Genomic DNA, 114,430 nt, shown 5'->3' with positions numbered 1-114,430 from the left:
TGTAGGTGACGGTGCCGGTGGCGGGCTCGTCGCCGTCGTGCGGCCAGTCGTAGAAGCCGAGGAAGCCGCCGCCGGAGCCGTCAACGCCGTCGAGCGCTGCGGGGACGTCGAGGCGTCCCGTGCCGACCTCGTACGCCGGGGCGTCGATGTCTGCCGCGGAGGAGACCAGGGCGGCCTTGAGCTGCTCGCCCGTGAGCTCCGGGTGCGCGCCCTTGAGGATCGCCGCCGCGCCCGCGACGTGCGGGGTGGCCATCGAGGTGCCGCTCATCGAGACGTACGAGCCCGTGCCGCCCGACTGCTGGGAGCGGGCAGCGGCGATGTCGACGCCGGGCGCGGTGAGGTCGGGCTTGATCGCGTGGTCGCCCACGCGCGGGCCGTAGCTGGAGAAGTCGGCGCGCACGTCGCCGTCGTCCACCGCGCCGACCGTCAGGGCGGCGTCCGCGGTGCCGGGGCTGCCGAGCGAGCCCTCGGCGTAGCTGTTGCCGGCCGCGACGACGAACAGGGCGCCCGTCTCCTCGCTCAGCGCGTTGAGCGCCTGCGCCATGGGGTCGGTGCCGTCGTTGAGGCTGGAGTCGCCGAGGCTCATGGAGACGACGTCCGCGTTGGCGGCGCCCCACTCCATGCCCGCGATGATCCACGAGTCCTGGCCGTAGCCGCTGTTGTCGAGCACCTTGCCGACCAGCAGGTCGGCGCCCGGGGCCACACCCTTGTACAGGCCGTCGCTCGCCGCGCCGGAGCCGAGCACCGTGGACGCGACGTGCGTGCCGTGGCCTTGCACGTCGGTGGTGGCCTCCTCGCCGGGGACGAACGACTGCGTCTCGGTGATCGCGTCGGCCACGTCGGGGTGCGTTGCGTCGATGCCCGTGTCGAGCACCGCCACGGTGGCGCCGGTGCCGTCGAAGCCGGCCGCCCACGCCTCGGGCGCGCCGATCTGCGCGGTGCTGTGGTCCAGGGTGGTCTCGGCCTTGCCGTCGAGCCAGATCTTCTCGATGCCACCGCCGAAGGTCCCGGCGGCCGCGGTGCTACGCGCCGACGGCCGGTCGCCCTGGGCAGCGACGGCCGACCAGAAGGCCGTCGCCTTCGTCTTGCTCGCGGCCACGGCGTCGGCGTCGATGCTCGGCAGGTCGAGCGTGCGCTCGGTGCCGGGGAGCTCGGCGGCCCGGGCCCGGGTGGAGGCCCGCTCCAGGATCAGCGGCGTCGCGTCCGTCGTCTCGTCGTCGTACTGCATCTCCAGGAGCGCGGTCACGTCGAACAGCCGACGGTCGAGCGTGCCCGCTGCCAGGTACGGCAGCGCGGCGTCGGGGAGCACGTAGTAGTGGTCGCCGACCTGTTGAGTCCGCACGGCGCCGCCGTCGGCCGGCTCGACGCCGATGGTCAGCGCGCCGCCGTCGGTGGTGCCGACGTCGACGACGTCGCCGGTCACCAGCGTGACGGTGGTCCGCCCGTCGGCCAGGGCTGGCGTGTGCGGCGCGGCGCCGGCAGTGGTGCCGCCGGAGTCGGCCCCGGCGCCGTCGGGCGCGGGGTTGCTGCCTGGGGTCGCGTGCGCGGTGGTGGCCATCGCGGCCACCAGGGCGGTCGCGGCGACCGCGGCGGCCGTCCTGGTGGCGGCAGGCAGGGCGCGCCGGGTTCTGGATCTCATGGATCTGGACACTCCCAGCGGGTGCGACACGTCACAAGAGCCGGGTGGTGGCGGCTTTACGGCATGGCGCGACTCCGCCAGAGTAGGGCGGCCATCACCCTGACGGAGGAGTGCCATGCTCGGCGACGTGCTCGGACTGACCCCTGACGAAGCCCTCGCGTACAGCGAGCTCGTCGCCATGCCCTCCGCGAGCGTCGCGGACATGGCGACGGCGCTCAGCACCTTCGGGACCTCCCTGGGCGATGCGCACCGGCTGCTGCGCCGGCTCGAGGAGCACGGCCTGGCCTCCCGGATCACGGGGGACGAGCGGCGGTTCGCCGCCGCGCCGCCCGCGATTGCGCTCGGTGCGCTGCTCGCCCGGCGGCAGGACGAGGTGCGGCACGCCGAGCTCGAGCTCAACCGGCTCGAGGAGGTCTACCGGGTGTCCGCCGCGGGGCGCGGACCCACCGACGTGGTCGACGTCATCAGGGGCGATGACGCGGTCCGGCACCGGTTCGAGCAGCTCCAGCTCGGGGCGCGCGAGAGTGTCGACGCGTTCGTCCGCCCGCCGGTGATCGTGACGTCCAGCCAGGAGAACTCCGCCGAGGACAAGGCCGTCGCGCGCGGGGTGCAGTACCGCGTCGTCGTCGAGCGCAGCATGCTCGAGAGCCAGGACGTCACGGTCGACGAGGCTGTCGAGGCGACGGAGGCGGGGGAGGAGGTTCGGTTCGCCGACGGCGTGCCGCTCAAGCTGATGGTCGTCGACCGGCAGCTCGCCCTCATGCCGCTGACCTCGTCCGGCGACGTCGTCGGTGCGCTGCTGGTCCGCGAGAGCACGCTGCTCGACGCCCTCCTCGCGCTCTTCGAGAACGTGTGGGACCGGGCGACCCCCATGCTGATGGGCACGTCCGGCCTGGCGGGCGACGTCGCGCAGCAGGTGGACGACGAGGACGCGCGCGTCCTCGGGCTGATGCTCGCCGGCCTCACCGACCAGGCCGTGGCCAAGCAGCTCGGGACGTCGCTGCGCACCGTGCAGCGCCGGGTACGGGCGCTGATGGACCTCGCCGGCGTGGAGACCCGCGTGCAGCTCGGGTGGCACGCCGCGACGAGCGGCTGGGTGCGGCCGGGAGCGGCGGGGCCACCTGCGGCCGACGACGTGGAGCGGGACGTTGCGGCGTCGGCACCGATGACGTGATCCAAGTGCGCCGCCACTACCCCCGTACGTACCGCGCCGTCGCGTCGTGGTCGTGCGTCGGGACGATGGTGACGCGACGGTCCAGGGCCGCGAGGCGTCGGATCGTCCGCATCGCGCCCGCCCGGTCGTTGTCGGTGAGCCGGCCAGGGAACGACGCGGTGGGCCGCACCTTCTCGACCTGCAGCAGGTGCCAGACGGCGTCGCCCGCCATGAGGACCCAGTCGCCCGCGCCGACGTGGAGGAGCACGCCGACGCTGCCCGGGGTGTGGCCCGCCATGTCGACAAGCACCACGGAGCCGTCGCCGAACAGGTCGTGGCTCCGCTCGAAGGTGAGGACCGGCGGGCCTGCCAAGTCGTAGAAGGTGACAGCCCGGTTCTCCAGCGGTCGGCGGACCACACCCTGCGGCGCGCGCGGCCCGCTCATCGCCCAGTCCCACTCGGCGTGGCTCGTCCGGATCGGGACGAGCGGCAGGTCGACCAGGCCCGCGACGTGGTCCCAGTGCAGGTGGGTCGGCAGGGCGAAGTCGATCTCATCCTCAGGGATGCCCAGGGAGCCGAGCGAGCGGGTCACGCTGATCACGTCCGACGGCGGTGTCACGACGGCACGCATCGGCTGCGGCAGCTGGGGCAGCACCCGGCCCCGGATGTCGTCGCAGATCGCCGGATCGATCAGGAACGTTGCGCTCGGGTGGCGCACGAGGAATGTAGTCATCGCGTTCAGCACCGTAGTCGGCTCCCGCAGGCCTCGGACGATCGCCATGGTCGGCACGGACCGGGTGACCTGGGCAAAGGCGGTGAGAGTCACTGCGGCGGTCGGCGTCGGCAGCCCGGCGTCCGGCAGCGTGGACTCGAAGGCCGCATCAGGCCGGTCGGATCGGAGGGGATCCAGGAGCAGCGCGGTGACGGCGCCGACCGACCGGGCCAGCACGCGCAGCTGCGGCGTGCGGGAGGACAGGTCAGGAGCGTCGGCGTTCCGGGTTGTACGAGGCATGTGTGCGAGGCTATTTCTTCAGGTCGACCTGAAGGCAAGACCCGGACAAGACCCGAAGACCAAGAAGGGCACGTACATGACCGGTCTACGCATCGGTGAGGCCGCGGCGATCGTCGGCGTCGACACTCACGTGCTGCGGCACTGGGAGGACGTGAGTGTGCTGGTCCCGGCGCGTTCGGGCACCGGGCAGCGGATCTATGACGAGAACGCCATCAACCGGGCACTCGTGATCCGGCGTTGCCAGCGCGCAGGTCTCTCGCTCGCGCAGATCCGAGCGCTGGGTCCCGAAGAGGGCGAGTCGAGGCGCGCCCTTGTCGAGGACCATCGATCCCGCATCGCGGAAGTCGTTCAGCAGCTCCAGGCGACCGACCGGTTCCTGGGACATCTGCTCTCCTGCAGCCACAGCGTGATCAGCGAGTGCCCGGAGTGCTCTGGATTCGCGGCTGCCGCAGGCCCGCTCCCTGGGCCCGGCGGCGTCCTCTCGCGGTGACCAGGTGCGCTCGTCGGCCGCAGGGTGCACCACGGCGTTGCCGCTGCCGACCTGGCGGGCCGGGCGACGTCAGGCCGCCAGCCGGAAGATCGGGAAGTCGCGGCCCTCGGCCGTCTTCTCGTAGGCGGCGAAGCCGCTGGAGAGCTCCTTGAAGCGGGCCCACAGGGCGTCACGCTCGTCCCCGGTGACCTCCTCGACCTTGGCCCGCAGGGTCTCGACGGGCTCACCCGGGACCTCGATGTCGACCTGCTCGGTGCGGCGGAGGCCGTAGACCCAGGCGGGGTTCTTGGGGGAGCCTCCGGCCGAGGCGACGATGTACCAGGCGCCGTCGTCGTGGATTGCGGCGAGCGGCGCGATGCGGATGGTGCCGTCCTTCTTCGGCACGTGCACGAGCACGAGCCCCTTGCCGAACCGGATCGGCTCGTTGACCTCGCCGCCGTTGGCGCGGAAGGTGTCGACGATCTGCTGGTTGAAGTCCATGCCGGGGCAACGTCGCAGGTGACACGCAACATTCCGGGCGCCGCTGCCCAGCCGACTTTCGTTGCCCTTTTAGCCCACCCTCTCCAGAGTGGCACCTGGCACACGCTCGTGGGCCAGTGGTTGCGCCCCTGGTCGGGGCGCTTGCACCCCGGAGGCAAGAATGCACAGTCGCATGCCAACCAGACGCGCGCCGATCGCTCTCGCAGCGGTCGGCGCGCTGCTCCTGACGACGGTGAGCGTGGCGCCGGCGCTCGCGAGCACGCCGACGCCGACCGGGACACAGCCCGCCGCGAAGGTCTCCGCCGACGTCCCCGAGCGCGCCGCGGACAAGATCACGCCCGCCGTGCAGACCCGGCTCGACGCCAAGGAGTCCGCCGACTTCTGGATCCGGTTCGCCGACACGCCGGACCTGGCGCCGGCCAAGGGCATCACCGACTGGGGCGAGCGCGGCCAGTACGTCTACGACGCGCTGACCAGCACGGCCAAGGAGTCCCAGGCCGGCGTCGTCGCCGACCTCGAGGCCGCGGGTGTGGAGTACGAGTCCTACTGGATCAGCAACGCGATCCTCGTCGAGGACGGCACGGCCGAGCTCGCGAAGGAGGTCGCCGCCAGCCGCGAGGTGAGGCAGGTCCACGAGCGGTTCGCCGCCCAGCCCATCGAGCCGGTCGAGCGCAAGGCCCCGACCAAGAACGCGCCGCTCGCCACCGAGTGGGGCCTGGACGCCATCGGCGCCCCGGACGTATGGGACATGGGGTACACGGGCGACGGCATCACCGTGGCCAACATCGACTCAGGCGTCGACGTCGAGCACCCGGCCCTCCTGGAGCACTACCGCGGCTACCTGGGCGAAGAGGGGCTCAGCAACGACTACAACTGGTTCGACGCGAGCGGCTCCTGCGAGGGCGCACCCTGCGACATCGATGCCCACGGCACGCACGTCATGGGCACCATGGTGGGCGACGACGGCGCGGGCAACCAGGTCGGCGTCGCACCGGGCGCCGACTGGATCGCGGCCAACGGCTGCGCCACCTGCTCCGACGCGGACCTGCTCGCCTCCGGCCAGTGGATCCTCGCGCCGACGCGGGCCGACGGGTCGGACCCCGACCCGGCCCAGCGCCCGCACATCGTGAACAACTCGTGGGGCCAGCAGGCGCCCGGCGCCATCGACGACTTCATGTCCGAGGAGATCGCGGCCTGGGAGGCCGCTGGCATCTTCGGCGCGTGGGCGGCGGGCAACGCCGGCGAGGCGGGCTGCCAGTCGACGTCGTCCCCCGGGGCCAACGTCGCCACCTACGCGGCCGGCGCGTTCGGGGAGTCCGGCGACATCGCCGACTTCTCCTCGCGCGGCCCGGGCGCCGACGGCGTGACCAAGCCGAACCTGGCCGCTCCTGGCGACAACGTGCGCTCGTCGATCCCCGGCGGCGACTACGCCGCGTTCAGTGGTACGTCCATGGCGTCCCCGCACCTCGCGGGCGCGGTGGCGCTCCTGTGGAGCGCGGCCCCGGCCCTGGTCGGTGACATCGAGGGCACCCAGGCGCTGCTGGACCAGACCTCGGTCGACGTGGCCGACGACTCATGCGGCGGCACCCCCGCCGACAACAACGTCTGGGGCGAGGGCAAGCTCGACGTGGCGGCGCTGGTCAGCAACGCGCCGATCGACGGCTTCGGCTTCGTCTCGGGCACCGTCACCGGGCCCGACGGCGAGCCGGTCGGCGGCGTGCGCATCACCGCAGGTGACCGCTCCGACACCACCGACGCGGAGGGCGCCTACCGCTTCGGCCTGGAGGAGGGCTCGCACGAGCTGACCGCCTCCGCCTTCGGGTACCTGGACGCGACCACGCAGGCCGACGTCGTCGAGGGCGAGACCACCACGGCGGACTTCGCCCTGGAGGCCGCGCCGACCACCACCGTGAGCGGCACCGTCACCGACGGTTCCGGGCACGGCTGGCCGCTCGACGCCGAGGTCACCGTGCAGGGTGCGCCGAGCAGCGTCGTCGCCTGGACAAACCCGTTCACGGGTGAGTACTCGATCGAGCTGCCGCAGTCGACCACGCACCAGCTCGTGGTGCAGCCGTCCGTGACCGGCTACGCGACGTTCACGGTGGACGTCGAGGTGGGCACGGAGCCGGCCACCGCCGACGCCGCGCCGCCGGTGCTCGGGGTGTGCACCGCACCCGGCTACGCCCTGACCGGGGCGGGCATCGGGGTCGAGGAGTTCGAGTCCGGCGACGTGTCCGAGGGCTGGACCGTCGAGGACCTGGCGGGCACCGAGCAGGTCTGGACGTTCGACGACCAGTTCGGCGCCGGCAACCAGACCGGCGGCGAGGGGCTCTTCGCCGAGGTGAACAGCGACGCCTACGGCCCGGACGGGACGCAGGACACGACGCTCACCTCACCGGCCTTCGACCTGAGCGACGTCGGGGCACCGCTCCTGACGTTCGACCAGGCCTACGTCGCGCTGGGCGACTTCGCCGACGTGGACGTCAGCCTCGACGGCGGCGCGACCTGGGCGACCGCGCTGCACCAGACCTCCGACGCCGAGGGGCGCATGTCCGTATCCCTCACGGGCGCCGGCGGCCAGTCCGACGTGCGGGTCCGGTTCCACTACGGTGACGCCGCGTGGGCCATGTGGTGGCAGGTCGACAACGTCTCCATCGGCGAGTGCCTGCCGGTCGACGGCGGCCTCGTGGCCGGGTTCGTCAAGGACCGCAACACCGGTGGCGGCGTCAACGGCGCCACCGTGACCGCCGGCGAGCAGAGCACGAAGACGCTCGACCCGGAGAACCCCGCGGTGGGCCGCGGGTACTACTCGCTGTTCTCACCGAAGGTGGGTACGCAGCGGATCGGTTATGCGGCCAAGGACTACAAGGCCACGAAGGTATCGGTGACGGTCGTCGCCGACGCCGTCGTCCGGAAGGGCGTGAAGCTCGCGGCCCCGCTCCTGACGGTCTCGCCGGAGACGATCTCCCGCGAGGTCGGCATGGGCGGCACCAAGTCCGGCACGTTCACCGTGAAGAACGAGGGCACGGCGCCGGCGAACGTCGAGGTGGCCCCGGCATCGTCCGACTTCGAGATCCTCGGGTCGGCGGCCAACGCCGGCGTCATCAAGGGCGCCACCGGTGACGTGACCGAGGTGAGCACGGCGCCGTCGGGCAAGGCCACGACCGGGAAGAGCACCGCCGCCAAGGGCGACGACCGCCTGGCCCGGAACGGGAAGCCCGGGGAGACGGTGACGCCGTCGGCTCCGCCGTCGCTCCTCGCGGAGGGGACCACCATCACCCACTCCTCGTCGCAGGACATCACCGCTGGCAACTCCGTGGCCTGCGGGGGCGGCCCGACGAGCTGGCTGCGGACGTTCACGCTGGAGGACTTCGACATCAGTGGCGAGTTCGCCGTCACGAATGTGTCCTTCGGCGTGGAGATCGTCCAGGCGGCCACCGACGCGACGATCAACCTGTACGAGCTCGACGGGGACTTCCTCTACGAGAACATGACCCTGCTCGGCTCGTCCGACGTGGCCCTGGAACCGCAGGAGCTCACGATGGTCGACGTGCCGGTCACGGGCACCGCGTCCGCGGGCAGCACGCTCGTGGTCGAGGTGATCGGAGAACCCGGGTTCTACATCGGGTCGAACGCCGAGCCGGAGACCGCGCCGTCGTACATCGCGTCCGAGGACTGCAGCACCCCCGAGCCCACCACCGTGGCGGACCTCGGCTTCCCGGACATGCACACGGTGCTCAACGTGACCGGCGAGACCACTGTCGACGTGCCGTGGCTCGACGTCCAGCCGCCGGCGTTCACGCTGGCACCCGGCGCGTCCGCGAAGGTGGCCGTCGACATGGACAGCAGCCGCGTGGACCAGCCGGGCACCTACACCTCGGCGGTCGTCGCCAACGGCAGCACGCCGTACGACGAGCCGAAGGTACAGGTGTCGCTGAAGGTGACCCCGCCCGCCAGCTGGGGCAAGATCGCCGGCACGGTGACGGGCGCCACCTGTGACGACGAGACGGTCCCGCTCGAGGGCGCGTTCGTCGTCATCGACGGGTCGGAGTACGACGTCACGCTCGTGACCGGGCCCGACGGCGGGTACGCCCGCTGGATGGGCGTGTCCAACAACCGGCTGAGCCTGCTCAGCTCGGCGACGGGATACCCGCCGGAGTCGAAGAACGCGCGCATCATCAAGGGCCAGACGGTGGTGCACAACTTCGAGCTGAACGAGTACTGCGGCTAGACCCCCCGGAACGGGGCAGGGGACCGGGCCGACGCACGAGCGTCGGTCCGGTCCCCGAGGTCCGTCACGCCTCGCAGTCGCCGGTCGTCCACGGCCAGTTGGCCACCGGGGTGTCGTGGGTCAGGGCGCAGATGATGGTCTCGCCCCGCTCCTCGCCGTACCGGGCCCTGATCTCGTCGCGCATAGCGGCCCACTGGCGCCGGGTGTCGGCGATCGCCCAGGTCACAGCGCGCTGCTGGTTGTCAAGGATCTGCCCTCGGGCGGAGGTCCCGTCCAGGGTGACCTGGCCGGTGACCGGGTCGATCTCGGCGGTGTCCTTGTTGAGCGTCTCGTCGTGCTTGATGCGGCCCTCGCACTCGTCGGACGGGAAGCACCCGGTGGCTAGCTGCTCCGGGACGTCGGACGGCGGTGAGAGCGGCAGCCGGAAGCTCATCAGCGGGAACACCTCGCTGCGGTACATGCCGGGCGGGTTCTCCAGGTCGGTCGCGTCGTTCCCGTTGTTGCGGTCGACCCAGTTGGAATGGGAGTAGAAGTCCTGGACGCCGTGCAGCGTGCGGCCGAACAGGTCCACGAACCGGCACTTGGCGCGCGCCCCCTCGCCGGGCGGGGCGGTGTCGGTGCACGCCGACTGCGTCTCCCAGTTGGACAGCTCGCCGTCGTCGTCGAAGACCTGCCCGGCGTTGTCGGCGGCGCCGTGGAAACGGTTGCGCAGGTGCTGCAGGCAGGCGACCAGCTGGTCGGAGGCCTCCGCACGGGTGCGGGGGTACGGGGCCCCCTCGTTGTCCTCGGGCCGGATGTAGTCCGCGTTGTCGCAGTGTGCGGCGGGGTTGTCGGCCTCGTAGCCGCCGAGCCACGCCGGCAGGTCCGGTGCGTTGACCCCGCCCCAGTAGCTGCGGTAGCCCGCCAGGACGTCCATCGAGTCCTCCTCGAAGCACACACCGTCGGACGGCTGGTCCTCCGGGCAGGCCAGCGCGGCCCGCGTGATCTTCTCGTGCTCCCCGTGCGCCTGCGAGAACCAGTAGGGCGTGCTGAACGCCTCTGCCCGGGGCGCCTGGGCGACCTGGGCGACCTGGGTGCCGACGGCGAGTCCCAGGACCGCGGCCAGCGCCGCCAGTACCGCCAGCCCCCGGCGGTTCGAATGTCTTGATGCCATAGTGCTTTCCCCTCTCGTGCGGTGAGGGCGCGCAGCTGACGAGTTCGATGCGGCGGCACCCTCGTTGGTGACGTGCCGTGCTGAACTTGCGTCTCCAGGCTCACCGTCTCGGAAGGGCAGGGTCAAAGGAGTTCGGCCCTGGCCGAAACCCAGGCCAGAGAGACGGCCTCTGACCTGGGCTTTCGCGATGAGGAATCAGAGCGCGGCGCCGAACTGGAACGCCGTGCAGACGACCCCTCCGGCCAATCGTCGAGTGCTGGGTACTCGCCCTGTTGAGGGGCTGGACCGGGCGAACACCCGGCACTCGACGGGCTCGGGCGGTGTCAGTAGCGGCTAGTCAGGACCCGGTTGGCCTCGCGTTGCGTGTCGGTCGTGTTGTTCACCAGGCCGCGGGAGCCGTTGAGCTTGGCCTCGATGTGCTCGCCGACCGTGATCGGGCCGTAGAGCTCCGTCTCGCCCTCGGCGACGCACCCCGGGAGCGTGGTGATCACGGCGTCGACGTTGCCGTCGAAGAAGAACGCGGCGGACCGGCGCCGCTTGATCCGGCCGTCGATCACCGGCGGCTTCACGCGGTGCAGCGTCGACTTCCAGCGCTCGTTCGTCCACCGCGCGGTCAGGTCGCCGAGGTTCACGAGCAGGGCGCCGGGCAGGGGCGAGACGTCGTTCCAGCCGCCGTCGGCGTCGAGCACCTGGAGGCCCTTCACGTCGTCGGCCCACAGCAGCGTCACGATACCGAAGTCCGTGTGCTCGCCCATGCCGATGAGGTCGCCGTCGAGCTCGACGCGCTCGCCCTCGGGGAGGGCGTAGTTGTTCATGCGCAGGACGTCGAGCGAGTGGTCGGTGTAGGGGTCGAAGTACCCGGCGGGCAGGCCGAGCGCGTCGGCGAAGATCCGCATCATGACCTGGGCGACGGACGTGGCGTGCGACATCCACAGCTCGACGTCGGCCTGGAAGGTGTCGCTCTCGGCGGGCCAGATGTTCTCGGAGTACATGTCGGGGTCGACGTCGGCGTGCGGGTAGTCGGCGGCGGACGCGCCCAGGTTGAAGGCCTCGAAGAAGTCGTTCATGCGCTCGGCCTTCTCGACGCCGAGGCTGAGGCTGAGCCGCTCGGACCGGGGCGGGCTGTAGCCACGGTTGACGCCGGCGGGCGCCCGGTACTGCTTCTTCACCTCCAGCGGCAGCTCGAAGAAGCGGTCGCTCGCGCGGCCGAGGCGCGCCCAGGCCTCCAAGGGGATGCCGTGCCCGAGGACCTGCATGAAGCCGACGGTGCGCGCCGCCTCGTCGACCTGGCGGGCGACGGCGGCCCGGTCGGCGTCGGTGCCGCCCGCGATGTAGGGGGCGATGTCGATCGCCGGAACGTGGAATGCAGCTGACATGCCGGTCTCCTTCGGTGTTCGGGATACCTTCGGTCCTGTTCCGCGGGCCGTGGGCGGCGCCGAGGTGATAGGTATTGGTTATCAGCATGGACCAGGATCGAGCCGGAGGGGTTAAGGCCGTGTTACAGGATCCGGAGGCGGCATCCGACGTCCGCGTGGTCGTGGGCCGGGCCATCCGGCGGGCGCGCGAGGCGGCGGGGCTCTCGATGCGGGCCCTCGCGCGCGCGAGCGAGATGAGCCAGCCGTTCCTCAGCCAGGTGGAGAAGGGCGAGACGAGCCCGTCGCTGTCGAGCCTCTACCGGCTCGCCCACGCGCTCGGGCTGCCGCCGAGCCAGCTCATGCCGCCGGTGAGCGCGCCGCGCGGCGTGTCGGTGCTGCGCAGGGGCGAGGGCCGCGAGCTGCCGGTCTCCGACACCCCGGGGACGGCGCGCGGGCGCCTCCTGTCCGGCGGCGCCGGCCACACGCTGGAGGTGGTCGAGTACCGCGTCGAGCCCGACGCCGACCTCGGCGGCTGGTTCGAGTCCGACGGCGAGCTGACGGTCTACGTGATCGACGGCGAGGTCGAGGTCACGCTGGAGCACGAGGGCTCCTGGCGGCTCGGGGCGGGCGACGCGATCAGCCACCCGGCGGACATCCGGCACCGCTGGGCAGTGGTCGGCGACGTCGCGGCCCGGATCCTGCTCTCGGTCGCGCACGCGCACCCGGCCGCGGCGCGCCAGTAGGCCCGACGACGGCGCGCGCGTCGGCGCAGGGGGCTACCTACTCGCGGGCGCTCCGCAGGCGGTGCCGCCCCAGCGGGATCACCAGCGGCGTGCCGCTGCGCGGGTCGGCGATCACGTCGCACCGCAGGCTGAAGACCTCCTCGACGGTCGCGGCGGTCACCACCTCGCCGGGCGCCCCTTCGGTGACGATGCGGCCGTCCTTCATCGCGATGAGGTGGTCGGCATAGCGGCAGGCGAGGCTCAGCTCGTGCAGCACCATGACTATCGTCTTGCCGCGGTCGCGGTTGAGGTCCACGAGCAGATCGAGCACCTCGATCTGATAGTTGACGTCGAGGAACGTGGTCGGCTCGTCGAGCAGGAGGATGTCGGTGTCCTGCGCGAGCGCCATGGCGATCCACACCCGCTGGCGCTGGCCACCGGAGAGGTCGGCAACCCGACGGGACACGAGGTCGGCCGTTCCCGTGGCCTCCAGCGCCTCGTCGACGGCGGCGTCGTCGGCGGGGGTCCAGCTGCGGAACCAGCCCTGGTGGGGATACCGGCCACGGCCGACGAGATCACCGACGGTGATCGACGACGGCGCGACCGGCGACTGCGGCAGCAGGCCGAGGAGCCGGGCGAGGTCACCTGACCGCATGCCGTGCACCGGGACGCCGTCGAGCAGCACCTGGCCGGCCCGTGGCGCGAGCAGCCGGCTGAGGCCACGTAGCAGTGTCGACTTGCCCGAGGCGTTGGCGCCGATGATCGCTGTGATCGCGCCGGCGGGTATGTCCGTGGACAGCCCGCTCACGATGTCGGCGCCGTCGTAGCCGAGCGTGAGCCCGGCGACCTCGAGTGAATGCTCGCTCACGCGCCCACTCCCTGTCTGTCGGTTCGGATGAGCAGCCAGGCGATGTACGGGGCGCCTACGAGTCCCGTGACGATGCCCGTGGAGATGGGGTAGGGCAGCACGTGCTGCGCGACGAGGTCGGCGGCCTGCACGATGATCGAGCCGACGAGGGCCGAGGCCAGCACCCGGTCGCCGGCCGGGCCGAGGAGGCGGCCGGCGATCGGCCCGGCCATGAGCGCGACGAACGCGATCGGCCCGGCGGCCGCCGTCGCGAGGGCGACGAGCACGACGGCGCACCCGAGCTGCACTGCGGTCTCCGCCTGGGGGCGCAGGCCGAGCCCCCGTGCCCCCTCGGCCCCGAGCTCCAGCACGCCGAGCCGCCGCGAGAGCGCCATCAGCACGGGGATGACGACCGCGCAGCCGGCGGCCAGCCCGGCGATCTCACCGCCGCCGGCCATGCCCACCGAGCCAACGAGCCAGGTCATGGCGGCCCGGGCGTCGGAGATCTCGGCGCGGGAGACGAGGTATCCGGTCACCGACTCCAGCAGCACGGCCACCCCCACGCCGACGAGGACGAACCGGTAGTCCGCGATGCCGCCGCGCCAGGCGAGCAGGTAGACGGCCGCCGCTGTGGCGAGGGCCCCGGCGAGGCCCGCGACCGACAGCCCGAGGCCGCCCGCGCCGAAGAGCACGAGCCCTGCGACGGTGGCAGTGCTCGCTCCTGCCGAGATCCCGATGATGTCGGGGGCCGCGAGCGGGTTGCGCAGGACGCGCTGGAAGACGCTGCCCGCCGCCCCGAGCGCAAGCCCGACGAGCACCGCCGTGGCCGCACGCGGCAGCCGCAGCTCCCGCACGACGAAGTCGTCGGCCGGGTCCGAGGACAGGCCGAGCACGGACCGCAGGACCTCGCCCGGCCCGAGCACGTAGCTGCCGAGCATCATCGACACGACGAAAGCGCAAACGGCGCCGACCGCCAGTGCGGCGGTGACGGCAAGGGCCCGGCGCGTGCGGGCGCGGCGTTCGAGTCGGAACACCTACAGCTCCACACCGCGCCGCAGGCGCACGATGGTGATGAAGACCGGCGCTCCGACGACGCCGAGCACGACGCCGACCTGCAGCTCACCCGGCGCCGACACGAGCCGCCCCACGATGTCGCAGAGCAGCAGCACGAGGGGCCCGAGCACGAAGCTGTAGGCGAGGATCCACCGGTAGTCCGGCCCGGTGACGAGGCGGACGAGATGCGGCACCATGAGCCCGAGGAACGCGATGGGCCCGCACGCCGCGGTCGCGGCCCCGCACAGCACGGCCACGACGACGAACGTGATGGTGCGGTTGCGGCGTACGTGCTGCCCGAGCGAGATCGCGAGAGCATCACCGAGGGCCAGCAGGTTCAGCGGACGAGCCAGGAACATCGCCGCGACCAGCCCGACCAGGACGTAGGGCCCGACCTGCAGGACGACGGGCCAGTACCGCCCGGCGAGCGCCCCGACCTGCCACACGCGCAGCTCCTCGAGCGCGTCGGCGTCGGCGAGCACGATCGCCGAGGTGACCGACGAGCACACCGCGGTGACCACCACACCCGCGAGGGCCAGCTTGACCGGCGTGGCTCCCTCTCGGCCGAAGGACGCTGTCGTGTACACGGCCGCGATCGCCGCTCCCGCCCCGAGGAACGCGAGCCAGACGCTCGCGCCGGTCGCCTGCCTGCCGAGAACGAGGATGCCGGTGACGACGGCGACGGCAGCCCCCGCGTTGATGCCCATGATCCCGGGGTCGGCGAGCGGGTTGCGGGCGACGCCCTGCAGGAGGGTGCCGCTCACGGCGAGGGCGGCTCCGGCGAGCAGCCCGAGCACCGTGCGCGGCACCCGCATGTCGAGGATGACCGTCAGGTCGGTCTGCGCCAGCGCCGCGAGGTTGATGGTGCGCGAGCCGAGCAGGATCGACGCGGCGCACACGGCGAGCAGCGCGAGGGCGGACAGGATCAGCCCGCCTGCGATGCGTGTGTTGCTGCGCCTGGGGCGGGTGGCGACTGCCGCCATCAGTCCGTGAGGTTCTCGTCAGCCCCGTTGACGAACTTTGTGAGGTCGCGCAGCTGCTCGGCGTAGTCGGGGTAGGTGTGCAGCCAGTAGGCCGGCCAGGTCGTGTACGCGCCGGCCGCGTGGGCGGCGATGTCCTTGGCGATCGGCTGGGCGGCGAGCGTCTCCTCGTTGGCCGGGTAGCTGCGGTCGTCGAAGAGCAGCACGTCCGGCTGGTACGTGTCCGCGTTCTCGAAGCTGAGGCTCTCCCAGTAGGGGAACTCGGGGTCGGGCGTCGTCGGGTCGATCACGTCAAGGCCCCATGACTGCAGGTCGAGCAGCTCGGGTGCGTACTCGGGCACGGCCACCGCGTACGTGTCCTCATACGGGCTGATCGCCAGTGCCGTCAGGTCGGGCTTCGCGGCGACCGCGGTCTTGAACTCCTCGAGCGCTGCGTCGAAGTCGGCCCGCTGCGCTTCGATCACCGAGGTGTCCGCCCCGAGCGACTCGGCCAGCTCGGCGTAGCCCTCGATCAGCTCGACTATCGAGTCGCCCTGCGCCGCGCCGACGACGGGCGCGAGCTCCCCGATCTTCTTGCTCGACTCCTCGACCCCGCCTTCGAGGCCCGAGTACGCGTCCTCGGCCGGCCACCAGTCACCGACGATGAGGTCGGGTGCGAGCGCTGCCGCCTTCTCGACGTCGATCTTGCCCCACTCCTCGCCGATGACCTCGACGCCCTCGAAGTCGGCTCCCTGGAGGCCGACGTCGCTCTCGATGTCGCCGTCCGCGTAGATCCCGACCGGGACGATCCCGAACTCCATGAGCACCTTCGCCGCGTAGGCGTGCGCGATGATGCGAGTGGGTACCTCGTCCGCGGTGTACGTCTTGCCGTCGCCCGAGGTGTAGCTCCAGGCCCCACCCTCGGGTGCCGCCTCCTCGGGCGCGGTGCTCGCGCACCCGGCCAGCAGCGCCACACCGGCGGCGAGCGCGATGGGGACAAGACGAAGTGCGCGCACGGCAAGGCCTCCTGAGGAATCGGGATAAAGCAAGCCTTACCTTACCTTGGCGACATGGTCGGATCTGCCACCCTTTGCGACGGCCCCGGTCCGCCTCGCGGCGCCGGACGGTAACTCCCGCGGGACCGCGTCAGACCCGGTCCCACGGAACGGAGGCGAGGCGGTCGACGACGCCGGCGAGCAGGGCCCCGGCGTCGGGCAGCGTGACGTCGTCGATCGAGGCGACGGCGACGACGCCGATCGAGTTGACCAGGAACGCGCCGGCGAACGCCGTGACGTCGGCGAGCGGGACGGGCCGCTGGGCCGACGGCGTGGTGGCCTCGACCAGCTGCATGGCGATGCCGTGCAGCTGGGGTGCGTCCGGCCAAAGGACGTCGCCGTCGGCCTCCAGGAACCCGATGTTCGCGATCGACGACTCGGCGACCGCGCCGTCGGGTGCGGTGAGCAGGGCGTCGTCGTACCCATCCAGCCGGACCCGCCGCGCCCACTCGGCCTGCGCGAAGCCGCCCAGGTGTTTGACGTGGGCGAACGGGCGCAGGTAGGGGACCGACCGCAGCCGCTGCGGCGTGGCGGGCGGGAAGTGCGGCTCGTCGACCGTCACCACTACGTGCTCGGCATGGCGGAGCACCACCCGCACCGAGGCGTCGGCCGTCCCGTCCAGGGCGTGCCGCACGAGGTCGCGGACCCGCTCTCCGGCCAGCGGCTGCCCGAACAGCTCGCGGTGCGCGGCGTCGAGCCGGGTGAGGTGGTTCTCCAGCCCCTGCACCCCGCCGTCGCGCACCTGCATAGCCGTGAAGTGGCCGTAGGTGCTGAACAGGTCGGCTGGCGCCGCGGGGCGGCCGTCGGTCTCGATACGCACCCTGATGACCCTAGTGAGTCGCCCGCGGCGCTGCCGCGCCGAGCGGGCGGGCGTCGAACGTAGGCCTGGTCGCGTCATGTGCGCCGAGAGAGCGACCAGGCCTACGTTCGACGCCGCCGGGGCCAGGCATCACGCCGCGATCGTGGCGTGGGTCGTGGCCCAGGTGAGGGCGTGGTCCGCGATCTCTTCCCAGCCGGGCTGGGAGACGAGGCGGTGGGTGCGGCCGTCGTACTCCTTGTACTCGACCACGGCGGGGCTGCCTGACGCGGTGTACTTCTTCACGATCGCCTTGCCGATGGCCGGCGGGACGACGTGGTCGATGCCGCCGGTGATCACCAGGAGCGGGGCGCGGTCGGCGCGGGCGTAGTCGACGTGGGTGACGCCGCCCTTCTCGTTCGGGACCGAGGCCACGCCCTCGAAGAAGACCCGGTTGTAGGACGGGACGGCGAACTGCTCCCAGAGGGCGTCGGAGGCGGCGCGGGGGAGGTCGTTGCCGAAGGTGAAGTGGAAGTGGGCCTTCGAGATGGGCTTGGCGCCGTTGCGGCCGAACGGGTTGGACAGGATCGGGAAGCCGGTGCGGAGGGTGGAGGCGGGGAGCGTGGTGATGCCGGCGGTCTGGCCGGGGGCGACCGCCACGTAGGCGGCGCCGAGGCCGCGGTCGGCGAGCATCTGGGTGAGGACGCCGCCGAAGGAGTGGCCCATGATGATCGGCTTGACGGGCAGGGTGCGGATGATGCGCTCGTAGTGGTCGGCGATCTGCTTGAGGCCGATGCCCTTGAGCGGCTCGGGGTTGGAGCGGACGTCCTGGACGCTGCGGTCGTCGATGCCGGGCCAGCCCGGGACGATCACCTCGTGGCCCGCGGCGCGGAAGCGCTCGGCCCAGGTCTCCCAGCTCGCGGGCGTCATCCAGAGGCCGTGGATGAGGACGATCGGCAGCTTGCCGGTGCCGGCGGCGGGGGTACCGGTCGTGGCGTCGGGGGTGGCGTTCATAGCGGGCTCCTTGGTTTCGGTGGACCGGGTCCCGGTCCGTCGTCAGGAAGAACGATCGTTCTTTCTCTGTTGTTCCCGAAGGTACGCCCCGCACCCGGCGGGCGTCAACATCAAAGAGAAAGATCGTTCTATGCTGAGTGACATGGCACCCAGGACAACCGCCTCCCGCGCTCCGCGAAAGACGGCCGACGGGGGCTCGGAGGCGCGCGAGCGGCTGCTGCGGACCGCGTCCGAGCTGTTCTACGCCGAGGGCATCCACGTGGTCGGCGTCGATCGCATCGTCGCCGCGGCCGGGGTCACGCGCGCCACCTTCTACCGGCACTTCCCGAGCAAGGAAGACCTGGTCGAGGCCTACCTCGGGGTGGAGGACGCGAACCTCCGCGGCATGTTCGACGCGGCGCAGGTGGCCACCGACGACCCGGTCGAGCTCGCAGGGCTCCTGATCGACGGCATCGCCGAGGACGTCGCCCGCCACCACACCCGTGGCTGCCCCTTCATCAACGCCGCCGCGGAGTACCCCGACGCCGACAGCGGGGTGCGACGCGCCGTCGGCAAGCACCGTGCCTGGTTCCGTGGCTCGCTCGAGCGCGTGGTGAGCGCGCTGGGCTCGGACGACCCGGTGACCCGGGCCGGGCAGCTGGTCCTGCTCCGCGACGCGGCCCTCGTGGGCGGCTACCTCGACGGCTGGGACAACGTCCGCGTGGCCTTCGTCGGCGCGGCCCGCCAGGCCGCGGGCCTCGACCCGGCCCATTGAGGCCGACGCCGGACGCAGGCCCGGGGCCTACCGCGCGTCAGCCGCGGCGACCCGGCGGCGCAGGGCCTGGGCCAGGGGCGCCTCCCATGCGTCGGACCGTTCCGCCGGATCGGGACCGTCGTGCGGCAGCCGCGCCATCGTCTGCTTGGTGATGCGGACGGCGTCCCGGTCGCGCCGGGCGATGCGCCGCGCCTGGCGCTTGGCCTCGGCCCAGACGTTCTCGGTCGGGACGACGGCGTGCACCAGCCCGCTCTCCAGCGCCTGCTCGGCGCTCACGGCGTCGCCGAGCAGCAGCATCGCGCGGGTCCGCCCGGCGCCGATCTCGGTGGTCAGCCGGTCCAGCATCTCGCTCGGGCCCACCGGGATGCTGACGATCGTCTCGGGCGCGCGGAAGCGTGCGTCCTGTGCGGCCACGCGCAGGTCGCTCGCGACCGCCAGCCCGAGCCCGGCCCCGGAGACGCTGCCGTGCAGCGCCGCGACCGTTACCGCCGGGCAGGTGCGCCAGGCGTGCAGCACCTCGTCGCTGAGCTCGACGAGGTTCCGGTAGCCGTCGGGGTCGTCGGTGGCGAGCCGGCCGAGCTCGTCCAGGTCGCCGCCCACGCAGAAGTGGCGCCCCTCGGCGCGCAGCACGACGGCGTCGACGTCGTCGGGCAGCGTCGTCAGCACGCTGCCGAGGGCCGTCAGCGTCGCCCGGTCGAGCCGGTTGTCGCCGTCGGGCCGCGTGAGGGTCACCACCAGTACCGCGTCCTCGCGGTTGACCAGCACGGGTTCGACGGCTGGCGCCGTCACCGCACCGGCGCCGACCGCTGCCGCGCTGAGCGCAGCGGCTCTGACGGCAGCCGCACCGGTGGCCGCCGTCGCGGCACGACGCGGGCGCCGCCGCACCGGCACCGACCGCGTCCCGCGGAAGGCGAGGGTCTCGTCGTAGCCCACCGGCCCGGCGAGCTCGAGGTCGAGCCGCTGCAGCACCTCGGGGAACAGCGTCGTCGCCTCCAGCCGGGCCAGCGGCGCGCCGAGGCAGTAGTGCATGCCCACGCCGAACGCGAGGTTGCGGCGTGGCGGGCGCGAGAGGTCCAGGTCGTGCGGCGAGTCGTAGGTCTCCGGGTCGCGGTTGGCCGCGGCGACCACCACGTGCACCACCTGTCCGGCCGCCACCGGGACGCCGCCCGGCAGCTCCGTGTCCTCCGCCGCGTACCGGGTCATGAGCTGTACGGGCGACACGACGCGGACCAGCTCCTCGATGCCCCCGTGCACCGCCTCGGGGTGGTCGAGCAGCCACCTGGCCTGGTCGGGTCGGCGGATGAGCTGGACCAGGCCCTCGGAGAGCAGGGACGTCGTCGTCTCGAGGCCCGCCTCGATCATGACGTTGAGCTGGGATCCGGCCACCGCGCGCACCGCCGGGTCGGACTCGGTGTCGAGCCAGCGCCCCAGCGGCGAGTCCTCCCCGAGCCGTGGCCGGGGCTCGGTCACGAGCTGCTCCCAGTACGCGTTCCACAGCTTGCCGGCGCGGTCGGCCTGCGCCATCCGCGCCTTGCTCGGCGCCAGGTCGTGCACGTTCGAGAGCATGCGGCTCATCTCGCACAGCAGCGGGATGTCGTCGCGCGGCAGCCCGAGCACGGTGCAGAGCACCGCCATCGGCAGCCGGTCGCCGACCAGGGCCCCGAAGTCCGCCTCGCCGTCGGTGCGCAGCACCGCCTCGAACTCGTCGATGTAGTCGTGGACGGTCCGGACGATCTGCGGCGTGAGGTCGGTTATCGACTGCGGCGAGACGAACGAGCCGAGGCTGCGGCGCAGCCCGGCGTGCCCGGGCGGGTTGGTGCCGAGCGCGGAGTCGTGCAGGAACTTCAGTCCCGGGTGCCGTACCCACGTCGGCTGGCGCTCGGTGCGCCAGGGGGCGTCCACCGTGCGCCAGCCGGATCCGCTGAGCACCTCGTGGGTCGCGCCGTGCGAGGTGACCATCCAGGCTCCCCACGGCATGCGTACCGCGGGGCCCATGGCCCGCAGCTCGTCATAGACGGCGTGAGGGTCGGCGCGCCCCTCGGGTGTGGCCAGCCGCTTGATCAGCGAGCGCACGTGTCGTCGGGACGTGTCCGGGCCTTCGGCGTCGGTCGTCATATCAGGCGTGACGGTGCGATCGGGCACAACGAATACTCCCCCTGGGCCGGGACGTGGTCTCGTCGTCCGAGAACGTCATTGAACATACGGTACATACCGGTCAGAAGAAAGAGCCATTGCAGGTCATTGTGTTGCCGTCGCGTAAATCTATGCCCATGGGACGGGCATGCGTGTGCCCCCGCATCCCAGCGACGCCGTCTCAGAGGGCCGGCCGAAGGTGGCGGTTGCGCGCAAGGAAGCACGGGCCGGGGCCCGTGCTCGGAGTTGGTCCGCTCAGCCTAAACCGCCTGCGGGACGTGCATCCGCAGGTGTGAGATGCCCCTCTATTGGCACGTGCAAGACTGGTGCGCATGACGACCAGCGTGGACGACTCGCCGGCAACGCCGCCGGTGCGGCGGAAGGACCGGGACCCACAGCGCCGTCCGACGATGAAGGACGTCGCCGACCATCTCGGGGTGTCCCGCCAGCTTGTCTCGCTGGTGATGCGGGGCGTACCCGGTCCGAGCGCCGAGTCACGGGACCGGATCCTTGCCGCCGCCAACGAGCTCGGGTATCGCCCGAACGCGTCGGCGCGCCTGCTGCGCCAGAACCGCACGCACCTGATCGGGATGATGTTCCAGATCCACCACCCGTTCCAGGCGCGGGTCGTGGAGCGGCTCTTCGTGCGGGCGGCGGAGCGCGGCTTCGGCCTGGCGCTCGGGCCGATGACCGACGAGCGCTCCACGGACGTCGTCGTCGCCGAGCTGATGGAGGAGCGGGTGGAGGCGCTCGTCGCCTTCAACCCGGACCCCGGTTCGGCGGCGCTCGCCGAGGCGCGGCGACTCGTCCCGGTGGCCTGGCTCGGCGAGTGGGTCCAGGAGCCAGAGGTGGACAACGTGCACGTCGACGAGGTCGAGGGGCTGCGCCTCGCGATCGAGCACCTCACGGCGCTGGGGCACCGGGACATCGTCTACGTCGGCGGCCTGGACGGCGGGGTGGGGCGGGATCGCGCCGACGCGTACCGCGCCGCGATGACGGGGTCCGGCCTGGCCGACCGGATCGAGGTGCTGCCGAGCGGGTTCTCCGAGGAGGACGGCGCCGCGGCCGCGCGGAAGATCGTCGCGCGCGACCGGCGCCCGACGGCGGTGGTGTGCTGCGGCGACCAGTGCGCGGTGGGAGTGCTGGCGGTGTTCGCCCGCTCGGGCGTGCGCGTGCCGGACGAGATCTCCGTGGTCGGGTTCGACGACAGCTACCTGGCGTCCCTGTCGTACCACCGGCTGACGTCGGTCCACCAGGACGTCGAGGCGACGGTCGAGGCGACGCTGGAGGCCGTGCTCGACCGGGTCGAGGGTGCGGACGGGCCGCGCCGCTCGGTCGCGACGGCGACGACCCTGGTGGTCCGCGACTCCACGGGCCCGGCACGAACCGGGTAGAGGTCCGCTCCCGCGGCCACCACCCGGCCCGTACGCCGTCTGCCTAGCGGACCCCGCGGATGGGGATGACGACGGCCGCCCCGACCAGGGCGACGATGCCGGCGCCCCAGAGCAGCACCGGATAGTTGTCCCCGCCGCCCACGCCGAGCAGGAACGCGCCGAGCGCGGGCGCGAAGGACTGCGGCAGCGAGTTGGCGATGTTCATGACGCCGAGGTCCTTGCCGGGGCGGTCGGGGTCGGGGAGCACGTCGACCACCAGTGCGTTGTCGACGGCGACGTAGATGCCGTAGGCCAGGCCCATGATGATCTCGGCGACGTAGAAGACGAGCACGTCGTCGGCGTAGACGAGCACGACGAGCCCGATGCCGAACAGCAGCGTCGACCCGCCGACGAAGACCTTGCGGCGGCGCAGCCGGTCGGACAGCCAGCCGGACGAAGCGGTGGCCACCAGCAGGGCGATCGTGTACAGCAGGACGCCGGTCGCGACGGCCGATACCGCCCGCTCCGTGGTGAGGCCGAGGTGGTCCTGCATGTAGAAGAGGCGGAAGGTCGTGAACAGGAACGTCGCGAGGACGATCAGGAACCGCGACCACCAGGCCAGGCCGAAGTCGGGGTGCTGCAGCGGGTTGGCCCAGAAGGTGCGAATTATGGTCAGGACGGAGAAGCGCTCGGGCGCGGCCTCCGGCATGCGGTCGGGCGTGGCCAGCACGTAGACGATCACGAAGGCGACGCCGACGACGCCGGGGAGGATGAACAGCAGCGGCAGGTTGGCGACCAGGAGCGCGGCGGCGTAGGTGCCCGCCAGGATCGAGACGTTCTGCGCGAGGCCCAGGACGCTGGAGGCCTGCCCGCGCTGGAGCGGGGGCACATTGTCGGCGAAGCTGGCCATGAGCGCGGCGAACGCCGCGTTCGACGCGAGCTGGCAGAACAGCCAGGCCAGCGTCAGCATCAGCACGTTCGTCGAGTAGGCCACGGCGGCGAGGCCGACGAGCAGGCCGACGATGCCGCCGAGCAGCCAGGGCCGACGTCGTCCCCACCGGGTGCGTGTGCGGTCGCTGAGCGCCCCGAACAGCGGGTTGCCGAGGATCGCGCCGATCGAGCCGATCGGCAGGACCACGGCGATCACCGACGCCGGGTCGGCGGGGTTCAGGTCCTGCGCCTTGAGCTGCATGCTCACCATGACGGGGGACAGGATCGCCAGGAAGATCCCGAACTGAGCGATGCCGATGGTGGTGATGTACCACTTGCTGACGGGTTGGGTGGGGTCCGGGTTCGTGAACGGGTGTGCGGGCAGTCTCGTCGCCATCGACGCCTCCTCGAGTCGTGCGCGGAACGGTCAGCTGCCGGGTCCTCGGTGACCCGATTTAGCTCGTGCTAACCTGTGCGCCGAGCTCACCTTAGCTCGTGCCAACTGGTTCGTCTACAACGACGTCGATCTGGAGCGTGGACATGCTGCCTTCTCACCTTCCCGAACCCGAGCTCTACCTCCCCGGCACGGGGGAGCCGGCACTGCGCTGGGGAATCGTCGGACCGGGCTGGATCGCCGGGGAGCTCGCGAACGCCCTCCGGGCGCACACCAAGCAGCGTCTTGTCGCGGTGGCGTCCCGCTCGATCGATCGCGCCGCGGCGTTCGCGGCGGCCCACGGCATCGAGCAGGCCTTCGGCTCTGTCGACCAGCTCGTCACGCATCCCGACGTCGACGTCGTCTACGTCGCGACCCCGCAGAGCGAGCATCTCGCGGCCGGCCTCGCGGCCATCGCCGCGGGGAAGCATGTGCTGATCGAGAAGCCCATTGCGGTGAACGCCGCCGAGGCGCAGACCCTGGCCGACGCCGCCCGCGCCGCCGGCGTGCTCGTGATGGAAGCGATGTGGAGCCGCTACCTGCCCCAGGCGTCGGTCCTCCGCCGGCTTGTCGCCGACGGCGTGCTCGGGGAGATCCGGTCGGTCCACGCCGACCACGGCCAGGCGATCCCGGCGAACCCCGAGCACCGGCTCTACCGGCCCGAGCTGGGCGGGGGAGCGCTCCTGGACCTCGGGATCTACCCGGTGCAGCTCGACTCGATGATCCTCGGCGCCCCGACCGGCGTCGTCGCCGTCGGCGGGATGACGCAGACCGGGGTGGACGCGTACTCGACGCTCGTGCTCACCCACGGGCAGGGCGCGCAGTCCACGCTGACGACGTCGATGCTGGCCCGCACGCCCACGACGGCGGCGGTCGCCGGGTCGGAGGCGTCGATCTTCGTCGACGCCTACTTCTACACCCCGACGTCCTTCACGCTGACCGGCACGGACCACGCGGCCCCGACCCTCACGTGGAGCGACCCGACCGGCCTGACGCTGTTCGACGGGCTGTCGTGGGAGGCGACGGCGCTGGCGCGGTTCGTCGGCGAGGGCCGTACCGAGTCGCCCGTGCACACGCTGGAGGAGACCGTGTCGATCCTCGCCACCATCGACGAGGCCCGAGCCCAGATCGCCGCCTCATGACCGGCACTACCGAAGCGGCCACTACCGAAGCGGCCGCGGTCGAAGCCGCCACGACTCAAGCAGCCACGACGCACGGGGGAGCCACCTTGACCGACGCCATCGCCGAGCTGGAGCGCCAGGAGCACGAGCTGGTCCTCGACTCGTTCGACCACGCCGACGCCTGGCGCCTCGGCTCGCGGATCACCGCTATCGCCCAGGAAGCGGGCCACGCCGTCGGCATCGACATCCGGCGCCCCGGCCTGGTCCTGTTCCGTGCCGCGCTGCCGGGGATCACCCCCGACCAGGACACCTGGATCGCCCGCAAGGCCGCCGTCGTGCTGCGGATGGAGAACAGCAGCGCGCTCGTCGACGCGCGGCTCTCCGCCGCTGGGATCGACGCCGCCGCCGTCGGGTGGCTGGGCGCGGACTACGCCGTGACGGGCGGCTCGTTCCCCATCCGGGTGCGCGGCGTCGGCGTCGTTGCCGCCGCCACTGCCTCGGGCCTGTCCTCGCAGGAGGACCATGACCTCATCGTCGAAGGACTGCGCGCCCACCTCGCCGAAGGAGCGAACCGATGACCGAGGAGATTCCCGCCCGCCGCCTGCGGAGCGGGCAGCGAGCCCGGATCCGCGTCTGGGACCGCGCGAGCGGAGCGATCCGCGACGTGCACGAGTCCCGCGAGCGGCTCTACGAGGCCCCGAACTGGACTGCGGACGGCCGCCTCGTCGTGAACGGGGACGGGCTGCTGTGGACCCTCCCGGCCGACGGGTCGGCGCCGCCGCGGGCGATCGCCGCGAACGGCCTGCCCGACGTCAACAACGACCACGTCCTCTCCCCGGACGGCGTGACGGTCTTCGCGTCAGCGAACGACTGGCACATCTGGGCGGTCCCTCTGGCCGGCGGCGACGCCCGCCGGGTGACGAACGACGACGGCGGGATGCACTTCCTCCACGGCATCAGCCCGGGCGGCACCCTGCTCGGCTACGTGCGCCTGGAGCCCGAGGGCGACAACTGGTGGGCGTCGGCCACCATCCACACCGTCCGGATCGACGGATCCGGCGACGTCGCAGTCACTACCGACCCCGGCCCCGCGGACGGCTGCGAGTGGACGCCCGACGGCGAGTGGATCCTCTTCAACACCGAGCAGTTCTCCGCCGAGCCCGGCCACGCGCAGCTGGCCCGGGTCCGGCCCGACGGCGCCGGGCTGGAGCAGCTCACCTTCGACGAGCGCGTCAACTGGTTCCCGCACGTCGCGCCGACCGGCGACGTCGTCGTCTACCTCAGCTACCCGCCCGGCACCACGGGGCACCCCGCGGACCTGCCCGTCGAGCTCCGGCTCGTCTCCGTCGGCGACTGGCAGCGGCCCACCACCCTGGTCGCGCTCGACGGCGGCCAGGGCACCATCAACGTGCCCAGCTGGTCACCCGACGGATCGGCGTTCGCGTTCGTCGACTACCCCGTCGACACGGTGTCCGGCGACGCCTCCGGCAACGAGCAGGAGCGGCCATGACCACCATCGAGACGTTCGACGACGACGGGTTCGTCCCGCTGTTCGACGGAGTGACCCTGGACGGCTGGCACGCGGTGCCCCGCGTCTACGGCACCATGTATCCCGGCGGCCCCGACGTGAACGACGAGCTGGCGCGGCTCGGGGTCGAGGTGCCCGCGGCGCCGGAGGAGCATCCCGCCGTGTGGCGGGTCGAGGACGGCTACGTCGTCGGCGAGCAGGAGACGCCGGGCGCCGGCTACGGCGGCTACCTCGTCAGCGACGACGCGTACGGCGACTTCGAGCTCGTGGTCGAGGCCCGCCCGGACTGGCCGGCCGACACGGGCGTCATGGTCCGGCGTCGGCCCGACACCTGGGAGGGCTTCCAGGTGCTGCTGGACCACCGCGAGTCCGGCGGCATCGGCGGGTTCTTCGGCAACGGCCTGGCCAGCTTCTCGGCGGTCCCGTTCGCCGTCGTCTCCGTCCGGGACGACGACGGCACGCCGGTCGGGCTGGCCGCCGACGACCCGGCCACCTCGACCGAGCCGGTGACGCCCGAGAAGGTCGGGCGGCTGAGCTACGCGGCCGACGTCGAGGACTTCCTGAAGGTCTGGCGCTGGGCGGCTGGAACGAGCTGCGGATCCGGTGCGTCGGCGCCCTCCCGGTGATCACCACCTGGGTGAACGGCCTGAAGATCGCCGAGCTGGACACGGCCGCCCTCGACTCGCCGGACTACGACCCGCAGGCCGTCCTGGACGCCCTCGGCCCGCGCGGGCACATCGCCTTCGAGGTGCACGACAACGACTCTGTCTTCGGCGAGGCCCGATGGGGGCGGGGCGCCCAGTGCCGGTGGCGGAACATCCGCATCAAGGATCTCACCGGCGAATCCGGCTCCTGATTTTGCTACCTACGCCGAAATTATTCGTCACTCTCGCGTTATGCCGTCGAAACGGGCCGTCCCTACCTTGATAAACGGACCCGCAACGAGTGGGTTCAAAATCGCTACTAGGCAGCATAATGCTGCCTGCTTGCGTCGGCTCCCACCGACTCTCGCGATAGGAGTCCCCCCGTGCCCCTCTCCCGACACCTGACGGCCCGGCTGACTGCCGGTGCCGCCGTCATCTCCCTCCTTGCCCTGTCCGGCTGCGGCCGCAGCGACGAGCCCGCCTCGGCGGCCGCGTCCGCACGCGTCGACGACGGACCCGCCACCGGCACCGTCGAGCTGTGGGCCCCGGACGGCGACGCGACAGCTCTCGACGACGTCCTCGCCTCCTTCAAGAAGGACAACCCGGACCTCGATCTGCAGGTCACCCTGGTCCCGGCGGACGAGTACACGACCAAGCTGCAGTCGGCGGTCGCCTCGGGCGCCGGGCCCGACGTCGCGCAGCTCTACACCGAGTCCCAGGCCCAGTTCACAGTGGGCGGCGCGTTTGCGCCCGTGCCCGAGGGGCTGGTCGACAGCGCCTCGTTCTTCCCCGGCTCGTGGGAGTCCGGGGTCGTCGACGGCGTCGCCTACTCCGTCCCGTGGTACGCCTACACCTACGCGCTGGTCTACCGCTCCGACTTCGCCGAGGCCGCCGGCGTGGCGGCGCCGACCACCTGGGACGACGCCATCCCGTTCTTCGAGGCCCTGCAGGACGGCGGGGCCGAGAAGGGCCTGGGCGCGGACGTCGGCTGGGACGTCTACAACGGCCAGGACGTCACGCAGTACCTGTGGCAGGCCGGGGGCAGCCCGACGTCGGACGACGGCGCCGAGTGGACCCTCGACACCCCCGAGATGGTCGACGCGCTGACCTACAACCAGTCCTTCTTCACCTCCGGGGTCGCCGACCCCGACGCGCCCGGCTTCCTCGACTCCCAGCCGTACTTCGTCCAGGGCAAGACGGGCGCCATGATGACCGGCCCCTGGGTGATCGGGCAGCTGGACGACGTCGCCGGCGAGGAGGGCTGGACGCAGGAGCACGTCGCGACCGCCCCGCTGCCGGGCGACGCGGGCGGCAGCGTCGGCGCGGTCGCGGGTGGTAGCTGGGGCGTCCTGGCGAACAGCGACAACGCGGACGCCTCCTGGAAGGTGGTGCGCGAGCTGGCGGTGCCCGAGACGCAGGTCGCGCAGTACGAGGCGATGGCCTCGCTCCCCGCGGTCCGTTCCGCGTGGGACGACCCCGCGATCGCGGACCAGCCGCTCCTCGACGCGTTCTTCGAGCAGCTCCAGAGCGCCGAGACGTATCCGCAGGCGCAGACCTGGGCGCAGATCGCGACGCAGCTCGGCGTCGAGATGGAGGCGGTCGCCAAGGGAAGCCAGACGCCCGAGCAGGCCGCGGCGGCCATCCAGTCCTTCGCCGAGAGCCTGGGCACCGGGGCGGAGCAGTAGGGCGATGACCGCAACCAGCACGTCGGGGCGGCCGCTGAGCGTGCAGCCGCCCCGACGTTCGCGAAGCTCCGGGGCCCGGCGCCGCTCGCTGATCGCCTGGCTGTTCCTGACGCCGTTCCTCCTGGTCTTCCTCGTCTACACGGCGATCCCGACCGTCGCGGCGCTCGGCTTCAGTCTCACGGACCTGCGCGGGACCGACCTGCGCAACCCGTTCGCCGTCGAGTTCGTCGGCCTCGGCAACTACGCCTGGCTGTTCTCCGACGACCGGTTCGTCCGCGACCTCGGGAACACGGCGATCTTCGTACTGGTCGGGGTCCCGCTCACCATGCTGCTCGGGTTCGCCCTCGCACTCGCGCTGAACGCGGGTATCCGCCGTCTGCGCGGCGTGTTCCGGACGATCTTCTTCGCCCCGGTGGTGACCAACATCGTGGCCGTCGCGCTCATCTGGCAGTACGCGTTCAACACGAACGGCACCGTCAACGAGGTGGCCGCGAACCTCGGCTTCGCGGGGCCGAACTGGCTCGGCGACCCGAACCTGGCGATGCCGGTGGTGATCCTGCTCGGCGTGTGGCGCAACTTCGGCACCGCCATGGTGCTGTTCCTGGCGGGGCTGCAGGCCGTGCCGGAGGACGTGCACGAGGCGGCCGCCCTGGACGGCGCGGGGTGGTGGCGCCGCCTGTGGCACATCACGACGCCGCTGCTCATGCCGACGATCCTGCTCGTCTCCGTGCTGCTCACGGTGTTCTACCTGCAGGTGTTCGACGAGCCCTACCTGCTCACCGACGGCGGCCCGCTGGGCTCCACCGAGTCGGTGGCGCTGTACACGTACCACCAGTTCGGCTTCGGCCAGTTCGGGCTCTCCTCCGCCGCCTCCTTCGTGATCCTCGTCATGGTGGCAGTGGTGAGCATCATCCAGTTCAGATTGCTGAGGCCCCGCGCATGACAGTCACCGCGCCGACCGAGACCTCCGCCGCGCCCGTCGTCGTGGACCAGGGGCCCCGACCCGCGCCGCGCGGGCCCCGCCCGCCGCAGGTGCTGCTGCACGCGGCCCTCGTCGTGGTCGCCGTCCTCACGTTGCTGCCCTTCGTGTGGGTGGTGAGCGGCTCGCTGCGCAGCCTGGACGACATCCGCGCCGCCCCCGGCGCATGGCTGCCGAGCGAGGTGACCCTCGACAACTTCGTGCGGCTGTTCGCGACGCAGGGATTCAGCACCTACCTCGTGAACAGCGTCGTCGTCGCGGTCATTGTCGTGGCGGGCAACATCGTCGCCGCGTCCGCGGCGGGGTACGCGCTCGCCAAGTTCGACTTCGCCGGCAAGCGGCTCGCCTTCGGGGCCGTCATGGCGGCGCTCATGGTGCCGTACACCGCCACGTTCGTCCCGCAGTTCGTCGTCACCATGAACCTCGGCCTCGTCGACACCCTCGCCGGTATCGCCCTGCCGAGCATCGCGCTGCCGATCTCGATCTTCATCATGCGGCAGTACGCGTCCGCGATCCCGGACGAGCTGCTCGAGGCCGCGCGCATCGACGGCGCGGGCGAGCTCCGCATCTTCGCCCGCATCTTCCTGCCGCTGGCCGGTCCAGCACTCGCTACGGTCACGATCATGTCTTTCCTCGCCGCGTGGAACAACTTCATCTGGCCGCTCGTGGTGGCCCAGAGCACGTCGACCTACACCCTGCCGGTCGGGCTGGCCGCGACCAGCCAGGCCGCGAACAACGTCACCGACTATGGGCTCATGCTCGCCGGCGCCATAGTGGTGATGCTGCCCGTGCTCGTGCTGTTCCTCTTCCTGCAGCGCTACTTCGTGCAGGGCGTCGCCGCCACGGGGCTGCGATGACGGCGGGGCTGGACCAGAGCGGCATCCGCCGGCTCAACACCTCCGCGGCGCTCCGCGAGCTCGCGGTCTCCGCCGAGGCCGTGACGATGACGGCGCTCGCCGAGCGGACCGGCCTGTCGCGGCGCACGATCGAGCTCATCCTCGACGCGCTCGTCGAGGCCGGCTGGGTCGCGGAGCTGGACCGCGTGCCGGTCACGGGCGCGGCGGGCAGGCCGCCGAGGCGGTTCGAGCTGCGCGCCCAGCACGCCCTGCTCGCCGCGGTGCGGGTGAACACGCTCGAGGGCGCCGCGGTGGTGTCCGACGTGCGCGGGAACATCCTCGGCCGCGCCCGGCGCGCGCTGCGCGAGTATCCCGACCCGCGGTCCACCCTCGACGACGCCGCCGACCTCGTGCGGGAGGCGCTGGTGGACGCCGGCGGGACGATCGAGCGCCTGCGCGCGGGCGCCATCGCGAGCGGTGGTGCCATCGACGCCGACGGCGTCGTCCGGCGGCTGGTCCACACCGAGCACTGGGCGGGCGTCGACCTGCCCGGTGAGCTGGGCAGACGCATCCACATCCCCTGGTTCGCGGACAACGACGCCAACCTCGGCGCCCTCGCCGAGCGCTGGCGCGGGGCGGCCCGCGACCACGACGACGTCGTCTGGGCGCAGCTGGGCAGCCGCGCGGGCGTGGGCATCCTCATCCGCGGCACCGTGCACCGCGGTTTCCAGGGAGCGGCCGGAGAGATCGTCGAGGCGGTATCGATGCGGGCCGGGTCGATCGAGGACCACCCCATCGCGGGGCTGACCTCCCCGGTCCGGCAGCAGCAACGACTCGCGCGCTCGCGGGTGGACGCCGCCCGGGCGGGCGATCCGGCGGCGCTGGCCGAGGTCGACGAGTTCGCCGAGCACATCGTGTCGATCCTGACCACCCTGTCCTGGACCATCGCGCCGTCGCTCATCGTGCTCGGCGGAGGGCTGGAGGACGCCGCGGACGTGCTCCTGGACCGCGTCCGGGAGCGGATGCGAGCGGCGCGCGCCCCGGAGATCGAGCTCCGGGCCACGTCGCTCGGCCCGGACGGCCCGCTCGTGGGGGCGCTCAAGTTCGCCCTCGACCGCATGGACACCCAGCTGTTCGGCCCCGTCGTGCACGAAGCCTGACCGCAGCCGCACCCCACACCCTCAAGGAGTACAAACGTGACTTTCCCGCGCAGCGCCGACGTCCTTATCGTCGGCGGCGGCATCATGGGTTCGACCGTCGCCCGGCTGGTCCGGGAGGCCGACCCGACCGTGCGCATCGTCATGGTCGACGCGGGGACCGCGATCGGCGACACCCCGGGACTGCACCTGCACGACGTGCCGGACCCCGAGCTGTGGGAACGCTACAACGAGCGGGTCGCGAGCGGCATCCAGGGCATGTACACCGGGGCCTCCGTCGACCGGGAGCCCGTCGGCGACGTCGTCGGGCTCCAGCCGGGGATGTTCCACGCGCTCGCCTTCGGCGAGGACGCCGAGACGATGCCGGGTGCGGCGATCGCGTGGAACGCGGGCGGCATGGGCGTCCACTGGACGGCGGCGACCCCGTGGCCCGCCGGCGACGAGGTGTTCGACGGCGGCGACCCGCGGGGCTGGTCGGACGACCTGCGGACCGCGCGGCGCGTGCTCGGCGTGCATCCCGGCCCGATCGGGCCCACCGAGGCCGGGCAGGTGGTGCTCGACGTGCTGGGGGAGCACCTCGCCGGCGTCGGCCCGGGCGAGCGTGCGCCGCAGCCGATGCCCATGGCGGTCGACCCGGCCGCCGATGGCCCCATGACCCGCACCGGTCCCTCGGTGGTCTTCCCGCCGATCGCCGCCGGCGGTGACGACCGGTTCGAGCTGCTCACCGGCGCCCTCGTGACGGAGCTGCTGGTCGCGGGCGACCGGGTGCGTGGCGCGCGAGTCCGGCGGGTCGCCGACGGGACGGAGCAGGAGCTGCTCGCGGACACCGTGGTGGTGTGCGCGGACGCGCTGCGGACCCCGCAGCTGCTCTTCGCCTCGGGTATCCGGCCGTGGGCGCTCGGGCGCTACCTGAACGAGCACGCGTTCGTCACCGGGCGCGTCCTCATGGACGTCGACCGGTTCGGGCTCGACCTCGCCACGCTCCCGCTGCCGCGGGTCGGGGAGTTCTGCACCGACTCGCTCTGGCTGCCGCAGAACGGGCCCGACCAGCCGTTCCACGGGCAGATCATGAACACGACATACGTCGACGCGACCGGGCGCCCCCTCGCCCACTCGGTGGGTCTGTCGCTCTACTCGCCGGTCGAGTCGCGGCCGGAGAACCGCCTCGTGTTCTCCGAGACCGAGACGGACGCGGCGGGCATGCCGCGGATCAGCATCGAGTTCGGCTACTCCCCGACGGACCTCGACCTCATCGACCGCGCGCTCGCCCAGGTGCAGGAGCTCGCCGAGCTGTTCGGTCCTTTCGATCCCCAGGCGGAACGGGCGCTGCTGGCGCCCGGATCCTCGTTGCACCTCACCGGCACCGTCCGGATCGGGGAGCACGACGACGGCACGAGCGTCGCGGACGCCCACGGACGGGTGTGGGGCTTCGAGAACCTCTACGTCGCCGGCACCGGCGCGGTGCCGACACCCGTGGTGGCGAACGCCACCCTCACCGGCGCGGTGACCGCCGTGCGCACCGCCCGGGCCGTCGCGCGGCGATCGGCCGCGCTCGCCGGCTGACGGCCGCAGTCAACAGTCTCGATCAACAGTCTCGATCAACAGGAAGGACGCCGATCATGCTCGCGGAACACATCTCTACCGAGTACCGCATCGGGTTGCCCCCATGGGTGCGGGACGAGCTCGCCGACGTGCCGGACCTCGTCCCGGACCGGGACGACCGGATGCGGCTCGTGCACCGGCTGGCCGACCGCAACTGGCGGGAGGGCAACGGAGGCCCGTTCGCCGCCCTGGTCGCCGAGAGCGAGACCGGGCGCATCGTCTCGGTCGGCGTGAACGTCGTCCTCGCGAGCGGGGTGTCGAGCGGGCACGCGGAGGTCGTCGCGCTGGGGCTCGCCCAGGCACGGCGGGGAGCGTGGGACCTCGGCGGCGCCGCCCTGCCCGCCCACGAGCTCGTCGTCAACTGGCGGCCGTGCATCCAGTGCTACGGGGCGACCATGTGGTCCGGGGTGCGCACGCTGGTCGTCGCGGGCGAAGGGCCGGAGCTCGAGGAGATCACCACGTTCGACGAGGGCCCGCTCGGCGACGACTGGGCCGAGCAGTTCGAACGCCGCGGCATCCGCGTGGTCAAGGACGTGCTGCGTGAGGAGGCGCTCGGCGTCTTCCGCGCCTACCGCGCGGGGGTCGACTCGGGCGGACTGACGGTCTACAACGCGCGCCAGGGCGCGCCGGAGGGAATCGCATGAGGCTGCGCGCCGACCGGGTCGCCCTGAACCCGATCCAATGGGTCAACATCAAGGCCGATCCGGCGGACCCGGAGAGCGAGGACCTCTGGCTCTTCGCCGACCCGGCCTTCCGGGCCGACTACCCAGGCGTCCTGGCCCAGGTGCGGGACGCCGGCTTCGCCGCGGTGATGATGGAGGTGCTCGACACCCAGACGCTGCAGTCGTACGAGCGGATGGTGCAGGATGCGGGCCTGGTGCTCGCGCCCGGCTACGCGAGCGTCGCCCTGCCGGAGGACCATGGCGTGCTGCTGGCTCCGGGCAGCGCCGAGCAGGTGCGCTGGTACGACGGCATCCGCCGCAAGGCGGAGGAGTCGAACTACTTCGGGCTGGGCACCGTCTTCCTCGCGCCCGAGATGAGCTGGGCGCCCGGAACCCGGCGCACGCTGGAGCAGACGGCCGTGGGCGCGGACTTCGACAGCTCCCGCCTGGACCGGGTCATCGACGTCCTCGGAACCGCGGCGGAGGTCCTCGGCCAGGAGGGTGTGCGGGCCGGGCTGCACAATCACGTGGGCACGTGGATCGAGACCGAGGAGGAGATCGAGCGCGCCCTCGCTGCGATCCCCTCGTCCCTGCTGGGCGTCTCCTTCGACATCGGGCACCTCGCGTGGGCGGGGATCGACCCCGTGCGGATGCTGACGCGGCACGCCGACCGGCTGGTCGACCTGCACATCAAGGACCTCGACCTCACGGTGGCCGCCGCCAGCCGCGCGGAACCGACCTCGTACAACGCGGCCGTCGACCGCGGCCTCTTCCGCGAGCCGGGCGCCGGCGACATGGACCTCGACGCGATGCTCGCGGCCCTGCCGGACGGCTGGGACGGCTGGGTGATCGTCGAGGTCGACCGGGCCTCGATGGATCCGCGGGTGAGCGCCGACGTGAGCCGGGCCTGGGTCGACGCGCGGCTGACGGGCTGACCCGGCCGCCGGCGCCCACGGGCGTCAGCCGAGCCGGCAGCCATTCCCTGGAGGCGGCGCTCAGTGGCGGAGGAGGAGCTCCGCCGCCTTCTCACCGATCATCGCGGACGGCGCGTTCGTGTTGCCCGTGGTGATCGTCGGCATGACGGATGCGTCCGCCACCATGAGCCCGTCGATCCCGCGCACCCGCAGCGTGGGGTCGACGACGGCGCGCTCGTCCGAGCCCATGCGGCACGTGCCGACCTGGTGGTGGTATGTGATCACGCGCTGCCGGATGTACTCCACGAGCGCCTCGTCGCTCAGGTCGCCCGACGGGTAGTGCGGCCGCGCCTTCCAGTCCGAGGCGAGGGCTTCCTGCGCCCCGACGTCGAGGCACTGCCGGACGGAGGCGAGCATCGAGGAGATGTCGCGCTCGTCCTCCAGGACGTGGGGGTCGATGAGGATGCCGTCGGCCGGATCGGCGCTCGCGAGGCGCAGCGTGCCGCGCGACCGTGTGGTGACTATGCCCGCCATGAGCGAGAAGCCCCACGGGATCGGCTCCATGTCCGGCTCCAGCATCGGCACGGAGAAGTTGATCGGCTGGGTGTCGGGTACGGGCAGCGCCGGATCGGAGCGCCAGAACCAGTGGGTCTGGGTCACGCTGCGGTGCGGGGTCGGGGGGTCCACCTCGCGGTCGGTCGTGAAGATGACCGGGACGAGGTAGTGGTCGTGCAGGTTCTCGCCGACCGGCAGGTCCGCGACGACGTCGATGCCGAGGGCGGTGAGGTGCTCCGCGGGGCCGACGCCGCTGCGCAGCAGCGTCTCGGCGCTGCCCTCGGCACCCGCCGAGAGCACCACCTGGTCGGCGGTGAGCACGCGGCCGTCCGCCAGCTCGACCCCCGTCGCGCGGCCGTCCTCGATCCGCACCCGGTGCACGACGACGCCGGTGAGCACGGTGAGGCGGCCCTCGTCGACGGCGGGCTGCGCGTAGGTGTCCCATGTCGTGACCCGGTCGCCGTCGGCCACCGTCACCTGCTGGACCGAGACGCCGTCCAGGCCGTCCACGTTGTAGTCCGGGTTGCGGGTCAGGCCCGCCTGGACGGCCGCGTCGATGATCGCCTGCTGCACCGGGTGGAGCGGCTCGTTGGGCGCGACCGGCAGAGGTCCGGCGGTGCCCCGGCGCGGGTCACGGGCGCCGTGCCACTGCTCGATGCGCCGGTACACCGGCTCGACGTCCGCCCAGGACCAGCCGGGGCAGCCGTCGGCCGCCCAGCCGTCGAAGTCCTCGGGGGCGCAGCGCACCCAGATCGCGGCGTTGAGGGAGTGGGAGCCGCCGAGCACGCGCCCGCGCGGCAGGTGGATCCGGCGCCCGGCAGCATGCGGCTGGGGAACCGTGTGGTAGTCCCAGTCGCGCTCGCCGTGCCACAGCTCGCCCAGGCGGCCCACGTCCTGGATCATGTCGTCGCGGTTCGACCCGCCCGCCTCGACGATCGCGACCCTGCGGCCGGCGTCCGCCAGACGGCGGGCGACGACGCTTCCCGCGGTCCCTGCTCCCACAACGACGACGTCGTAATCAGCCATGGCTGTCTCCTTCTCCTTCCGGACGGCGACCGGTGCGCGGTCCTTCGTTGTCATTCGGTGAGGCGGTACGCCGCGGCGAGCTTCTCGGGCTGGTCCTGTAGTTCCGCTGCCGGCGCGCGCAGCGTGACCACGCCCTGGGCCAGCACGGTGACGCTGGTCGCGAGCTCGAGTGCGACGCGAGTGAACTGCTCGATGAGCAGCACCCCGACGCCCCGCTCGGCGACGGCGCGCAGCGCGGGCACCAGGCGCGCGACGACCAGGGGCGCGAGGCCGAGCGACATCTCGTCGATCACCAGGACCTTCGGCCGTGCGGCGAGGGCGGTGGCCAGGGCGAGCATCTGCTGCTGGCCGCCGGAGAGGGAGCCGGCGGGCCGGTCGGCGAAGCCGTGGATCTCCGGGAACAGGGCCAGCATCGACTCGACCGCCGCGGCGCGCTCGCCGCGCGGCAGCAGCAGCGAGGCGATCGTGAGGTTGTCGGCCACCGAGATGTCGCCGAAGACGCGGTGCCCCTCCTGCATCGTCGCGACGCCCGCGCGGCGCACCCTGTTCGGCGCGATGCCGTGGATGGCCGTGCCGTCGGTGGTGATCGAGCCGCTGGTGTCGCGCAGGATCCCGGCGACCGCCAGCACCGTCGACGACTTGCCGGCTCCGTTCGCGCCGAGCAGGGCCGTGACCTCGCCGGCGTTGACCGTCAGGTCGATGCCGTGCACGACCTCGATCCCGCCGCGGCGGACGCGGAGGTCGCTGATCTCCAGCGCGGTCACGTCGTCACCTCCTCGTCGATGCCGAGGTACGCCTTGCGTACCTCGGGGGAGCTCAGCACCTGGAGCGTCGGGCCGGCCGCGATGCGGCGGCCGAAGTCGAGCACGGCCACCGTGCCGCACGCCGCGCGGACCAGGTCCATGTCGTGGTCCACGAGCAGCACCAGCGCGCCCGCCTCCTCGGGAATGCGTGTGATCAGCCCGAGCAGCCGCTCGGACTCCGCCGGGTCCAGGCCCGCCGCGGGCTCGTCGAGCAGCACGAGGCGCGGCGTCCCGACGACGCACGACGCGATGTCGACGAGGCGCCGCTCGAACATCGTCAGCTCCGCGCCCAGCCGGTACGGCCGGGCAAGCTCAACGTAGTCGAGCGCGCGGTCGACGTCGGCGGTGGGGGAGCCGCTGTGCTCGGCGGCGAGCAGCACGTTCTCGCGCGCCGTCAGCGTGCGGACGACCTGCTCCTGCTGGAACGACCTCCGCAGGCCCCAGCGGGCGCGGCGGTGCGCCGGGACCGCCAGCAGGTCGTCGCCGTCGAGGTCGACGGACCCGGCCACCGGCAGGGCGAAGCCGGACAGCACGTTGAACGCCGTCGTCTTGCCGGCGCCGTTGGGGCCGATGATCCCGCACACGCCTGACTCGAAGGCCATCGAGACGTCGTCCAGCGGCTTCACGCCGCCGAAGCGGACGGTGATCCCGGACAGGGTGAGCCGGCTCATACGGTCACCTCCCGCGACGGACGCGACGGACGCGACGGACGGGGCGGCCGCGGCGGGCGCAGCCGCCGCCAAAGCGCGCCGAGCTGACCGGCGATGCCCGCCGGCGCCGTCGTGACCGCCTGGACCAGCCCGAGACCGAGGACGACGAACACGAGGTTGCCGTCGAGGCCGACGGTGTTGAGCAGCTGCGGCAGGCCGTAGAAGAACAGGCCGCCGAGGACGGCGCCCAGCAACGAGAAGGCCCCGCCGATGAGCACCGTCGCGAAGAGCAGGACCGACTGCTGCGCCTTGAACGACGTGGGGTCGAGGATGCCGGAGCTGGCCGCCAGCAGCGCGCCCGCCACCCCCGTGACCGCGCTCGTCACGGCCAGGGCGAGCAGGCGATGGGCGACGGTGTTGATGCCGAGGGAGACCGCGCCGGCCTCGCCCTGCCGGATCGCGGCCCAGGTACGGCCCGGCCGGACCATGAGCAGCCACCGCAGCAGCACGAGCACGACGACGACCACGACACCGACGTAGCGGAAGAACTCGTCGTCGGACTGCCCCAGCGCCGGCCGCGGCATGATCACCGCGAGCGTGCCGCCCGACACCCTGCCGAGGAACCCGTCGCCACCGTTGGGGAACCCGGCGTAGGTGACGAGCACCTCGAGCGCGCCGGCGACCATGAGCGTGACGATCGCGAGGCTGAGGCCGGACAGGCGCAGGGCAGGCAGGCCCACGATCACGCCGACGGCCGCGGTGACCAGGGCCGCGAGGACCATGACCACCTCGAACGGCAGGTGGGTGGCGTGATAGATCCGGAGGGTGGCCCAGCCGCCGACGGCGACGAGGCCGATCTGCATGATCGACACGAGGCCCAGCCGGCCGTACAGCACGCCCACGCCCGCGGCGGCGAGCGCATAGATGGCGCACACCGTGAGCGTGCGGAGCGCCAGGCCCGAGCCGACGCCGGGAAGGGACGGCAGAACGAGCGCGAGCACGAGCCCGATCGCCAGGCCGACGAGCGCGCTCCGTACCTCCGCGCGGGCGAGGAAGGCGGCGAGGAGGACCCGGTTCATGCGCGCACCACCCCCACCGTGACGACCCGCCGCCGGGTCGCGACGAGGATGACGACGGTCGCGACGACGAACGGTACCGCCGTGCTGAAGGCGCTGACCGTCGGCCAGGCGGACACGAGCGACTGCCCGACGCCGATCGCGAGGCCGCCGACGAGCGTGAGCCAGAGCGAGACGAACCGGCCGATGACCACGGCAGCGAGCACCGGGATGATGAGGAAGGTGAGGAAGGCGGGCTCCAGGCGCGTCTGGTCGGCCAGCAGGATGCCGGACACGCCCGCGATCGCACCCGAGGTCGCCCACGCCGTGTTCTCGACGAGCCGCACGTTGGTGCCGACGACGGCGGCGAGCTCGCGGTCGCTCGCGAGCGCACGCATGGACGTCCCCATCGACGTGTAGCGCAGCGCGAGCAGCGTGCCGACGACGACGAGCAGCGCGAGGCCGAGGCAGACGAGCTGGGTGACGTTGACCCGCGCCCCGCCGACGTCGAAGGAGATGCGGCTCGTCTCGAGCCTGATCGTCCGGGCCTTGTCGTTCCAGACGAACAGCATCACGCCGAGCAGGACGAGGGCGAGCCCGAGCGTCGCGATCGCCTTGCGAAGCTGGTCGACCCGGGCCAGGTACGGCCCGGCGACCAGCCCGAAGAGGAGGGCGACCGCGGCCCCGGCCGCGATGCCCAGGGCGATCGCGACCGCGGGCTGCAGCCGCAGCTCGACCGTCTGCCACACCAGCAGCGCGGCCAGACCGCCGACCGCGCCGTGGGCGAAGTTCAGGACGCCGGTCGTGCGGTACAGCACGAGCACCCCGACCCCGGACAGGGCGTACACGGAGCCGATGACGAGGCCGGCGACGACAAAGGGGAGCAGGTTCACGTGGCGTCCGTCCTACTCGGTGAGCAGTCCCTCGGACTGCTCACGCTCGAGGATGTCGGCCATGTCGGGGTCCGCGACGTCCTGGCAGCCCTCGAGCTCGACGTAGGCGCCGTCCTCGATCACCGCCATGCGCGTCGCGTGGTTGGCGTGGTGCTCGTCGGCCTCGCCGTAGTACCAGGGGGCGCAGAGCAGGTCGGACTCGTAGCCCTTCACCCCGAGGACGGCCTGCGACACGGTCTCGCGGTCCAGGGTCTCGGCGTCGAGCGGCAGCAGGGCGTCGACGAAGATCTTCGCGGAGAGGAACCCGGCCTGGCTGAACGTGTCGCGCGGGGCGTCGGCGTCGGCGTACTCGTCCATGACCGCCCGCCACTGGTTGGCGTCGTCGCCGTCGGCCGCCACGAGCGCGAGCTCGGAGTTGGCGACGAAGCCCTCCCAGTAGTCGCCGATCTGCTCGCCGAACTGGGCGTCGTAGCAGGAGGCCGTGCAGGACCACTGGATGTCGCCCCTTGCGTCCTGCTGCTCGGCGGTGGCCAGGATCGACGCCGCGATCGGCGCCGGGTCGACGATGACGAGGCTCGCCGGGTCGGCCTGCGTCACCTGGCTGATCAGCGGCAGGAAGTTGCTCTCCGCCGGGTCGGACAGGACGTTGCCGGCCAGCTCGATGCCGGCCTCCGCGGCGTACTTCTCTATGCCGTCGGCCACCCAGTCACCGTTGCCGCGGGTGTTCAGGCCGATGGCGAAGAACGGGTCGGCCTGGTCCTGCCGCTCGAAGTACTGCATGGTGGCCAGCGCCGAGGTGCGCGGGCCGGCGTTGACCGGCGCGATGTTCGAGGACTCGAAGCAGGCCTGCGGCACGCCGACACCGGTGATCGAGTACAGGCCGGCCTTCTGGTACTCGACGTTGGCGACGTCGCAGCCGACGAACGTCGCGTCGCCGACCAGCGCGACGACGGAGGTGTCGGCGGCGTACCCGGCGGCGAGCTGCGCGGTCCTGGTCGGGTCGAGGGCGTCGTCGCCGACCTCGTACTCGATGGGCCGCCCGTTGATGCCGCCGTTGTCGTTGACGCAGTCGAAGTAGGCCTGCGCGGAGCCGGGCGACGACGAGAAGTCCACACCCCCCGACGCGGTGGCGACCGCCGCAACCTTGATGGGCTCGCCGGTGGCCTCCTCGCCGGTGCCGAGGCCGCAGCTGAGGTCGGCCGCGTCGGCGGAGGGTGCGCCCTGGACGGGGCCGCCGTCGTCCTCCGGGACGCAGGCGGACAACGCGACGACCAGCGCTCCGACGCCGAGGGCGGCCGTCGCCCTGAGGATCCGATTCATGGCAGTACTCCTTCGTACCGGGGGCAGGCCTGGACGCACGTCCCGCCAGGTGCAAGGCAAGCGGACGCCGCACGGCCGCGGATTGAACCGGGGCGAAGAGCGGTTGTCGTTCCGTGCACGGCGCGGGTGAAGCACCAGGTGCGGGTACCGACGCGCGAGGTTCCGGACTACCATCGCCAATGACCCCGGGTCGCATCGTCGTGGATGGGCCCCACCGGAGGTGAGAGATGTCTTCCACGTCTGCGCCGTCGCTCGGCACGGTCTCCCAGCTCCAGCGCATCGAGTCGCTGTCCGACTTCCGCGACATCGTCGACCGGTCGTTCGTGCCGCTCAAGGTGTCGAGCCAGCGGGCGCACGACTTCGGCGCCGCGGTCCGCGCCGCGTCCCTGCGGGACTTCAACCTCGTGGAGATCGCCTCGGTGCCGCACGTCGTGGAGCGCACACGCAACCTCATCGGCGAGTGCTCGAACGAGCCCGCGTACAAGGTGAGCCTCATGCTCGAGGGCACCGGCTACATCTGCCAGGACGGCCGCGACGTCGTGCTGCGCCCAGGCGACGTCGCCGTCTACGACACGACCCGGCCCTACACCCTCGTCTTCGACGACCGCATGCGCACCATCGTGGCCATGTTCCCGAAGCGGCTCGTCGACCTGTCCGACGAGCGCGTCGCCCGCCTCACCGCCACGAGCCTCGGCCGCGACGACTCGCTGGGTGAGATGGTCAGCTCGGTGCTGGAGCAGCTCGCCGGCCGCCTGCACCTCGTCAACGCGGCGACCGGCTGGCGGCTCGCCCGCAACGCCGTCGACCTCGTCACGATCCTGCTGCGCGACCAGATCGGCGAGGAACGGGCGGTGCCCGCGGAGCAGCTGCTCGACGCCGTCTACGCCCATATCGAGGAGAGCCTCGCCGACCCGGCGCTCTCGCCGACCACGATCGCCGAGGCGCACTACATCTCCGTGCGCTACCTGCACGCCCTGTTCCAGCACGTCGGGATCTCGGTCTCCGCCTACATCCGCACGCGACGCCTCGAACGCTGCCGCACCGACCTCGCCGACCCGGCGCTCGCGGGCGCGACGGTGACGGCCATCGCGTCGCGCTGGTCGTTCGCGGACGCCCCGCACTTCTCCCGCACCTTCAAGGCGGCCTACGGCGAGACGCCGTCGGAGTTCCGCGCGCGCGTCGCTTAGGACATGTACCGCTACCGGTGAGCGGTTGCGCTGGCCTGTTCTTACGCGGGTGGCAGAAGGACGTGCCGGTGTCGGTGTGGTCGAGTATGGTCGAACAGACGTCCGCAGTCATGGGACTGTTCTAACTTGTTTATTGCGGGTAGGGGGAGGTGCTGACATGCACACAGGACGGTCCGACGGCGGCCCGGCCGACACGCTGGTCGACGACCGCGTGGTGGGCGAGGTGGTCGAGCGGGACGGGATGCCGGCACGCCTGCTGCCCGACGACGCGGTGCCCCCGGGCGAGCCGTTCGAGGAGGAGTTGTTCGATGACGTGTGGTTCCAGGACGCGATGTGCATCGGGCAGCCCGACCCGTTGGATGGCGGGCTGGACTGGCCGCCGACGGGCGTGCCGGTCGCGCTGTGGCCGACCGAGATCCTGCGCGAGGCGCTGACGGGCGCACCGGGCCCGGGGCTGGCGCGGGTGGTGGCCGAGGCCGTCGACCTGGCCGGCAACCTGGATCTGGACCACGGCGGGAACGCGGGCGTGCTGGCTGGCTTGTCCGATGACACGTTGGGTGACCTGATGACCGCGTCCGGACGCCTGCAGTCCTGGGCCGCCGGTCTCCAGGCGAGGATCGTGGCCGAACGCGCCGCCCGCGAGACCCACCCGCTCGCGCACAACTCACTGGTCGGACAGGTCACCAACGAGCTCGTGGTGACCGAGCCCGAAGCCACCGAGGTCGTGGTCCGGGCCGAGTCCGGTGCCCAGCACCCGAGCGTGATCAGCGCCCTACTGGCGGGCCGGATCGATGTGCGTAAGGCGCACACCCTGCTGCGGTCCGCGTCTCAGCTGACGGTGGCCGAGCGGGCCGAGGCAATCGAGAAGTACCTGCCCCAGGCCCCGCACCGGACGTGGCGGTGGTTGCAGGCCCGGATGCTCGCGTTCGCCAAGGACCGCCACGGCGCCGGAGAAACCGCGAAAGCCGAGGCACAGCGACGCTCCGTACAGCTGGACCGGGCCGAGAACGACATGGGCTGGCTGACGGCCTACCTCCCCGCCACCGACGCCGCAGCAGTATGGGGCGTCGTAGACGACATGGCCCACCAGCTACGACACACCACCGGCGAAGACCGCACCCTGAGCCAGCTGCGCGCCGACTCCCTGACCGGCATCATCACCGGCCGCCTCCTACCCGCCGACCGCTTCAACGACGCCTGCACCGCGGCGGGAACAGCGGCGACGGGAACAGCGGCGACGGGAACAGCGGCGACGGGAACAGCGGCGACGGGAACAGCGGCGACGGGAACGGCGGCGACGGGAACGGCGGCGACGACTACCACCACGGGTACGACCACGGACCCGGCGATGGGCACACCGACAGGGGCGGGCACGACCACGAGCACAAGCACGGGCACAACGACTGGCAAGACCACGGGCACGGGCCCGACCACGGGCACGGGTATGGCAGCGGACACGGACACGGACACGGACACGGACACGGACACGGACACGGACACGGACGACTCTTGCGCCGGCGGCACCGATGGTGGGCGGTCCGGCAGCGCTGATGCGGCGGATGCGATCGACATCGTGGACGGACCCGGCGCACCCGTGTGCACGTGCGGCGGCCGGGCGCCCATCATTCAGCAGGTCGTGCAGGAGACGGTGCAGGTCGTGCGGATCACGCCGACCCGGCCCGTCGTCCGCGTCACCGTCCCGGCCAGCGTGCTCCTCGGCCTGGACGACACACCCGGGAACCTGGACGGGTACGGACCCATCCCCGCCGACACCGCCCGCCTGATCGCCACCGACGCGACCTGGCAACGCCTGCTCACCGACCCCATCACCGGGGTACTGACCGACTACTCCACCACCACCTACCAACCCGGCAAGGTGCTCCGCGCCGCAGTCGAAGCAAGAGACGAGACCTGCACGTTCGGATCGTGCGACACCCCCGCGAACCGGTGCGACCTGGACCACATCGAACCCTTCGACCACGACCACGACCCCACGGCACTTCCGCCTGGGACCCCGGGACAGACCCGCGCGCAGAACCTCCAAGCCCTGTGCCGCAAACACCACCTCCTCAAGACCCACGCCGGCTGGGGCGTCGTCCGCGACCCCGACACCGGGATCACGACCTGGACCACCCCCACCGGGCGGACCCACACCCGACCACCCACCGTCCTGGACACCCACATCGAGATCGACCAGATCGACCCCGACACCAGCCACGACCTCACCCTGCAAGCCCTCACCGGTCGACGGCTACCCCGGCAGTACGCCACCACCGAGCCAGGCGCCATACCGACCGAACCCACCAGCCCCACCAGCCCCACCAACCCGACAAGCCCGACCAGCCCGACCAGCCCCGACGACCCATCCTTTTAAGAGCAGCGCCACTACTCGAGGTCAAGGAAGCTCTGCAGATCGCGCGGCCTCTCTCGGCCGCGCCACTGCGCGAGAGCGCAACGGTTGCGCGCGGACGAACAAGCCTCGGCCGTGCAGGTTCGGCAAGGATCGATACGCCGACGACGGTCGAGGAGGCGCGATGACGCGCGAGCATGAGGGCGGCGCCCTCCAGGTGGTCTTCCCCCAGAAGGGGGTCGTGACGCTGGAGCGGTCCGCCGTCCCCGAACCCGGACCGGGCGAGGTCGTCGTGCGGATCACGCGCGTCGGCGTCTGCGCCACGGACCTGCACCTGCTCGACGGGCACATCGGTGACCCCTTCCCCCTCGTGCCCGGGCACGAGTTCGTGGGCGTCGTCGTCGCCGTCGGTCCTGAGGACGGCCGGGGGCTCGCGGCCGGCGACCCCGTCGCCGTCGAGATGCTCGTGCCCTGCCACCGGTGCGCCAGATGCCGCGAGGGCCGCCACAACCTGTGCGAGCTCGACGACCCGGTGCGCCATCCCGGTCCGGGCCGGCAGCTGGGGGTGAACATCCCCCGCACGACCCGCCCGTACTCCGGCGGGTACGCGACCCACCTCGTCGTGCCCCGCGAGGGCGTCGTCCACCGGATCCCCGAAGGGCTCGACCTGGAGATCGCCGTGCTCGTCGAACCCCTCGCGGTCTCGGTTCGTGCTGTCGAGCGCGGTCGGGTAGGTCTCGGTGACAAGGTAGTCGTCATCGGACCCGGACCCATCGGCCTCCTTGCGGCGGCAGCGGCCTCGGCCGCGGGGGCGAGCGACGTCGTAGTGGTCGGCGGGCGTACCGAGCGCCGTGCCATCGCGCGCGCCTTTGGTGCCACCGACACCGTCGCCGGGCGTGGCGAACCGCTCGTGGCGGCTATCCGCGAGCGTCTCCCCGGCGGTCCCGACGTCGTGATCGAGTCGGCCGGCTCGGTCGACGCGCAGCTCGACGCGATCCGGATCGTCCGCCGCGGCGGCCGCGTGGTCCTCGCCGGGGCGTGCGGCTCGGGCCCGGTCCTGTCGATCCCGTCCGACGAGTACCTCCTGACGCGGGAGATCGACGTCCTGCCGTCGTTCCTCGCCGCGGGCGGCTACGAACGCTCGCTCGCCCTGCTCACGCAGGGGCGCTTCCCGTTCGCTTCGCTCGTCACGCACGTGTACCCGCTGGCCGACGTCGAGAAGGCGTTCGCGGCCGTGCACGAACGTGCCGAAGGCCTGATCAAGGCCGTTCTCGTCCCACCGGCACCGTGACCGGCACCGTGACCGGCACCGGTGTCCCACAACGTCAGGAGCAAGGATGACCCAGACGCAGCGAGTCGAGATCGGTACCCGCATCGACGCCGCCGACCAGTCGCAGTGGAAGACCTATGACGACTTCGCGGCCGGGATCGACACCTACCGGCTGCCGGGCGCCGACCTGACGGGACGGACCGTCGAGCTCACGTTCGACGGCGGGACGGGGCTGCGGCTCCAGTTCCTCGATGCCGCCAGCGTGCGGTGGACGTCGGCGGAGCTGCTCAGCGCCCCCGACGGCACCGTCGACCCGTACGACGCGGTGTACGTGCGGGACGACGTCGTCTTCCTCAACCTGCCGTTGGCCTCGCGGGACGGCGAGGCCCTGACCGTCATCTGGTCCGAGGCGACGGGCCGCGCGCTGCTCGCCCATTCCGTCATCGCCCCTGAGCGGACCGAGGGCGTGCCGCAGGTGGGGCAGACCTTCGCGGCGGGGGAGGTGGCAGGGGTCGCGGTGACGGGGGCCAAGCCCGGCCCCACCCGCGACCTGATCGGGGTACGCAACGTCTACCGGTACAGCCCGCACCACCTGTACGAGCACGTCTACCTCAGCACCGAGCGCTACGCGTGGCAGTGCCTCCAGGGTGAGCAGCGTGGCCACGGCGCCGTCGACCTCTCGACGCTGTGGAGGTTCGCCGACGGCCTGTACCTGTTCTGCTTCCGCGAGTTCGCCATCCCCGTGGCAAGCGTCTGGCTGCACGACCTCGGGTACGAGCTGCGGACCACCGGCATCTTCCTCGGCATCAACGCCCGAGGGAGGGCGGACCACCGGCGGGCCGGGGGACACGTCTACCCGCTCGGCGCCGTCCGCTACCCCGACGTACAGCCCGTCTGACCCGTACTCGCCTGACCCGTACCCGAAGGAGGCCCCATGACGACCAACCACGACATCGTCGCCGCCCACTACGCCGCGTCCGACGCCGGCGACCTCGACGGGATGCTGGCACCCCTGTCGGAGACCTCACGCTGGACCGAGGCCGCCGGCTTTCCCCGCGCGGGCACCTACACCGGGCCCGACGAGGTACGGAAGAACGTCTTCGAGGCGATCGGCCGTGACTTCGACGAGTACCGGTTCATCCTGGAGGAGCTGCTCGACGCGGGCCCGGTGCAGGTCGGGATCGGTACCTACACCGGGACCTACCGGGCTACGGGCAAGTCGTTCACGGCCCGGGTCGCGCACGTGTGGCACCTGCGGGACGGCGAGGTCGTCACCTTCGAGCAGATCGTCGACTCGGCGGTGGTAAGGGACGCGATGGCGTAGGGGCGGCATCGCTCGCACGTTGAGTCCCGGGTGCTGCTCACCCGCTGATCACCTGCGGGACGGCGACGGACTTGAGGCCCTCGGCACCGAACTCAAGACCGTAGCCGGAGCGCTTGGCCCCGCCGAACGGCACGAACGGGTGGACGCCGCCGTGGCTGTTGATCCAGACGGTCCCGGCTTCGAGGCGGCCCGCGACGGCAACGGCCGCGGCCCGGTCGGCCGACCACACCGAGGCGCCCAGACCGACCTCTACCCGGTTCGCCGCGGCGACCATGTCGTCGACGTCGCTGAACCGGACGATCGGCAGGGCGGGCCCGAACTGCTCCCGCTGGACGAGCTCGGCGTCGTCGTCGATGTCGGCGACGAGGGTGGTGGGGTAGAAGTAGCCGGGGCGGCCGCGGTCCGGGTCTCCGCCGAGCACGACGCGGGCGCCCCGTGCCCGGGCCTCCTCGACGAGGCCGTCGACGACGTCGAACTGCATCTTGTTCTGCAGCGGGCCGAGCATGTTGGCCTCGTCGGTGCCCACGCCCATCGGCGTCTTGGCGGCGATCTCGGCGAGGGCCGTGACGACGCCGTCGTAGACGTCGTCGTGCACGTACAGGCGCTTGAGCGCGGCGCAGGTCTGGCCGGTATTGATGAACGCGCCCCAGAACAGGTCCTCGGCGATCGCGGCCGGGTCGACGTCGGGCAGCACGATGCCTGCGTCGTTGCCGCCGAGCTCCAGCGTGAGGCGGGTGATGTTGTCCGCCGAGGCCGTGATGATCTTCGAGCCGGTCGCGGTGGAGCCGGTGAACATGACCTTGCCGATCTCGGGACGGCGCACCAGCGCGTCGCCGATGTCGCCGGCGCCCGTGACGACCTCGAGCACGCCGGCGGGCAGGACGTCGTTGAGGACGGCGGCCAGGGCCAGGCCCGAGAGAGTCGTGTGCTCCGAAGGCTTGGCGACGACCGTGTTGCCCATCCGCAGCGACGGGGCGATCTGCCAGATCGCGATCATCATCGGCCAGTTCCAGGGCGTGATGACGCCGACCGTGCCCACCGGCCGGTAGCGGATCTCGGCGTGCCCGGACTCGTCGTCCAGGACGGTCTCGGTCGGCAGGTCCATGGCGGCGTTGGCGCGCAGCCAGCTCGCGCACGCGCCGACCTCGAACCGCGCGTTGGGCCCGTTCAGCGGCTTGCCCTGCTCGCGGGACAGGATCAGGGCCAGGGCCTCGGCGGACTCGTCGACGGCGTCGGCGAGCTCGAGGAGGGTCTGACGGCGGTCGGCGTCCGACAGCGCTGCCCATCCGGGCTGGGCGGCAACTGCCTGGGCGACCGCGCCGTCGAGGTCGGCGAGGTCGTTGACCGGGGCGGACCCGATCGGCTCACCCGTGGCGGGGTCGGTGACCTCCCGGGCCGGGCCACCGGTGGTGGTGACCTTGGCCAGGAGTGTGTCGTAGGTGTACATCAGGCCTCCCTTAGCGTGACGCGCGTTCGCGACGATTGTCGGCAGGGCCGGGACCTGCCGTATTGACCGTCAGCGCACGAGGACGTGCAGTCCGTGCATGCCGGGACCGGAGCCCGACGGGGTGGGGTCGCCCGCAGGGGCCCGCCGGTGCGGCGGTCCACATGCCCTCGTCAGCGAGCGACGTCCGACGCCCAGGCCGCCCTGACGGCTTCCTGCTCGTCGAACCTGAGGACGTACCCGTCCCTCCGGGCCTGCCTCATCGTGTCGCGGACGAGCTCCACGTAGTTTCGATGGGTCACGTAGCGCGCGGTCAGCTCGTCGGCCGTGTAGTCGCGGTGGTGGCCGGAGACCGAGCAGGGGAACGCGGTCCCGTTGTTCGCCACCTGGAATGCCGTCGGGGCGGTGAACTGTGCGAGCCGGATCCCGCCCCGGACGTTGCCCTCGGCGTCCCGGACGAGGCCGCCGTCGGCGTCCCGCTCGAAGTAGACGGAGGGCGCGGCCGGCCTGCCCCGGGTGACCCACGTGCGGACGGAGTCGATAGCGGCGTTCACGACCAGGCCGGAGTCGACGGTGCTGAACACCGGGAGGACCTCGCAGGACGGTTCGATCAGCTCGGTGAACGAGATCGGCCCGTCCGGGCCGGGGATCGACCGGTCGCGGAGCACCACGTCGTCGATGTACCGCGCGCCGTACAGCGACGCGTGCGTGGTGCCGGCGACGTCCCAGGCGCGGGTGTACCGCGCCGTGGTGACGGGAGGCCAGTCGGTCGCGAGCGCCTCGGAGTTGACGCTGATCGCCGGCACGCGCAAGTCCGAACGGAGCTGGTCCGACCGGTCCCAGTAGACGAACCCGTCGAAGAAGTCGTACAGCGGCTGGATCGTGTTGTAGTACGTCGTCAGGCGGATCCCGGACTGGGACTGCCCCGTCGCGATCACGTTGTCGACCTTCAGGCCGGGTAGCGGCCGATGGCGGCCTGTGTTGTCCTTCAGCGCCTTCGAGACCTGCGTGAGAATGTCGAACGACAGCGGGTCGCCCGGGCACAGGGCTGTCCCGTCAGTGCCACATCCGTTCGCGTCGACCGAGAGGCTGTCGTAGCGCTCGGGGCTCCACGTCCTGAGGCGCTCGACGCCGGCCCGCTGAGCCGAGACGACGGCGACCGCGTAGCCCTCGCGCAGAAGGTACTCGTGGGCCTCGTTGAACACGAACTCGCCGTCCAGGCCGAGGGTCACGTTGGCCCATTCGACGACGAGCGAGCCGTTGAACTTCTTGCGCTCCGGTGCCCGGACGATCACGCGGGTGCGGTAGGGCCAGCCCTCGTCGATGACCTGCGCCGTCTCGAGCGACGTCGAGACGGCACCGGCGTAGCGGGCGGCCGTGCCGTCCGCGTAGAACTCTCGCTCGGTGTAACCGGCCGCCGCGAGGTCGACGGCGGCCGCCGACATCGGCGCCGTCCCTGGGACGTCGATCTCGGTGAGGGCCGCGGGGCGCACGGGTAGGGGCCTGGTCGCGGGCTGCGCCGGTGATGCCGCGAGTGAGGTCACGGGGAGCGGGGCGAGTGTCCCCGCCAGGACCAATGACAGAACGGCCGCGGCCACCCTGTGCGGACGGGCTGCTGGAGTGAGTCGACGGCGGATTCGCATGCTCTTGTCTCCCTCGGCACGGGTGAGGATCCACGAGCTGCCCGGAGCCCGCGGCTGCGCGGGCCGGCACCTCGTCCTGAGCAGTGTCGACCGCGCCGCGCCGTCGGGTCTTGTGCCTCCACGCCCGGCGGTTGTCCGTGCGCGCGGTCCTGGGGGTGATTCCTGGGCATGTTCCCGCAGGCAGGCGCGGCCAGGGTCGTCCCGAATGGAGCGAGGTCAGCCGAGCTGGTCGGCAGGCCGGAGCAGGATCTCGTTGATGGCCAGGTGGCGCGGGCGGGCCAGCGCGAAGGCGATGACCTCGGCGATCTCCTCGGCCTTGACCGGGGCGACGTCGTAGGCCTGCTGCACGCCCTGCCGGGTGGCCTCGTGCGTGATGTGCGTCGGCAGCTCCGTGTCGACGACACCGGGTTCGATGAGCGTGACCCGGACGTCGGGCAGCAGCTCCTGGCGCAGCGACTCGGACCAGCCGTTGAGGCCCCACTTCGTGGCGGCGTAGACGCCGTTGCCTGCTCGCGCGGTGCGACCGGCGACGGAGGAGATGTTGATCAGGTCGCTACCGCCGTCCTTGAGCTGGTCGAGGAACACCTCGGTGGTGGTGATCGCCCCGAGCAGGTTGGCCTCGACCATCGCGCGGTAGTCCTGGCGCTGCTCGGAGGAGAACGGCCCGAGGAGCATGACGCCGGCGTTGTTGACCAGGACGTCGGCTCCGCCGAGCTCGTCCTGAACTCGCTGGGCAGCGGCGACGACCGCGTCGCGGTCGGTGACATCGGCCGGGACGGCGATCGCCCCGTTCCCGAGCTCGGCCGCGAGGGCCTCGATCCGGTCCAGGCGACGCGCCAGGAGAGCGACGCGATACCCGTCGGCGGCCAGCGCGCGGGCGGTGGCCGCGCCGATCCCGGACGAGGCGCCGGTGATGACCGCGACGCGGCCCTGGTTCTGAGAGCTGCTCATGTGCTGTGTTCCCTACCCGTAGTGGATCCGTGGTTGCGAGTCGACCAGGCAGGTCTCACGGACGCCTGATCACATCTCAAGGACACCACCGTGCCGCCGGGCGGACGAGTCACTGCCTGTCCGGGTACTGGCAGTCACCCCCAGCCCGGGGGGCACTGTCATTACCTCACTCGAGCTCACGATCGCGCCTATCGTGACGAACATGGGTCAGGGACAAGACGTGACGACATGGTTCATCACCGGTTCCTCCGGCGGCCTGGGACGGGCGCTGACCGAGCACGTGCTCGCTGCCGGGCACCAGGTGGTCGCCACGGCCCGCGACACCGCGGCCGTTGACGACCTGACGACCGCGTATCCGCGGACCGCCGCGGCCGTCCGACTGGACGTCACCGACCGGGAATCGATCCGGACCGCCGTCGCGGCGGCCGAGGACCGGTTCGGCGGCATCGACGTGCTGGTCAACAACGCCGGCTACGGGTACACCGCGGCGGTCGAGGAGGGCGAGGAAGCCGCCGTCGACCGGCTGTTCGCGACCAACTTCTTCGGCCCCGTCGCCCTCGTCAAGGCAGCCCTGCCCGGGATGCGCCGCCGGGGGAAGGGACTGATCATCAACATCTCGTCCGTCGGGGCGCGCATCACGCTCCCGGGCGGCGGCTACTACTCGGCCGCCAAAGCCGCCCTGGAGGGGCTGTCGGGGTCGCTCCGCAAGGAGGTCGAACCGCTCGGGCTACGGGTGATGGTCGTCGAGCCCGGGTCGTTCCGCACCGACTTCCGTGGACGCTCGGCCGATCGGTCGTCCACCACGATCGGCGCCTATGACGAGGTACTGGGCCGCACCGGTGGCCGGGCGCTCGGGCCGCAGCGCGGCGAGCCGGCCAGGGCCGCGGCGGCGATCCTGACGGCTGCCGAGGCCGCCGAGCCACCCCGCCTGCTCCTGCTGGGCAGCGACGCGCTCGGCGGCTTCCACTCGGCGGCGGCCGAGCTTGCGCGCGAGGTCGAGCGGTTCGAGTCGCTGACCCGCAGCACCGATGCAGAGCCCGGGAGGCTGACCGCACGCGAACGATGACCGGATGTGACGCGCACCGAGGTAGGACAAGAAGGGCACGGGGAGCCGGAGCCCCTCCGTGCCCTTCCGTCTGGTCTCAGGCCTCGGGGATGTCGCGGCCGAAGGCCTCCGGGGTGACGGAAGCCGGCTCGGGGCCGCCGCGAACCCCGGTGTCGAGCCCGTCGATCGCCGCGAGCTGGTCCGCCGTCAGGTCGAAGTCGAAGACGTCGAAGTTGGCGGCGATGCGTTCCGGGTTGACCGACTTCGGGATCGCCGAGCGCCCCTCCTGGAGGTGCCAGCGCAGCATGACCTGCGCGGGCGTCTTGCCGTGGTCGGCGGCGACCCGGCCGATGACCGGGTCGTCGAACGTGCTCTGCCCGCCGCCGCGGTAGCTGGTGATGCCGCCCATCGGGGACCATGCCTGGGTGAGGATGCCGTGCCCCGCGTTCGCCTGCTGGACGTCCGGCTCGGTGAAGTACGGGTGCAGCTCGACCTGGTTGACGGCCGGAACGACGCTCGTCCGGTCGAGGAGCGCGGTGAGGACGTCGGGCATGAAGTTGCTGACACCGATCGCGCGCACGCGCCCGTCCTTCAGGAGTGCTTCCAGGGCGCGGTAGGCGTCGACGGTCGTGTCGAACTGCGTCGGAACGGGCTGGTGCAGCAGGAGCAGGTCGATCTGGTCGACGCCGAGCTTGCCGGCGCTCTTCTCGAAGGCGTGGAGGGTCTCGTCGTAGCCGTAGTCGCTGATCCAGATCTTCGTCTCGATGAAGACCTCCGAACGATCGACCCCGGACTGGCGGATGCCTTCGCCGACCTCGCGCTCGTTGAAGTACGACGCCGCGGTGTCGATGAGGCGGTAACCGACACCGAGTGCCGCCGTGACGGATGCCGAGGTCACCTCGGGTGGGGTCTGGAAGACCCCGAAGCCCAGTGCGGGCATCTCGACGCCATTGTTCAAGGTCACGTTCATGCCGGTCTTCCTCACACTAGTCACGGATCCTTCTTGCCAGGGTCGGCGACTTCTCCCGGGTCGGCGACTCGGAGGCTGGTGGCGCTGTCAGGGACGGACGCCGGGCCGGTGACGGCGAGGATCACGCCGTCGGCGGGAAGAGCGGCGTCTCAGCGCCCCAGGACATATGTCTGGATCGCGATGACGGCGGCGCCCCGCGCCCAGGCGTCGAATCCCGCGGCCTGGACGGCCAGCGCCGGCGGCTCGGCGAGCGGGTCCAGGTCGCCCGCGAGCCCGGCGTCGAGCGCCGCGCGAGCGACGTGTGCCAGGCGGGCCCCTTCTCCGCCGAGCACGACCACCTCGGGCAGCGCGACGTTGCTGACGACGGCGACGAGCCGGCCGAGCGCGCGTCCGGCGTCGTCCACGACCCGGCGGGCGAGCTCGTCGCCCGCGTCGGCGAGGTCGAGCACCTCGCCGTACGAGAGCAGGTCGCCGCGCGCCGCGGCGACCTGACGCTCGATCGATCCGGTGGTGAGCATCGCGGTGGCGCATCCGCGGTGCCCGAGCGGGCAGGGCGGGCCCAGCGGGTCGAGCGCGTGGTGTCCGAGGAGGCCGAGGCCCGCGTTGGGCCCGGCGAGCAGGCGGTCATGGGCCACGACGCCGACGCCGACGCCCGCGCCGACGGTGACCAGCGCGAACTGGCTGTGCGCACGGCCCTCGCCGAACCAGTGCGTGGCCTCGGTCAGCGCGAGGACGTCGTTGGCGACGACGACCGGGCGCACTGTCCGCTCCTCCAGGAGCTGTTTCAGCGGGACGTCGGTCCAGCCGAGGAACGGCGCGCGCTGCACCGTCCCGTCGGGCAGGACGTGCCCGCCGAGCGAGACGCCGACGGCGGTCACGTTCGGGACCTGGCCGGCCAGCTCGTGCACGAGGTCCGCGACGACATCGGCGACCTCGGGCGGGGTGCGGGCATCGAGCGGACGCCTGGCGGACGCGACGACGTCGGCCCGCAGCGTGGTGACCACACCGTGGACCGCGTCCCCGGTGATCTTGACGCCGACGAAGTGGTGGGCGTCCGGGACGATGTCGAGCGGCTGGGACGGGCGGCCGGGACGCAGGTCGCCGGCGCCGGGCCCGGCCTCGACGAGGAGCCCGGCCTCCACCAGCGGCTTGGTCAGGCGGGTCAGGCTGCCGGCGCTGAGATCGGTGCGCCGTGCGAGCTCGGCGCGCGAGAGCGGACCGTGCAGCAGCACCTCGAGGGCGAGCCGGTGGGACTGACCGGCCAGCGGCACCCAGGGCTGCGCCGTGCCGCTGGTCACCATCGTTCCTCCGGGTCCGTGTCGGTCATCGGTCGGTCATTGGTCGGTCGTCGGTCGGTCGTTGTCGTGCTCGACGTCATTGTGCCCGCGCCGCCATCGCGTCGTCACGTTCTTTACATCGTAGAACAAAAAATGACCAAAACACCGCGGTGCTGAGCCTCTTGACCCTCGAATATCTTTCGTAGTAAAACTTACTCCGACACCGATGTCGCCGACCCCGAGGACCACCCGATGTCTGTCTCCCTTCAGACCCAGCGCGACGACGCGCCCGGCGCCGCAGCGCCGCCGTTCGCCCACCTGCGTGCCGGGGGCGTGAGCCTGCTGCTCGACACGTCCGGCCCGCACCTGCCGCGCGTGCTCCACTGGGGTGCGGACCTCGGCGACGTCGGCCCCGAGGAGGTGGCGCAGCTCGTGCTCGCCTCGGTGGTCCCGGTGGTCTCTGGCGCCCCCGACGCGCCCTACGCGCTCTCGCTGCTGCCGGAGCAGTCGGCGGGATGGCTCGCCACCCCCGGCGTCACCGGCTCCCGGGACGGCAGGGCGTGGTCGACGGCGTTCCGCGTCACCGACGTCACGACCACCGGGCCCCTGACGCGCGACGACGGAACCCCCGTCGCCCACCGCCTCGTGGCGACCGCCGACGACGGCGACGCGGGCCTCCAGCTCACCCTCGTCGTCGAGCAGTACCCGTCCGGGCTGGTGCGCACCCGCTCCACGGTGACCAACACGGCCGACGACGTCTTCACCCTGGCCGGCCTCGACACCGCGCTGCCCGTGCCACCGGAAGCCGAGGAGATCCTCGACTGGACCGGCCGCCACCTGCGCGAGCGCTCCGCCCAGCGGCACAAGTTCACCGCCGGCACCCACCTGCGCGAGTCTCGCCGCGCCCGCAGCCACGACGGCACCCTGCTGCTCACCGCGGGCCGGCCGGGATTCGGGCACGGCAGCGGCGAGGTCTGGGGCGTCCACGTGGCCTGGTCGGGCAACACCCGCACCTACGCCGAGCAGGAGATGCCCAGCGGCGCCCGCGTGCTCGGCGGGGGAGAGCTGCTCCTGTCCGGCGAGGTGCGCCTCGCACCCGGCGAGTCGTACACCTCCCCGTGGCTGTACGCGTCCTACGGCGACGGGCTCGACGACCTCTCCCACCGGTTCCACGCCTACCTGCGCTCCCGGCCGCAGCACCCCACCAGCCCGCGCAAGACGCTGATCAACGTCTGGGAGGCCGTCTACTTCGACCACGACCTGCCGCGGCTGACGGCGCTCGCGGACGCGGCGTCCGCCGTCGGGATCGAGCGGTACGTGCTCGACGACGGGTGGTTCCGGGGGCGGCGCGACGACACCGTGGGGCTCGGCGACTGGTACGTCGACGAGGACGTCTGGCCCGGCGGCCTGCACCCGCTGGCCGACCACGTCACCGGGCTCGACATGGAGTTCGGGCTGTGGTTCGAGCCGGAGATGGTCAACCCGGACTCCGACCTCGCGCGTGAGCACCCCGAGTGGATCCTGCGGACCGGGTCCCGCCTGCCGCCGTCGTCCCGCAACCAGCAGGTGCTGGACCTCGCGAACCAGGGCGCCTGGGACCACGTGTTCGGGCGGATGGACGCGATCCTCGCCGAGTACCCGATCGCGTTCGTGAAGTGGGACCACAACCGCGACCTCATCGACGCGGGGCACCAGCCCACCGGCCGGCCCGGCGTGCACGGTCAGACGCACGCCGCCTACCGGCTCATCGACGCGCTGCGCGCAGCCCACCCGGACGTGGAGTTCGAGAGCTGCTCCGGGGGCGGCGGACGGGCCGACCTGGGCATCCTCGAGCGCACCGACCGGATCTGGGCCTCCGACTGCATAGACGCCCTGGAGCGGCAGACGATCGAGGCGGGCACCGGCATGATCGTCCCGCCCGAGATGATGGGCTCCCACATCGGCTCGCCGCAGGCCCACACCACGGGCCGCCGCCACGACCTGAGCTTCCGCGGCGCGACGGCGTTCTTCGGGCACCTCGGCGTCGAGTGGGACCTGACCCGCGCGAGCGAGGACGACCTGACGGACCTCGCCGCCTGGATCAGCGCCTACCGGGAGCACCGCGAGGTGCTGCACCACGGCCGAGTGGTGCGAGCCGACCACCCCGACCCGGCGCTGCGCGTGCACGGGGTGGTCGCCGAGAGCCGCGACGAGGCGATCTTCGCGATCGTGCAGCTCACGACCGGCGTCTCCGCGCCGCCCGGGCGGGTCCGCCTGCCCGGCCTCGACCCGGCCCGCACCTACGAGGTGCGACCGCTCGCGCCCGGCGACGACATCTCGCCGCGGGGGGACGGGGCCGAGGCGCCCGCCTGGTGGAAGGACGGCACACGGCTGTCCGGACGCGCCCTCGGCGTCGTCGGCGTGCAGGTGCCCAACCAGTTCCCGGAACGGTCGGTACTGCTCCACGTCCGGTCCGCCCGCTCCGCCTGAGGGCTCGGACCAGGCGCCACCCGCTCGGCAACAACAAGATCGCAACGACGCGACAGGAGAGACACATGGCAGTCATGACCACAGCGGCCCCGGTGGCCGCCCGAGGCAGACGGGACGGAGTGCGCCGCCCCCGATACGGGGACCTGCGCACCGCCCTGATCTTCCTCATCCCGGCGACGATCGGCTTCGTCACCTTCTACCTCGTGCCGGCGGTGCGCGGGGCATGGTTCTCGCTCACCGACTACTCGGTGCTCGCACCACCCCGGTACGTCGGCCTGGACAACTACGAGCGACTGGTGCAGGACCCGCTGTTCTGGAACGCGATGAAGGTCACGGCGTACTACGTGGTGATGAACATCGGGCTCCAGACGGTGCTCGCGATAGCGATAGCGGTCCTCATGCAGCGGCTCACCCGCTCGGCGCTCGTGCGTGGCGTGGTGCTGCTGCCGTACTTCGTCGCGAACGTCGTCGTCGCCCTCGTCTGGTTCTTCATGCTCGATGTCCAGATGGGCATCGTGAACGTGCTGCTGGAAGGTGTGGGGCTCGATCCGCAGGCGTTCTTCGGCGACCCGGCGCTCGCGCTGCCCACCATCGCGCTGATCAACGTGTGGCGGCACATGGGCTACACGGCGCTGCTGATCTTTGCGGGGCTGCAGATGATCGACCAGCAGGTCTACGAGGCCGCCGAGCTCGACGGCGCCGGGCCTCTGCGGCAGTTCTGGTCGGTCACGCTGCCGCTGCTGCGGCCGGTGCTGGCGCTCGTGCTGGTGGTCACCATCACCGGGTCGTTCCAGATCTTCGACACCGTGGCGGTCACCTCCGGCGGCGGCCCGGTCGACGCGACCCGGGTCATCTACCTGTACATCTACGACCTCGCGTTCGGGCAGCTCGACTTCGGCTACGCCTCGGCGCTCTCGGTCGTTCTGTTCCTCGTCCTGCTCGGTGTGGCGCTGCTGCAGCTGCGCCTGACGCGGGCCAGCGAGTCCGACACCAACTGATGCCGAAACCAACCGAAGGAGGGGGCATGTCGACGACGACCGCGCCCACCAGCCCGCCCGCCACCCCGCCCACCGAGGCCCCGCGCACAGCCACCGCTCCCGACACGGGCAGGCGCCGACCGCGCTGGGGCACCGTGCTGGGCTGGGCCACGATGATCGTGATCCTGCTGATCACCCTGTTCCCGTTCTACTGGATGCTGCGCACGGCGTTCTCCACGAACTCCGAGCTCGCCGCCCAGGCGGCGAACCTGGCCCCGGCCGGCTTCACGCTGGACGCGTTCCGCCGCGTCTTCGGGCTCACCACGCTCGAGGAGTCGCTCGCCCAGGGCGGTGCCGGCGGCCGGATCAACTTCTGGCTGTACCTGCGCAACTCCGTGATCATGTCCACCGCCATCACGCTGGGCCAGGTCTTCTTCTCCGCGATGGCCGCCTACGCGTTCGCCCGCCTGCGCTGGCCCGGCCGGGACGCCGTGTTCGCGGTGTTCCTGTCCGCGCTCATGGTGCCGGGCATCTTCACCGCGATCCCGAACTTCGTGCTCATCAAGGAGCTGGGCCTGCTCAACACGTTCCCCGGGCTCGTGCTGCCGACGTTCTTCATGACGCCGTTCGCCATCTTCTTCCTGCGGCAGTTCTTCCTCGGCATCCCGCACGAGATCGAGGAGGCCGCGATGATCGACGGCGCCAGCAGGGCCCGCACCTTCCTGCGCATCATCCTGCCGATGAGCGCTGCACCGATCACCACGCTCGCGGTGCTCACCTACATCCAGGCCTGGAACGAGTACTTCTGGCCGCTGCTCGTCGGGCAGTCCGACGGCGTACGGGTGCTCACCGTGGCCCTCGGCATCTTCCGCTCCCAGACGCCGCAGGGCAGCCCGGACTGGTCGGGGCTCATGGCGGCGACCCTGGTCGCTGCACTGCCCATCGTGCTGCTCTTCGTCGTGCTCGGGCGGCGGATCGTGAACTCCATCGGCTTCTCGGGGATCAAGTGAGGACATCGACGATGACGACGATGACAAGCAGGAGCAGGACGAGGCACGCCGTCGCCGCGGCCGCTGCCGCCGTCGCCCTGGGTGTGGCGGGCTGCGCGGGCACGTCCCCTGCCGCGACGGACGGCGTGGTGACGCTGACCTACTGGATGTGGGACGCCAACCAGGTCCCCGGATACCAGGCATGCGCTGCCGACTTCGAGGCCGCCAACCCCGGCGTCCGGATCAACATCGAGCAGTACGGCTGGGACGACTACTGGACCCAGCTCACCGCCCGCATGGTGGCCGAGAGCGCACCCGACGTCTTCGTGGACCACTCCCAGCAGTTCGGCAAGTTCGCCGAGCTCGACCAGATCCTCGACGTCTCGGACCGGGTCGCCGGGTCGGGGATCGACCTGAACCAGTACCAGGACGGCCTGGTGGACCTGTGGCGCGGTCAGGACGGCGGCCTGTACGGGCTGCCGAAGGACTGGGACACCGTCGGCCTGTACTACAACGCGGACATGCTCGCCGACGCCGGATACACCCAGGAAGAGCTGTGGGACCTCGAGTGGAACCCGGCCGACGGCGGCACGTTCGAGGAGTTCGTCGCGCACCTGAGCGTCGACGGCAACGGCGTACGCGGTGACGAGCCCGGCTTCGACAAGGACGACGTCGAGGTCTACGGGCTCGGTTACAACGAGTCCGGCGGTGGGTACGGCCAGGTCCAGTGGGCGTCGTTCGCGCTGAGCAACGGCTGGTCGTACTCCGACCGCAACCCGTGGCCCACCGAGTTCAGCTACGACGACCCGGCCCTGGTCGAGACGATCGGCTGGTACCGCTCACTGATCGACAAGGGCTACATGCCGCCGCTGGCGGTCGCGACGTCGGGCGTGGGCAGCCAGGAGGCGCTCGGCGCGGGCGCGTACGCCACCCTGATCGAGGGTTCGTGGAACGCCCGGTCGATCAGCGAGCTCGGCGGCGCCGACTTCCAGGTGGCGCCGACACCCGTCGGACCGTCGGGGGAGCGCGGCACGGTCTTCAACGGCCTGTCGGATGCGATCTACGCCGGCACCCCGCATCCCGACGAGGCATGGGCCTGGGTCGAGTACCTGGCGAGCCCCGACTGCCAGCTCCGGGTCGCGGACGAGGCGCGGGTCTTCCCGGCCGTCAAGGCGGCGTCCGACCGGGCGGTCTCGGCCTTCAAGGACCTCGGCGTGGACGCCGACGCCTTCTCGGTCCACGTGACCGACGGTACGACAACTCCCTCGCCGGTCACCGACCGCTGGGCCCAGCTCCAGACGATCATGCAGCCCACGATGGACTCGGTGCTCTCCTTCCAGAGCGAACCGGACAGCTTCGGGCCCGCGAACCGGCGGGTGAACGAGCTGCTCGACGACTAGAAGACTGTTGAACGGGCCTCGCGCGGGCCCGTTCAACAGCCTTCGTGCGCGTCCTGTCGCTGACCGGAGCTACTCGTGGTCGAGACGCCGGGTGGATTCGCGCTCGATGACCTGTGGGGCGTCGCTGCTGGTCTCTGTTGCGGCGGGGCCGCCGTCGAGCACGTGGCGCAGGAGGTCACGCATATGGGCGCCCGTCCCGGTGTAGTCGTACCGGATGGTCGTCAGCGTCGGGCCCAGCAGGCCCGCGAGGGGCTCGTCGTCGATCCCCACTATCGAGATGTCCCGGGGGACGTCGAGCCCGATGGAGCGAGCCGCGGCGACGGCGACGGCGGCGAAGAGGTCGTTGAAGCAGCACAAGGCGGTGACCGGGTCCGGGCCCTTGGTCAGTCGGCGTAGCGCGCGGGCGACAGCCGTGATGGCGGACTCGTCGGGCGGGCCGGCGACGGCCATCACGTCGGGTGCCGGGAGGCCCAGGTCCGCGGCGGCCGTCCGTGCGGCGGCGAGGCGCGACGTCGAAAAGGGGCGTACCTGCAGGTCGCTGACGGTGAGGATGCCGAGCCGGCGGTGGCCAAGGGCCGCGAGGTGCTGGACCTGCAGGGCCCCTGCGGCCTCGTCGAGCCGCTCGATCGGGGACGCCACCGAGATCACGGGGATGCTCGCCGCGACGGCGGCGGCCGTGTCCTCCTCCGGCAGGGGGAGCACCTCGAGCAGGGCCTGTGGCGAGATGTCGCGCAGCGAGTCGAGCAGGCGGTTGCCGGGGCGGATGGCGAGGGTGGCGAGGGACCGGTTGGTGGCGCGCACGGCGTCGGTGAGGGCTGCGACGAGCTTGGCGAAGTTCGCGCTGGCCGGCACGTCCGGCACCGCCAGCAGCACGATGCCCGACTGTCCCTTGCGTAGCGCACGGGCCGCCGCGTGCGGCGTGTAGGCCAGGTCCGCCGCGACTGCGCGGACCCTGGCGACGGTCTGCGGGGAGAACGTCTGCTGGTCGCTCCCGTTCAGGATGTAGCTGACCGTCGAGCGGGACACGCCCGCTGCGGCCGCGACATCAGCGGCGGTTGCCCGTCGTCCGTTCACCGTCACCATCCTCGAAGTAGCCCTTGCATTGTGCCCAGGCAGCACCTTACGGTACTCACACGTTTCACTCACACGTGTGAGTAACCTCGTTCCAGAGTTCAAAGGAGAACAGGACAATGACTGCTGACGTCGCGCGCAGAGCGCCGAACGAGTGGTGGACCGGTGTTGTCGCCGGTATGGCGTCCTACATCGACGCCGCGGCCATCGTGGCCACCGGCATCGCGCTGGTGATCTACCAGTTCACGATCGGCGTGACCCCCGGTCAGATCGGCATCATGTCCGGAGCCCTGACCTTCTGCGTCGCCATCGGCGCACTGGTCGGCGGCCGCCTCGGCGACCGCCTCGGGCGGCGCCGGGTGTTCATCGTGACCATGGTGCTGATCGTTGCGGGGAGCGTACTGACCACCTTCGGGACGGCGTTCCCGGTCCTGCTGCCGGGTGTCGTCCTCATCGGTCTGGGCGTCGGCGCGGACCTGCCCGTCTCGCTCGCGACCATCGCCGAGTCGGCCAGCGATCGGAACCGCGGCAAGCTCATCCTGCTGTCGAACATGCTGTGGGTCGTCGGCATCGTCAGCTCCATCGCCATCGCATCGGTCTCCGGCGACCTGGGTCGCCTCGGTGGCCAGCTGATGTTCGGCCAGGTCGGCGTCGTCGCGCTCCTGGTGCTTGCCGCGCGCTTGACCATCCCGGAGTCCGACCTCTGGTTGAAGGGGCGTCAGCTCCGTGATGCCGCAGCGGATGCGGCGCGTCCGAAGGCTCGTATCCGTGACCTGCTGCAGCCCCCGTATGCCATGGCGTTCCTGGCGCTGCTGGTCTTCTACACGCTGACCAACCTGGGCGCGAACACGACGGGTTCGTTCAACACGTTCATCGCTGCGAACTTCGCGGGGACGACCGTCGAGGCGTTCAACCGGTGGGCGCTGATCGCCCTGGTGATCGGCCTGGTACCCGGCCTGCTGTTCATGAAGTACGTGGACACGCGCAAGCGGATGACCTTCTTCGTCGTCGGCGCCGTCCTCGCCACGGCCAGCTACCTGTACCTGGCCGTGGTCGGCTTCACGCTGACGACGATGGTCGTCAGCCTGTTCCTGGCGGTCGTCGGCAACGCCTTCGCCTTCGAAGGAATCATGAAGGTGTGGACCCAGGAGTCCTTCCCGACGATGCTGCGGTCGACCGCCCAGGGCGGCATCGTGGCCTTCGCCAGGGTGACCGCGGCGCTCCTGGCGTCGGTGACTCCCGCGCTCCTGCAGGCCAACCTACGTGGCACCTACATCGGGCTCGCCGTCCTGGCGGGCGTGGGATACCTCGTCGCAGGCCTGGCCTTCCGCGGCGCCAGGCGCGACGAGTTCCGTACCGAGCCGCTCGAAGAGAGCACGCCGGCGTCGTGAAACACCGCAACAGGAGCACCATGAGCACTGCCATCCGCGTCAGCGAGGACAGCATCCCGGGCCCGCACGGCCCCGTACCCGTCCGCCTCTACGAGCCCGTGGACCCGATCGGTGTCGGCCTGGTGTGGCTGCACGGCGGGGCCTTCTACCTGGGCGACCTGGACGTGCCGGAGGCGGACGGGGTCGGCCGTCGCCTCGCGGAAGCGGGGATCACCACGGTCTCGGTCGACTACCGGCTCGCGCTTGACGGCGTGCACTTCCCCGTGCTCACCGACGACGTCCTGGCCGCGTGGACCTGGGCCGCCGGCGAGCATCGGCTCGGTGTCGCACCGGAGCGCTGGCACCTCGGGGGCGGGAGCGCCGGCGGCAACCTCGCAGCTTCCGTCACGATGCAGGTCCGCGACGGAAGCGGCCGCCTGCCGCGGTCGAACGTGCTCGTGTACCCGGTGCTGCACGACGAGCTGCCCCCGGCATCGAGCGAGCTCCGGGCGAAGGTGGCGCGGCTGCCCCGGGAGGAGCAGTTCACCCCCGAGGCAAGCCGGGACCTGAACCTGAACTATGTCGGTCAGGAGGCCCTGCTCAAGCACCCGTATGCGTTCCCGGCCAACGGCGCGCTCGATGGACTGCCGCCCACCCTGATCGTCAACTCCGACCTGGACGGCCTGCGTGCGTCGGGGGAGGCTTATGGCGCAGCCCTCGCGGAGGCGGGCGTGGATGTCACGGTCGTCCGGGAGGTCGGCGTCGGGCACGGGCACCTCAACCAGATCGGATCGCCCGGCGCCCAGCGCACGATGCACCGCATCGTCGCCTGGCTTACCCACTCGGACCTGATCGGCGAGGCGCACGAACCACCCACGGCAGGGATGAGCACGGACATGTGGGGCAACCACCACCTCGAGTCCCGGAGATCGTCGTGACCCCTTGTGCCACAGCGCCGACGTTCGAGCACCACGGCGCCGCCCGGCTGGGCATCGGCGAGCCCGAGCCCCGGCTGTCGTGGACGGTCGCCGAGGCGCCCGCCGGCTACCGCCAGCACGCCGCCGAGCTGGAGGTCACGGTCACGTCCCCCGACGGCGGCACCACGGTCAGCACGCATCGCGCCGACGACTCGGACCAGGTCCTGGTCCCGTGGCCCGCGCGGCCGCTGCGCTCGCGGGAGTCGGCAGCGGTCCGCGTGCGGCTCTTCGACGGGACGGCGTGGGGACCCTGGAGCGAGGCGGGTCAGGCAGAGGTCGGCCTCCTTGATCCGGCCGACTGGTCCGCCGCGATGGTCGGTCCGGCGGAACCCGGGGTGAGCGGGCGTGCGCCAGGCCGCCTCCGGGTCGAGTTCCAGGTGCCCGCGGCGGTGCGGCGCGCCCGGCTCTACGTCACGGCGCACGGTCTCGCCCAGGTCGAGATCAACGGCGAGCGGGTGGGGGACGAGGAGCTCACACCCGGCTGGACCAGCTACCACCACCGCCTGCGCTACGCCACGTTCGACGCGACGGCGCACGTCCGGCCCGGGGCGAACGCGATCGGCGTGTGGCTGGCCGACGGCTGGTGGCGCGGACGACTCGGGTTCGGCGAAGCGGTCCCGGACATCTACGGTGACCGGCTCGCGGCCCTGGTCCAGCTGGAGGTCGTCACCGAGGACGGGCGCCTCGTCACGATCGCGTCGGACGGGACGTGGAGCGCGGGACCGGGCCCGGTGCTCGCCGCCGGTCTCTACGACGGCGAGACGTTCGACGCGCGGCTGCACGACGAGTCGTGGTCGCGCCCCGGCTTCGCGGCCGAGGGCTGGGGGCCGGTGGAGATCCTCCCGAGGCGCGGGGAGCTCGTCGCGCCGTCGGGCCCCGCCGTGCGCTGCACGGAGGAGCTGGCCCCGACCACGATCACGGACAAGGGCGACGGCCGGTGGCTCCTGGACTTCGGCCAGAACCACTCAGGCCGGTTGCGCCTCCGGGCCGACGGGCCCGCCGGGCGGCGGATCCGCGTCCGGCACGCCGAGGTGCTCGAGGGCGGCGAGCTCTGCCTCGCGCCGCTCCGCACCGCTGAGGTGACCGACGTGCTCGTCCTGCCGGGCGCTCCCGTGGAGTGGGAGCCGCGATTCACCATCCACGGCTACCGCTACGCCGAGATCACCGGCTGGGTCGGTGACCTGCGGCCGGAGCATGTCGTCTCGCGGGTCCTGCACACGGACATGCGGCGGCTCGGCTGGTTCCGGAGCTCCGAACCACTGGTCGACCGCCTGCACGAGAACGTGGTCTGGAGCCTGCGCTCCAACTTCGTCGACCTCCCGACCGACTGCCCGCAGCGGGACGAGCGGCTCGGGTGGACCGGTGACCTGCAGGTCTTCGCGCCCACGGCGGCGTTCCTGTACGACGTCACCGGGATGCTGGCATCGTGGCTGCAGGACCTCGCCGCCGAGCAGGCTGAGCTCGACTGGGTCCCGCCGTACGTCCCGTACTTCGACCTCGAGCCGTTCACCAGCCTGCCCAAGGACCCGATGGCCCTGTGGGGCGACGTGGCCGTCCTGACCCCGGACGCCCTGCACCGTTCCACCGCCGACGAGGGCCTCCTGCGGACCCAGTTCCGCAGCGCCGTCCGGTGGATGGAGCACGTCGAACGCGGGGCCGGCCCGGGTCGCATCTGCCACGACACCGAGCAGCTCGGGGACTGGCTCGATCCCGCGGCGCCGCCGGAGAACCCGTTCGAGTCGGCGACGGACCGCTACCTCGTCGCGACCGCGTACTTCGAACACTCCGCGCGACGCCTCGCGGCGATCGCCGCCACGCTCGGCGAGGACGGGGCGGCGCACCGCTGGTCGTCGGTCGCCGACGACGTGCTGAAGGCCTACGCGGCCGAGTACGTGCTCCCCGACGGCCGCCTGACGAGCGACTCGCAGACCGCGTACGCGCTGACCACGGTCTTCGGCCTGTGGCCGGACGACGCGGCGCGGGCGCGTGGCACCGCGCGCCTCGCCGAGCTCGTGCGCGACGCCGAGGGGCGGATCGCCACGGGCTTCGCGGGGACACCCGTGGTGTGCGACGCGCTCACGATCGGCGGTCACCTGGACGAGGCCTACCGGCTGCTCCAGCACACCGAGTGCCCCTCTTGGCTGTACACCGTGCTCATGGGCGGCACCACGACGTGGGAGCGCTGGGACAGCCTCATGCCCGACGGCACCGTCAACTCGCCGACGATGACGTCCTTCAACCACTATGCGCTCGGCGCCGTCGCCGACTGGCTGCACCGGGTGGTGGCCGGCCTGGCGCCGGCCGAGCCGGGCTACCGGACCATCGACTTCTCCCCGCGCCCCGGCGGCACCTTCACGAGCGCCGGCGCGACGCACGTGACGCCGTACGGCGAGGCGTCGATCGACTGGCGGCTGAGCGATGGGTCCATGCACGTGAGCCTGCGGGTGCCCGTCGGCTGCACCGCCACCGTCAACCTGCCCGGCGACGGGCGCCGCGAGGTCGGCCACGGCGTGCACCAGCTCGTGGTGCCCTACGCCGGGAGTCCCGTGAACTGACGTACAAGGACGACTACTGGCCCGGGCGTAGCTCGTCGGGCACCGCCGGGAGGGGGCGGTGCCCGGCGTCCGCGCGAAATGCGTCCAGGAGGTATGCGGCGAGTCGTAGTGAGGGCTGGGTGCCGTGGTCGCGTGTGGCGCGCGCGACGCCGTCACCGGCGAGGACGGCGAGGTAGAGGTCGACGTGGCTGAAGTCGGGCCGGATCGCGCCGGCCAGCCGCGCGCGCTCGACGAGCCGCACCGACGCGCGGAAGGCGCGGGCATGCTCCTCGGCAAACACGGGCGACCCGTGGAACGGTGCGAGGAGCGTGTCGGCAAAGGCGGGGTCGTCCGCCTGCAGGGCAAGGACGCTCTCGACGTAACCCGCGAACGCGTCCCACGGCTGGGTCAGGGCACGCTCCGCGGCTTTCTCCGTGTCATCGGCGTACCGCCGCATCTTGTCGTCCAGTACGGCCTCGACCAGCAGGTCGCGCGTGGGGAACCGCCGGTAGAGCGTTGCGATCCCGACGCCCGCGCGCCGGGCGACGGCGTCGAGCGCCGCATCGGTGCCGTGCTCCGCGAACACGGCCGCGGCGGCGTCGATCACCGCCTGCCGGTTCCGCTCGGCGTCGGCGCGCAGCCCGGGCCGTTCGGCGCCCGTGGCGCTGTCCTGCTGGTTCTCTCCCGTCGGCGTGCTCACGGAGCCACCGTACAACTGGAATACGCACTCCACTTCTTCGGTTACGCTAACTGGAGGACACCCTCCATATATTGGTTCCAGAAGGAGAGAGCAGGTGCGCGTCATCGCCATGCCGGAGTACGGAGCGCCGGCGACGGTCCACGAGACCGAGATCCCCGACCCGCGACCGGGGGAGGTGCGCGTCCGCGTGCACGCCGCGTCGGTCAACGGCTTCGACCTGGCCGTCCTCGCCGGCTACCTGCAGGGCGCCATGGAGCACCGGTTCCCCGTGGTTGTCGGCAAGGACTTCGCCGGCGTCGTGGACGCCCTGGGTGAGGGCGTCACCGACTACGCCGTCGGCGACCGGGTCTTCGGGGTCGTCACCAAGGAGTACCTCGGCGACGGTTCGTTCGGCGACTACGTGACGGTTCCGGTCGCCGTCGGGATAGCTCCTCTGCCCGAGGGCATCTCGTTCGCCGACGGCGGCGCGCTCGGCCTCGCGGGCACCGCGGCGCTCACGTCGCTGGACGCGGCGGCCGAGGCCGCGGGCGGCCTGGAGGGCAAGACCGTCCTGGTCGTCGGCGCGCCCGGCGGCGTCGGCTCCTATGCCGTCCAGCTCGCCCGGCACGCCGGTGCGCGAGTCGTCGCGACCGCGAGCACGGACGTCGAGACGGCGCACGTGACCGCGCTGGGCGCGGCGGCCGTCGTCGACCACACCGCCGACCTCGCCGCCCAGGTGTCCGACGTCGCCGGGTCGCCCGCCGACGTCGTCCTGCACCTCGCCGGCGACCCCGTCGCAGCGCTCGGTGCTCTCGTCGACAAGGGCACGCTCGTCTCCACGCTCCTGCAGACGCCGGACCAGGTCCCGGCGGAGAACGTGACCGTCGTCCCGGTGTACGCCAACCCGACGCGCGAGACGCTCGAGCGGCTTGCCGCGGAGCACGACGCCGGCCGGGTCCGCACCGTGGTGCAGGCGACCTACCCGCTCGCGTCCGGACCCGAAGCCCTGGCCGCGTTCGCTGCCGGGACGGTCGGCAAGATCCTGGTGGAGGTCGCCTGATGCCCACGATCGCCATCGTCGGGGCCGGCCCCGGCCTCGGGCTGTCCATCGCAAAGGTGTTCGGCTCCCACGGCTTCTCGGTCGCGCTCGTCGCGCGCACCCAGGCGAAGCTGGACGACCTCGCCGCACAGCTTGCCGAGCAGGGGATCGAGGCGGCGGGGTTCGCCGCGGACATCCTCGACGCCGAGTCGGTGCGGGCCGCGTTCGCCGGCATCGTCGAGCGGTTCGGCCAGGTCGACGTCCTCGAGTTCTCCCCGGCCGTGCACGCCGCGGTCCCGGGCTTCGAGATGTCCGGCGTGCTGGAGACGACGCCGGACACCGTGCGGCCGCAGATCGACTTCTACCTGAACGGAGCGCTGCGTGCCGCCCACCAGGTGTTGCCCGCGATGCTCGAACGCGGGGCGGGCACGCTGCTGTTCACCACCGGTGGAGGGTCCGTCACCCCGATCCCCATGATGGGCAACATCAACGCCGCCGCGGCCGCGCTGCGCAACTGGGTGCTCAACCTCCACCAGGCTGCCGCGGAGCGAGGCGTGTACGCGGCACACGTCGCGATCAGCGCGTGGATCGGCTCCGGTCCGCCCGACGCCGAGGCGGACGCCATCGCCCGCGTCTACTGGGAGCTGTACGAACAGCGGACCGACGCCGAGCGTCACTACGTGGCGCTGCCGCCCGCCTGATCGACGGGTCCGCCATGCCGGGGCCAGTACGTCAGAGGGCCCCGGCATGGCTGGTGCTGCGGTCGGCCAGGCGGTACGGATCGCTGGGAGGGCGCCGAGTCGCCAGGGGATAATGTCCACGAGCAACCGTGCGACTCGGTACTGCGAAGCGGGTCGATCCCCACCACAGTGGCCCGCGAGTGCGGACCCGCCCGACAGACGTTGCTGAAGCGGCTGCTACGGAGGTGGATGACGATCGATGTCCGAGTTCTGGCACAGCGCGCTCATGCCGCAGCTCGAGTCGCGGCGGTCCTGTCAGGACATCGCCTGCTACCGCCCGCACACCCATGACCGCTTCTCGGTCGGGCTGGTCGACTCCGGCACGACGACGTTCACCGGCGCCGCGTGCGAACCCGTCCCGCTCATCGCGGGCGACGTGGTCCTCATCCCCGCCGGGCACGTCCATGCCTGCAATCCCGAGCACGGGCGCTGGCAGTACCAGATGATCCAGGCTGACCAGCAGTGGATCGCTCAGCTCCTTCCCGTCGCGTCAGGCAGCCTCCTGGCCGGCATCACCGTGCTCCGGCACCCGGGCCTGCACCGTCGGTTCAGTGCGATCAACGACCTGCTCTTCGCTGACACGAGCATCGAACGAGTCGAGGCCGGGTTCCGCGGCGTCCTGCGCGAGTGCACGACGCTCGAGCCGCGCCGTCGGATCGCGCCAACCACTGACGCAGCTCTCGCGGCCCGACTGCGCCCGGTGCTCGACCGGCTGCACCAGGACGAGTCGAACCCGCTGCTCGAAGAGCTGGGGGAGCTGGTCGGGATGGGCAGGTACCAGCTCATCCGGACGATGAAGCGGGCCACCGGGTTCTCGCCGGTGGCGTGGCGGCAGAACGACCGCGTCATCACCGCGCGCGCGATGCTCCGCGCCGGACGATCTCTGACGGAGACCACGCACGCGCTCGGCTTCGCCGATCAGAGCCACTTTCACCGGGTCTTCCGAGCCCATGTCGCCGCTTCTCCGGGCTTGTACCGGCGCTGACGCAATTTCGTTCAAGACCCGCGGGCGACGCCGCCCCAGACTTGCCGACGTCCTGCAGTCGACGCTTCTGGGGAGACATGGAGCAGTTTCTTGCCGTCGGGGTTGCGCACTTCCTCGCCCTGCTGATCCCGGGGGTGGACTTCTTCCTCGTTGCCCGTACCGCGATGACCAGCGGCTGGCGGAACGCGAGCGGCGTCTGCGTCGGGATCGCGTCCGCGAACGGCATCATCATCGCGGCAGCGTTCACCGGGCTGTCGCTGATCTCCAGTCCGGTGATCCTGGACGTCGTCCAGGCGGCAGGTGGCGTGTTCCTGACCTATGTCGGGGTCGTGTTCCTCCGCGCCCGGCCGAGCGCCGAGCTCGCCGAGCAGCGGGTCGTGCGCACGACCTGGGTGAGGAACCTGGGGCTAGGCCTGGCGTCGGGCCTGCTCAACCCGAAGAACGCGCTGGCCTACGTCAGCTTCGCTGCCGCCCTCACCGACGCGTCGCCGGGCTCGCTGGTGTTGTTCGGGGCGTGGATGGTCACGATCGTGCTCGCGTGGGATCTCTTCGTCGCCATCATGCTGGGCTCCGAGCGAGCATCCGCCAAGCTCGCCCGCATCCTCCCGTGGCTGACCAGGATCGCCGGTGCGTTCCTCGTCCTGCTCGGTCTCGGCATGATCCTCACCCTTGTCGTCCAGGGTGTGCGGTGATTCGTGGCCAGGTGCGCCGACCTGCTCGCCGGCGGCCTCAAGGAGTGAGCCCGGTCGGTCCCACGCCTGGCAGCAGGCGTGGGACCGACCGGGCCGTTCGCCGTCGTCGTCCTTGTGGAGCTCAGGCCACGACGACGGTTCTCTTGCCGCGAGGCCTCAGAAGGTCTTGGCGTCGATCACGAAGCGGTACCGGACGTCCGAGCGCAGGACGCGCTCGTAGGCGTCGTTGATCTGCTCGGCGCCGATCACCTCGATCTCGGGCGCGACGCCGTGCTCGGCGCAGAAGTCGAGCATCTCCTGCGTCTCCGCGATGCTGCCGATGCCGGAGCCGGCGAACGAGCGCCGGTTGCCGAAGAGGGCGAACACCGAGACCGGCAGCGGCTGGGCCGGGGCTCCGACGTTCACCAGGGTGCCGTCCAGGCGCAGCAGCGACAGGTAGGCGTTCAGGTCGAGGTCGGCGCTGGAGACCGTGTTGATGATCAGGTCGAACGTGTTCGCCAGCTCGGTGAAGGTGGCCGGGTCGCTGGTGGCGTAGTAGTCCTTGGCGCCGAACGCGAGGCCGTCGGCCTGCTTGGACAGCGACTGCGACAGCACGGTCACCTCGGCGCCCTTTGCGGCGGCGATCTTGACGGCCAGGTGGCCGAGGCCGCCCAGGCCGACGACGGCGACCTTCTTGCCGGGGCCGGCGTTCCAGTGCGCCAGCGGCGAGTACGTGGTGATGCCGGCGCAGAGCAGCGGGGCCGCGGCCTCGTACGGGATCGCCTCCGGGATGCGCAGCACGAAGTCCTGGTCGACGACGACGTGCGTCGAGTACCCGCCCTGGGTGATGGTGCCGTCGCGGTCCACCGAGGAGTAGGTCTGCGTGTTGCCCTTCAGGCAGTAGTTCTCCATGCCGGCGAGGCAGTTCTCGCACTCCCGGCAGGAGTTCACCATGCAGCCGACGCCGACGCGGTCGCCGACGGCGAACTTCGTCACGGCGGACCCGACCTCGACGACCTCGCCGGCGATCTCGTGGCCGACCACCTGCGGGTAGGTGACCGGGCCCCAGTCGCCGCGGACCAGGTGGATGTCGGAGTGGCAGATGCCGGCGTAGCGGATGGCGATGAGCACGTCGTTCTCGCCCGTGTCGCGCCGCTCGATCGTGGTGGCGATCAGCGGTTCGGTGGCGGACGGAGCGGCGTAGGCGTTGACAGTCGTAGGCATGGGTCTCTCTTCGTGGTCAAGCGGGGGCTGGCGGCAGCGGGGCACGCGAGTTGGGGTCCGCGGCGACGTCAGCGGTTCACGTCTCTATCAAATGTCACCGACAGGCTCGGCTGGGAGGGCCGGACAGGACCCCCCAGGTTTCGCCGGCCGCTCGGTCAGCGGGACCCTGAGCAGGCGGTCGTCGCCGTGCTTGGTCACGGCACTGAGCCAACCTTTGGCCGACACTCTCCGTAGTGGATGGCATGAGGCAGAAGAGCGGGGCGACCATGAGCGACTTCGGGACGAGCATGCCGTCGGACGACGGCGCGGCGCACGACGTGCGTGTCGAGGTGCCGCGTTCCCGTGACGCGGAGTTCACCGCGTTCGTCCGGGACTCCGGCGTGTACCTCCACCGCACCGCATACCTGCTGTGCGGGGACCCGCACCGGGCGGAGGAGCTGGTCCAGTCGACGTTCGAGCGGGTCTACCGCACGTGGGCCAAGGTCAAGCCGGGCACGCAGCGCGCCTACGCGCGCCGGATCCTGGTCAACCTGCGGATCGACGGCTGGCGGCACGGGCGTCGCGAGTCGTTCCCGGGCGACGATAAGATCCCCGTCGCGCCGGCGTCGGACCATGCCGGGCACGTGATGCTGCGGGACGAGCTGGTCCGCGGGCTGTCGCAGCTGCCGGTCAACCAGCGGCGGGTCGTGGTGCTGCGGCACCTGCTGGACCTGCCCGAGGCGGAGGTCGCCCGCGAGCTCGGCATCTCCATCGGCACGGTCAAGGCGGCGAACTCGCGCGGGCTGGCCCGGCTGCGGGACCTGCTCGTGGAGGGGGCCGAGGCGATCGAGCCGGTGGCGTTCGACGAGCAGGCCGTGCTGGACCGGAGCCGGGCGGCGCTGCGGCGGCGTCGGGCCACGCAGGCGGTAGGGGCCGCGTGCCTTGTGCTCCTGCTTGCGCTCGGCGTGGTGACGCGCGGCCCGGTGCCGCTGCCCGTCGTCGGGCCGGTGGTGCTGCCCGGCGGTCAGCTGATCGCGCCCCTGTTCGACGAGAGCCCCACCGACGGGCTGGGACCCGACCTGGGCCCGGCGGGCAACACGCCGGTCGCCTGCCCCGATGAGCTCCCCGAGCCGACCCCGGCCCGTGCTCCGGAGTCCGGTGAGGAGATCAGCGTGCTCTACAACCCCGTGGTGGTCGATGCCGCCGACGCCCGGCCGTTGACCTGCTACGACGTCGACATCGAGGCGGTCACGCCCGGCTTCCTCGACGATGCGGGACTGCCGGTCACCGCCAACGGGGAGCCGCTGCCCGAGCCCCGCGGGATCTCCGACACGGGCAAGATCTGGCACTTCGACAGCGCTGAGCTCTTCGACGACAGTGACGAGACCGACGACGCGCACATCCAGACCAGCACCTGGGCGGGGGACGGGTCAGGGTCCTCGACCAGCCTGACGTCGGACGAGGGCAGCAGGACGTTCCCGGTCGGCCTCGCCGTCACCGGAGACCGTGTGATCTGGAGCGAGTACGCGGCAGCGGGCCTGTCCCCCCACATGAGCTTCCTCCGTACGCTCACCCTCTCCGGCGAGACGCTCTCCGGCGTGATGGATCCCCTGACCAGTACCCAGGAACGCCTATGGCTGCTCGCCACCACTGAGGACAGCGCCCTGTGGACGTCCGGAGCCACGGACGACGACACCCGCTTGTTCGCCACGACGCTCGACGGCGACGGCACGCCGATGGAGCTCGCGGCCGGAGTCACCGCGCTCGGGGCGGACGACGACGAGGCGATCGCCGCCGTGCCGACCCCCGGCGCCGACGGGACCAGCACGACGGCGTTCTCGCTGTTCGCCGACCTGACCGGCGGGGTCCCCAGCAGCGCCCTGCTCTTCGAGATCGAGCACGACTCGTCGGCCGAGGTCACCCAGGTCGCCGTCTCGGACGACGTCATCGCGTGGACGGTCGTGCCCGTCGGCGGTGGATCCGGTGCCCTCTACGTCTTCGACCGGGTCGGTGACGGCGACAGCGTCGTGCGGCTCCCCGACGGCGTCGTCGACGACCTCCGCGCGTCGGGCAGCCTGGTCTCGTGGACCAGTACCGACACTTCCGCCCAGAACCCGGCGGACGTGTCGTACCTGTACCGCGCGACGGCGTCGGCGTCCGGATACGACGGCCCTGACCTCGCCCGCTTCCCGGGCGGGTCGGTGACGGCGAGCCTGGCCGGCGACCGCACCGCCTGGCTCGAGAACGCGGGTACGCGCCAGTGGCTCGTCGAGGGCGCGGTCGTCCCCGCACCGGCACGTGGCTGAGCCGTGGTGCTCCTTGATGGTGTGTAGGTCAGTCGTTCACCGCTGCGGGCGGCGCGGCCTCGGACTGGTTCGGCCGGCTGGTGCCGACGACGTCGCGGGAGCTCTCGGACTCCCGGGTCGCGGCCCAGCTCGCCAGCAGCGCGAACTTGTCGGCGGAGTCGGTGTTCGGCGGCGGGCTGTAGGTGACGATCTGCAGCCCTGCCTCGCCGGGCATCCCGAACACGTCGAACGCGACGGCGATCGGGCCGACCACGGGGTGTCGGAACGACTTGACACCCGTGCGGTGCTCGTGGACGTCGTGCCCTGCCCAGTCCGCGCGGAACTGCGGGCTGCGTGTCGAGAGCTCGCCGATGAGCGCCGTGAGCTCCTTGTTGAGCGGGTCGCGTCCGGCCTCCAGGCGCATGATCGCCGCGGTGGTGCGACGGGCCAGGGCCCAGTCGACGTAGTAGTCCTGTGCGCGGGCGTCGAGGAAGATGAACCGGGCCAGGTTGGGTGTGCCCTCGGTGTCGAACATCGGGGCGTACAGGGCCCGGCCCATGAGGTTCGCGGCGACAAGATCCTGGTTGGCGTTGTGCACGATCGCGGGCAGGGTCATGTTGTCGAGCACGCGCTGCACCGAGGTACGCACCGACTGTGCGGCGGGCTTCCGGTTGCGCGCGGCCGCCGCGGCGGGAGCGGTGCGGGCGAGGTCGAACAGGTACTCGTGCTCGGCGTCGTTGAGCTGCAGGGCCCGCGCGATCGCCTCCAGCACGCTCTCCGACGCCCCGCGGATGTTTCCGCGCTCCAGCCGGGTGTAGTAGTCGAGGCTGACCCCGGCGAGCAGGGCGACCTCCTCGCGCCGCAGCCCGGGCACACGCCGCTCCCCGAAGCTGGGGATCCCGGCCTGCTGCGGCGTGACGTTCGCGCGGCGGGAGACCAGGAACTCCCGCACCTCGTCCTTGGTGCTCATGGCCTCAACGATAAGTACGCCTCCGCGGCTGGTGGGAGGTTCCGCCGTAACCCCCCAACCGCATCGGCGGTGAGTCGCCGGACCGAGCGGGCTCAGGGGGTGAGCAGCACCTTCGTGGCGCGACGCTCGTCCATCGCCTTGTAGCCCTCGGCCGCCTGGTCGAGCGGCAGGGTGAGGTCGAAGACCTTGCCGGGGTCGATCTTGCGGTCCCAGATGAGCTGGATCAGCTCAGGCAGGAACCGGCGCACAGGGGCGGGCCCGCCGTGCAGATGCACGCCAGTGAAGAACAGCTCCAGGCCGTCGAGCTTGACGCCGTGCGTGACGCCGACGTAGCCCACGTAGCCGCCGGGCCGGGTGGCGTGGATGGCCTGCCACATCGACTCCTCGGTGCCGACTGCCTCGACGACGCCGTGGGCGCCGTACCCGCCGGTCAGCTCCTTGACCTTCGCCGCGCCGTCGTCGCCCCGCTCCTCGATGATGTCGGTGGCGCCGAACTCACGGGCCAGGGCCTGCCGCTCGGGGTGGCGGCTGAACGCGATGACGCGCTCCGCGCCGAGCTGCTTGGCGGCCAGGATCGCCGAGAGGCCGACGGCGCCGTCGCCGACGACCGCGATGGTCTTGCCGGGACCTGCCTCGGCGGCCACCGCGGCGAACCAGCCGGTGCCCAGCACGTCGGACGCGGCGAGCAGCGACGGGATCAGGTCCTCGTCGGGCTGTCCGGGGGTCGCGACGAGGGTGCCGTCGGCCAGCGGGATGCGGGCGAGCTGGGCCTGGGTGCCCGACGCTCCCACCATGACGTTGTGGATGCAGCGGGACTGGTAGCCGGCCTGGCAGATCTCGCAGGTGTTGTCGGAGGCGACGAACGAGCCGACGACGAAGTCGCCGACCTTGATGTTCCGCACCTCGTCGCCGACCTGCTCGACGACGCCGATGTACTCGTGCCCCATGACCTGCGGCTGGGTGTACAGGGGCTCGATCCCGCGGTACGGCCACAGGTCGGACCCGCAGATACAGGTCGCGGACACGCGGATCACCGCGTCGGTCGGCTCGACGATCTTGGGGTCCTCGCGCTCCTCGACGCGGACGTCGCCGGGGGCGTACATCAACACTCCACGCATGGGTGCCTCTCCTTGCTCGGTGCGCCGCGCCGGACTGAGCGGCACGGCCTCGGTGCCTCCATCGCATCTCATCCAACGCTCGCGCGCCTGCGGGGTGGGAGGCCCGGCCAGAACCCCTCACAGGTCGACCAGGGGGAACACCAGGCAGGCCCCGAAGGAACCAGCCCCGCGCACCGTGGCGAAACAAGAACACCCCGGATGGGCGTCGAACGTAGGCCTGGTCGCTCTCTCAGCGCTCATCGTGCGACCAGGCCTACGTTCGACGAGTCGGTTCTGGGCCGCGACGGCGACAAGCGGGCCGGTTTCCGGGAGGCTGGGACCCGCCCGGTGTTCGCCGCGCACCTGTGAGATCAAGATGGAGAGCTATGGCCCGCTTGCCGCAACGCCCCGGCGTCCTGCCGCGACCGTCAAGAGCGCGGAAGCCGCGTGCGGCGGACGACCTGGTAGCGCCCACGAGGTCGCAGCCGACTGCTCGCGCTCGTGCCGCGGGCGGGAGGGACCCGGTGGTCGGCCTCCCTGCGCACCCGTTCGGTTACGCCATGCTCGCGACCCTGGGTGTCGGCGCCGGGCTTGCGGTGCTGGGCGCCCTCTCGGCGGTCGCGACGGTCCTCGTGTACGTCGGGGTGGCGCTGTTCCTGGCGCTGGCCCTGGAGCCCGCGATCCGGTTCCTCACCTCGCGAGGGCTGCCCCGGTGGGCGGCCGCGACGGTGGCGATCGTCGGATTCGCGCTGGTGATCGCCCTCTTTGTCGTCGCGGTGCTGCCGCTGGCGGTCCAGCAGGTCGGGATCTTCATCGCGCAGCTCGTCGAGACGCTGCGCGGCCTGCCCGATCAGGCCTGGTACATCTGGACGTCCGAGAACCTGGTCGCCCTAGACCTGAACGGGTTGCTGTCGTCGCTGACGGAGCTGCTCACCGACCCCCGACAGCTCTCGGCGATCGCGGGCGGTGTGCTGCAGGTCGGTACCGGGCTGATCAACGGCGTGACGGCGGTCGTCATCGTCGCGGCCCTGACCATCTACTTCGCCGTCACGCTGCCGAGCATGATCTCCGCCGTCCTGCGGCTCGTGCCGCGGTCCCGGCGGCCGATGACCAGGTCGCTCCTGGACGAGGTGCTGGACTCCGTCGGCCGGTACGTCTCCGGGCAGCTGATCCTGGCGACCATCAACGCCACGTTCACCCTGCTGCTGACGACCTTCGCGGGCAGCCCGGCCCCGATCCTGCTCGCCGTCATCGCGTTCGTCGCGGCGCTGATCCCCGTCGTCGGTACGGTGATCGGCTCCGTGCTGGTGGTGCTCGCCACGCTGACGGTGAGCCCGGTCGCGGCGTTGGTCGTTGCCGTGCTCCTGCTCGTGTACATGCAGGTCGAGGCCTACGTCCTGTCGCCCCGGGTGATGAGCCGCGCCGTGGCGATGCCCGGTGTGCTCGTCATCGTCGCGGCCCTGGCCGGGGCGGCGCTCGGTGGTGTGCTCGGTGCCCTCGTCGCCGTCCCGGTCGCGGCGGCGGGCCTGCTCATCATCAACCGGGTGGTCCTCCCGCTCCAGGAAGCGCGCTGACCGGAGCCGCCGGACGCAGGCCTGGTCGCCCCGAGGGCGCTGAACGTAGGCCCGGTCGCCCGATCAGTGCCCGTGGAGCGACCTGGCCCACGCTCGACGTCGGGCGTCAGAGCTGGGAGGCGCCGCCGTCTATCGGGAACTCCGCGCCGGTGGTGTAGGTCGCCTCGAACGCCAGGAACGCGACGGCCTTGGCCACCTCGTCGGGTTCGCCCATCCGGAGCATCGGGCTGCCCGCCGTCAGCTCGTCCACCATTTGCTGCGCGGCCTCCGCGGGCATGGACCGGGCGAGGATGCCCGTGTCGATGGGGCCAGGGCTGATCGCGTTGACGCGGACGTTCCGCGGCAGCAGCTCACGCGCGAGACCACGGGTCATCGACCGCAGCGCCGCCTTGCTGGCCGCGTAGGCGCTGAGCGCGGGCATGCCCAGTACGTTCACCACCGAGGTGGTCAGGACCACGCTGCTCCCGCTGCTCAGGAGCGGGGCGAGCTTCTGCACGGTGAAGTACGGCCCCTTGGCGTTCACGGTGAGCAGCTCGTCGTACACGTCCTCGGTCATCGACTCGAAGGGCACGGTCCGGGTCACGCCCGCGTTGACGAAGAGCGCGTCGACCTGGCCGAGCTCGGTCTTCACCTGGTCGGCCAGGTCGTTCACGTCGGTCATCGACGCCGCGTCGCTGACCACCGTGAGCACACCGTTCCCGAGCCGCTCCCGGGCGGCGTCGAGGGTGGCTCGGGTACGCCCGGTGATCAGCACCTTTGCTCCGCCGTCCGCCAGGAGCCTTGCCGTCGCGAACCCGAGCCCGCTGCTGCCGCCCGTGATCACGACACTCTTGCCGTCGTACTTGCCCATCGTGGACTTCCTCTGTTCGATCTCGCACGTGTGTAGCTGCTCCGGATCCGGCGGCGCTACGCCGCCGGAGGAGCAACACCTCGAGTAAAGATCGGCCCGGGGCCGGGCGTCCAAGACCTGTTTTGCAGGTCGTCATGCGGCACGCGCATGACGACGGCGCATGACGACGGCGCGGGACGACGGCGCGGGACGACGGCGCGGGACGTCAGCGCGCGGCGGCGTCGGGGGCGGCCCGACGTCGGACGTGCGGCGTTGCGCGCGGCCCGACGTCGGAGGTGAGGCGACGTAGCCTTGAGCGGTGACCGAACTGTCTTCGCCCGTCTCCTCGGCAGCGTTCGGCCTGGACCTCGACCTCCGGCTGGTGCGGTACTTCGTGGTGGTGGCGGAGCACCTGAACTTCGGCCGGGCGGCGACCGCGCTGCGCCTTGCCCAGCCGTCGCTCAGCCGCCAGATCCAGCGCCTGGAGAGTCAGCTCGGCGTGCGCCTGTTCGACCGCACGCCGCAGGGCAGCAGCCTCACCGAGGCCGGCCGGGCCTTCCTGCCGCAGGCCGAGGCGCTGCTGCACTCGGCCTCCGGGGCGGTGCTCGCCGCGCGCGCGGCAGCGCCCCCGGGCGCGATCACCGTGGGGTACGTCGAGGACCTGGTCGTCACCCCGGCGGTCCGCAACCTCCGCCGCCGACACCCCGAGGCGCAGGTCCGCACGCGGCACCTGAGCTGGCAGGACGCCCACGCGCTCCCGGAACGCCGGGTCGACGCGCTGGTCACCCGGCTGCCCCTCCCGCTGGCGGCGGACCGGCTCGACGTGACGGTCCTCTACGAGGAGCCGTGGACGCTCGTCGCGCCGGCGTCCCACCGCCTGGCGGGCAAGGAGCGCGTCACCCTCGGCGACCTCGACCACGAGGAGCTCGTCTCCTGCACCAGCTCCGCGGCGATCTGGAGCATCGCGCACTCCGCCGGCGGGCCCCTCGACGGCCTCACCATGGAGTCCGGCCCCACCGTCGAGGACAGCCTTGAGGACAAGATCGAGCTTGTCGCCGCCGGCCACGGCCTGCTGATCCTGCCCGCCGGCGACCGCCGCAGCACGTTGCGCGCGGACCTCGCCAGCATCCCCGTCGACGGGATCGACCCGTGCCAGGTAGTGGTCGTGACCCGCGCCAACGACCGGAACGCGCTGGTCAGCGAGTTCCGCCGGTTCGCGGGCGCCATGGTGCCCGCCCAGCAGGGATCCGCGCGGGGGTCACGCCGTCAGGACGACGACGCGACCGCCTGGCGGCCGACCATCTCGGCGATCCACAGGGGCGCGAACGGCGGCGTGCAGCCCGGCGACGCGGGGTAGTCGGCGAGCACCTGCAGGTCCTCGCCGATGCCGATCGCCCGTGCGCGACGGTCCGGGTGGTTGATCCCGATGAACGCGAGGCAGGTGTTCATCGCCCACTGCTTGTTCTCGGGCGCGTCCTCCATCTCCCGCTCGATCGTGTCGAGCAGCGCGTCGACGTCGACGTCGTCGGGCGCCTTGACGACCTTGTCGCCCTGCAGCGTCCAGCCGGCCCGGCCGACCAGGTCGGCGTCGTCGTCGGCCCAGCGCTCCCGGAACTCGTCGCCGAACCGGCCCGGCTTCACGACGTTGACGACGAACCAGTCCAGCAGCTTGGGGGAGGTGATGTCGCGGACCATCGTGTCGATCTCGGCCGGCGTGAAGGACCGGGGACGGCAGACGAGCGTCGCCAGGAGGCGCGCGGCGGTGTCGCCGGTCGCCCACAGCTCGACGGCCAGCTCGTGCTGCTTCTTCAGGCGCTTCGCGACGGCGCGCAGCTGCGAGAGGTTGACGCCGTGGTCGTCGCCGTTGCGCTCGTTGACCGCGCGGAACTTCGGGTTCTCGAGTCCGGCGAGCTCCCGCATGACCTCGTCGAGCGGCATGGTGTCAGGCATGGTTGTTCCTCTCGGCCCGGCGTCCTACCGGTCGAGCGTAGCCGTCGCCTCGTTCGCCACGCTTCGCCGACGCCGCCCGGACGGGATCTCTGGGGCCCGGCCGGGGCGGCGCCGGAAGCCGTCACCCGCGAGGGTTGAGCCAGTCGAGCATCCGCTCGGGGTGATCGCTGGTGAAGCGCTCCACGACCTTCTTGTCCGACCGGGTGCTCATCAGATGGCGCCCATCTGCTGGAGGATGGTGAGCATGTCGAGCTGCGCGCGCTCCTCGACGATCTTGCCGTCGACCAGGCGGTAGAAGGCCATGCTCTCGGCGTGGATGGCCGCACCGGTGCCTTCGACCCCGGCGAAGGTTCCTTCGTGGGTGCCGGTCATGGTGTAGCGGATGGCCACCGTGTCGCCTTCGGCCCGCATGTCCTCCACGGTCCACTTGAGGTCGGGGAAGGCCGCCATGTTCGCGTTGACGATGCCGAGGTAGGTGTCCCGGCCCTGCTGTGTCGTGCCGGCGAAGTGCATGACGATGTCCTCGCTGACGAGCTCCTCGGCCAGCGCGGGGTCGCCGGTGGTCAGGAACTCGCTGGTGAAGCGCTCCATGATGCGCTTGTTCTCCTGCGCGGTCCGCAGGTCCCGGGCGTCGGACTTCTCGACGACGCGGGACGTCGTCTCCGAGGTGGTGCCGGCGTCGGCCGTGCCGGCCGCGCCTGCGACACCCGGCACCAGAGCCGAGAGGGTGAGCGTTGCCAGAGTTGTGAGCACGACTGCCGGCTTGGTGAATCGAGACATTGTCTTTCCTTTTGTTTCGGTGGATCTCACACCGCTGAGGGCGGTGCACCACTCACAGAACCAGCCGCGACAGGGCCGCGGGAGACCCGGGTGAGGGGTGGTACTGCAAGGGACTCCCAGCCAGTTGGGCGCGCTCGTAGTGTGGAAAACATGGCAGGCAGAAACGACGCTCACGACGCTGACCGCGATTTCCGTGGTGATTTCCGTGCGGAGATCCGGGAATTCCTGGGCACGCGACGGGCACGGGTCACTCCGGACCAGGTCGGCCTGCCCCTGTACGGCGGAGAGCGCCGACGGGTCACCGGGCTGCGGCGGGAGGAGGTCGCACTCCTGGCAGGGATCTCGAACGAGTACTACACCCGGCTCGAGCGCGGCAACGCCACCGGTGTCTCCGAGAGCGTCATCGAGGGCATCGCGAAGGTACTGCAGCTCGACGAGGCCGAGCGCGCCCACCTGCTCGACCTCCTGCGCGGCGCCGGTGCGACCCGTCCAGTGCGTCGCAGCCCGGCGCAGCAGCATGTCCGGCCCACCGTGCAGCGTGTTCTCGACTCCATGATCGGCACGCCCGCTTTCGTGCTCAGCGGGCGCCTGGACATCCTGGCCGCGAACCATCTCGGGCGCGCACTGTTCTCGCCGGTCTACGCCGATCCGGCGCGCCCGCCCAACAACGCCCGGTTCATCTTCCTCGACCCACACGCGACCGAGTTCTTCCGCGACTGGGACCATGTCGCAGGCGACACAGTCGCCATACTGCACGCCGAGCGCGGCCGCGATCCCTACGACCGGCGGCTCTCGGACCTGATCGGAGAGCTGTCCACCCGCAGCGGGGAGTTCCGCCGCCGCTGGGCCGCCCACAACGTCCGGATCCACACCACCGGCATCAAGCTCCTGCACCACCCAGTCGTCGGAGACCTCGACCTGCCGTTCGAGACCTTCCCGCTGGGAACGGACACGAGCCATAGCCTCCTCACCTACACCCCAGAGCCCGGATCGCCCTCGCAAGAGGCCCTGAGCCTGCTGGCCAGCTGGTCCGCGACCGGCAACGACGTCGAGCGGCACGCATCGCCCGACGACGCCGAGCCGGCCAGCTGATCAACGAACGGGCCAAACCCGAAACAGAAGACGGCCGGACCTCGGCGTGCTGAGGCACGACGGCGGGCTGCTCACCTAGCGATCGGTGCCCGGTGGTGGGGCTGGGGTGCGTAGTCGATCTCCGTACGTAGCGCGGCGACGGGGATCGGCGCCGTCGTTCGTGGTGCGCACGACGTCGCACAGATGAGTGCGTTCGGCGTCGTCGAGCCCCCTCCTGAACGGAGGGAGTCACTGGCAGTGACCCTATAAACAGGGTCTCCCTCCGCGCCTGAGAGCGACCTTGACTGGAGGCATCCGCACAACATCACCGGCCGGACGGGCCCGGTGAACAGACAGAGGAAAGCACATGGTTGACAACAGCAAGGTCTGGTTCATCACCGGCGCCGGCCGGGGCATGGGCATCGATATAGCCCACGCCGCTCTCGCCGCGGGGCACTCCGTGGTCGCCACGGGCCGCAGCGCCGAGCGTGTGCTCGCCGCGCTCGGCGAGCACGAGAACCTGCTCGCCGTCTCCCTCGACATCACCGACCCCGGCGCGGCGACCGCTGCCGCCGAGGCGGCCGTCGAGCGCTTCGGCCGCATCGACGTTCTCGTCAACAACGCCGGCAACTTCTATGCCGGCTACTTCGAGAACATCAGCCCCGAGCAGTTCCGCGCGCAGATGGAGACCAACTTCTTCGGTCCGCTGAACGTGACCCGCGCGATCCTGCCGGTCATGCGCGCCCAGCGGTCCGGCCAGGTCATCACGATCACCTCCTCCGCGGGCCTGATCGGCGGGGAGTTCACCGCCGCGTACGCCGCCTCCAAGTTCGCGCTCGAAGGGTGGATGGAGTCCCTGCGGTTCGACCTCGCGCCGTTCGGCATCTCGACGATGGCCGTGGAGCCCGGCTTCTTCCGCACCGAGCTGCTCGTGGAGGGTTCCTCGACCATCTGGCCCGAGCTGGACGTCGAGGACTACGCCGAGCGCACCGCCCAGACCATCGCGGCCTGGAAGGGCATGCACGGCCAGCAGGGCGGCGACCCCAAGAAGCTCGCCCAGGCCCTGGTCACCCTCTCCGACTCCGCGGAGCTGCCGCTGCGGTTCGTGGCCGGCGCGGACGCGACGGCCGGGGTCGAGCAGAACCTCGCCACCATCCAGGGGCAGCTCGACGCGAACCGCGAGCTGTCCGCCTCCCTGACCTACGACGCCTGATCCCCCTCGACAGAGAGCATTCTCATGACATCGACATCCCCTCTTGCCGGCACGGTCGCCCTCGTCACGGGTGCCAGCAGTGGCATCGGTGAGGCGACGGCTCGCCGTCTGGCCGAGGAGGGCGCGTCCGTCGCGCTCGTGGCTCGCCGGGCCGACCGGCTCGACACCCTCGCCGCGCAGATCGAGGAGGACGGCGGCACGGCCCTGGCCATCGAGGCCGACATCACCGACCGCACCCAGGCCGAGGCAGCCGTCCAGACCGTGGCCGACCGGTTCGGTCGCCTCGACGTGCTGGTCAACAACGCGGGCCTGATGCTCCTCGGCCCGGTCGTCGGCGCTGACGTCGAGGAGTGGGAGCGGATGCTCGCGATCAACGTGCGGGGCCTGCTGTACACGACCAACGCGGCCCTGCCCCACCTCCTGAAGGCCGCCGAGGACGACGTGCGGCGGGTGGCCGACGTCGTGAACATCAGCTCGATCGCAGGCCGGGTGGCCTGGGCGAACTACGGCGTCTACAACCTCACCAAGTTCGGCGTGAACGGCTTCACCGAGTCGCTGCGCCAGGAGGTCACCAAGAAGCACGTCCGGGTCGGCGTGCTGGAGCCCGGCGGCGTTGCCACCGAGCTCGGCTCGCACAACAGCGGCGCGATGCGCGACGACATCGACGCCTTCTACGAGAGCACCGAGACGCTCGCGCCGCAGGACATCGCCGACGGTATCGCCTACATGGTCACGCGCCCCCGGCACGCGTCCATCGCCGAGCTGTGGGTCATGCCCACCGACCAGGCCTGACGCATCCAAGCATCCCCGGGGTGCGCCGGGCCGCCCGGCGCACCCTGTTCCGCACGCACCTCATTCCGTACGCACCTCAAGGAGAGACATCATGGCCGCATGGACGACTGACCAGCTCGCGGCGATCACCGCGAACACCGACCTGTACCTGGCCCCGTTCCGCGAGGACGGAACCACTTACGGCACCCTGACCCAGACGTGGGCGCTGGTCGTCGACGGCAAGGTGTACGTCCGCGCCGCCAACGGGCAGGCCTCCCGCTGGTACCAGGCCGCCGTCGCGCAGAAGGCTGGAAAGGTCCGGGTCGCGGGCACCGATATCGAGGTGACGTTCGAGGCCGCCGGCACCGACGACGAGGCCGCGATCGACGCCGCCTACGAGGCGAAGTATCCCGGCAGCTCCGCCGTCCCGATCATGCAGGGGGCGGGCCCCAGGTCCGCATCCGTCCGCATCTGGCCTCGCTGAGAAACGCACCGCGTCTTCCTGCAGCTCTGCGCTCTCGCCGATCGACCGATGACGCGCCCGTGACGTCGCAGCCGGCCGGGCTCTGGCGGCGCCGTGACCTCAGGCGTCGTCGGGCTCCAGGACGCCGGCGGTCACCTCGTCCGCGACCACGAGGGCCAGCTCGCAGAACATCGAGTCCGCCCACGAGAACCAAGGTCGCGAGAACGCGGTCGGGTCCGAGGCGTCGAACGACTCGTGCATGCGGCCGGTGCCGCCGTCCGTCCGGGCGAGGAGGTCCAGGACGCTGACGCGGTCCTCGGGAGTGCCCGTGAGCGCCTCGATCGCGAGCGCGATCGGCCAGACCCGGCCGGGCTCCGTGTGCGGGCTGCCGATGCCGCTCGTCGCCGTGCCGGTGAAGTAGTACGGGTTGGTGGGGCTCAGCACGAACTCGCGCGTGGCCCGCCAGACGTCCTCGTCGAACACGTCGGGCGCGATGAGTGGGAGCGAGAGCAGCGACGGGGTGTTGGCGTCGTCCATGCGGAGCACGCCGCCGAGCCCGTCGACCTCGTAGGCGTAGATCCGGCGTCCGCCGGCGACCGCGTCGGCGACGGCGTCGGCTGCCGCGTCGGCTGCCGCGTCGGCTGCCGCGTCGACTGCATCGACCACGCCGAACTCCGCGACGCCCGCGACCAGCTCGCGGGAGAGCGCCCGCGCGTCGGCCGCCAGGGCCGCGTCGTCGAGCACCTCCTCCGCGATCTCGCCGATCGCGAGCAGCGCCTGCGCCGCGAAGAGGTTCGCGGGGATGTTGTAGCCGTAGGTGCACGCGTCGTCCGAGGGGCGGAACCCGCTCCACGTCATGCCCGTGCGGCCGACGGCGGTGCCGCGGCCGTCGCGCGCGAGCGTCTCTGTCTGGATGTCGGTGTCCCGCTGGAACCGGTAGGCGGACGTGTCGTGGTCCTGCTCGATCCGCAGCTGCCGCGTGATCTTCCGGAGCACCCGGTGCGCGCGCTTGTCGAAGACGTCGGTGCGGCCCGTCGCGCGCCACAGCGTGTGCGCGAGCGTGACGGGGTAGGCGAGGCTGTCGATCTCGTACTTCTGCTCCCAGACGTGCGGGTCGTCGCAGACATCGTCGGGTTCGTAGTGGGCGCCCGTCGGCCCGTCGTTGAAGGCGTTCGCGTACGGGTCGTGGTCCAGGCAGGCGAGCTGGCGGCGCACGATCGCGGCGACCAGGTCCGCGAGCGGCGGGCACGAGCCGAGGAACCGCAGGTAGGGCGTCAGCTGCGTCGTCGAGTCGCGCATCCACATGGCGGGGATGTCGCCGGTGATGACGAACGCCGTGCCGTCCTCGCCCATGGTGACGGTGTCGGTGAGGGTGCGCAGCAGCGCCGCCTCGACCATGTCGCCGACGCGCGCGCCGGACGTGGCGCGCACAAGGTCGGCGGCCTCTCGGAGCGTCGTGGTGATCTCGGGGTCCAGGCGCGTGTGCGTCATCGCTCCCATGGGGTGGTGCCCTTCTCATCGGTGACTCGAACCTGCAGGGCGTCGGCGGGCGGGTCCGGCTCCGGTGTGCACCAGACGCTGACCACGACGGGCGCGGCGACCGGCTCGCCGCTCGCCCACGACCCGAGCTCGTCGACGCCGAGCTCGAACGCCACCGTAGCGGTACCGCCCGCCGCGACCGTCGCCCTTCCCACCGCGAGCAGCTGACGCCGGCGCGGCCGGACCCCCGGTTCGTGGCGCCGGCCGTAGAGCGGCACGGAGAGGGAGACCGCGCCGGCGCTCGCGTTGGTGACCTCGACGGCCAGGCCGGCGACGCCGCCGTCGGCCAGCGCGGAAGTGGCGACGGCCAGCCGCGCGACGCCGCCTTCAGGTAGATCGGGAGCGGTGACAGTCAGGCGTGGGACGCCGCCGTCGGGTCGCTCGGGAGCGGCGACGGGCGGCGCCTCGCCGCGCAGGCTCAGGGTGACGCCGGGAAAGTGTGCGGTGCCGAACAGGAGCGCCTGCCGCACGTCGGTGTCGGCGTAGCCGCGCGCCGTCTCCATCCGCTCGTCGTGCGCGGCAGGCATGGTGCCGTCCGACGCAGGGAACGTCGCGGGGAGCCGCCCGGACGCCGTGCCGTCACAGAGGGCCGCGGCGATCGCCGCGCCGCCGGTCGGCCCGGGGAACGGGGCGACCAGCAGCGCGTCGACGAGCGAGCGGAGCTCGGTGAGCGCGCGCGGGCGACCGTCGATCACCACGCCGATCACGGGCGTACCCGCCTGCCGCGCGGCCCGCACCACCGCGAGCTGCGCCTCGGGGATCTCGATCGACGACAGGTCCACGCCCTCGCCGTTCGTCGTGTCGCGTGCGGGGCCGTCGATCGCGCCGTTGTCGGCGAACTCGTCGTCGTAGGCGCGGCGGCTGGACCCGCCGAGCACGGCGACGACGACGTCAGCGCCGGCGCTCGCGGTCTGCACCTCGTCTAGCGGGCTGGGCCCGGGTGCGCTGGGCCCGTGGAGGGCGCTGGGTTCGTGGAATGTGTTGGCTTCACGGAGCGTGCTGGGGTCGTCGAGCGGGCCGCGCAGCCGACTGCCCTCGGCGTACCGCACGCGTTCGTCACCGAATCGCGCGGCAAGCGCTGAGCGCACGGTCGAGGCGGCAGGGTCCGGGACAGGCCGCGGGGGCGTGTAGTCGCCCAGCTGGGCTTCGAGGTCGTCGGCATTCGGGCCGACGATCGCGATCGTCGCGCCGGCGCGCAGGGGCAGCAGCCCGCCGTCGTCCACGACGACCACCGACTGCCGGGCGGCCCGCTCTACGAGCGCCGGGAGGTCGTGCTTGACGGTGACGGCCTCTGCCGCGCCGCCCTCTGCCGCGCCGCCCTCTGCCGCGCCGCCCTCGGCCGCGCCCCCCTCGGCCGCGCCGCCAAACAGGCCGAGCCGCCGCTTGAGGGCCAGCACCCGGTCGACGGCGCGATCGAGCACGGCCTCCGCGACGAGCCCCCGCCCGATCGCCGCTTCGAGGTGCGTGAACGCCTCGTCCCAGAGACTGAGGTCGACGCCGGCCCGCAGGGCGAGCGCAGCGGCGGAGGCGGGATCGGGCGAGCTGTCGCGGAGCCGGTCGATGGCGGTGCCGTCGGCCATGACCACGCCGTCCCAGCCCCACTGCTCGCGGACAGTACCCGTGAGCAGCTCCTCGTTCGCGCTGCACGGCACGCCGTCGATGTCGTTGTACGCGGCCATGAAGCCCGCGACGCCCGCGCGGGCGGCGGCGTGGGCCGGGCGCAGGTGGATCTCCCCGAGCTCTCGGCGCCCGATCGGCGCCCCCGAGCCGTTGCGGCCGCCGATGCCCGCCCCCTGGGCGGCGAGGTGCTTGGCGACGACGGCGACGTGCCGCGTGTCGATCGGCTCGCCAGGAGACGTGGTGCCCTGCATGCCCCGCACCGTCGCGGCGACGAGCAGCGCGGCGAGCGCCGGGTCCTCCGAGAAGCACTCCTCGGCCCGGCCCCAGCGCGGGTCGCGCAGCACGTCGAGGCCGGAGACGAGCGCGACGTGGGTCCCGCGGGCGCGGGCCTCCGCGGCGACCGCAGCGCCCAGCTCCTCGGTGAGGGCCGCGTCCATGCCAGCGCCGAGCGCGAGGTTCACGGGCAGCGTCGTGCCGCCGAGCGCCATGAGCCCGTGCGGCGCCTCCTCCACGAACAGCACGGGGATCCCGTCGCCGTACGTCGTCACGTGGTCCTGGACGGCGGCGTAGGCCTCGGCGCTGCGCTCCGGCGGGATGCCGTCGACCCAGCGCACCGCGGACCACGGATCCGCGCGGAGCACGCCGTAGATCGCGCCGAGGCCGCCCCAGCGGTCGACCTCCCGGCGCAGCACGTCGGTGATCCGCGGAGCGCCGTCGACCCAGCGCACCGCCTCCCAGCCCTTGAGGCGCTGGTTGACCTGGCCGATGCGGGTCCGCAGCGGCAGCGAGGACGTTGCGACCGGTGTCGCGACAGTCATCCCTTGACCGCTCCCGAGAGCAGCGCGCGCTGCATCTGGCGCTGCAGGACGGTGTAGACGAGGTAGACGGGCAGCAGCGTGAACAGGGTGCCCGCCATGAGCACGCCGTAGTCGGTGCCTGCGTCGACCTTGAGGGTCGGCAGGGCGACCTGGATGGTGCGCTGCGCCGTGTCGGGGCCGATGAGGATCAGCGGGTACAGGTAGGCGTTCCAGAACGACAGAAAGTTCAGCAGCAGGACCGTCGCGATGCCGGGGATGCAGATCGGCAGGTAGACCTGGCGCAGCACCTGCAGCGAGGAGGCGCCGTCCATCGAAGCCGCCTCCTCGAGCTCACGCGGGATAGTGCGCATGAACGACGTGAGGATGACTATCGAGAGCGGCAGCGCCGTCGCCGGCAGGAGGAACACCACGAACGTGCGGGTGTGGAAGAGGCCGAGCGCCGCGGCGAGCAGGAACGTCGGGAAGAGCGCGGCGAACGACGGGATGAGGAAGCCGAGCGCGAAGACGCTCTCGACGATCTTCCCGGCCCGTCCGGTGGCCCGGGCGAGCGCGAACGACGCGGGCAGCGCGAGCAGCAGGGTCAGGACGAGGGCGGCGACGGTGGTGAGCGCGGAGTTCGCCACCGCGAGCCCGAGCTCCGCCTGCTGGATCGCGGTGGCGAAGTTCGAGAGGTCCCACGTGGCCGGCAGCGCGAGCGGCGACTCGAAGATCTGCTCGTTCGTCTTGAACGACGAGACGATGAAGTAGTAGAAGGGCACGAGGAGCAGGGCGGCGTAGATCCAGGCGAGCGTGCCGCTCGTGATCGAGCCGATGCGGTCGCGCAAGGGAAGGGCGGCGATGCGCTGGGCCATGGCGGTCTCCTTGGGCAGGTCGGGGATCAGTGGGTCGCGCGGAGCAGGCGGTGGATCGTCCCCATGCCCAGCAGCCCGATCACGAAGAGGATGACGCCGACGGCCTGGCTGTAGCCGAGGTCGGCCTCGACGAACGCCTTCTGGTAGATGAGGTAGGCGAGCGTCGTCGTCGAGGTGCCCGGGCCGCCCTGGGTGAGCAGGAGCACGCTCTGCGCCGAGTTGAAGAGCATCGACAGGAACTGCAGCATCGCTACGACGCCGATGAAGTCCCGGGCGATCGGCCAGTACATCCGCCAGGCGAGGCGCCAGTCGCCGGCGCCGTCGATCCGTGCGGCCTGCACGATCTCGACGTCGACGCCGTCCAGGCGCGAGGCGATCAGCACTGCCGAGTAGCCGATGCCGCTCCACAGCTCGACGGCGATGATCGCGCCGAGCGCCGTGCCGGGGTCGGCGAGCCACGCGGTGCCCTCGGACCCGAGCGGGCGCAGGACGCCGTTGACGAGGCCGTCCGGGTTGAGCATCGCGTAGAACACCATTGCCGTGGCCGGCGCCGAGATGAGCGCCGGGATGAACAGGAGGTACCGCAGCACACGGTGGCCGCGCGGCTTCTGCACCACGTAGAACGCGAGCAGGAACGCGAGCACGATCATGACCGGCAGCCCGACGACTATCTGGATCGCCGAGTTCGCCACGGCCGCCCAGAAGGTCTCGTCCGCGAAGACCCGGGCGAAGTTGCCGAGGCCCGTGGGCTCGGGGGTCTCGAGCATGCCCGGCCACGAGAGGAAGGCGATCACGAACATCGCCACCACGGGGCCGATCATGAACACCGCGTACCAGACGAGCGCGGGCAGGGCCAGGCCGGGGAAACGGTCGCGGAGCGACCCGCGGCGGGGCCCGGCGGGGCCGCCGGGCAGCGCGGGGCGGACGGCGGCGTCCGGGCCTGCTTCGACGAGCGCGGTCATGGGAGTCCTTTCCTGGCGCGGGCGGGTCAGGCCGCGTCGTAGGCCTTCTCGAACGAGTCGACGATCCGTTCGGCGGACGCCGAGCCGTAGGCCATGGCGGTCACCTTGACCATCGGTTCGAAGACGGAGTCGGGGATGAGCAGGTCGGGCAGCATGACGGGGGTGACGTCGTCGTCCGTGAGGCGGGAGCCCTGCGCGACCAGCGGGAAGTCCTTGCTGACCGTGTCGGTGACGCGGTTCATGTCCCGGCCGGAGCCGAGGATGAACTCGTCCGTCACCCGCTCGGTGTAGAGGTTCTGCACGAACGGCTTGATCAGGTCGAGCTTCTCGCGGCCGTTCTCGCTGATCCAGATGCCGTGTCCGTTGTAGCTCTTGATGACGCTGGGGTGGGCGAGCACGCCGCCGCTGGACGGCTTGGGCCACCCGCCGACCGTGACCTCCTTGGCTCGCTCGGCGGGCACGAGCGCGAGCGCGGAGGACATCGCGGGCACGATGGCGGCCTTTCGGGTGTTGAACTGCGTGAGCTCGGAGTCCGAGGTGTAGCCCTGCACGTTGTCGACGAAGACGCCGGCGTCGCGCAGCTCGACGAAGTGCTCGACGCCCGCGAGGGCGCCGGCGCTCTCGGAGAGCTTGCCGGTCGAGAAGACGGTCCGGGCCTCGTCCTCGGTGATGAAGCCCTGGATGATCTGCAGGAACATCTTCTGGCCGCTCCAGTCGGACCCGCCGACCGTGACGGGACCGATGCCCTTCGACCGCAGCGCGTCGGCGACGGCGATGAGCTCGTCCGACGTCGTGGGGATCTCGACGCCGGCCTCCTCGAGCAGGCCGGTGTTGAACGACACGGGCCAGTTCGTGCGCGTGAACGGGAACGCGCGCAGGCGGCCCTCGTCGTCGGTCCACTCCTTGATCGCCTGGGGGAGGATCTTGTCGCGCAGGTCCCACTCGTCGAGCAGGTCGGTTACGGGGATCGTCGCCCCGGCGCCCGTCCACGAGAGCGTGCGGCCCATCATGTTGACCACCGCGACGTCGGCGGCCTTGCCGGCCAGCGTGCTCGTCTCGAAGACGATGGGGAGGTCGGACCCGTTCTTGAGCAGGGCGACGGTGCGACCGGAGCGCCGCTGGTAGTCGGCGACGACGTCCGAGAACACCTGGGCCCCGGCGACGGCCCCGCTGAGCTGGGTGTGCACGGAGATCGATCGCGGCCCGCTGGACGCGGGGACGAGCGCGCCGCACCCGGCGAGAAAGGGCGTGATGAGCCCGCCGCTGAGCGCCGCGCCCAGCAACGTGCGCCTGCTGATGCCCTGTGTCACGGGACCTCCTGGAGCTGTCGATCTGGAACGTCGGTGTGTCGATCGATGCCGCGGAACGTGTCCGCGGAAGAGCTTGTAAAGCGGTACACAATGCGGCTGGCGGTGAATGTATACCGCTTTACTTTGGAGGGTCAACCCCCTAGTCTCGGGGCCGTGACTGAAACATCCCCGAAACGAGCAACGATCGCCGCCGTCGCTCGCCGTGCCGGCGTATCGCCGTCGGCGGTGTCTCACGTCTTCAACGGCCGGCCGAACGTCTCCGCGGCCACCGCCGAGCGCATCCGGCAGGCGGCCGACGAGCTGAACTGGCGCCCGAACTACGCGAGCCGCAAGGTCTCGGGCGGCGGCGGGCGCAGCCTCGGCCTGGTGATCGCCCGCGCGAGCGACACCTTCGGTCGCGACCCCTTCTTCATGCGCCTGATCGCCGGGCTCACCGAGCCGCTCGCCGACATCGGCTGGTCGCTCTCGCTCACCCTCGTGCAGGCCGACGAGGAGGAGCGGGTCTACCGCCAGTGGTGGGGCGAGCAGCGGGTCGACGCGTTCCTGCTCGTCGACGTGCGCACGGACGACCCGCGGCTCGCGCTCGTCGAGCAGCTCGGCGCCCCCGCGGTCCTGCTCGGCGCACCGATCGACGACGGCGTGCCCGCGGTCACCGTGCAGGACGACACGGCCTTCGCCACGGTGCTCGGGCATCTCGGCGAGCTCGGCCACGTCAGCGTCGCCCGCGTCGCCGACGCGCCGGGCCTCGCCCACACGCGAGCCCGCGACCAGCGCTTCTCGCGCGCCGCGGCGGAGCAGGGCATCAACGCCTCGTTCGTCGCATGGGACCCGACGGCGGACGACCCGGTCGCCGAGCTCCTCGGCCGGCTCGGCGCAGCGACCGCGATAGTCGTCGACAACGAGTCGATCGCCGCGGAGATCGTCGCGCACGCGCCGGAGGTCGGCGTCGAGGTGCCCGAGCAGCTCTCCGTCGTCGCCTGGGAGGACTCCTGGGTCTCGACGCTCGTGCGGCCGCGGCTCACGGCCCTCGACGCCCCGGTCGAGGAGAGCGCGCGCACCGCCGTCGCGCTGCTCGAACGCCTCGTCCGTGGCGAGGACGCCGGGTCGCGGACCGTCTCCGGTCGCCGCCTCGTCGTGCGCGACTCTACGGGGCCGGCCCCGGCACCGGCTCGATCGGCGTCGGCCCCGAAGGCCGCCCGGACCTCCCGGACACGCAGCTCCCAGACACACGAGGAAGAAGGCTCTTGACCACGAACGTGCCGCGCTTCGGCGTCAACTACACCCCGTCGACCGACTGGATGTTCCAGTGGATGGCGATCGACCCCGACGTCGTCCGAGCCGACTTCGAGGCGATCGCCGGGCTCGGCGTCGACCACGTCCGCGTCTTCCCGCTCTGGCCGGTCCTGCAGCCGAACCGCACGCTCATCCGGCGTCGGGCCCTCGACGACATCGCGCTGGTGACCGACATCGCCGCCGAGTTCGGGCTCGACGTCGCTGTCGACGTCATCCAGGGGCACATGTCTGGCTTCGACTTCGTGCCCGCCTGGCTCGTGAACTGGCACGCCGGGAACATGTTCACCGACCAGCCCGCCATCGACGCGCAGGCGGCGCTCGTCTCGGCGGTCTACGACGCCGTGCGCGACCGGCCGAACTTCCTGGGCCTGACCCTCGGCAACGAGCTCAACCAGTTCCAGCGGCCGAACCCGGCGGCGATGCCCGCCAAGCGCGACGAGGTGACGCACTGGCTGAGCTCGCTGCTCGACGCCCCGCGCGACCGCGACCCGCGCCACGTCGTCGTGCACAGCGAGAACGACCACCTCTGGTACCGCGACGAGCACCCGTTCGTGCCGGCCCACGCTTCGCGGCTCGGCGACCTGACCACCGTGCACTCCTGGATCTTCAACGGCACCGCGGCCACCTACGGCGCGCTGTCGCCGCAGTCCGTGCGGCACGCGGAATGGATGATCGAGCTGTCCAAGGCGTTCGCGGCGGACGACGGGCGGCCCGTCTGGCTGCAGGAGGTCGGGGCGCCCTCGATGAACCTCGCGGAGTCGGAGATGCCCGAGTTCTGCGCGCGGACCATCGAGGCGGCGCTCACCACTGACGACCTGTTCGCGATCACCTGGTGGTGCTCGCACGACGTGACGCGCGAGCTCGGCGACTACAAGGACCTGGAGTACTCGCTGGGCCTGCTCGACGTCGACAACCGGGTCAAGCCGCTGGGCCGGCGCTTCGCCGAGGTCGTCGCGGAGGCGCGCCGCGCAGGCGGGAGCGCGGGCGGCTCGGGCGTGGCCGGTTCGGGCGTGGCTGGCGCTGCGAGCGCGTCGGGGGCTTCGGGCCGTGCGAACACCCCGGCGACGGCAAGGCGGTCCGTCGCGGTGGTTGTCGACGTCGACGCCGACGACGTGCCCCTGTCCCGTGCCGCCCTCGGGCCAGGCGGGGCGATCTTCGAGCGCTGGCACGCGCTGCGCGAGGACGGCGTCCCGGTGGCCGTCGTGACGAGCGCGACGGCCGCGAACTCGGTAGCGCTCGAAGCGCGCGGCATCCACGATCTGGTCCGCATCGACCCGCGCTGAGGGCCGCCCTCTCCCGCCAACACCGGTGCCGAACCGCAAGGCACGAGTCCACCGCTTGCCGGATTGACCATCAACCTTCGGCTCGGCGGCGCCGACCAACCGTAGGTTGCGGTTCGGCGGACGGCGCCGGGTCGTGTTCAGCGAAGAAGCTCGCCACCGGGCGGTGATGATGCGCCTCACCCCCGGCGGGCCGCCGCACACGGCGGAGTTCCCGGGGCACCGAGCGCTTCGCGCCCCGCGTTAATAATGCGCATCATCACGTTGACCGTGCATTCGGCTCCCCGCCAGACTCCAGGTCTTCATCGGCGACCTGACGAGCTGTTCGAGGAGGAACCGTGCCGCGTCACCGCATCACCCAGACCGACGTCGCCGCCATGGCCGGCGTCAGCCAGGCCACCGTCTCCTTCGTGCTCAACGGCAGCACACCGAGCGGCGTGCGGATCAGCGAGGAGACCCGCCAGCGCGTCCTGGACGCGATCCGCATCACCGGGTACGCGGCCAACCCGGCGGCACAGCGGCTCGCGGGCGGCCTCACGCAGATCCTCGGCGTGTTCACCTACGAGGCGACGTTCCCGCGGGTCAGCCAGGACTTCTACGGCCCGTTCCTGGTCGGGATCGAGCACGCGGCGGAGCGGCTCGGCGTCGACATCCTGCTCTTCACGAGCGCTCGCGTGGTGGACGGGCGCCGCCGGCTCACCCGGGACGGCTGGCAGCGGCTCGGCGTCGCCGACGGCTGCCTGCTGCTCGGGCAGCACGAGGACCGCGGCGAGCTGCAGCACCTCCTGGACACCAACTACCCGTTCGTGTTCATCGGCAAGCGCGGCAGCGACGGGAACCGGCTCCCGTACGTCGGCGCCGACTACGTCGGGGCCACGATGCGGCAGGTCGACCGCCTCGCCGCGCTCGGGCATCGGCGGATCGGGTACATGGGCATGCGCGGCACCGACCAGCCGACCCTCGACCGCGTCGAGGGCTACCGCGCGGCGATGAGGGCCCGGGGCCTGACCGCGCGGTTCGTCGAGCTCGACGACCTGGCCGACGCCGCCGCCGAGATCCTCGCCCAGCGGCTCACCGCCGTCGTCGTCGCGCCCGAGAACTATCCCGAGGAGCTGGCCGACGAGCTCGAGCTGCGCGGCGCGCGGGTCCCGGACGACGTGTCGGTCCTGCTGCTCGGCCAGCCGCACCACCCCCGGCGGGGTGGGCGGCGCTGGTCCGGCTTCTGCGTGCCGCGCGAGGAGATGGGCGTACGCGCCCTGCACCTCCTCTCGCGCCTCGTCGCCGCCGACGGCGGGCGGAGCGACCGCGAGGGACGCCGCACGCCGGGAGTGCCGGACGCCGAGCTGCACCAGATCCTCGCGTGCCCGGACGTCGAGGGCGCCACCCTCGCACGGCCGCAGGCCGACACCCTGGCGGCGCCGCGTGCCGAGACTCTCGCGCAGCCCCACGCCGACACCAGCCGCACGGACCGCAGGGACCGCACGGACCGCACGGACCGCACGGACCGCACCGATCGCACCGACCGCACCAGCCGCACCGACCGCACCACCGAAGACAGGACGGAATCCGCGTGACCCATCAGGACCTGCAGACCGACGTGCTCGTCGTCGGCGCCGGGCTCGGCGGCATCGCCGCGGCGCTCGCCGCCGTCGAGCGTGGCGCCCGCGTCGTGCTCACCGAGGAGTACCCCTGGATCGGGGGACAGCTCACGTCCCAGGCGGTGCCGCCGGACGAGCACCCCTGGGTGGAGCGCTTCGGCGTGACCGCCCGCTACCGGGCGCTGCGAGAGGGCATCCGGGACGTCTACCGCAGGCGGTACCCGCTCACGGACGCCGCGCGGTCGTGGGACGCGCTGAACCCGGGCGCCGGCTGGGTCTCCAAGCTGTGCCACGAGCCGCGGGTCGCAGTGGGCGTGCTGGAGGAGATGCTCGCGCCGTGGCGTTCCACCGGCCGCCTGCGCCTGATCGAGCGCGTCCGCCCCGTGAGCGCCACCACCGACGGCGACCGCGTCACCTCGGTCACGCTGTCCTCCACGCTGACTTCCCCAGGCGGCGGGCCCGACGTGACCGTGGCGGCGTCGTACGTGATCGACGGGACCGAGACGGGGGAGCTGCTGCCCCTGACCGGCACCGAGTACGTCACCGGGTTCGAGTCGCAGGCCGAGACGGGCGAGCCCAGCGCGCCCGCCGAGGCGCAGCCCGGCAACGTCCAGGCGCTGAGCGTCTGCTTCGTCGTGGAGCACGCCGACGGCGACCACACGATCGACCGGCCGGAGCGGTACGACTTCTGGAGCACGTACACCCCGGACGCGTGGAACGGCGAGCGGATGCTCTCCTGGCGCGCCCCGAACCCGCGGACCCTCGCGATGGAGCAGCGTTCGTTCACCCCGAACCCGGGCGACGACGCCCGCGCCGTCGACGCCGACCAGTCGAAGAACGCCGGGGACGGCAACCTGTGGACGTTCCGTCGCATCGCCGCGCGCGACCTGTTCACCCCGGGGCACTACGGCAGCGACCTGTGCCTGGTGAACTGGCCGAGCATCGACTACTTCCTGGCGCCGGTGCTCGACGTGCCACGGGAGGTCGAGCAGGCCCGCATCGCCGACGCCCGGCAGCTCAGCCTCTCGATGCTCTACTGGATGCAGACCGAGGCCCCGCGGCCCGACGGCGGGACCGGGTTCCCCGGCCTGCGGCTGCGGCCCGACGTCGTCGGGCACGCCGACGGGCTCGCCCAGGCGCCGTACCACCGGGAGTCGCGGCGCATCCGGGCCGTCACCACGGTCACCGAGAACGACGTCTCCCACGCGGTGCGCGGCGACCGGGGCGCCACCCGGTACGCGGACTCGGTGGGCGTCGGCATGTACCGCATCGACCTGCACCCCTCGACCGGCGGCGACACCTACATCGACGTGGCCTCGACGCCGTTCGAGATCCCGCTCGGCGCGCTGCTGCCGCGGCGCACGACGAACCTGCTGGCCGCAGGCAAGAACATCGGCACGACGCACATCACCAACGGCTGCTACCGCCTGCACCCCGTCGAGTGGAACGTCGGCGAGGCCGCCGGCCACCTGGCCGCCCACTGCCTGGCCACCGGGCGCGTGCCGCACGAGGTCCGGAGCAAGCCCGACCTGCTCGCCGACTACCAGGCCGAGCTCGTCGCCACCGGCGTCGAGCTGCGCTGGCCGGACGGCGTCCACCCCTACTGACAACCCAGCGGCCGACCACCCGCACGGCCGTGACCCGCACCTGACACTCGGTTCGAAGGAGCACTGATGCACCCACAGCACACGCCTCGCCGCACGGCGGGCATCGCGGCCGTCCTCGGGACGGCACTGGCCCTTACCGCATGCGCGTCCGGCGGTGGCTCGGCGGTCGGCGAGCCGGAGACCCCCTCCGACCCCGTCGACCTCCGGATGACCGTCTGGACGGCGGACGAGACCCAGCTCGCGATGTTCCAGGAGATCGCCGACGCCTACGTGGCCGAGAACCCGGAGCTGGTCTCCGGCGTGACGTTCGAGACCATCCCGTTCGAGGACTACACCACGTCGCTGACCACGCAGCTCGCCGGCGGGAACGCGCCGGACCTGGCGTGGATCCTGGAGAGCTACGCCCCCGAGTTCGTCAACAGCGGTGCGCTCGCCGACCTGCGGCCGGTGCTCGCGGACACCGAGGGCTACGCGCTCGACGACCTCCTGCCCGCCTCGACCGCCCTGTGGGAGGACGGCGAGGGCCTGTACGCGTACCCGTTCTCCAACAGCCCGTTCGCGATGTTCGTCAACACCGACCAGATCTCCGCGGCCGAGCAGTCCGACCCGGCCGAGCTCGTCGCGTCCGACGAGTGGACGTACGACGCGGCCCGGGACATCGCCGCGGCGACCGCCGCCGACTCCGGCAAGGAGGGGCTCGTCGTCCGCGACTTCGACTACCAGATCTGGGAGAACCTGGCCACGGTCTGGGGCGGCTGGGGCGCCACGCCGTGGAACGAGGACGGCACGCAGTGCACGTTCACCGAGCCCGAGATGGTCGACGCCATGACGTGGTTCCACGACGCGGTGTTCGACGACGGCGCGATCCCCGGTCCCGGGACGACCGCCGACTTCTTCGCCGGCGACGCCGCGATGACGATCACCCAGATCAGCCGCGCCTCCTCGCTCGACGACTCGTTCGAGTGGGACGTCGTGCCGCTGCCCGCCGGTCCCGCGGGGCAGCAGAACGTCATCGGGCAGGGCGGCATCGGCGTCTTCACCGCCGGTGAGAACCCCGACGTCGCAGCGGACTTCCTCGCCTGGTTCACCAACCCGGAGAACGCGGCGAAGCTGGCCGCCTACTTCCCGCCGCCGCGCGAGTCGCTGCTGACCGCCGAGACCCTGGCCGCGGCGAACCCGAAGCTCGACGCCGACCAGCTGCAGGAGGTGGTCGTCGACGGGGTCCAGGACTCGGTGACCAAGCCCGCGCACCGCAACTTCGCTCAGCTCGCGCAGACCGTACGGGCCGAGCTCGACGCGCTGTGGCGCGAGGACGCCGACGTCGAGGCGGTGCTCGCCGACACCTGCGCCGCCGCCCAGCCCTTGCTGGAGGAGTGACCGTGAGCACTGTCGCAGCGCGGCGGAGCAGTGTCGCAGCGCGGCGCGACTGGGCGGTGGGCTACACGATGGTCGCCCCCGTGGTGCTGGGCGCCGTCGTCTTCGTGGTCGTGCCGCTCGTGATGGTGGCCTGGTACTCGTTGCACGAGTGGAACGTGCTCGCGGGCACCTTCACGTTCGTCGGCGGCGAGAACTACGCGCGGATGGCGGCCGACCCCGGCCTGCGCGACGCGCTCCTGGCCAGCCTCTGGTTCTCGATCGGCCTGGTCGTGCTGAACATCTCGCTGGCGCTCGTCCTGGCCGTCCTGCTCGACCAGCGCCTGCCCGGCACCACCACGTTCCGCACCTTCTTCTTCTCGCCGGTGATCGTCTCGCTCGTCGCGTGGACCATCGTCTGGAGCTTCCTGCTCCAGCCGGAGGGCGGCATCAACGGGTTCCTCGCGCAGGTCGGCGTCGCCGGCCCGAACTGGCTGCGCGGCGAGGCCACGGCCATGATCGCCCTGATCGTGGTCCAGGTCTTCAAGAACGTCGGGCTCAACATGATTCTGTTCCTCGCCGCGCTCCAGGGCGTGCCCGAGGAGCTGCACGAGGCCGCCCGCCTCGACGGGGCCGGCGCGTGGCGCCGGTTCCGGTCGATCACGCTGCCCCTGATCAGCCCGACCATCCTGCTCGTCTCGATCATCACCGTCGTCGGCTCGCTCGAGGTCTTCGCGCAGATCGACGTCCTGACCGGCGGCGGCCCGGGCAGCTCGACGACGGTGCTCGTCTACTACCTGTTCCAGCAGGCGTTCCGGTTCAACGAGTTCGGCTACGCCAGCGCCATCTCGGTGCTGCTGTTCGTCATCGTGCTCGCCCTGACGCTCCTGCAGTGGCAGTCACGCAGGAGGTGGGTCTTCCATGAGGTCTGACATCGCGGTCGATCCGGCCGAGCCGGCCGGTTCGGCCGAGCCGAGCGAGCGGCCGGGCACAGCGCCGTCGTCGGGACCGCCGGCGGAACCGGAGCCCGGACCCGCCGCCGTCTCGCGCCGCAGGGCGCGCGCCCGGCGGGCCTGGGGCCGGGGCGGGCTCGTCCTGCTGCTGGTGGTCCTGAGCGTGCCGTTCGTGTTCCCGACGTGGTGGATGGCGACGTCGAGCCTGAAACCCATGAGCGAGATCCTCCGCGCCGTACCGACGATCTGGCCGCAGGACCCGTCGCTCGCGGCCTACCAGGACGTCTTCGCGCTGCAGCCGTTCGCCCAGCAATACTGGAACTCCCTGTACATCGCGGCGGTCGTCACCGCGGGGACCATGCTCGTGTCCGCGATGGCAGGCTACGCGTTCGCGCGCATCCGCTTCCCGGGCGCGAACGCGCTGTTCCTGCTCGTGCTCGCCGGTCTGCTCGTGCCGTCGGAGGTGACGATCGTCCCGCTCTTCCGGATCGTCAACACCCTCGGGCTCATCGACACGCACTGGCCGCTCGTGGTCATCCCGATCCTCGGCGCGCCCAGCGTGCTGGCCACGTTCATCATGCGGCAGTTCTTCCTTGGCCTGCCCGGCGAGCTGGAGGACGCCGGACGCGTCGACGGGCTGGGCCGCTGGGGCATCTTCTGGCACATCGCGTTTCCCCTGTCCCGGTCGGCGCTGGCCGCCGTCGCCATCTTCACGTTCCTGAAGTCGTGGAACCTGTACCTGGAGCCGGTGGTGTACCTGTCCACGAAGGAGAGCTTCACGCTCCCGCAGGCGCTCACCCAGTACGTCGACGCCTACGGCGGGCCGATGTGGAACGTGCAGCTCGCGGCGACCACGCTGACGGTGCTGCCGGTGCTCGCCGTGTTCCTGGTGGCGCAGAAGCAGTTCGTCCAGGGCCTGGCCCAGACGGGGATCAAGGGCTGAGCCCTCCGCCGGCTGTGGGCGTGACCGTCGTGACCGGACGATCGCGCCCACAGCCAAGGGGAGTCAGCCCAGGTCGCGGATCAGGACGTTCTCGAACACCGCCGTCACCGCGGGCGACGCCGCGCCGCCGGCGTAGATGCCCACCTCCGGGTCGGCGTCGGCCGGGAGCGTCCAGGTGGCGCCGAACCGCCACGCGCGGCCGTCGCGCGAGCTGGCCGACCGGTACCGGTGCTCGCCGGTCGCGGGGTCGACGGTGTGGAACAGGCGCAGGTGCATCGTGTCGGCGACCGGCCCCGAGACGTGGCCGCCGAACCAGGTGCGGCCGTCGGTGGCGAGCTCCTTGCCGAACTCGACCTGGCGGGTCTGCCAGATCGACACCGCCCCGAGCCTGAGGAAGTCGTCGTCGCCCGCGTGCACCAGCAGGCCCGCCTGCTGGTAGTTGCGCACCGTGTTCTCGCCCAGCGGCAGGGTCACGGTGGCCTCCAGCACGAAGTCGCCGTCCGGCGCGTCGCGCAGCAGCACCGGCGCGTTGTTGGCCCCGCCGACCAGGTCGTGGCCGGTCAGCGGCCACGACAGCGCGCCGTCGGCGACCTCGACGTCGGCCGGCGCGTGCAGCCACCGCCAGCCCGGTTCGAGCGCGCCGTCCGCGCCGTCGAACTCCTCGGCGAAGGTGACGGCGCCGGCCCGCGGCTCCGCGACGCGCCGGGTCACCGGGTCGTGCGCCGCGACGACGGTCAGGTTGTCGAGCTGCGCCTCCGCGCCGTCGGCCGTCAGGTGCACGGGCGCCAGCCGGGGCAGCGGGACGCGCGGCTCGAAGCGCACCTCGGCGTCCACGTCGCCCAGGCCGCTCGACGACAGCCGGGCAGCGACCGCCCCGTCCCGCACCTCGACGGTCAGGACGCGCCAGGTGGTCAGGTCGGTACCGGCAGGCAGCGCGGCCCGCCGCTCGCGCCGTCCCTGCCCGACGACGAGCTCCCGCGCCTCCGCGTCCAACCGCACCAACACCCCGGTCGGGCCGGTCCCGCCCACGGTCACCGTGAACGACCCGTCGGCGTCGGGCAGGCGCACGTCGGTCTCGATGCGCACGTCGCGCGGGGCGGGCGCCGTCCGCACGACGGCGGCGTGCCGCCGGTCCGGTACCAGCCGCGCGATCGCCCCGGCGTCGCCCGAGCCGTCCGAACCCCGGGCGAGCGTGCCGGCGACGCGCCGCAGGCCGGGCCCGGACGCGGGGTCGGCGCTCACGATGCCCAGCTCGCTCGCGGCCACGGGCGCGGCCTGCGGGCCCTCGCTGGGGCCCGCGCCGGCGTTGACCACGGGCCACCCGTCGATCCAGTCGAGCCGGTCCAGCAGGGTGGGCCGCCGGTTGATCCCGCCGGGTTCGTCGAGCCAGGCGTTGTCCTTGTCGATGGCGTGGTAGAGCATCCAGTCCTGCCCGGAGACGTCGGTGAGCACCGCGTGGTGCCCCACCCCGATCCACCGGTTGCCGTTCTGCGCCACGACCTGCGTGCCGCCCACGCGCGACTCGTTCAGGCTCACGCTCTCGTGGTCGGTGAACGGGCCCAGCGGCGAGCGCGACCGTCCCGTGTACACGCTGTACCCGGTCACGGGGCCGGAGCAGCAGTTGGCCGACGACCCCATGAGGTAGTACCAGCCGTCGCGCTTGACCACGAAGGCGCCCTCGTAGCGGTCGGCGACGGTCACCCGGGTGGGCTCGCCCACCGCGCGGGTCCCCGTCTCGTCCAGCCGCGTGACCCACAGGCCCCCGTTGAAGCCGCCGAAGTAGAGGTAGCGCGACCCGTCGTCGTCGGTGAACAGGCCCGGGTCGATGGTGTTGAGATATCCGCCGCCGGGTGCGGGACGGGGGTCCAGGACTGGCCCGCCGGAGTCGGTCCACGGCCCGGTGGGGGTGGGCGCCGTGGCCACGCCGATTGTGTAGTCCCAGGCGTCGGGGTTCGTCGCGGTGTCCGTGACCGTGTAGTACATGACGTACTGGCCGTCCACGTACCGGATGTCGGGGGCCCAGAAGAACGAGCCGCTTGCGGCCCAGGACGGCCGGTTCTCCTCGTCGAAGATCGTGCCCGCGTACTCCCACGACGCCAGGTCGCGGGACTTCGCCACGTGCATGATCCCGAACGGTCCGCCCGACACCAGCGGGTCGCTCGTCGCGTACAGGTACCACCAGCCGTCCTTCCCGCGGATCACCGCGGGGTCGGCGTAGGTGTCGGCGAACGGTTCGGTGATCGGGTTGCTGTAGGTGGTGCCTGACGTCGGGGTGGTGCCGGACGTCGGGGTGCTGCCGGACGGCGGTGTGCTGGTCGACGGCGGTGTGCTGGTCGACGGCGCGGTGCTGGTCGACGGCGGTGTGCTGCCGGACGGCGGTGGCGCGGCCGCAGCGGGAGGTGCACCGCCGCCGCCGTCGGACAGGGCGGTGAAACCCAGGATCAGGGCGAGCGTGGCTACGAAGAGTCTGCGTGGTCGGTCGTGACGCGTCATTGCGCCTCCTCAGGTCAGTGCCGAACGGGGCGACCGGGGCGGTCGCGCTCCGACCACCCCGCACCGGAGGGTAAACGTTGCATCAGGTTCCCGTCTACAGCGCTCGCCAGCTCCCGCAGCATCAGAAGCTGGACACAGCTTCGGCGGTGGAGTGGATCCCGCTGACCTGGCGACCCTTGTCGGCGTGCCTGCAGTGTTGCAGCCGGGTCTATGCCGGCGAGTGCAGACCTTGTCGCGGTCCGTCTTGGCGAGTGCAGACTCTGTTGCGGATACAGGGTGGCTATCCGCAGTAAAGTCTGCACTCGCGGATCACGGGTGCGGCGAAGTCTGCACTCGCCGAGTGATTGGGCCGGGCAGGTCTGGACGGTGCGTCATACCTCACCGGTGAAAGGCTTCCGGTACTTGGGCGAGGTCAACGTCGACGGCGCCTCCGGGCAGCTCCGCGTCGACCTGCGCGACCAGGCCGGTCGCCCGCTGTGGGCCACCATTCGCGACCTGAGGCTTGACCGGGCGGCATCCGGCAGGCGGGCAGCGGACTGACCGGGCGGGAGCGGTCAGGCGGGCAGCGGACTGACCGGACAGCGGAATGACCGGGCGGCGGCCGTCAGGCGGACAGCGGCGGGTTCGAGTCGTCGTAGATCCGGGCCGCGGTCAGCAGTCCCGACTCGCCCCGTACGTACACCGCGACCCCCGCCTCGGGCGGCAGGTCCGTTACGCCCCAGCGCACCACGTTGTACTCCAGCGCGCAGGCCCGCCCGTCGTCGGTCACCGTGCAGTGCTCGAGCGGGATGCCGCCGCCGTTGGAGAAGAACGACGTGAACAGCGCGCGCAGCCCCTGCTCGCCGCGGTGCACGTACTGCCCGCCGGCCGGCTCGCGCACCGTCGCGTCCGGCTCGAAGGCTGCGACCGTGGCCTCGACGTCGCCGGCGGCCAGTGCCCGCTGGTAGTCGCCCACGGTGTCCGGCTCCGTCACGTTCCCGTGGGGCTGCAGCAGCGGCGGCCGGTTGGCGTGCGACCCGGTGATCGGCCAGGTGCTGAAGTACATCCGCAGCTCGTGCAGGCCGGCGCTCGACCGCTCGGTGACGATCGCTATCGGAAGCTCGACCCGCCCCGGGCCGACGTCGTACCGCAGCACCACCTCTTCTACCGTGCGGTGCTCGGTGACGATCAGGTCGACGTCCTCGACGGCGAAAGCTCCCGCGCGCAGCTCCTCGCTCATCGCCTCGACGAACCGCCGGAACGCCTCGCGTCCCTTGATCCTGCCGCGTACCGGGTGATGGAGCTCGGGCTCGCCGGCGAAGGACCCCACCAGGGCATCCACCTGGCCCGACATCACGCCGTCGAAGAACGGGACCGCGGCCAGCGGTGAGGGACGGTGCTGGGACAGCTCCGCGACGTACTTCGCGGAGAACAGCTCGGGAAGCCACGGCATCGAACTATTTCCTCCATTGCTGACGACGGCGCCAGGCGCTCGGCCTCGCGTACGGGCTCCGCCCAGCATCACACACCCGGCCGCCCGCCGGCCCTTGGCGCGCAAGTGGCAGTAAGCAGGGGCTCCAGGGCTCCAGGGCTCCAGGGCTCCAGGGCTCCAGGGCTCCAGCGCTCCGCCGGCCGGGGTGGTTCAGCCCGCGGCGCGCATGAGGGCGCGCACCTCGGTGGCGTCCGCTGCCGGCGTCGTGTCGTAGGCGGCGCGGTAGTCGCGCGAGAAGTGCGAGGGGCTCACGTAGCCGACGGCGCGGGCGGCCTGCGCCGCGGACTCGTCGAGCAGGACCATCCGACGTCGTGCCTCTCCGAGCCGGAGGCGCTTGAGGTAGTGCAGTGGGGACATGCCGGTGATCTGCTTGAAGCGTCGGGTCAGCGTGGACGGGCTCGACCCCACGGCCGCCGCGAGGCGTGCGAGCGTCCACGGCTTGGGCAGCGACTCGTTGAGCAGCTCGATCGCGTGGACGACGACCGCGCTGTGCGTGGTCTCCACCGCGGCCAGCAGCCGCGGGGCCTGGTCTGTCTGCAGCAGCCGGAGCACGATCTCGCGGGTCACGAGCGGGCCGAGCACCGGGATGTCCTCGGGGGTGTCGAGGAGGCCGACGAGCCGCGCGACGGCGTCGGCGAGCTGCGGGGTCCAGGTCCCCAGGCGGGCGGGTTCGGCGTCCGACGTCGTGGCCGGGCGGGCCATCGTGCCGGCGACCTCGGCCACGATCACCGGATCGAGCCGCCAGATCGCGGAGAGGAAGTCGCCGCGCGCGTCGAGCTCGACCACCCCCGCCATGACCGGCAGGTCGACCGGAGTGATCAGGAAGCGCTCGCGCCCCCAGCGCTGGTCGTGCTCGCCGATGATCGACCGCTTGCGCCCGCTGAGCACCATCGCCAGCGACGGCGTGTAGCGCTGGTAGTTGAGCCCGGTCGGCCGGTCGACGTGGCCGAGCCGGAGACCCAGCGTCTCGGCCCGTGCGCCGTTGTCCGCGTGCCTGCGCACACTCTCGGCGGCTCGGCCCAGGCTCGCACTCACGACGTCTACCACCTCAGGATTCAACGCCATGTCGGCGCCGGGTGTCGACCCGGCGGGTGGCCGAGGTGGCAAGGATCCGACGCGATCAGGCAATCGGACGCGCCGCGCCGCTGCCACGGTGGGGGCATGGAATCGAACGAGAACCTGCTGTCAGCGCTCCCCATCACCGACCGCCTCGCCGGCCGGACCGCCGTCGTCACCGGATCCTCCAGCGGGATCGGCGAGGCGATCGCCCGCGTGCTGGCCGCATCGGGCGCGCACGTAGTGGTCAGCGGCCGGGACGCGGAGAAGGCGCAGCGGGTGGTGGCGGCCATCGCCGCTCAGGGCGGTCAGGCGACGGCGGTGACGGCCGACCTCGCGGCGGCCCCGGACGAGGTGCGCGACTTCGCGCGGCGCGCGTCCGACGCGCTCGGCGGCCGGGTGGACATCCTGGTGAACAACGCCGCCGTCTACCCGTCGGGACCGACCGAGAGCGTGTCCGACGACGTGCTCGACACCGTGCTCGCGACGAACGTCCGCGCGCCGCACGTGCTCGTCGCGCAGCTCGCGCCCGGCATGGCGGAGCGCGGTGACGGCGTCATCGTCAACATCGGCTCGTGGATGGCCCGCGTTGGGGTGTCGTTCTCGGCGCTCTACCCCGCGACCAAGGCTGCGATCGAGCAGCTCACGCGCGCGTGGGCCGCCGAGTACGGGCCCAGGGGCGTCCGGGTGACCGGCGTCGCGCCGGGAGCAACCGCTACCCCGGGGAACGCGGCCTCCGCGGAGCTGCTCGCTGCGGCGACGGCCGGCACGCCCGCAGGTGTGCCGGTGCGCCCGATCGACATCGCGTGGGCCGTCCGCTACCTGGCCTCGGCCGAGGGCGTCTTCCTGCACGGCACCGTCGTCGACGTCGACGGCGGCATCACCGCGACACGACTCCGGTAGCTCCGGAAGCCGCGGCGGCGCCCGATCAGCTCCGCACCGCCGTCGCGGCCAGCGTCACCCACTGCATCGTGAAGCTCCCGCCGAGTCCGTCGATGGCAGAACCGACCGCATCCAGGATCGTGGTGAGCTGCTCGGCGTCGAGCCGCGTGAGCCCGCCGGTCGTGGGGAGCAGCGCCAGCCACTCCTCGCGCGTGAACGGCTGCTCCCACTCGAACTGCCACTGCTCGGGCTCGCCGAACCGCCCGGACGCCCGGAGCCCGTCGGCGATCCTGGCGTATCCCGCCTGGTAGAACTCGACCGGGCGACGGGCCGGCAGGTCGCCGAAGGGCGAGTCCGGCAGCACTTGCCGCAGGGCGGCGGCGAGGGCCTCAGCGACCGGAGCGGGCGGCTCGAACATGTGCCCGAAGATCGCGAGCCGCCCCGACGGCCGCAGCACATCGGCGGCCTTCGCCGGCCCGGCCACGGGATCGACCCAGTGCCACGACTGGGCGGCGACGACGGCGTCGAAGGCCCGGCCCTCGGGCTTCCACTCCTCGAAGGTCGCCACCTCGACCGGCACCCCGTGCGCCCGTGCGAAGTCGGCCATCCGCGCGTCGGGCTCGACGCCGAGCACCGTGCAGCCGGCGGCCTGAAGCTGGCGGGCGGCGATGCCGGTCCCGCAGCCGACGTCGAGCACGTCGAGCCCCGGGCTCTCTTCGACGATCCGCGCCAGCAGCGCATTGGGGTAGCGCGGCCGTGCCCGGTCGTAGCCTGCGGCGTCGGCGCCGAACGACTCGGCCATGCGCCGTGCCTTGTGTGCCTCGGGGGCCGGTGGTCCAGGGGTCTCGCGCGGTAAAGTGGGCATGCGGTCACCTTAGTGGGCACATGCCCACTTGCCAAGGAACGGGCCGAGAACGACGCACGAGAGGACCCATGAATGCCCACCGGAGTGCACCTGCACGATCCGCGCAGGCAGCTGTTCGACGCCGCTGAGCGGCTCCTGCTCCGGGACGGCCCGATCGCCCTCACCAGCCGCGCCGTCACCGACGAGGCAGGCTGCGCCAAGGGTGTGCTCCACCGCCACTTCGTCGACTTCGACGCATTCCTCGCCGACCTGGTGCTCGACAGCGCCGCACGGCTCGAGGAGCAGGCGACTGCGCTGCGCGAGTCCGCCGGGACCGGCACGGTCGCCGGCAACCTGACTGCGGCGCTGACCGCCCTGTTCGGGCCGGTGCCGGTGGCGATCATCCCGCTGATCACCTTCCGCGACGAGCTGCGCAAGCGGCTGCGGCAGACCACTCCCGGAGGCGGCGTGGCGATCCTCGGCCACGTCACCACCGCGATCTCCGCGTACCTGGCCGACGAGCGCGACCTCGGCCGCATCGCGTCCGACGCCGACCTCGAGTCGGTCACCCTCTCCCTGGTCGGCGGCGGCCACCTGCTCTCGGCGGACCGCGCCCCCGGCCCGCCGTCCGAGGCCGCGGTCAACCGGCTGGTGACGACGGCGCTGGCCGGCGCCCTGCCCCGGGCCTGACTCGGCTCCGGCGCCGCAGGTGCCCGACGCCCGGGTCGGCAGGGTGCCGCCGGGTGCCGGGCACCTCCGGGGTGCTATTCCTCGAACTCGACGTTGCCGCGGCAGGCCTGGCCGGGGCTCGGCACGAACTCCTTGAAGCCATGGCTCACGTACTTGCCGTAGCTCTGGACATGCCCGTCCGTGACGAAGTCGTCGTTGAACTCGGGCGGCTGGTTCTCCTGTGCGTCAGGAAGGTCCTGACCCGAGAACGCACACGCCGAGCTGGCGTTGTGCGCACCTGGGATCGGATCGCCGTTTCCGTTGGTCTCACCTGCGTGTGCCGATGCGGCACCACCCAGGAACAGTCCGGCTGCGACGACACCCGTCATGATGACGCGCTTCATGTCACCACCTCCTTGTGGTGGAGGGCGTCCGGGTAGGTTGGGCGAACCCGGTCCACTCTCGGAGCTTCCAACGTATGCCGGGGCCGCCGCAGGCACAGTCCGGGGCGCAGAGATCACCCGCGGGGACCGGCCTGAGGCGCCTCCCGGCCCGTGGCTCGTCCGTGTGTTCCGTGTGGTCCGTGGGTCAGTCCAGGGCCCGGGACCTCAGCCCGCGTTCTCCGCCGGCTCGAGTCGGTCGTCGAGCTCAGCGGTGTCGACGTCCTCGGCCGGCACCGGCTCGCGCCCCTCGTAGACGTCACGGTCGATCTCCCCGCTCGCGCTCGCGACGAGCATGGCGACGAACGTGTCGCCGTTGACGTTGAGGAACGTGCGGAAGATGCCGGTGAACCAGTCGACGGCGATGAGCAGGCCGACCGCTTCGAAGGGCAGCCCGAGCGACGTCGCCAGGAACATGGCGACCACCGGGAAGCCACCGGGCACCGTGATCGTCCCCATGTTGAGGAGCACGGCCAGGACCATCCCCATGACGATCTGCCCGATCGTGAGGTCGACGTCGCCCGCCTGCGCGAGGAACATGACGACGATCATGTAGTTGAGCACCGCGCCGTAGGAGCCCATGGTCAGCCCGACGGAGAGCGTGAAGTTCGCGACACGCTCGCTGATGCCCACCTTCTCGACGGCGTTGCGCAGGACCGTCGGGAACGTCACCGCGGAGCTTGTCGTCGTCACGGCGATGGCGGTCTGCTCCGCGAGCTTGCGGGGGAGCTTCCACGGGCTGAGCCGCGTGCGCAGCGCCACCACGGTCACGAACAGGGCGAAGAGGATCACGACGCCGAGGAGGGTCGTCCCGAGGTAGGCGAGCGCCGTCGTCACGACCGCGAACCCTACGTCGCCCGCCAGGGCGGCGAGCAGGCAGAACACGCCAACGGGCGCGGCGTACATGACGTACCGGACCATCGTGAGCACCACCTGCTGAACCTGCTCGACGACGTCGAGGAGCTGGCGGTTGCCCGTGTTCGCGATGTAGGCGTTGAGCGCGGCGCCGAACAGGAGCGCGAAGATGATGATCGGGACCATGGTCGCCGTCGACATGGCGTCGAAGATGTTGGTCGAGACGAACCCGAGGATCGTGTCCTGCCACCCCGTCGCCTGCGCGGCGGACTCCTCCAGCGTCGGGTCGAGCTCGCCGTCGAACACCATGCCGGAGCCCGGCTGGAACAGCGTGCTCAGGCCCCACGCGAGCACGGCCGCGACGAGGGAGAACCCGATCATCCACGCGAACGTGCGCCCGGCGAGCGTGCCGGCGCCCTTCCCGGAGATGGAGGCGGTGGCGCTGATCACCGACGCCATGACGAGGGGGACTATCGACATCTGGATGAGCCGGATGAAGAGGTCGCCGACGAACTTCACGTTTGCGGCCCAGTCGCCGACCAGGAGGCCGAACGCGATGCCGGCCACCGCGGCGATCCCGATCTGGAGTGCCGGATGCTTGAGCGCCTTCATATGTTCTCCCGAGGTCACGGGCGGCCTTCGGGCCGCGCTGGCTGGGAGCGTAGAAGGGCATCGTTATGCGGGTGAGGCGAGGGCGATTCCGCCGTGTTTCATCCCCTGGCGCGGGTGTAACAATTGTTGCAAGTGCGATGAGTTCCGGGGGGCCTGGCGGGTGTACCGTCCAGACGAGTGATCGTCCGTCCTCGGAGGCAACCATGAAGTCGGTCCTGATCGTGCTCGGCGCCATCCTCGTCGTCATGGGTTCCGTGTTCACGCTGCAGGGACTCGGTTACCTTGCCGGCAGCGCGATGACCGGCGTGACGCTGTGGGCGGTCATCGGGCCGATCCTCGCCGTCGGCGGGATCGCGCTGATCGTCCTGGCCGCGCGAACGGGCCGGTCCGGCCACTCCTGAGGTTGGTTCAGCAGGCTCAGGAGTGCCGTAATCGCAGTGAATACGGCACTCCTGAGCCTGCTGAACGGAAGTCAGCTTCGGTGGGAGCTCGACCCGAGATCAGGGGCCTCAGTCGGTGCGCTCGACGCCGCGGTCGGGGGCGGCCATGTCTCCTGTTGCCGGTATGCCCTCGGCGAGGCCGTAGCGGAGGTAGACCGTGCCGTTCGGGCTGGCTACCGGGGGATCGAGGAGGGTGACGTTCGTGGGCACCGCGCCGCCGTCGAACACGCTCTTGCCGACGCCGAGCACTATCGGGTGCACCCAGAGGTCGAGGCGGTCGAAGAGCTTCTCGCGCAGGAGGGTCTGGACCAGGTCCAAGCTCCCGACGACCTTGATGAGCTCGTGCCGGTCGCGGATCTCGCGCACCGCGGCGGGCAGGTCCGGGCCGAGGTGCGTGGACCCGGCCCACGAGAGGTCGGGTGTGCCGCGGGAGGCGACGTACTTGGGGACGCGGTTGAAGAGCGTCGCGATCTCGTTGTCCTCGCCGCCCTCCTGGTGCGGCCAGTAGGCGGCGAAGATGTCGTAAGTACGCCGGCCGAGCAGGAGGGCGTCCGTGCCCTCGTACGCGGCGACTATCTGCTCCCCGGCGACCTCGTCGATCAGGGGCGCCTGCCAGCCGCCGAACGGGAACCCTGCCGGGTCCTCGTCGGGGCCGCCGGGCGCCTGCGCGACGAGGTCGAGGGTTGCGAAGAGCTCGAGGTCGATGAGGCCCATGGTGTCTGCTCCCGATGAGTTTGCTGTGTCGGTCAGGAGGTAGACCTGCGGGCACCGGCGAACTCATCGGGATCGAGCCCGGGTCACCGGATCGGGTCGGCCTACGTCCGACGGCGGGTGCCGGCGACGCCGAGGACGGCGAGAGCGGCGAGTGATCCCCACAGCATCAGCGCCTGCAGTGACGGACCCAGCAGGATGCCGGCGGTGACGCCGTCGCGCAGCTCGGCATCGACGACCATGAGCCCGGCCCCGTCGATCGGCAGGGCGTCGAGCGTGGTGCCGTCGGGGGCGAGCGCCTGGCTCGTGCCGGTGGTGGACAGGTTGATGACGGTCCGGCCGGTCTCGATCGCGCGCATCCGGGCGATGGCGAGCTGCTGCAGGTTCTCGTCGGTACCGCGGAAGTCGGCGTTGTTCGTCTGGAACATGAGCACCTGGCCGCCGTCGAGCACGCCCTCCCGGATCACGTCGTCGAAGGCGACGTCGAAGCAGATCGCGAGGCCGATCCGGACGTCGCCCGTGTCGACGACCGGTGCGTCGTCGCCGGGCGTGTACTCGCGCTGGAGGAGGTTCACGAGGTCCGGGACTATCGCGCCGTACAGCCACCGGTCGGGCACGTACTCGCCGAAGGGGACGGGGTGGCGCTTCGCGTGCGTCGCCACGGCGCCGTCCCGCGTCCAGAGGAACGACGTGTTGTACCGGAGACCGCCGTCTTCCGACGCCGCGTTCAGCAGGATCGGGGAGCCGTACCGGGCGGCGGCCTCGTCGAGGATCCGCGAGGTCGTCACATCGTTGGCCGGGTCGCTGTCGACGCCGCCCTCGGGCCACAGCACGAGGTCGGTCTGCTCGTCCTCCAGCGGCGCGGAGGCGTCGAGCTGGGAGTCGAGGATCTCATCCGGCTCGCGCTGGTCGACGTAGGCGGCCGGGCCGTTGCCCTGAGCGACGCCGACTCGCATCGTGCCGGCGTCCGCGGTCGGGAACTGGGGAACGGCGAGCAGGACCACGGCGAGCACGGACACGGGGAATACCGGCACCCACCGGGCGCGCCATCGTGCCCGCCCGCTGGTATCGCGCAGTGGTTCGCGGCGTGACCACCGCACCGCCTCGATCATCGCGGCACACAGCGCCACCATGAGGAACCCGAGCCCGGACACGCCCACCCAGGAGGCGACGGGCGCGATCGGGCTCTCCGACTGGCTCAGACCAAGACGCCCCCAGGGGAATCCGCCGTAGGGCCAGGAGCCCATGACGAGCTCCCGCGCCAACCAGGTTCCGGCCACGAGCGCCGGGAGCGCCACGAGTCTCACCGGGCGGGTATCGCGCCAGCGCGGCAGCCACCGGTAGGCGAGCACGATCAGTGGTGTGAGGGCGGCCATGACGAGGGTCTCGACGCTAGCCAGCGCGACCCACGGCACCCAGGCGCCGGGCGTGTCGCCGAGGAACTGCGACGCCCAGGACAGGTGCGGAAAGAGGAACGCCGCACCGAACGCGGCGCCGACGAGCACCGCACCCCAGAGGCTTCTCCCGATGAGCGAGAGCAGGGAGAGTGTCACCGCGACGAACGCGAGCGGCCACCAACCGAGCGAGGGGAAGGCGGCATCGAGGGCGAAACCTCCGGCTGCGGCCGCGGCGACTGCTGCCCACAGGGGCAGGACTGGACGTTCGAGCATCGGGCTCAGCCTAGGGCGTGCTGCGGTCTCCGTAGGCGTCGTCCAGCATGTCGAGCAACGGGTTGTCCTCCCCATGGTGCACGCGACCGCCCGGACGATACCGTCCGCGGGTGAATTGACCCGATCGTGACCATACGGGTATTGACCACGTCGGGGCGTCCTGGCACGTTCCTCGGTGGGCACATCTGTTCGGACGCCGCATGCCGGCGTTGTGTGTGCCGCCTTGGGGGCGCCCCGAACATCACCGCACGTACTACGTTCGAAGGAGCACCCCAGTGCGACGCCTGTTCCCTCTCACGGTGGCAGCCACGGCTGCGGCCGTGCTCCTGGCCGCCTGCGGCAGCCCTTCCGGCGCCGAGTCCGATGGGGGCGCGTCAGCCGACGGCGAGCTCACCCCCGTCAAGGTCGGCGTCATCCCGATCGTCGACGTCGCCCCGATCTACCTGGGTGTCCAGAAGGGCTTCTTCGAGGACCACGGGCTGGACGTCACGCTCGAGCCCGCGCAGGGCGGGGCCGCGATCGTGCCTGCCGTGGTCAGCGGCGAGTACCAGTTCGGCTTCAGCAACGTGACCTCCCTGCTGGTCGGGTTGTCGCAGGGCCTGCCGGTGAAGGCGGTAGCGCCCGGGAACTTCTCGACGGGTAAGGCGGGTGCGGACTTCGGCGCGGTGGTCGCGCCCGCAAACTCCGACATCGCGAGCGCGGTGGACCTGGCCGGCCGGACGGTCGCCGTCAACACCCTCAACAACATCGGTGACACCACTATCCGCTACGCGGTTCAGTCCGGTGGCGGCGACCCGGCCGCGGTGGAGTTCGTCGAGATGGCGTTCCCCGACATGCCCGCCGCCGTCACCGGGGGCCAGGTCGACGCCGCGTGGCTCGTGGAGCCGCACCTGACCCTGGCGGTGGAGCAGGGGGCCAAGATCGTCAGCTCCAACTTCGTCGAGACCGACCACGACCTGCTCGTCGCTGCCTACTTCACGTCGGACAAGGAGATCGCCGACGACCCCGAGACGGTCGAGGCGTTCACCGCGGCCATGGACGAGTCCCTGACGTACGCCGCGGCAAACCCGGCCGAGACCCGGGCGGTCCTGGACACCTACACCGAGATCGACCCGGTCATCCGGGAGGTCATGGTGATGCCGCGCTTCGCGCCGGCCCTGGAGGCGTCGTCGTTCCAGGTGCTGGCCGACCTCGGCCTGGAGTACGGCATGTTCGACAAGCCGGTCGACGTGAACCGGCTGCTGGTGCCGGCCGAGTAGGCGGCAGAAACGGCAGGAGCCCGGCAGCAGCTGGCAGTTGCCGGCAAGGAGCTGGAGCGCAAGGGGGGATCGGCAGGCCGTGGCTACCGCCCTGTGCGGCGGCTTGGATGGCGGCATGACCACCTCAAACAGTGTCTCGTCGGCGCCCGAGCGGGCCGTCAACCTTGCTGCGGCCCGGACCCGCCACGGCGACCGTGTCGACCTCCTGCTGCGGATGCTGCAGACGGGGGACCCGCTCGCCGACGCGGTGATCGTGGAGTTCGACGAGCTCGGCAGGCCCGCCCGGGCCGCGCTCCAGCGCGGTCTCGTCGAGGGCCGGGC

100 protein-coding genes (2 of these 100 cut by a window edge) are annotated in these 114,430 nt (G+C 71.7%); 55 read left to right on the top strand and 45 right to left on the bottom strand.

What is annotated here, in order from left to right:
* On the bottom strand, nt 1-1,639 hold the beginning of the coding sequence (locus C8K30_RS02910) for a S8 family serine peptidase (RefSeq protein ID WP_108491350.1). 2,171 nt of this gene lie to the left of the window's left edge; 1,639 of the gene's 3,810 nt are visible here — the first part of the coding sequence; its start codon is at nt 1,637-1,639; its stop codon lies beyond the left edge, outside the window.
* A gap of 115 nt (nt 1,640-1,754) precedes the next feature.
* On the opposite strand from C8K30_RS02910, the gene C8K30_RS02905 reads away from it, so the two are divergent.
* Nucleotides 1,755-2,813 carry a hypothetical protein gene (locus C8K30_RS02905; protein ID WP_233256941.1) on the top strand — a complete coding sequence of 353 codons (1,059 nt, stop codon included), beginning with the start codon at nt 1,755-1,757 and terminating at the stop codon, nt 2,811-2,813.
* A gap of 16 nt (nt 2,814-2,829) precedes the next feature.
* Here the strand turns inward: C8K30_RS02905 and C8K30_RS02900 are convergent, their stop codons facing one another.
* A complete protein-coding gene (locus C8K30_RS02900) occupies nt 2,830-3,804 on the bottom strand; it encodes an MBL fold metallo-hydrolase (RefSeq protein ID WP_108491349.1) in 975 nt (324 codons plus the stop codon).
* A gap of 76 nt (nt 3,805-3,880) precedes the next feature.
* Here C8K30_RS02900 and C8K30_RS30615 point away from each other — a divergent pair, with 76 nt between their 5' ends.
* Nucleotides 3,881-4,294, top strand: a complete 414-nt coding sequence (locus tag C8K30_RS30615) for a MerR family transcriptional regulator (protein WP_158280920.1) — start codon at nt 3,881-3,883, stop codon at nt 4,292-4,294.
* Nucleotides 4,295-4,363: 69 nt separating this feature from the next.
* On the opposite strand, the gene C8K30_RS02890 is transcribed toward C8K30_RS30615, so the two are convergent.
* Nucleotides 4,364-4,774, bottom strand: a complete 411-nt coding sequence (locus C8K30_RS02890; RefSeq protein WP_108491348.1) for a nitroreductase/quinone reductase family protein — start codon at nt 4,772-4,774, stop codon at nt 4,364-4,366.
* A gap of 172 nt (nt 4,775-4,946) precedes the next feature.
* On the opposite strand from C8K30_RS02890, the gene C8K30_RS31655 reads away from it, so the two are divergent.
* On the top strand, nt 4,947-9,005 hold the full coding sequence (locus C8K30_RS31655) for a S8 family serine peptidase (protein WP_158280919.1): 4,059 nt from the start codon (nt 4,947-4,949) through the stop codon (nt 9,003-9,005).
* Nucleotides 9,006-9,069: 64 nt separating this feature from the next.
* Here C8K30_RS31655 and C8K30_RS02880 read toward each other — a convergent pair whose 3' ends face one another.
* Both C8K30_RS02880 and C8K30_RS02875 read right to left on the bottom strand, forming a co-directional pair.
* On the bottom strand, nt 9,070-10,158 hold the full coding sequence (locus C8K30_RS02880) for a CinY protein (protein WP_108491346.1): 1,089 nt from the start codon (nt 10,156-10,158) through the stop codon (nt 9,070-9,072).
* Between the two features lie 323 nt (nt 10,159-10,481).
* Nucleotides 10,482-11,534: an isopenicillin N synthase family oxygenase gene (locus C8K30_RS02875; RefSeq protein ID WP_108491345.1), complete on the bottom strand. Its 1,053-nt coding sequence runs from the start codon at nt 11,532-11,534 to the stop codon at nt 10,482-10,484.
* 119 nt (nt 11,535-11,653) lie between these two features.
* Here C8K30_RS02875 and C8K30_RS02870 point away from each other — a divergent pair, with 119 nt between their 5' ends.
* Nucleotides 11,654-12,256 carry a helix-turn-helix domain-containing protein gene (locus C8K30_RS02870; protein ID WP_158280918.1) on the top strand — a complete coding sequence of 201 codons (603 nt, stop codon included), beginning with the start codon at nt 11,654-11,656 and terminating at the stop codon, nt 12,254-12,256.
* Between the two features lie 37 nt (nt 12,257-12,293).
* Here C8K30_RS02870 and C8K30_RS02865 read toward each other — a convergent pair whose 3' ends face one another.
* The 6 genes from C8K30_RS02865 to C8K30_RS02840 all read right to left on the bottom strand — a co-directional run bounded on the left by C8K30_RS02865 (nt 12,294) and on the right by C8K30_RS02840 (nt 17,959).
* Nucleotides 12,294-13,103, bottom strand: coding sequence for an ABC transporter ATP-binding protein (locus C8K30_RS02865; RefSeq protein ID WP_108491343.1), 810 nt, complete (start codon nt 13,101-13,103; stop codon nt 12,294-12,296).
* Entirely contained in the window at nt 13,100-14,116 is a 1,017-nt protein-coding gene (locus tag C8K30_RS02860) for an iron chelate uptake ABC transporter family permease subunit (protein ID WP_199230310.1), read from the bottom strand. Before C8K30_RS02860 ends, C8K30_RS02865 begins: the two co-directional genes overlap by 4 nt.
* The gene (locus C8K30_RS02855; protein ID WP_108491342.1) at nt 14,117-15,118 is read right to left on the bottom strand and encodes an iron ABC transporter permease; all 1,002 of its coding nucleotides are present in this window, start codon (nt 15,116-15,118) and stop codon (nt 14,117-14,119) included.
* Nucleotides 15,118-16,110 carry an ABC transporter substrate-binding protein gene (locus C8K30_RS02850; RefSeq protein WP_108491341.1) on the bottom strand — a complete coding sequence of 331 codons (993 nt, stop codon included), beginning with the start codon at nt 16,108-16,110 and terminating at the stop codon, nt 15,118-15,120. Before C8K30_RS02850 ends, C8K30_RS02855 begins: the two co-directional genes overlap by 1 nt.
* Before the next feature lie 130 nt (nt 16,111-16,240).
* Entirely contained in the window at nt 16,241-16,969 is a 729-nt protein-coding gene (locus C8K30_RS02845; RefSeq protein WP_199230309.1) for an aminotransferase class IV, read from the bottom strand.
* A gap of 129 nt (nt 16,970-17,098) precedes the next feature.
* Nucleotides 17,099-17,959, bottom strand: a complete 861-nt coding sequence (locus C8K30_RS02840; RefSeq protein WP_108491339.1) for an alpha/beta hydrolase — start codon at nt 17,957-17,959, stop codon at nt 17,099-17,101.
* A 142-nt stretch (nt 17,960-18,101) separates the two neighbouring features.
* Between C8K30_RS02840 and C8K30_RS02835 the strand changes: the two genes are divergently transcribed.
* Nucleotides 18,102-18,713, top strand: a complete 612-nt coding sequence (locus tag C8K30_RS02835; RefSeq protein WP_233256940.1) for a TetR/AcrR family transcriptional regulator — start codon at nt 18,102-18,104, stop codon at nt 18,711-18,713.
* A gap of 27 nt (nt 18,714-18,740) precedes the next feature.
* Here C8K30_RS02835 and C8K30_RS02830 read toward each other — a convergent pair whose 3' ends face one another.
* On the bottom strand, nt 18,741-20,828 hold the full coding sequence (locus C8K30_RS02830; protein ID WP_108491337.1) for a cytochrome P450: 2,088 nt from the start codon (nt 20,826-20,828) through the stop codon (nt 18,741-18,743).
* Nucleotides 20,829-21,178: 350 nt separating this feature from the next.
* Here C8K30_RS02830 and C8K30_RS02825 point away from each other — a divergent pair, with 350 nt between their 5' ends.
* Nucleotides 21,179-22,240, top strand: coding sequence for a LacI family DNA-binding transcriptional regulator (locus tag C8K30_RS02825; protein ID WP_199230308.1), 1,062 nt, complete (start codon nt 21,179-21,181; stop codon nt 22,238-22,240).
* Nucleotides 22,241-22,283: 43 nt separating this feature from the next.
* On the opposite strand, the gene C8K30_RS02820 is transcribed toward C8K30_RS02825, so the two are convergent.
* On the bottom strand, nt 22,284-23,546 hold the full coding sequence (locus C8K30_RS02820; protein WP_108491336.1) for an MFS transporter: 1,263 nt from the start codon (nt 23,544-23,546) through the stop codon (nt 22,284-22,286).
* A gap of 143 nt (nt 23,547-23,689) precedes the next feature.
* Here C8K30_RS02820 and C8K30_RS02815 point away from each other — a divergent pair, with 143 nt between their 5' ends.
* The 12 genes from C8K30_RS02815 to C8K30_RS02765 all read left to right on the top strand — a co-directional run bounded on the left by C8K30_RS02815 (nt 23,690) and on the right by C8K30_RS02765 (nt 34,731).
* Nucleotides 23,690-24,724, top strand: coding sequence for a Gfo/Idh/MocA family protein (locus C8K30_RS02815; RefSeq protein WP_108491886.1), 1,035 nt, complete (start codon nt 23,690-23,692; stop codon nt 24,722-24,724).
* 86 nt (nt 24,725-24,810) lie between these two features.
* On the top strand, nt 24,811-25,281 hold the full coding sequence (locus C8K30_RS02810; RefSeq protein WP_108491335.1) for a heme-degrading domain-containing protein: 471 nt from the start codon (nt 24,811-24,813) through the stop codon (nt 25,279-25,281).
* Nucleotides 25,278-26,213, top strand: a complete 936-nt coding sequence (locus tag C8K30_RS02805) for a PD40 domain-containing protein (RefSeq protein WP_108491334.1) — start codon at nt 25,278-25,280, stop codon at nt 26,211-26,213. The genes C8K30_RS02810 and C8K30_RS02805 overlap by 4 nt, the downstream gene beginning before the upstream one ends.
* The gene (locus C8K30_RS02800; protein WP_233256939.1) at nt 26,210-26,857 is read left to right on the top strand and encodes a DUF1080 domain-containing protein; all 648 of its coding nucleotides are present in this window, start codon (nt 26,210-26,212) and stop codon (nt 26,855-26,857) included. Before C8K30_RS02805 ends, C8K30_RS02800 begins: the two co-directional genes overlap by 4 nt.
* On the top strand, nt 26,854-27,087 hold the full coding sequence (locus C8K30_RS31165) for a DUF1080 domain-containing protein (RefSeq protein ID WP_233256938.1): 234 nt from the start codon (nt 26,854-26,856) through the stop codon (nt 27,085-27,087). The genes C8K30_RS02800 and C8K30_RS31165 overlap by 4 nt, the downstream gene beginning before the upstream one ends.
* Before the next feature lie 171 nt (nt 27,088-27,258).
* Nucleotides 27,259-28,560 carry an extracellular solute-binding protein gene (locus C8K30_RS02795; RefSeq protein WP_108491333.1) on the top strand — a complete coding sequence of 434 codons (1,302 nt, stop codon included), beginning with the start codon at nt 27,259-27,261 and terminating at the stop codon, nt 28,558-28,560.
* 4 nt (nt 28,561-28,564) lie between these two features.
* Complete coding sequence (locus C8K30_RS02790) at nt 28,565-29,503, top strand: carbohydrate ABC transporter permease (RefSeq protein ID WP_108491332.1); 939 nt, start codon at nt 28,565-28,567, stop codon at nt 29,501-29,503.
* Nucleotides 29,500-30,396: a carbohydrate ABC transporter permease gene (locus C8K30_RS02785; protein WP_108491331.1), complete on the top strand. Its 897-nt coding sequence runs from the start codon at nt 29,500-29,502 to the stop codon at nt 30,394-30,396. The genes C8K30_RS02790 and C8K30_RS02785 overlap by 4 nt, the downstream gene beginning before the upstream one ends.
* Entirely contained in the window at nt 30,393-31,535 is a 1,143-nt protein-coding gene (locus C8K30_RS02780) for an ROK family transcriptional regulator (protein WP_108491330.1), read from the top strand. The genes C8K30_RS02785 and C8K30_RS02780 overlap by 4 nt, the downstream gene beginning before the upstream one ends.
* A gap of 36 nt (nt 31,536-31,571) precedes the next feature.
* Entirely contained in the window at nt 31,572-33,095 is a 1,524-nt protein-coding gene (locus C8K30_RS02775; RefSeq protein WP_199230306.1) for a GMC oxidoreductase, read from the top strand.
* A 56-nt stretch (nt 33,096-33,151) separates the two neighbouring features.
* On the top strand, nt 33,152-33,778 hold the full coding sequence (locus C8K30_RS02770) for a nucleoside deaminase (protein ID WP_108491329.1): 627 nt from the start codon (nt 33,152-33,154) through the stop codon (nt 33,776-33,778).
* Nucleotides 33,775-34,731 carry a sugar phosphate isomerase/epimerase gene (locus tag C8K30_RS02765; protein WP_108491328.1) on the top strand — a complete coding sequence of 319 codons (957 nt, stop codon included), beginning with the start codon at nt 33,775-33,777 and terminating at the stop codon, nt 34,729-34,731. The genes C8K30_RS02770 and C8K30_RS02765 overlap by 4 nt, the downstream gene beginning before the upstream one ends.
* A gap of 60 nt (nt 34,732-34,791) precedes the next feature.
* On the opposite strand, the gene C8K30_RS02760 is transcribed toward C8K30_RS02765, so the two are convergent.
* Genes C8K30_RS02760 through C8K30_RS02735 form a run of 6 tightly spaced genes read right to left on the bottom strand, consistent with a single transcriptional unit; the run spans nt 34,792 to nt 41,012 of the window.
* Entirely contained in the window at nt 34,792-36,291 is a 1,500-nt protein-coding gene (locus C8K30_RS02760) for a GMC family oxidoreductase (protein ID WP_108491884.1), read from the bottom strand.
* Nucleotides 36,292-36,341: 50 nt separating this feature from the next.
* On the bottom strand, nt 36,342-37,055 hold the full coding sequence (locus C8K30_RS02755) for an ABC transporter ATP-binding protein (protein WP_108491327.1): 714 nt from the start codon (nt 37,053-37,055) through the stop codon (nt 36,342-36,344).
* Nucleotides 37,052-37,765 (bottom strand): ABC transporter ATP-binding protein, encoded by a 714-nt coding sequence (locus C8K30_RS02750; RefSeq protein WP_108491883.1) that lies wholly within the window; start codon nt 37,763-37,765, stop codon nt 37,052-37,054. The genes C8K30_RS02755 and C8K30_RS02750 overlap by 4 nt, the downstream gene beginning before the upstream one ends.
* Nucleotides 37,762-38,823, bottom strand: a complete 1,062-nt coding sequence (locus tag C8K30_RS02745; RefSeq protein WP_108491326.1) for a branched-chain amino acid ABC transporter permease — start codon at nt 38,821-38,823, stop codon at nt 37,762-37,764. Before C8K30_RS02745 ends, C8K30_RS02750 begins: the two co-directional genes overlap by 4 nt.
* Nucleotides 38,820-39,692, bottom strand: a complete 873-nt coding sequence (locus C8K30_RS02740) for a branched-chain amino acid ABC transporter permease (protein ID WP_108491325.1) — start codon at nt 39,690-39,692, stop codon at nt 38,820-38,822. Before C8K30_RS02740 ends, C8K30_RS02745 begins: the two co-directional genes overlap by 4 nt.
* A gap of 12 nt (nt 39,693-39,704) precedes the next feature.
* Entirely contained in the window at nt 39,705-41,012 is a 1,308-nt protein-coding gene (locus C8K30_RS02735; protein ID WP_158280917.1) for an ABC transporter substrate-binding protein, read from the bottom strand.
* 227 nt (nt 41,013-41,239) lie between these two features.
* Here C8K30_RS02735 and C8K30_RS02730 point away from each other — a divergent pair, with 227 nt between their 5' ends.
* The 5 genes from C8K30_RS02730 (at nt 41,240) to C8K30_RS02705 (ending at nt 47,143) form a co-directional block, all read left to right on the top strand.
* Nucleotides 41,240-42,199 carry a helix-turn-helix domain-containing protein gene (locus C8K30_RS02730; RefSeq protein ID WP_108491323.1) on the top strand — a complete coding sequence of 320 codons (960 nt, stop codon included), beginning with the start codon at nt 41,240-41,242 and terminating at the stop codon, nt 42,197-42,199.
* Between the two features lie 157 nt (nt 42,200-42,356).
* Nucleotides 42,357-44,573: an HNH endonuclease gene (locus tag C8K30_RS31160; RefSeq protein ID WP_369939172.1), complete on the top strand. Its 2,217-nt coding sequence runs from the start codon at nt 42,357-42,359 to the stop codon at nt 44,571-44,573.
* 160 nt (nt 44,574-44,733) lie between these two features.
* Complete coding sequence (locus tag C8K30_RS02715; RefSeq protein ID WP_108491322.1) at nt 44,734-45,840, top strand: zinc-binding dehydrogenase; 1,107 nt, start codon at nt 44,734-44,736, stop codon at nt 45,838-45,840.
* 46 nt (nt 45,841-45,886) lie between these two features.
* Nucleotides 45,887-46,717, top strand: a complete 831-nt coding sequence (locus C8K30_RS02710) for a MoaF C-terminal domain-containing protein (RefSeq protein WP_199230305.1) — start codon at nt 45,887-45,889, stop codon at nt 46,715-46,717.
* Between the two features lie 36 nt (nt 46,718-46,753).
* The gene (locus C8K30_RS02705; protein WP_108491321.1) at nt 46,754-47,143 is read left to right on the top strand and encodes a nuclear transport factor 2 family protein; all 390 of its coding nucleotides are present in this window, start codon (nt 46,754-46,756) and stop codon (nt 47,141-47,143) included.
* Nucleotides 47,144-47,180: 37 nt separating this feature from the next.
* Here C8K30_RS02705 and C8K30_RS02700 read toward each other — a convergent pair whose 3' ends face one another.
* The 3 genes from C8K30_RS02700 to C8K30_RS02690 form a co-directional block, all read right to left on the bottom strand.
* A complete protein-coding gene (locus tag C8K30_RS02700; RefSeq protein ID WP_108491320.1) occupies nt 47,181-48,590 on the bottom strand; it encodes an aldehyde dehydrogenase family protein in 1,410 nt (469 codons plus the stop codon).
* 170 nt (nt 48,591-48,760) lie between these two features.
* A complete protein-coding gene (locus tag C8K30_RS02695) occupies nt 48,761-50,131 on the bottom strand; it encodes an alpha/beta hydrolase domain-containing protein (protein WP_146197306.1) in 1,371 nt (456 codons plus the stop codon).
* Nucleotides 50,132-50,446: 315 nt separating this feature from the next.
* Nucleotides 50,447-51,181 (bottom strand): SDR family oxidoreductase, encoded by a 735-nt coding sequence (locus C8K30_RS02690; protein ID WP_108491318.1) that lies wholly within the window; start codon nt 51,179-51,181, stop codon nt 50,447-50,449.
* Between the two features lie 202 nt (nt 51,182-51,383).
* On the opposite strand from C8K30_RS02690, the gene C8K30_RS02685 reads away from it, so the two are divergent.
* Nucleotides 51,384-52,247, top strand: coding sequence for an oxidoreductase (locus C8K30_RS02685; RefSeq protein ID WP_233256937.1), 864 nt, complete (start codon nt 51,384-51,386; stop codon nt 52,245-52,247).
* Nucleotides 52,248-52,323: 76 nt separating this feature from the next.
* Here C8K30_RS02685 and C8K30_RS02680 read toward each other — a convergent pair whose 3' ends face one another.
* Complete coding sequence (locus tag C8K30_RS02680; protein WP_108491316.1) at nt 52,324-53,196, bottom strand: aldo/keto reductase; 873 nt, start codon at nt 53,194-53,196, stop codon at nt 52,324-52,326.
* Between the two features lie 149 nt (nt 53,197-53,345).
* Entirely contained in the window at nt 53,346-54,497 is a 1,152-nt protein-coding gene (locus tag C8K30_RS02675; protein ID WP_108491315.1) for an ROK family transcriptional regulator, read from the bottom strand.
* Between the two features lie 228 nt (nt 54,498-54,725).
* Between C8K30_RS02675 and C8K30_RS02670 the strand changes: the two genes are divergently transcribed.
* The 4 genes from C8K30_RS02670 (at nt 54,726) to C8K30_RS02655 (ending at nt 60,308) form a co-directional block, all read left to right on the top strand.
* Nucleotides 54,726-56,942: an alpha-galactosidase gene (locus C8K30_RS02670; protein ID WP_108491314.1), complete on the top strand. Its 2,217-nt coding sequence runs from the start codon at nt 54,726-54,728 to the stop codon at nt 56,940-56,942.
* Between the two features lie 65 nt (nt 56,943-57,007).
* Nucleotides 57,008-57,940: a carbohydrate ABC transporter permease gene (locus tag C8K30_RS02665; protein ID WP_108491313.1), complete on the top strand. Its 933-nt coding sequence runs from the start codon at nt 57,008-57,010 to the stop codon at nt 57,938-57,940.
* Between the two features lie 26 nt (nt 57,941-57,966).
* Nucleotides 57,967-58,929: a carbohydrate ABC transporter permease gene (locus C8K30_RS02660; RefSeq protein WP_108491312.1), complete on the top strand. Its 963-nt coding sequence runs from the start codon at nt 57,967-57,969 to the stop codon at nt 58,927-58,929.
* A gap of 11 nt (nt 58,930-58,940) precedes the next feature.
* Nucleotides 58,941-60,308 (top strand): sugar ABC transporter substrate-binding protein, encoded by a 1,368-nt coding sequence (locus tag C8K30_RS02655; RefSeq protein ID WP_199230304.1) that lies wholly within the window; start codon nt 58,941-58,943, stop codon nt 60,306-60,308.
* 69 nt (nt 60,309-60,377) lie between these two features.
* On the opposite strand, the gene C8K30_RS02650 is transcribed toward C8K30_RS02655, so the two are convergent.
* Nucleotides 60,378-61,382 (bottom strand): LacI family DNA-binding transcriptional regulator, encoded by a 1,005-nt coding sequence (locus C8K30_RS02650; RefSeq protein ID WP_158280916.1) that lies wholly within the window; start codon nt 61,380-61,382, stop codon nt 60,378-60,380.
* Between the two features lie 116 nt (nt 61,383-61,498).
* On the opposite strand from C8K30_RS02650, the gene C8K30_RS02645 reads away from it, so the two are divergent.
* The 3 genes from C8K30_RS02645 to C8K30_RS02635 are packed head-to-tail and all read left to right on the top strand — an operon-like array spanning nt 61,499 to nt 66,281.
* Nucleotides 61,499-62,770 carry an MFS transporter gene (locus C8K30_RS02645; protein WP_108491310.1) on the top strand — a complete coding sequence of 424 codons (1,272 nt, stop codon included), beginning with the start codon at nt 61,499-61,501 and terminating at the stop codon, nt 62,768-62,770.
* 20 nt (nt 62,771-62,790) lie between these two features.
* Complete coding sequence (locus tag C8K30_RS02640; RefSeq protein WP_108491309.1) at nt 62,791-63,687, top strand: alpha/beta hydrolase; 897 nt, start codon at nt 62,791-62,793, stop codon at nt 63,685-63,687.
* Entirely contained in the window at nt 63,684-66,281 is a 2,598-nt protein-coding gene (locus tag C8K30_RS02635; RefSeq protein ID WP_108491308.1) for an alpha-L-rhamnosidase, read from the top strand. Before C8K30_RS02640 ends, C8K30_RS02635 begins: the two co-directional genes overlap by 4 nt.
* Nucleotides 66,282-66,294: 13 nt before the next feature.
* Here the strand turns inward: C8K30_RS02635 and C8K30_RS02630 are convergent, their stop codons facing one another.
* Nucleotides 66,295-66,960, bottom strand: a complete 666-nt coding sequence (locus C8K30_RS02630; protein ID WP_158280915.1) for a TetR/AcrR family transcriptional regulator — start codon at nt 66,958-66,960, stop codon at nt 66,295-66,297.
* A gap of 94 nt (nt 66,961-67,054) precedes the next feature.
* Between C8K30_RS02630 and C8K30_RS02625 the strand changes: the two genes are divergently transcribed.
* From C8K30_RS02625 to C8K30_RS02610, 4 genes are all read left to right on the top strand, one after another.
* Nucleotides 67,055-67,999, top strand: coding sequence for an NADP-dependent oxidoreductase (locus C8K30_RS02625; protein ID WP_233256936.1), 945 nt, complete (start codon nt 67,055-67,057; stop codon nt 67,997-67,999).
* On the top strand, nt 67,999-68,679 hold the full coding sequence (locus C8K30_RS02620; protein ID WP_108491305.1) for an SDR family oxidoreductase: 681 nt from the start codon (nt 67,999-68,001) through the stop codon (nt 68,677-68,679). Before C8K30_RS02625 ends, C8K30_RS02620 begins: the two co-directional genes overlap by 1 nt.
* 238 nt (nt 68,680-68,917) lie before the next feature.
* Nucleotides 68,918-69,703, top strand: a complete 786-nt coding sequence (locus tag C8K30_RS02615) for an AraC family transcriptional regulator (RefSeq protein WP_108491304.1) — start codon at nt 68,918-68,920, stop codon at nt 69,701-69,703.
* A gap of 77 nt (nt 69,704-69,780) precedes the next feature.
* Nucleotides 69,781-70,395, top strand: a complete 615-nt coding sequence (locus C8K30_RS02610) for a LysE family translocator (RefSeq protein WP_108491303.1) — start codon at nt 69,781-69,783, stop codon at nt 70,393-70,395.
* 156 nt (nt 70,396-70,551) lie between these two features.
* Here the strand turns inward: C8K30_RS02610 and C8K30_RS02605 are convergent, their stop codons facing one another.
* Nucleotides 70,552-71,598: an NAD(P)-dependent alcohol dehydrogenase gene (locus C8K30_RS02605; protein WP_108491302.1), complete on the bottom strand. Its 1,047-nt coding sequence runs from the start codon at nt 71,596-71,598 to the stop codon at nt 70,552-70,554.
* Nucleotides 71,599-71,840: 242 nt separating this feature from the next.
* On the opposite strand from C8K30_RS02605, the gene C8K30_RS30895 reads away from it, so the two are divergent.
* Nucleotides 71,841-73,883 carry a SigE family RNA polymerase sigma factor gene (locus C8K30_RS30895; protein ID WP_233256935.1) on the top strand — a complete coding sequence of 681 codons (2,043 nt, stop codon included), beginning with the start codon at nt 71,841-71,843 and terminating at the stop codon, nt 73,881-73,883.
* 28 nt (nt 73,884-73,911) lie between these two features.
* On the opposite strand, the gene C8K30_RS02595 is transcribed toward C8K30_RS30895, so the two are convergent.
* A complete protein-coding gene (locus C8K30_RS02595; protein ID WP_108491301.1) occupies nt 73,912-74,832 on the bottom strand; it encodes a helix-turn-helix transcriptional regulator in 921 nt (306 codons plus the stop codon).
* A 92-nt stretch (nt 74,833-74,924) separates the two neighbouring features.
* Nucleotides 74,925-75,950: a zinc-dependent alcohol dehydrogenase family protein gene (locus tag C8K30_RS02590; protein WP_108491300.1), complete on the bottom strand. Its 1,026-nt coding sequence runs from the start codon at nt 75,948-75,950 to the stop codon at nt 74,925-74,927.
* A gap of 539 nt (nt 75,951-76,489) precedes the next feature.
* Here C8K30_RS02590 and C8K30_RS02585 point away from each other — a divergent pair.
* Nucleotides 76,490-77,503: an AI-2E family transporter gene (locus tag C8K30_RS02585; RefSeq protein ID WP_158280914.1), complete on the top strand. Its 1,014-nt coding sequence runs from the start codon at nt 76,490-76,492 to the stop codon at nt 77,501-77,503.
* A 106-nt stretch (nt 77,504-77,609) separates the two neighbouring features.
* Here C8K30_RS02585 and C8K30_RS02580 read toward each other — a convergent pair whose 3' ends face one another.
* Complete coding sequence (locus tag C8K30_RS02580; protein WP_108491298.1) at nt 77,610-78,353, bottom strand: SDR family oxidoreductase; 744 nt, start codon at nt 78,351-78,353, stop codon at nt 77,610-77,612.
* A 298-nt stretch (nt 78,354-78,651) separates the two neighbouring features.
* On the opposite strand from C8K30_RS02580, the gene C8K30_RS02575 reads away from it, so the two are divergent.
* Entirely contained in the window at nt 78,652-79,689 is a 1,038-nt protein-coding gene (locus tag C8K30_RS02575) for a LysR family transcriptional regulator (protein ID WP_199230303.1), read from the top strand.
* Here C8K30_RS02575 and C8K30_RS02570 read toward each other — a convergent pair.
* Together C8K30_RS02570 and C8K30_RS02565 are read right to left on the bottom strand one after the other, a co-directional pair.
* On the bottom strand, nt 79,599-80,282 hold the full coding sequence (locus C8K30_RS02570) for a DNA alkylation repair protein (protein WP_199230302.1): 684 nt from the start codon (nt 80,280-80,282) through the stop codon (nt 79,599-79,601). The two genes, C8K30_RS02575 and C8K30_RS02570, sit on opposite strands and share 91 nt — an antisense overlap.
* Nucleotides 80,283-80,492: 210 nt before the next feature.
* Nucleotides 80,493-81,062 (bottom strand): ester cyclase, encoded by a 570-nt coding sequence (locus C8K30_RS02565; protein ID WP_108491297.1) that lies wholly within the window; start codon nt 81,060-81,062, stop codon nt 80,493-80,495.
* Nucleotides 81,063-81,212: 150 nt separating this feature from the next.
* Here C8K30_RS02565 and C8K30_RS02560 point away from each other — a divergent pair, with 150 nt between their 5' ends.
* The 4 genes from C8K30_RS02560 to C8K30_RS02545 all read left to right on the top strand — a co-directional run bounded on the left by C8K30_RS02560 (nt 81,213) and on the right by C8K30_RS02545 (nt 84,601).
* Nucleotides 81,213-82,154 carry a helix-turn-helix transcriptional regulator gene (locus tag C8K30_RS02560; RefSeq protein ID WP_108491296.1) on the top strand — a complete coding sequence of 314 codons (942 nt, stop codon included), beginning with the start codon at nt 81,213-81,215 and terminating at the stop codon, nt 82,152-82,154.
* Between the two features lie 346 nt (nt 82,155-82,500).
* Nucleotides 82,501-83,346, top strand: a complete 846-nt coding sequence (locus tag C8K30_RS02555; protein WP_108491295.1) for an SDR family oxidoreductase — start codon at nt 82,501-82,503, stop codon at nt 83,344-83,346.
* Nucleotides 83,347-83,370: 24 nt separating this feature from the next.
* Nucleotides 83,371-84,138 (top strand): SDR family NAD(P)-dependent oxidoreductase, encoded by a 768-nt coding sequence (locus tag C8K30_RS02550; RefSeq protein WP_108491294.1) that lies wholly within the window; start codon nt 83,371-83,373, stop codon nt 84,136-84,138.
* Nucleotides 84,139-84,229: 91 nt separating this feature from the next.
* Nucleotides 84,230-84,601: a DUF2255 family protein gene (locus tag C8K30_RS02545; protein ID WP_108491293.1), complete on the top strand. Its 372-nt coding sequence runs from the start codon at nt 84,230-84,232 to the stop codon at nt 84,599-84,601.
* 99 nt (nt 84,602-84,700) lie between these two features.
* Here C8K30_RS02545 and C8K30_RS02540 read toward each other — a convergent pair whose 3' ends face one another.
* Genes C8K30_RS02540 through C8K30_RS02520 form a run of 5 tightly spaced genes read right to left on the bottom strand, consistent with a single transcriptional unit; the run spans nt 84,701 to nt 91,680 of the window.
* Nucleotides 84,701-86,080, bottom strand: coding sequence for a glycoside hydrolase family 125 protein (locus C8K30_RS02540; RefSeq protein WP_233256934.1), 1,380 nt, complete (start codon nt 86,078-86,080; stop codon nt 84,701-84,703).
* Nucleotides 86,068-88,557 (bottom strand): glycoside hydrolase family 3 N-terminal domain-containing protein, encoded by a 2,490-nt coding sequence (locus tag C8K30_RS02535; RefSeq protein WP_108491291.1) that lies wholly within the window; start codon nt 88,555-88,557, stop codon nt 86,068-86,070. The genes C8K30_RS02540 and C8K30_RS02535 overlap by 13 nt, the downstream gene beginning before the upstream one ends.
* The gene (locus tag C8K30_RS02530) at nt 88,554-89,408 is read right to left on the bottom strand and encodes a carbohydrate ABC transporter permease (RefSeq protein WP_108491290.1); all 855 of its coding nucleotides are present in this window, start codon (nt 89,406-89,408) and stop codon (nt 88,554-88,556) included. The genes C8K30_RS02535 and C8K30_RS02530 overlap by 4 nt, the downstream gene beginning before the upstream one ends.
* Nucleotides 89,409-89,434: 26 nt before the next feature.
* Entirely contained in the window at nt 89,435-90,370 is a 936-nt protein-coding gene (locus C8K30_RS02525; RefSeq protein ID WP_108491289.1) for a carbohydrate ABC transporter permease, read from the bottom strand.
* Nucleotides 90,371-90,396: 26 nt separating this feature from the next.
* Complete coding sequence (locus C8K30_RS02520; RefSeq protein ID WP_108491288.1) at nt 90,397-91,680, bottom strand: ABC transporter substrate-binding protein; 1,284 nt, start codon at nt 91,678-91,680, stop codon at nt 90,397-90,399.
* A 153-nt stretch (nt 91,681-91,833) separates the two neighbouring features.
* Here C8K30_RS02520 and C8K30_RS02515 point away from each other — a divergent pair, with 153 nt between their 5' ends.
* From C8K30_RS02515 to C8K30_RS02485, 7 genes are all read left to right on the top strand, one after another.
* On the top strand, nt 91,834-92,928 hold the full coding sequence (locus tag C8K30_RS02515) for a LacI family DNA-binding transcriptional regulator (RefSeq protein WP_108491287.1): 1,095 nt from the start codon (nt 91,834-91,836) through the stop codon (nt 92,926-92,928).
* Nucleotides 92,925-94,256, top strand: a complete 1,332-nt coding sequence (locus C8K30_RS02510) for a cellulase family glycosylhydrolase (RefSeq protein WP_108491286.1) — start codon at nt 92,925-92,927, stop codon at nt 94,254-94,256. Before C8K30_RS02515 ends, C8K30_RS02510 begins: the two co-directional genes overlap by 4 nt.
* Nucleotides 94,257-94,591: 335 nt before the next feature.
* A complete protein-coding gene (locus C8K30_RS02505; RefSeq protein ID WP_108491285.1) occupies nt 94,592-95,827 on the top strand; it encodes a LacI family DNA-binding transcriptional regulator in 1,236 nt (411 codons plus the stop codon).
* Nucleotides 95,824-97,458 carry an FAD-dependent oxidoreductase gene (locus C8K30_RS02500; RefSeq protein ID WP_199230300.1) on the top strand — a complete coding sequence of 545 codons (1,635 nt, stop codon included), beginning with the start codon at nt 95,824-95,826 and terminating at the stop codon, nt 97,456-97,458. The genes C8K30_RS02505 and C8K30_RS02500 overlap by 4 nt, the downstream gene beginning before the upstream one ends.
* 66 nt (nt 97,459-97,524) lie before the next feature.
* Complete coding sequence (locus C8K30_RS02495; RefSeq protein WP_108491284.1) at nt 97,525-98,835, top strand: sugar ABC transporter substrate-binding protein; 1,311 nt, start codon at nt 97,525-97,527, stop codon at nt 98,833-98,835.
* Between the two features lie 2 nt (nt 98,836-98,837).
* The gene (locus tag C8K30_RS02490; protein WP_233256933.1) at nt 98,838-99,743 is read left to right on the top strand and encodes a carbohydrate ABC transporter permease; all 906 of its coding nucleotides are present in this window, start codon (nt 98,838-98,840) and stop codon (nt 99,741-99,743) included.
* Nucleotides 99,733-100,707 (top strand): carbohydrate ABC transporter permease, encoded by a 975-nt coding sequence (locus C8K30_RS02485; protein WP_108491283.1) that lies wholly within the window; start codon nt 99,733-99,735, stop codon nt 100,705-100,707. The genes C8K30_RS02490 and C8K30_RS02485 overlap by 11 nt, the downstream gene beginning before the upstream one ends.
* A gap of 63 nt (nt 100,708-100,770) precedes the next feature.
* Here the strand turns inward: C8K30_RS02485 and C8K30_RS02480 are convergent, their stop codons facing one another.
* A complete protein-coding gene (locus C8K30_RS02480; RefSeq protein ID WP_233256932.1) occupies nt 100,771-103,200 on the bottom strand; it encodes a family 43 glycosylhydrolase in 2,430 nt (809 codons plus the stop codon).
* Between the two features lie 402 nt (nt 103,201-103,602).
* Between C8K30_RS02480 and C8K30_RS30610 the strand changes: the two genes are divergently transcribed.
* Entirely contained in the window at nt 103,603-103,740 is a 138-nt protein-coding gene (locus C8K30_RS30610; protein WP_158280913.1) for a hypothetical protein, read from the top strand.
* 64 nt (nt 103,741-103,804) lie between these two features.
* Here C8K30_RS30610 and C8K30_RS02475 read toward each other — a convergent pair whose 3' ends face one another.
* Nucleotides 103,805-104,632 (bottom strand): nuclear transport factor 2 family protein, encoded by an 828-nt coding sequence (locus tag C8K30_RS02475; protein WP_158280912.1) that lies wholly within the window; start codon nt 104,630-104,632, stop codon nt 103,805-103,807.
* A 189-nt stretch (nt 104,633-104,821) separates the two neighbouring features.
* Complete coding sequence (locus tag C8K30_RS02470; protein ID WP_233256931.1) at nt 104,822-105,706, bottom strand: AraC family transcriptional regulator; 885 nt, start codon at nt 105,704-105,706, stop codon at nt 104,822-104,824.
* Nucleotides 105,707-105,832: 126 nt separating this feature from the next.
* Between C8K30_RS02470 and C8K30_RS02465 the strand changes: the two genes are divergently transcribed.
* Nucleotides 105,833-106,630: an SDR family NAD(P)-dependent oxidoreductase gene (locus tag C8K30_RS02465; protein WP_108491280.1), complete on the top strand. Its 798-nt coding sequence runs from the start codon at nt 105,833-105,835 to the stop codon at nt 106,628-106,630.
* 25 nt (nt 106,631-106,655) lie between these two features.
* Here C8K30_RS02465 and C8K30_RS02460 read toward each other — a convergent pair whose 3' ends face one another.
* The gene (locus tag C8K30_RS02460) at nt 106,656-107,474 is read right to left on the bottom strand and encodes a bifunctional 2-polyprenyl-6-hydroxyphenol methylase/3-demethylubiquinol 3-O-methyltransferase UbiG (protein ID WP_108491279.1); all 819 of its coding nucleotides are present in this window, start codon (nt 107,472-107,474) and stop codon (nt 106,656-106,658) included.
* A 72-nt stretch (nt 107,475-107,546) separates the two neighbouring features.
* On the opposite strand from C8K30_RS02460, the gene C8K30_RS02455 reads away from it, so the two are divergent.
* Nucleotides 107,547-108,143 (top strand): TetR/AcrR family transcriptional regulator, encoded by a 597-nt coding sequence (locus C8K30_RS02455; protein ID WP_108491278.1) that lies wholly within the window; start codon nt 107,547-107,549, stop codon nt 108,141-108,143.
* A gap of 74 nt (nt 108,144-108,217) precedes the next feature.
* Here the strand turns inward: C8K30_RS02455 and C8K30_RS02450 are convergent, their stop codons facing one another.
* Nucleotides 108,218-108,526, bottom strand: a complete 309-nt coding sequence (locus tag C8K30_RS02450; protein WP_108491277.1) for a hypothetical protein — start codon at nt 108,524-108,526, stop codon at nt 108,218-108,220.
* 204 nt (nt 108,527-108,730) lie between these two features.
* Nucleotides 108,731-110,029 carry a dicarboxylate/amino acid:cation symporter gene (locus C8K30_RS02445; protein WP_108491276.1) on the bottom strand — a complete coding sequence of 433 codons (1,299 nt, stop codon included), beginning with the start codon at nt 110,027-110,029 and terminating at the stop codon, nt 108,731-108,733.
* A gap of 203 nt (nt 110,030-110,232) precedes the next feature.
* Between C8K30_RS02445 and C8K30_RS02440 the strand changes: the two genes are divergently transcribed.
* Nucleotides 110,233-110,430, top strand: coding sequence for a hypothetical protein (locus tag C8K30_RS02440; RefSeq protein ID WP_108491275.1), 198 nt, complete (start codon nt 110,233-110,235; stop codon nt 110,428-110,430).
* A gap of 108 nt (nt 110,431-110,538) precedes the next feature.
* Here the strand turns inward: C8K30_RS02440 and C8K30_RS02435 are convergent, their stop codons facing one another.
* A complete protein-coding gene (locus C8K30_RS02435) occupies nt 110,539-111,183 on the bottom strand; it encodes a dihydrofolate reductase family protein (protein ID WP_108491274.1) in 645 nt (214 codons plus the stop codon).
* A gap of 101 nt (nt 111,184-111,284) precedes the next feature.
* Nucleotides 111,285-112,850 (bottom strand): apolipoprotein N-acyltransferase, encoded by a 1,566-nt coding sequence (gene lnt / locus C8K30_RS02430; protein WP_108491273.1) that lies wholly within the window; start codon nt 112,848-112,850, stop codon nt 111,285-111,287.
* A 299-nt stretch (nt 112,851-113,149) separates the two neighbouring features.
* Here lnt and C8K30_RS02425 point away from each other — a divergent pair, with 299 nt between their 5' ends.
* Together C8K30_RS02425 and C8K30_RS02420 are read left to right on the top strand one after the other, a co-directional pair.
* Entirely contained in the window at nt 113,150-114,109 is a 960-nt protein-coding gene (locus C8K30_RS02425; RefSeq protein WP_233256930.1) for an ABC transporter substrate-binding protein, read from the top strand.
* 115 nt (nt 114,110-114,224) lie between these two features.
* Nucleotides 114,225-114,430: the beginning of an oxygenase MpaB family protein gene (locus C8K30_RS02420; RefSeq protein WP_108491271.1), read on the top strand. It continues 976 nt past the right edge of the window; the window shows 206 of its 1,182 coding nt (coding positions 1-206); its start codon is at nt 114,225-114,227; its stop codon lies off the right edge, out of view.

It is taken from the genome of Promicromonospora sp. AC04, assembly GCF_003058225.1.
Classification (GTDB): domain Bacteria; phylum Actinomycetota; class Actinomycetes; order Actinomycetales; family Cellulomonadaceae; genus Promicromonospora.
The sequence above is the reverse complement of the archived record's forward strand: the minus strand, read 5'-3'. Positions and strand labels throughout refer to the sequence as shown.

Bases quoted from the DNA above. Each gene is read 5' to 3' on its own strand.
- C8K30_RS31160 (WP_369939172.1), top strand. From the start codon at position 42,357: ATGCACACAGGACGGTCCGACGGCGGCCCGGCCGACACGCTGGTCGAC.
- C8K30_RS02545 (WP_108491293.1), top strand. From the start codon at position 84,230: ATGGCCGCATGGACGACTGACCAGCTCGCGGCGATCACCGCGAACACC.
- C8K30_RS02855 (WP_108491342.1), bottom strand. From the start codon at position 15,118: ATGGCGGCAGTCGCCACCCGCCCCAGGCGCAGCAACACACGCATCGCA.
- C8K30_RS02590 (WP_108491300.1), bottom strand. From the start codon at position 75,950: ATGCGTGGAGTGTTGATGTACGCCCCCGGCGACGTCCGCGTCGAGGAG.
- C8K30_RS30895 (WP_233256935.1), top strand. From the start codon at position 71,841: ATGAGGCAGAAGAGCGGGGCGACCATGAGCGACTTCGGGACGAGCATG.
- C8K30_RS02665 (WP_108491313.1), top strand. From the start codon at position 57,008: ATGGCAGTCATGACCACAGCGGCCCCGGTGGCCGCCCGAGGCAGACGG.
- C8K30_RS02730 (WP_108491323.1), top strand. From the start codon at position 41,240: ATGTCTTCCACGTCTGCGCCGTCGCTCGGCACGGTCTCCCAGCTCCAG.
- C8K30_RS02580 (WP_108491298.1), bottom strand. From the start codon at position 78,353: ATGGGCAAGTACGACGGCAAGAGTGTCGTGATCACGGGCGGCAGCAGC.
- C8K30_RS02835 (WP_233256940.1), top strand. From the start codon at position 18,102: ATGGCACCCAGGACAACCGCCTCCCGCGCTCCGCGAAAGACGGCCGAC.
- C8K30_RS02640 (WP_108491309.1), top strand. From the start codon at position 62,791: ATGAGCACTGCCATCCGCGTCAGCGAGGACAGCATCCCGGGCCCGCAC.
- C8K30_RS02815 (WP_108491886.1), top strand. From the start codon at position 23,690: ATGCTGCCTTCTCACCTTCCCGAACCCGAGCTCTACCTCCCCGGCACG.
- C8K30_RS02540 (WP_233256934.1), bottom strand. From the start codon at position 86,080: ATGGGAGCGATGACGCACACGCGCCTGGACCCCGAGATCACCACGACG.
- C8K30_RS02745 (WP_108491326.1), bottom strand. From the start codon at position 38,823: ATGAACCGGGTCCTCCTCGCCGCCTTCCTCGCCCGCGCGGAGGTACGG.
- C8K30_RS02760 (WP_108491884.1), bottom strand. From the start codon at position 36,291: ATGGCTGATTACGACGTCGTCGTTGTGGGAGCAGGGACCGCGGGAAGC.
- C8K30_RS02480 (WP_233256932.1), bottom strand. From the start codon at position 103,200: ATGACGCGTCACGACCGACCACGCAGACTCTTCGTAGCCACGCTCGCC.
- C8K30_RS02525 (WP_108491289.1), bottom strand. From the start codon at position 90,370: ATGACCGCGCTCGTCGAAGCAGGCCCGGACGCCGCCGTCCGCCCCGCG.
- C8K30_RS02620 (WP_108491305.1), top strand. From the start codon at position 67,999: ATGCCCACGATCGCCATCGTCGGGGCCGGCCCCGGCCTCGGGCTGTCC.
- lnt (WP_108491273.1), bottom strand. From the start codon at position 112,850: ATGCTCGAACGTCCAGTCCTGCCCCTGTGGGCAGCAGTCGCCGCGGCC.
- C8K30_RS02485 (WP_108491283.1), top strand. From the start codon at position 99,733: ATGAGGTCTGACATCGCGGTCGATCCGGCCGAGCCGGCCGGTTCGGCC.
- C8K30_RS02460 (WP_108491279.1), bottom strand. From the start codon at position 107,474: ATGCCCACTTTACCGCGCGAGACCCCTGGACCACCGGCCCCCGAGGCA.
- C8K30_RS02900 (WP_108491349.1), bottom strand. From the start codon at position 3,804: ATGCCTCGTACAACCCGGAACGCCGACGCTCCTGACCTGTCCTCCCGC.
- C8K30_RS02700 (WP_108491320.1), bottom strand. From the start codon at position 48,590: ATGTACACCTACGACACACTCCTGGCCAAGGTCACCACCACCGGTGGC.
- C8K30_RS02535 (WP_108491291.1), bottom strand. From the start codon at position 88,557: ATGACTGTCGCGACACCGGTCGCAACGTCCTCGCTGCCGCTGCGGACC.
- C8K30_RS02565 (WP_108491297.1), bottom strand. From the start codon at position 81,062: ATGTCTCGATTCACCAAGCCGGCAGTCGTGCTCACAACTCTGGCAACG.
- C8K30_RS02715 (WP_108491322.1), top strand. From the start codon at position 44,734: ATGACGCGCGAGCATGAGGGCGGCGCCCTCCAGGTGGTCTTCCCCCAG.
- C8K30_RS02770 (WP_108491329.1), top strand. From the start codon at position 33,152: ATGCTCGCGGAACACATCTCTACCGAGTACCGCATCGGGTTGCCCCCA.
- C8K30_RS02765 (WP_108491328.1), top strand. From the start codon at position 33,775: ATGAGGCTGCGCGCCGACCGGGTCGCCCTGAACCCGATCCAATGGGTC.
- C8K30_RS02435 (WP_108491274.1), bottom strand. From the start codon at position 111,183: ATGGGCCTCATCGACCTCGAGCTCTTCGCAACCCTCGACCTCGTCGCG.
- C8K30_RS02880 (WP_108491346.1), bottom strand. From the start codon at position 10,158: ATGGCATCAAGACATTCGAACCGCCGGGGGCTGGCGGTACTGGCGGCG.
- C8K30_RS02825 (WP_199230308.1), top strand. From the start codon at position 21,179: ATGACGACCAGCGTGGACGACTCGCCGGCAACGCCGCCGGTGCGGCGG.
- C8K30_RS02655 (WP_199230304.1), top strand. From the start codon at position 58,941: ATGACGACGATGACAAGCAGGAGCAGGACGAGGCACGCCGTCGCCGCG.
- C8K30_RS02905 (WP_233256941.1), top strand. From the start codon at position 1,755: ATGCTCGGCGACGTGCTCGGACTGACCCCTGACGAAGCCCTCGCGTAC.
- C8K30_RS02560 (WP_108491296.1), top strand. From the start codon at position 81,213: ATGGCAGGCAGAAACGACGCTCACGACGCTGACCGCGATTTCCGTGGT.
- C8K30_RS02675 (WP_108491315.1), bottom strand. From the start codon at position 54,497: ATGGTGACCAGCGGCACGGCGCAGCCCTGGGTGCCGCTGGCCGGTCAG.
- C8K30_RS02610 (WP_108491303.1), top strand. From the start codon at position 69,781: ATGGAGCAGTTTCTTGCCGTCGGGGTTGCGCACTTCCTCGCCCTGCTG.
- C8K30_RS02555 (WP_108491295.1), top strand. From the start codon at position 82,501: ATGGTTGACAACAGCAAGGTCTGGTTCATCACCGGCGCCGGCCGGGGC.
- C8K30_RS02570 (WP_199230302.1), bottom strand. From the start codon at position 80,282: ATGCCTGACACCATGCCGCTCGACGAGGTCATGCGGGAGCTCGCCGGA.
- C8K30_RS02690 (WP_108491318.1), bottom strand. From the start codon at position 51,181: ATGAGCAGCTCTCAGAACCAGGGCCGCGTCGCGGTCATCACCGGCGCC.
- C8K30_RS02680 (WP_108491316.1), bottom strand. From the start codon at position 53,196: ATGAACGTGACCTTGAACAATGGCGTCGAGATGCCCGCACTGGGCTTC.
- C8K30_RS31655 (WP_158280919.1), top strand. From the start codon at position 4,947: ATGCCAACCAGACGCGCGCCGATCGCTCTCGCAGCGGTCGGCGCGCTG.
- C8K30_RS02605 (WP_108491302.1), bottom strand. From the start codon at position 71,598: ATGCCTACGACTGTCAACGCCTACGCCGCTCCGTCCGCCACCGAACCG.
- C8K30_RS02475 (WP_158280912.1), bottom strand. From the start codon at position 104,632: ATGCCGTGGCTTCCCGAGCTGTTCTCCGCGAAGTACGTCGCGGAGCTG.
- C8K30_RS02445 (WP_108491276.1), bottom strand. From the start codon at position 110,029: ATGAAGGCGCTCAAGCATCCGGCACTCCAGATCGGGATCGCCGCGGTG.
- C8K30_RS02820 (WP_108491336.1), bottom strand. From the start codon at position 23,546: ATGGCGACGAGACTGCCCGCACACCCGTTCACGAACCCGGACCCCACC.
- C8K30_RS02550 (WP_108491294.1), top strand. From the start codon at position 83,371: ATGACATCGACATCCCCTCTTGCCGGCACGGTCGCCCTCGTCACGGGT.
- C8K30_RS30615 (WP_158280920.1), top strand. From the start codon at position 3,881: ATGACCGGTCTACGCATCGGTGAGGCCGCGGCGATCGTCGGCGTCGAC.
- C8K30_RS02455 (WP_108491278.1), top strand. From the start codon at position 107,547: ATGCCCACCGGAGTGCACCTGCACGATCCGCGCAGGCAGCTGTTCGAC.
- C8K30_RS02595 (WP_108491301.1), bottom strand. From the start codon at position 74,832: ATGAGCACCAAGGACGAGGTGCGGGAGTTCCTGGTCTCCCGCCGCGCG.
- C8K30_RS02465 (WP_108491280.1), top strand. From the start codon at position 105,833: ATGGAATCGAACGAGAACCTGCTGTCAGCGCTCCCCATCACCGACCGC.
- C8K30_RS02645 (WP_108491310.1), top strand. From the start codon at position 61,499: ATGACTGCTGACGTCGCGCGCAGAGCGCCGAACGAGTGGTGGACCGGT.
- C8K30_RS02750 (WP_108491883.1), bottom strand. From the start codon at position 37,765: ATGAGCCGGCTCACCCTGTCCGGGATCACCGTCCGCTTCGGCGGCGTG.
- C8K30_RS02890 (WP_108491348.1), bottom strand. From the start codon at position 4,774: ATGGACTTCAACCAGCAGATCGTCGACACCTTCCGCGCCAACGGCGGC.
- C8K30_RS02790 (WP_108491332.1), top strand. From the start codon at position 28,565: ATGACCGCAACCAGCACGTCGGGGCGGCCGCTGAGCGTGCAGCCGCCC.
- C8K30_RS02735 (WP_158280917.1), bottom strand. From the start codon at position 41,012: ATGAATCGGATCCTCAGGGCGACGGCCGCCCTCGGCGTCGGAGCGCTG.
- C8K30_RS02710 (WP_199230305.1), top strand. From the start codon at position 45,887: ATGACCCAGACGCAGCGAGTCGAGATCGGTACCCGCATCGACGCCGCC.
- C8K30_RS02780 (WP_108491330.1), top strand. From the start codon at position 30,393: ATGACGGCGGGGCTGGACCAGAGCGGCATCCGCCGGCTCAACACCTCC.
- C8K30_RS02785 (WP_108491331.1), top strand. From the start codon at position 29,500: ATGACAGTCACCGCGCCGACCGAGACCTCCGCCGCGCCCGTCGTCGTG.
- C8K30_RS02875 (WP_108491345.1), bottom strand. From the start codon at position 11,534: ATGTCAGCTGCATTCCACGTTCCGGCGATCGACATCGCCCCCTACATC.
- C8K30_RS02450 (WP_108491277.1), bottom strand. From the start codon at position 108,526: ATGAAGCGCGTCATCATGACGGGTGTCGTCGCAGCCGGACTGTTCCTG.
- C8K30_RS02440 (WP_108491275.1), top strand. From the start codon at position 110,233: ATGAAGTCGGTCCTGATCGTGCTCGGCGCCATCCTCGTCGTCATGGGT.
- C8K30_RS02585 (WP_158280914.1), top strand. From the start codon at position 76,490: ATGCTCGCGACCCTGGGTGTCGGCGCCGGGCTTGCGGTGCTGGGCGCC.
- C8K30_RS02670 (WP_108491314.1), top strand. From the start codon at position 54,726: ATGTCTGTCTCCCTTCAGACCCAGCGCGACGACGCGCCCGGCGCCGCA.
- C8K30_RS02660 (WP_108491312.1), top strand. From the start codon at position 57,967: ATGTCGACGACGACCGCGCCCACCAGCCCGCCCGCCACCCCGCCCACC.
- C8K30_RS02805 (WP_108491334.1), top strand. From the start codon at position 25,278: ATGACCGAGGAGATTCCCGCCCGCCGCCTGCGGAGCGGGCAGCGAGCC.
- C8K30_RS02685 (WP_233256937.1), top strand. From the start codon at position 51,384: ATGGGTCAGGGACAAGACGTGACGACATGGTTCATCACCGGTTCCTCC.
- C8K30_RS02830 (WP_108491337.1), bottom strand. From the start codon at position 20,828: ATGACGACCGACGCCGAAGGCCCGGACACGTCCCGACGACACGTGCGC.
- C8K30_RS02530 (WP_108491290.1), bottom strand. From the start codon at position 89,408: ATGGCCCAGCGCATCGCCGCCCTTCCCTTGCGCGACCGCATCGGCTCG.
- C8K30_RS02495 (WP_108491284.1), top strand. From the start codon at position 97,525: ATGCACCCACAGCACACGCCTCGCCGCACGGCGGGCATCGCGGCCGTC.
- C8K30_RS02800 (WP_233256939.1), top strand. From the start codon at position 26,210: ATGACCACCATCGAGACGTTCGACGACGACGGGTTCGTCCCGCTGTTC.
- C8K30_RS02840 (WP_108491339.1), bottom strand. From the start codon at position 17,959: ATGAACGCCACCCCCGACGCCACGACCGGTACCCCCGCCGCCGGCACC.
- C8K30_RS02615 (WP_108491304.1), top strand. From the start codon at position 68,918: ATGTCCGAGTTCTGGCACAGCGCGCTCATGCCGCAGCTCGAGTCGCGG.
- C8K30_RS02705 (WP_108491321.1), top strand. From the start codon at position 46,754: ATGACGACCAACCACGACATCGTCGCCGCCCACTACGCCGCGTCCGAC.